115 protein-coding genes and 1 tRNA gene (1 of these 116 running past the window's edge) are annotated in these 112,666 nt (G+C 54.1%); 20 read left to right on the forward strand and 96 right to left on the reverse strand.

Annotated elements, in window-relative coordinates; translation table 11 throughout:
- On the reverse strand, positions 1–157 hold the 5' portion of the coding sequence (locus WCY31_RS11220) for an OmpP1/FadL family transporter (protein WP_345972436.1). It extends 1,091 nt beyond the left edge of the window; only the first 157 of its 1,248 coding nucleotides appear in the window; it begins with the start codon at positions 155–157; its stop codon lies beyond the left edge, outside the window.
- Between the two features lie 187 nt (positions 158–344).
- On the opposite strand from WCY31_RS11220, the gene WCY31_RS11225 reads away from it, so the two are divergent.
- The gene (locus WCY31_RS11225; protein WP_345972437.1) at positions 345–1,658 is read left to right on the forward strand and encodes an OmpP1/FadL family transporter; all 1,314 of its coding nucleotides are present in this window, start codon (positions 345–347) and stop codon (positions 1,656–1,658) included.
- A gap of 9 nt (positions 1,659–1,667) precedes the next feature.
- Positions 1,668–3,788: a hypothetical protein gene (locus tag WCY31_RS11230; RefSeq protein ID WP_345972438.1), complete on the forward strand. Its 2,121-nt coding sequence runs from the start codon at positions 1,668–1,670 to the stop codon at positions 3,786–3,788.
- Positions 3,789–4,224: 436 nt separating this feature from the next.
- Here WCY31_RS11230 and nfo read toward each other — a convergent pair whose 3' ends face one another.
- Positions 4,225–5,076, reverse strand: a complete 852-nt coding sequence (nfo, locus tag WCY31_RS11235; protein WP_345972439.1) for a deoxyribonuclease IV — start codon at positions 5,074–5,076, stop codon at positions 4,225–4,227.
- Positions 5,077–5,344: 268 nt separating this feature from the next.
- Here nfo and WCY31_RS11240 point away from each other — a divergent pair, with 268 nt between their 5' ends.
- The gene (locus WCY31_RS11240; RefSeq protein ID WP_345969886.1) at positions 5,345–5,515 is read left to right on the forward strand and encodes a hypothetical protein; all 171 of its coding nucleotides are present in this window, start codon (positions 5,345–5,347) and stop codon (positions 5,513–5,515) included.
- A gap of 10 nt (positions 5,516–5,525) precedes the next feature.
- Here the strand turns inward: WCY31_RS11240 and WCY31_RS11245 are convergent, their stop codons facing one another.
- From WCY31_RS11245 to WCY31_RS11270, 6 genes are all read right to left on the reverse strand, one after another.
- Positions 5,526–6,041, reverse strand: a complete 516-nt coding sequence (locus WCY31_RS11245) for a hypothetical protein (protein WP_345972440.1) — start codon at positions 6,039–6,041, stop codon at positions 5,526–5,528.
- Positions 6,002–6,574: a C40 family peptidase gene (locus tag WCY31_RS11250; protein ID WP_345972441.1), complete on the reverse strand. Its 573-nt coding sequence runs from the start codon at positions 6,572–6,574 to the stop codon at positions 6,002–6,004. Before WCY31_RS11250 ends, WCY31_RS11245 begins: the two co-directional genes overlap by 40 nt.
- Before the next feature lie 22 nt (positions 6,575–6,596).
- Positions 6,597–7,613 carry an aldo/keto reductase gene (locus tag WCY31_RS11255; RefSeq protein ID WP_345972442.1) on the reverse strand — a complete coding sequence of 339 codons (1,017 nt, stop codon included), beginning with the start codon at positions 7,611–7,613 and terminating at the stop codon, positions 6,597–6,599.
- A 35-nt stretch (positions 7,614–7,648) separates the two neighbouring features.
- Positions 7,649–8,539 (reverse strand): DUF234 domain-containing protein, encoded by an 891-nt coding sequence (locus WCY31_RS11260; RefSeq protein WP_345969888.1) that lies wholly within the window; start codon positions 8,537–8,539, stop codon positions 7,649–7,651.
- A 65-nt stretch (positions 8,540–8,604) separates the two neighbouring features.
- Positions 8,605–9,456, reverse strand: a complete 852-nt coding sequence (gene aguB / locus WCY31_RS11265; RefSeq protein WP_345972443.1) for an N-carbamoylputrescine amidase — start codon at positions 9,454–9,456, stop codon at positions 8,605–8,607.
- 637 nt (positions 9,457–10,093) lie between these two features.
- Positions 10,094–10,345, reverse strand: a complete 252-nt coding sequence (locus WCY31_RS11270; protein WP_345969890.1) for a helix-hairpin-helix domain-containing protein — start codon at positions 10,343–10,345, stop codon at positions 10,094–10,096.
- Positions 10,346–10,510: 165 nt separating this feature from the next.
- Here WCY31_RS11270 and WCY31_RS11275 point away from each other — a divergent pair, with 165 nt between their 5' ends.
- Both WCY31_RS11275 and WCY31_RS11280 read left to right on the forward strand, forming a co-directional pair.
- The gene (locus WCY31_RS11275) at positions 10,511–10,981 is read left to right on the forward strand and encodes a hypothetical protein (protein WP_345972444.1); all 471 of its coding nucleotides are present in this window, start codon (positions 10,511–10,513) and stop codon (positions 10,979–10,981) included.
- A gap of 387 nt (positions 10,982–11,368) precedes the next feature.
- Positions 11,369–13,012: a hypothetical protein gene (locus WCY31_RS11280; protein ID WP_345972445.1), complete on the forward strand. Its 1,644-nt coding sequence runs from the start codon at positions 11,369–11,371 to the stop codon at positions 13,010–13,012.
- A gap of 211 nt (positions 13,013–13,223) precedes the next feature.
- Here the strand turns inward: WCY31_RS11280 and WCY31_RS11285 are convergent, their stop codons facing one another.
- The 31 genes from WCY31_RS11285 to WCY31_RS11435 form a co-directional block, all read right to left on the reverse strand.
- Complete coding sequence (locus WCY31_RS11285; RefSeq protein WP_345972446.1) at positions 13,224–15,365, reverse strand: YjbH domain-containing protein; 2,142 nt, start codon at positions 15,363–15,365, stop codon at positions 13,224–13,226.
- 43 nt (positions 15,366–15,408) lie between these two features.
- Positions 15,409–16,725, reverse strand: a complete 1,317-nt coding sequence (locus WCY31_RS11290; RefSeq protein ID WP_345972447.1) for a sugar transferase — start codon at positions 16,723–16,725, stop codon at positions 15,409–15,411.
- Positions 16,726–17,136: 411 nt separating this feature from the next.
- Positions 17,137–18,228, reverse strand: coding sequence for a DUF1972 domain-containing protein (locus WCY31_RS11295; RefSeq protein WP_345972448.1), 1,092 nt, complete (start codon positions 18,226–18,228; stop codon positions 17,137–17,139).
- A gap of 11 nt (positions 18,229–18,239) precedes the next feature.
- Positions 18,240–19,292 (reverse strand): glycoside hydrolase family 5 protein, encoded by a 1,053-nt coding sequence (locus WCY31_RS11300; protein WP_345972449.1) that lies wholly within the window; start codon positions 19,290–19,292, stop codon positions 18,240–18,242.
- 64 nt (positions 19,293–19,356) lie between these two features.
- The gene (gene gmhB / locus WCY31_RS11305; RefSeq protein WP_345972450.1) at positions 19,357–19,881 is read right to left on the reverse strand and encodes a D-glycero-beta-D-manno-heptose 1,7-bisphosphate 7-phosphatase; all 525 of its coding nucleotides are present in this window, start codon (positions 19,879–19,881) and stop codon (positions 19,357–19,359) included.
- Positions 19,878–20,567, reverse strand: coding sequence for a D-glycero-D-manno-heptose 1-phosphate guanosyltransferase (hddC, locus tag WCY31_RS11310; protein ID WP_345972451.1), 690 nt, complete (start codon positions 20,565–20,567; stop codon positions 19,878–19,880). The genes gmhB and hddC overlap by 4 nt, the downstream gene beginning before the upstream one ends.
- A complete protein-coding gene (locus WCY31_RS11315) occupies positions 20,567–21,172 on the reverse strand; it encodes a D-sedoheptulose 7-phosphate isomerase (RefSeq protein WP_345972452.1) in 606 nt (201 codons plus the stop codon). Before WCY31_RS11315 ends, hddC begins: the two co-directional genes overlap by 1 nt.
- Positions 21,157–22,188 (reverse strand): dehydrogenase, encoded by a 1,032-nt coding sequence (locus WCY31_RS11320; RefSeq protein ID WP_345972453.1) that lies wholly within the window; start codon positions 22,186–22,188, stop codon positions 21,157–21,159. The genes WCY31_RS11315 and WCY31_RS11320 overlap by 16 nt, the downstream gene beginning before the upstream one ends.
- A gap of 18 nt (positions 22,189–22,206) precedes the next feature.
- Positions 22,207–23,238, reverse strand: coding sequence for a GDP-mannose 4,6-dehydratase (locus tag WCY31_RS11325; protein ID WP_345972454.1), 1,032 nt, complete (start codon positions 23,236–23,238; stop codon positions 22,207–22,209).
- A complete protein-coding gene (locus tag WCY31_RS11330) occupies positions 23,235–24,077 on the reverse strand; it encodes an NAD-dependent epimerase/dehydratase family protein (RefSeq protein WP_345972455.1) in 843 nt (280 codons plus the stop codon). The genes WCY31_RS11325 and WCY31_RS11330 overlap by 4 nt, the downstream gene beginning before the upstream one ends.
- Positions 24,078–24,125: 48 nt before the next feature.
- Positions 24,126–25,301 carry a glycosyltransferase family 4 protein gene (locus tag WCY31_RS11335; RefSeq protein ID WP_345972456.1) on the reverse strand — a complete coding sequence of 392 codons (1,176 nt, stop codon included), beginning with the start codon at positions 25,299–25,301 and terminating at the stop codon, positions 24,126–24,128.
- Entirely contained in the window at positions 25,298–26,272 is a 975-nt protein-coding gene (locus tag WCY31_RS11340) for a sulfotransferase domain-containing protein (RefSeq protein WP_345972457.1), read from the reverse strand. The genes WCY31_RS11335 and WCY31_RS11340 overlap by 4 nt, the downstream gene beginning before the upstream one ends.
- A gap of 9 nt (positions 26,273–26,281) precedes the next feature.
- Positions 26,282–27,574 carry a hypothetical protein gene (locus WCY31_RS11345; RefSeq protein WP_345972458.1) on the reverse strand — a complete coding sequence of 431 codons (1,293 nt, stop codon included), beginning with the start codon at positions 27,572–27,574 and terminating at the stop codon, positions 26,282–26,284.
- Positions 27,571–28,668, reverse strand: coding sequence for a hypothetical protein (locus WCY31_RS11350; protein ID WP_345972459.1), 1,098 nt, complete (start codon positions 28,666–28,668; stop codon positions 27,571–27,573). Before WCY31_RS11350 ends, WCY31_RS11345 begins: the two co-directional genes overlap by 4 nt.
- Positions 28,665–29,399, reverse strand: a complete 735-nt coding sequence (locus tag WCY31_RS11355) for a glycosyltransferase family 2 protein (protein ID WP_345972460.1) — start codon at positions 29,397–29,399, stop codon at positions 28,665–28,667. Before WCY31_RS11355 ends, WCY31_RS11350 begins: the two co-directional genes overlap by 4 nt.
- Positions 29,396–29,788, reverse strand: a complete 393-nt coding sequence (locus WCY31_RS11360; RefSeq protein WP_345972461.1) for a 5' nucleotidase, NT5C type — start codon at positions 29,786–29,788, stop codon at positions 29,396–29,398. The genes WCY31_RS11355 and WCY31_RS11360 overlap by 4 nt, the downstream gene beginning before the upstream one ends.
- Positions 29,785–31,428 carry a hypothetical protein gene (locus tag WCY31_RS11365; protein ID WP_345972462.1) on the reverse strand — a complete coding sequence of 548 codons (1,644 nt, stop codon included), beginning with the start codon at positions 31,426–31,428 and terminating at the stop codon, positions 29,785–29,787. The genes WCY31_RS11360 and WCY31_RS11365 overlap by 4 nt, the downstream gene beginning before the upstream one ends.
- Positions 31,425–32,372 carry a sulfotransferase gene (locus tag WCY31_RS11370; protein WP_345972463.1) on the reverse strand — a complete coding sequence of 316 codons (948 nt, stop codon included), beginning with the start codon at positions 32,370–32,372 and terminating at the stop codon, positions 31,425–31,427. Before WCY31_RS11370 ends, WCY31_RS11365 begins: the two co-directional genes overlap by 4 nt.
- Positions 32,369–33,709 (reverse strand): flippase, encoded by a 1,341-nt coding sequence (locus tag WCY31_RS11375; RefSeq protein ID WP_345972464.1) that lies wholly within the window; start codon positions 33,707–33,709, stop codon positions 32,369–32,371. Before WCY31_RS11375 ends, WCY31_RS11370 begins: the two co-directional genes overlap by 4 nt.
- Positions 33,710–33,747: 38 nt before the next feature.
- Complete coding sequence (rfbB, locus tag WCY31_RS11380; RefSeq protein ID WP_345972465.1) at positions 33,748–34,803, reverse strand: dTDP-glucose 4,6-dehydratase; 1,056 nt, start codon at positions 34,801–34,803, stop codon at positions 33,748–33,750.
- Complete coding sequence (gene rfbD / locus WCY31_RS11385; protein WP_345972466.1) at positions 34,803–35,675, reverse strand: dTDP-4-dehydrorhamnose reductase; 873 nt, start codon at positions 35,673–35,675, stop codon at positions 34,803–34,805. Before rfbD ends, rfbB begins: the two co-directional genes overlap by 1 nt.
- Positions 35,672–36,247 carry a dTDP-4-dehydrorhamnose 3,5-epimerase gene (gene rfbC / locus WCY31_RS11390; RefSeq protein WP_345972467.1) on the reverse strand — a complete coding sequence of 192 codons (576 nt, stop codon included), beginning with the start codon at positions 36,245–36,247 and terminating at the stop codon, positions 35,672–35,674. The genes rfbD and rfbC overlap by 4 nt, the downstream gene beginning before the upstream one ends.
- A 1-nt stretch (position 36,248) precedes the next feature.
- On the reverse strand, positions 36,249–37,127 hold the full coding sequence (gene rfbA / locus WCY31_RS11395) for a glucose-1-phosphate thymidylyltransferase RfbA (protein WP_345972468.1): 879 nt from the start codon (positions 37,125–37,127) through the stop codon (positions 36,249–36,251).
- A 69-nt stretch (positions 37,128–37,196) separates the two neighbouring features.
- Positions 37,197–37,970, reverse strand: coding sequence for a 3'(2'),5'-bisphosphate nucleotidase CysQ (gene cysQ, locus WCY31_RS11400; RefSeq protein WP_345972469.1), 774 nt, complete (start codon positions 37,968–37,970; stop codon positions 37,197–37,199).
- The gene (gene cysC, locus WCY31_RS11405) at positions 37,963–38,559 is read right to left on the reverse strand and encodes an adenylyl-sulfate kinase (RefSeq protein ID WP_345972471.1); all 597 of its coding nucleotides are present in this window, start codon (positions 38,557–38,559) and stop codon (positions 37,963–37,965) included. The genes cysQ and cysC overlap by 8 nt, the downstream gene beginning before the upstream one ends.
- Before the next feature lie 14 nt (positions 38,560–38,573).
- Entirely contained in the window at positions 38,574–40,307 is a 1,734-nt protein-coding gene (locus WCY31_RS11410) for an SLC13 family permease (protein ID WP_345972472.1), read from the reverse strand.
- A gap of 10 nt (positions 40,308–40,317) precedes the next feature.
- Positions 40,318–41,793 (reverse strand): sulfate adenylyltransferase subunit CysN, encoded by a 1,476-nt coding sequence (gene cysN / locus WCY31_RS11415; protein ID WP_345972473.1) that lies wholly within the window; start codon positions 41,791–41,793, stop codon positions 40,318–40,320.
- On the reverse strand, positions 41,793–42,704 hold the full coding sequence (gene cysD, locus WCY31_RS11420; protein WP_231019237.1) for a sulfate adenylyltransferase subunit CysD: 912 nt from the start codon (positions 42,702–42,704) through the stop codon (positions 41,793–41,795). The genes cysN and cysD overlap by 1 nt, the downstream gene beginning before the upstream one ends.
- Positions 42,705–43,017: 313 nt before the next feature.
- Positions 43,018–43,093, reverse strand: a tRNA-Arg gene (locus tag WCY31_RS11425).
- A gap of 44 nt (positions 43,094–43,137) precedes the next feature.
- Positions 43,138–43,497 carry a hypothetical protein gene (locus WCY31_RS11430; RefSeq protein ID WP_345972474.1) on the reverse strand — a complete coding sequence of 120 codons (360 nt, stop codon included), beginning with the start codon at positions 43,495–43,497 and terminating at the stop codon, positions 43,138–43,140.
- Positions 43,498–43,502: 5 nt separating this feature from the next.
- Positions 43,503–43,886: a hypothetical protein gene (locus WCY31_RS11435; RefSeq protein ID WP_345972475.1), complete on the reverse strand. Its 384-nt coding sequence runs from the start codon at positions 43,884–43,886 to the stop codon at positions 43,503–43,505.
- Between the two features lie 50 nt (positions 43,887–43,936).
- On the opposite strand from WCY31_RS11435, the gene WCY31_RS11440 reads away from it, so the two are divergent.
- Positions 43,937–44,260: a DUF167 family protein gene (locus WCY31_RS11440; RefSeq protein WP_345972476.1), complete on the forward strand. Its 324-nt coding sequence runs from the start codon at positions 43,937–43,939 to the stop codon at positions 44,258–44,260.
- Positions 44,261–44,644: 384 nt separating this feature from the next.
- Here the strand turns inward: WCY31_RS11440 and argS are convergent, their stop codons facing one another.
- The 4 genes from argS to WCY31_RS11460 all read right to left on the reverse strand — a co-directional run bounded on the left by argS (position 44,645) and on the right by WCY31_RS11460 (position 47,908).
- A complete protein-coding gene (gene argS / locus WCY31_RS11445) occupies positions 44,645–46,240 on the reverse strand; it encodes an arginine--tRNA ligase (RefSeq protein ID WP_345972477.1) in 1,596 nt (531 codons plus the stop codon).
- 5 nt (positions 46,241–46,245) lie between these two features.
- Positions 46,246–46,482, reverse strand: coding sequence for a Sec-independent protein translocase subunit TatA/TatB (locus WCY31_RS11450; protein WP_231019243.1), 237 nt, complete (start codon positions 46,480–46,482; stop codon positions 46,246–46,248).
- 95 nt (positions 46,483–46,577) lie between these two features.
- Complete coding sequence (gmk, locus tag WCY31_RS11455) at positions 46,578–47,198, reverse strand: guanylate kinase (protein ID WP_345969923.1); 621 nt, start codon at positions 47,196–47,198, stop codon at positions 46,578–46,580.
- A complete protein-coding gene (locus WCY31_RS11460; protein WP_345972479.1) occupies positions 47,195–47,908 on the reverse strand; it encodes a hypothetical protein in 714 nt (237 codons plus the stop codon). Before WCY31_RS11460 ends, gmk begins: the two co-directional genes overlap by 4 nt.
- A 75-nt stretch (positions 47,909–47,983) precedes the next feature.
- Between WCY31_RS11460 and WCY31_RS11465 the strand changes: the two genes are divergently transcribed.
- The gene (locus WCY31_RS11465; protein WP_345972481.1) at positions 47,984–48,451 is read left to right on the forward strand and encodes a hypothetical protein; all 468 of its coding nucleotides are present in this window, start codon (positions 47,984–47,986) and stop codon (positions 48,449–48,451) included.
- Between the two features lie 4 nt (positions 48,452–48,455).
- Here the strand turns inward: WCY31_RS11465 and WCY31_RS11470 are convergent, their stop codons facing one another.
- The 3 genes from WCY31_RS11470 to rpsB form a co-directional block, all read right to left on the reverse strand.
- Entirely contained in the window at positions 48,456–49,100 is a 645-nt protein-coding gene (locus WCY31_RS11470) for an ABC transporter ATP-binding protein (RefSeq protein ID WP_345969926.1), read from the reverse strand.
- A 101-nt stretch (positions 49,101–49,201) separates the two neighbouring features.
- Positions 49,202–50,269 (reverse strand): translation elongation factor Ts, encoded by a 1,068-nt coding sequence (gene tsf / locus WCY31_RS11475; RefSeq protein WP_345969927.1) that lies wholly within the window; start codon positions 50,267–50,269, stop codon positions 49,202–49,204.
- A 2-nt stretch (positions 50,270–50,271) separates the two neighbouring features.
- Complete coding sequence (rpsB, locus tag WCY31_RS11480; protein ID WP_345969928.1) at positions 50,272–51,042, reverse strand: 30S ribosomal protein S2; 771 nt, start codon at positions 51,040–51,042, stop codon at positions 50,272–50,274.
- Positions 51,043–51,411: 369 nt separating this feature from the next.
- On the opposite strand from rpsB, the gene WCY31_RS11485 reads away from it, so the two are divergent.
- Positions 51,412–53,025, forward strand: coding sequence for a DUF3373 family protein (locus WCY31_RS11485; protein ID WP_345972483.1), 1,614 nt, complete (start codon positions 51,412–51,414; stop codon positions 53,023–53,025).
- 56 nt (positions 53,026–53,081) lie between these two features.
- On the opposite strand, the gene WCY31_RS11490 is transcribed toward WCY31_RS11485, so the two are convergent.
- The 3 genes from WCY31_RS11490 to WCY31_RS11500 all read right to left on the reverse strand — a co-directional run bounded on the left by WCY31_RS11490 (position 53,082) and on the right by WCY31_RS11500 (position 56,040).
- Complete coding sequence (locus WCY31_RS11490) at positions 53,082–53,588, reverse strand: peroxiredoxin (RefSeq protein ID WP_345972484.1); 507 nt, start codon at positions 53,586–53,588, stop codon at positions 53,082–53,084.
- A 460-nt stretch (positions 53,589–54,048) separates the two neighbouring features.
- Positions 54,049–54,492 carry a DUF523 domain-containing protein gene (locus WCY31_RS11495; RefSeq protein WP_345972486.1) on the reverse strand — a complete coding sequence of 148 codons (444 nt, stop codon included), beginning with the start codon at positions 54,490–54,492 and terminating at the stop codon, positions 54,049–54,051.
- Between the two features lie 132 nt (positions 54,493–54,624).
- Entirely contained in the window at positions 54,625–56,040 is a 1,416-nt protein-coding gene (locus WCY31_RS11500; protein WP_345972487.1) for an aldehyde dehydrogenase family protein, read from the reverse strand.
- Positions 56,041–56,316: 276 nt separating this feature from the next.
- Between WCY31_RS11500 and WCY31_RS11505 the strand changes: the two genes are divergently transcribed.
- The 3 genes from WCY31_RS11505 (at position 56,317) to WCY31_RS11515 (ending at position 59,983) form a co-directional block, all read left to right on the forward strand.
- On the forward strand, positions 56,317–56,766 hold the full coding sequence (locus WCY31_RS11505; protein WP_345973793.1) for a globin: 450 nt from the start codon (positions 56,317–56,319) through the stop codon (positions 56,764–56,766).
- A 308-nt stretch (positions 56,767–57,074) separates the two neighbouring features.
- Positions 57,075–58,703, forward strand: a complete 1,629-nt coding sequence (gene ade / locus WCY31_RS11510) for an adenine deaminase (RefSeq protein WP_345972488.1) — start codon at positions 57,075–57,077, stop codon at positions 58,701–58,703.
- Positions 58,700–59,983 carry an NCS2 family permease gene (locus tag WCY31_RS11515; protein WP_345972489.1) on the forward strand — a complete coding sequence of 428 codons (1,284 nt, stop codon included), beginning with the start codon at positions 58,700–58,702 and terminating at the stop codon, positions 59,981–59,983. The genes ade and WCY31_RS11515 overlap by 4 nt, the downstream gene beginning before the upstream one ends.
- A gap of 2 nt (positions 59,984–59,985) precedes the next feature.
- On the opposite strand, the gene WCY31_RS11520 is transcribed toward WCY31_RS11515, so the two are convergent.
- The 4 genes from WCY31_RS11520 to WCY31_RS11535 are packed head-to-tail and all read right to left on the reverse strand — an operon-like array spanning position 59,986 to position 63,900.
- Positions 59,986–60,531, reverse strand: a complete 546-nt coding sequence (locus WCY31_RS11520) for a nucleotidyltransferase family protein (RefSeq protein WP_345972490.1) — start codon at positions 60,529–60,531, stop codon at positions 59,986–59,988.
- Positions 60,528–61,334 (reverse strand): FAD binding domain-containing protein, encoded by an 807-nt coding sequence (locus tag WCY31_RS11525; protein ID WP_345972491.1) that lies wholly within the window; start codon positions 61,332–61,334, stop codon positions 60,528–60,530. Before WCY31_RS11525 ends, WCY31_RS11520 begins: the two co-directional genes overlap by 4 nt.
- Positions 61,331–61,774 carry a (2Fe-2S)-binding protein gene (locus WCY31_RS11530; protein ID WP_345972492.1) on the reverse strand — a complete coding sequence of 148 codons (444 nt, stop codon included), beginning with the start codon at positions 61,772–61,774 and terminating at the stop codon, positions 61,331–61,333. Before WCY31_RS11530 ends, WCY31_RS11525 begins: the two co-directional genes overlap by 4 nt.
- Positions 61,765–63,900, reverse strand: coding sequence for a xanthine dehydrogenase family protein molybdopterin-binding subunit (locus WCY31_RS11535; protein ID WP_345972493.1), 2,136 nt, complete (start codon positions 63,898–63,900; stop codon positions 61,765–61,767). Before WCY31_RS11535 ends, WCY31_RS11530 begins: the two co-directional genes overlap by 10 nt.
- A 147-nt stretch (positions 63,901–64,047) precedes the next feature.
- Here WCY31_RS11535 and WCY31_RS11540 point away from each other — a divergent pair, with 147 nt between their 5' ends.
- From WCY31_RS11540 to hisIE, 3 genes are all read left to right on the forward strand, one after another.
- On the forward strand, positions 64,048–64,965 hold the full coding sequence (locus WCY31_RS11540) for a branched-chain amino acid transaminase (RefSeq protein ID WP_345969939.1): 918 nt from the start codon (positions 64,048–64,050) through the stop codon (positions 64,963–64,965).
- A gap of 13 nt (positions 64,966–64,978) precedes the next feature.
- Positions 64,979–66,046: a prohibitin family protein gene (locus tag WCY31_RS11545; protein WP_345969940.1), complete on the forward strand. Its 1,068-nt coding sequence runs from the start codon at positions 64,979–64,981 to the stop codon at positions 66,044–66,046.
- A gap of 74 nt (positions 66,047–66,120) precedes the next feature.
- Complete coding sequence (hisIE, locus tag WCY31_RS11550) at positions 66,121–66,801, forward strand: bifunctional phosphoribosyl-AMP cyclohydrolase/phosphoribosyl-ATP diphosphatase HisIE (RefSeq protein ID WP_345972494.1); 681 nt, start codon at positions 66,121–66,123, stop codon at positions 66,799–66,801.
- 203 nt (positions 66,802–67,004) lie between these two features.
- On the opposite strand, the gene WCY31_RS11555 is transcribed toward hisIE, so the two are convergent.
- From WCY31_RS11555 to WCY31_RS11585, 7 genes are all read right to left on the reverse strand, one after another.
- A complete protein-coding gene (locus tag WCY31_RS11555) occupies positions 67,005–67,970 on the reverse strand; it encodes a TIGR01212 family radical SAM protein (RefSeq protein WP_345972495.1) in 966 nt (321 codons plus the stop codon).
- An 8-nt stretch (positions 67,971–67,978) separates the two neighbouring features.
- Positions 67,979–69,331 (reverse strand): amidophosphoribosyltransferase, encoded by a 1,353-nt coding sequence (gene purF / locus WCY31_RS11560; protein ID WP_345969943.1) that lies wholly within the window; start codon positions 69,329–69,331, stop codon positions 67,979–67,981.
- Between the two features lie 13 nt (positions 69,332–69,344).
- On the reverse strand, positions 69,345–70,112 hold the full coding sequence (gene dapB, locus WCY31_RS11565; RefSeq protein WP_345972496.1) for a 4-hydroxy-tetrahydrodipicolinate reductase: 768 nt from the start codon (positions 70,110–70,112) through the stop codon (positions 69,345–69,347).
- A gap of 9 nt (positions 70,113–70,121) precedes the next feature.
- A complete protein-coding gene (locus WCY31_RS11570) occupies positions 70,122–71,066 on the reverse strand; it encodes an NAD(P)/FAD-dependent oxidoreductase (RefSeq protein ID WP_345972497.1) in 945 nt (314 codons plus the stop codon).
- A 126-nt stretch (positions 71,067–71,192) separates the two neighbouring features.
- Entirely contained in the window at positions 71,193–71,510 is a 318-nt protein-coding gene (gene trxA, locus WCY31_RS11575; protein WP_345969946.1) for a thioredoxin, read from the reverse strand.
- 156 nt (positions 71,511–71,666) lie between these two features.
- Positions 71,667–71,996 carry a YraN family protein gene (locus WCY31_RS11580; RefSeq protein ID WP_345972499.1) on the reverse strand — a complete coding sequence of 110 codons (330 nt, stop codon included), beginning with the start codon at positions 71,994–71,996 and terminating at the stop codon, positions 71,667–71,669.
- Complete coding sequence (locus WCY31_RS11585; protein ID WP_345972500.1) at positions 71,993–74,065, reverse strand: molybdopterin oxidoreductase family protein; 2,073 nt, start codon at positions 74,063–74,065, stop codon at positions 71,993–71,995. Before WCY31_RS11585 ends, WCY31_RS11580 begins: the two co-directional genes overlap by 4 nt.
- Before the next feature lie 148 nt (positions 74,066–74,213).
- Here WCY31_RS11585 and WCY31_RS11590 point away from each other — a divergent pair, with 148 nt between their 5' ends.
- Positions 74,214–74,927 (forward strand): hypothetical protein, encoded by a 714-nt coding sequence (locus WCY31_RS11590; protein ID WP_345969949.1) that lies wholly within the window; start codon positions 74,214–74,216, stop codon positions 74,925–74,927.
- A gap of 65 nt (positions 74,928–74,992) precedes the next feature.
- On the opposite strand, the gene WCY31_RS11595 is transcribed toward WCY31_RS11590, so the two are convergent.
- From WCY31_RS11595 to rpmE, 7 genes are all read right to left on the reverse strand, one after another.
- Positions 74,993–76,255, reverse strand: coding sequence for a homoserine dehydrogenase (locus tag WCY31_RS11595; RefSeq protein ID WP_345972502.1), 1,263 nt, complete (start codon positions 76,253–76,255; stop codon positions 74,993–74,995).
- A complete protein-coding gene (locus WCY31_RS11600; protein WP_345969951.1) occupies positions 76,248–77,471 on the reverse strand; it encodes an LL-diaminopimelate aminotransferase in 1,224 nt (407 codons plus the stop codon). The genes WCY31_RS11595 and WCY31_RS11600 overlap by 8 nt, the downstream gene beginning before the upstream one ends.
- Before the next feature lie 22 nt (positions 77,472–77,493).
- A complete protein-coding gene (locus WCY31_RS11605; protein ID WP_345969952.1) occupies positions 77,494–78,306 on the reverse strand; it encodes a hypothetical protein in 813 nt (270 codons plus the stop codon).
- Positions 78,300–79,163, reverse strand: a complete 864-nt coding sequence (locus WCY31_RS11610; protein ID WP_345972503.1) for a hypothetical protein — start codon at positions 79,161–79,163, stop codon at positions 78,300–78,302. The genes WCY31_RS11605 and WCY31_RS11610 overlap by 7 nt, the downstream gene beginning before the upstream one ends.
- On the reverse strand, positions 79,160–79,843 hold the full coding sequence (locus tag WCY31_RS11615) for an RNA methyltransferase (protein ID WP_345969954.1): 684 nt from the start codon (positions 79,841–79,843) through the stop codon (positions 79,160–79,162). The genes WCY31_RS11610 and WCY31_RS11615 overlap by 4 nt, the downstream gene beginning before the upstream one ends.
- A gap of 74 nt (positions 79,844–79,917) precedes the next feature.
- Complete coding sequence (gene rsmI, locus WCY31_RS11620; RefSeq protein WP_345969955.1) at positions 79,918–80,736, reverse strand: 16S rRNA (cytidine(1402)-2'-O)-methyltransferase; 819 nt, start codon at positions 80,734–80,736, stop codon at positions 79,918–79,920.
- 125 nt (positions 80,737–80,861) lie between these two features.
- Positions 80,862–81,062, reverse strand: a complete 201-nt coding sequence (gene rpmE / locus WCY31_RS11625; RefSeq protein ID WP_231019284.1) for a 50S ribosomal protein L31 — start codon at positions 81,060–81,062, stop codon at positions 80,862–80,864.
- Positions 81,063–81,280: 218 nt separating this feature from the next.
- Between rpmE and WCY31_RS11630 the strand changes: the two genes are divergently transcribed.
- On the forward strand, positions 81,281–82,075 hold the full coding sequence (locus WCY31_RS11630; protein ID WP_345969956.1) for a hypothetical protein: 795 nt from the start codon (positions 81,281–81,283) through the stop codon (positions 82,073–82,075).
- Positions 82,076–82,087: 12 nt separating this feature from the next.
- On the opposite strand, the gene WCY31_RS11635 is transcribed toward WCY31_RS11630, so the two are convergent.
- Positions 82,088–82,759: a 16S rRNA (uracil(1498)-N(3))-methyltransferase gene (locus WCY31_RS11635; protein ID WP_345972505.1), complete on the reverse strand. Its 672-nt coding sequence runs from the start codon at positions 82,757–82,759 to the stop codon at positions 82,088–82,090.
- Positions 82,756–83,166 carry a hypothetical protein gene (locus WCY31_RS11640; protein WP_345969958.1) on the reverse strand — a complete coding sequence of 137 codons (411 nt, stop codon included), beginning with the start codon at positions 83,164–83,166 and terminating at the stop codon, positions 82,756–82,758. Before WCY31_RS11640 ends, WCY31_RS11635 begins: the two co-directional genes overlap by 4 nt.
- 53 nt (positions 83,167–83,219) lie before the next feature.
- Here WCY31_RS11640 and WCY31_RS11645 point away from each other — a divergent pair, with 53 nt between their 5' ends.
- Positions 83,220–84,446, forward strand: coding sequence for a molybdopterin-binding protein (locus WCY31_RS11645; RefSeq protein WP_345972506.1), 1,227 nt, complete (start codon positions 83,220–83,222; stop codon positions 84,444–84,446).
- A gap of 5 nt (positions 84,447–84,451) precedes the next feature.
- On the opposite strand, the gene nhaA is transcribed toward WCY31_RS11645, so the two are convergent.
- The 24 genes from nhaA to WCY31_RS11765 form a co-directional block, all read right to left on the reverse strand.
- Positions 84,452–85,645, reverse strand: coding sequence for a Na+/H+ antiporter NhaA (nhaA, locus tag WCY31_RS11650; RefSeq protein ID WP_345972508.1), 1,194 nt, complete (start codon positions 85,643–85,645; stop codon positions 84,452–84,454).
- Positions 85,632–87,584, reverse strand: coding sequence for a sensor histidine kinase (locus tag WCY31_RS11655; RefSeq protein WP_345969961.1), 1,953 nt, complete (start codon positions 87,582–87,584; stop codon positions 85,632–85,634). The genes nhaA and WCY31_RS11655 overlap by 14 nt, the downstream gene beginning before the upstream one ends.
- A gap of 82 nt (positions 87,585–87,666) precedes the next feature.
- Complete coding sequence (tkt, locus tag WCY31_RS11660) at positions 87,667–89,589, reverse strand: transketolase (RefSeq protein WP_345972509.1); 1,923 nt, start codon at positions 89,587–89,589, stop codon at positions 87,667–87,669.
- A gap of 191 nt (positions 89,590–89,780) precedes the next feature.
- Positions 89,781–90,626, reverse strand: coding sequence for a polyprenyl synthetase family protein (locus WCY31_RS11665; RefSeq protein WP_345972510.1), 846 nt, complete (start codon positions 90,624–90,626; stop codon positions 89,781–89,783).
- 66 nt (positions 90,627–90,692) lie between these two features.
- The gene (locus tag WCY31_RS11670) at positions 90,693–91,007 is read right to left on the reverse strand and encodes a YbaB/EbfC family nucleoid-associated protein (RefSeq protein WP_345972512.1); all 315 of its coding nucleotides are present in this window, start codon (positions 91,005–91,007) and stop codon (positions 90,693–90,695) included.
- Positions 91,007–91,372, reverse strand: a complete 366-nt coding sequence (gene panD / locus WCY31_RS11675) for an aspartate 1-decarboxylase (protein ID WP_231019297.1) — start codon at positions 91,370–91,372, stop codon at positions 91,007–91,009. Before panD ends, WCY31_RS11670 begins: the two co-directional genes overlap by 1 nt.
- Before the next feature lie 7 nt (positions 91,373–91,379).
- Positions 91,380–91,754: a (2Fe-2S) ferredoxin domain-containing protein gene (locus tag WCY31_RS11680; RefSeq protein WP_345969965.1), complete on the reverse strand. Its 375-nt coding sequence runs from the start codon at positions 91,752–91,754 to the stop codon at positions 91,380–91,382.
- A 118-nt stretch (positions 91,755–91,872) separates the two neighbouring features.
- A complete protein-coding gene (locus tag WCY31_RS11685; RefSeq protein WP_345969966.1) occupies positions 91,873–92,499 on the reverse strand; it encodes an Ig-like domain-containing protein in 627 nt (208 codons plus the stop codon).
- Positions 92,500–92,507: 8 nt separating this feature from the next.
- Positions 92,508–93,071 carry an outer membrane beta-barrel protein gene (locus WCY31_RS11690; RefSeq protein ID WP_345972514.1) on the reverse strand — a complete coding sequence of 188 codons (564 nt, stop codon included), beginning with the start codon at positions 93,069–93,071 and terminating at the stop codon, positions 92,508–92,510.
- Between the two features lie 29 nt (positions 93,072–93,100).
- Complete coding sequence (locus WCY31_RS11695) at positions 93,101–94,396, reverse strand: UDP-N-acetylmuramoyl-L-alanyl-D-glutamate--2,6-diaminopimelate ligase (RefSeq protein WP_345972515.1); 1,296 nt, start codon at positions 94,394–94,396, stop codon at positions 93,101–93,103.
- Complete coding sequence (locus WCY31_RS11700; protein WP_231019302.1) at positions 94,377–94,979, reverse strand: hypothetical protein; 603 nt, start codon at positions 94,977–94,979, stop codon at positions 94,377–94,379. The genes WCY31_RS11695 and WCY31_RS11700 overlap by 20 nt, the downstream gene beginning before the upstream one ends.
- 90 nt (positions 94,980–95,069) lie before the next feature.
- The gene (locus tag WCY31_RS11705) at positions 95,070–95,345 is read right to left on the reverse strand and encodes a NifU family protein (RefSeq protein WP_345969969.1); all 276 of its coding nucleotides are present in this window, start codon (positions 95,343–95,345) and stop codon (positions 95,070–95,072) included.
- 102 nt (positions 95,346–95,447) lie between these two features.
- The gene (locus WCY31_RS11710) at positions 95,448–96,674 is read right to left on the reverse strand and encodes an aldo/keto reductase (RefSeq protein WP_345972516.1); all 1,227 of its coding nucleotides are present in this window, start codon (positions 96,672–96,674) and stop codon (positions 95,448–95,450) included.
- A 102-nt stretch (positions 96,675–96,776) separates the two neighbouring features.
- The gene (locus WCY31_RS11715) at positions 96,777–98,525 is read right to left on the reverse strand and encodes an FMN-binding glutamate synthase family protein (RefSeq protein WP_345972518.1); all 1,749 of its coding nucleotides are present in this window, start codon (positions 98,523–98,525) and stop codon (positions 96,777–96,779) included.
- Positions 98,526–98,984 (reverse strand): DoxX family protein, encoded by a 459-nt coding sequence (locus WCY31_RS11720; protein WP_345969972.1) that lies wholly within the window; start codon positions 98,982–98,984, stop codon positions 98,526–98,528. It lies immediately after the preceding gene.
- A gap of 114 nt (positions 98,985–99,098) precedes the next feature.
- Positions 99,099–99,449: a 50S ribosomal protein L17 gene (gene rplQ / locus WCY31_RS11725; protein ID WP_345972520.1), complete on the reverse strand. Its 351-nt coding sequence runs from the start codon at positions 99,447–99,449 to the stop codon at positions 99,099–99,101.
- Positions 99,450–99,458: 9 nt separating this feature from the next.
- Positions 99,459–100,451 carry a DNA-directed RNA polymerase subunit alpha gene (locus WCY31_RS11730; protein WP_231019310.1) on the reverse strand — a complete coding sequence of 331 codons (993 nt, stop codon included), beginning with the start codon at positions 100,449–100,451 and terminating at the stop codon, positions 99,459–99,461.
- Between the two features lie 21 nt (positions 100,452–100,472).
- Complete coding sequence (rpsD, locus tag WCY31_RS11735; RefSeq protein WP_345969974.1) at positions 100,473–101,099, reverse strand: 30S ribosomal protein S4; 627 nt, start codon at positions 101,097–101,099, stop codon at positions 100,473–100,475.
- A gap of 11 nt (positions 101,100–101,110) precedes the next feature.
- Positions 101,111–101,503, reverse strand: a complete 393-nt coding sequence (gene rpsK, locus WCY31_RS11740; RefSeq protein ID WP_231019312.1) for a 30S ribosomal protein S11 — start codon at positions 101,501–101,503, stop codon at positions 101,111–101,113.
- 11 nt (positions 101,504–101,514) lie between these two features.
- Positions 101,515–101,877, reverse strand: a complete 363-nt coding sequence (gene rpsM, locus WCY31_RS11745; protein ID WP_345969975.1) for a 30S ribosomal protein S13 — start codon at positions 101,875–101,877, stop codon at positions 101,515–101,517.
- A gap of 2 nt (positions 101,878–101,879) precedes the next feature.
- A complete protein-coding gene (rpmJ, locus tag WCY31_RS11750) occupies positions 101,880–101,993 on the reverse strand; it encodes a 50S ribosomal protein L36 (protein ID WP_231019314.1) in 114 nt (37 codons plus the stop codon).
- 281 nt (positions 101,994–102,274) lie between these two features.
- On the reverse strand, positions 102,275–103,273 hold the full coding sequence (locus tag WCY31_RS11755; RefSeq protein WP_345972521.1) for an RDD family protein: 999 nt from the start codon (positions 103,271–103,273) through the stop codon (positions 102,275–102,277).
- Positions 103,274–103,493: 220 nt separating this feature from the next.
- Positions 103,494–105,200, reverse strand: coding sequence for a multiheme c-type cytochrome (locus tag WCY31_RS11760; RefSeq protein ID WP_345972522.1), 1,707 nt, complete (start codon positions 105,198–105,200; stop codon positions 103,494–103,496).
- Positions 105,201–105,343: 143 nt separating this feature from the next.
- The gene (locus tag WCY31_RS11765) at positions 105,344–106,996 is read right to left on the reverse strand and encodes a multiheme c-type cytochrome (RefSeq protein ID WP_345972523.1); all 1,653 of its coding nucleotides are present in this window, start codon (positions 106,994–106,996) and stop codon (positions 105,344–105,346) included.
- Between the two features lie 204 nt (positions 106,997–107,200).
- Between WCY31_RS11765 and WCY31_RS11770 the strand changes: the two genes are divergently transcribed.
- Positions 107,201–107,863: a response regulator transcription factor gene (locus WCY31_RS11770; RefSeq protein WP_345972524.1), complete on the forward strand. Its 663-nt coding sequence runs from the start codon at positions 107,201–107,203 to the stop codon at positions 107,861–107,863.
- Positions 107,864–108,028: 165 nt separating this feature from the next.
- Here WCY31_RS11770 and WCY31_RS11775 read toward each other — a convergent pair whose 3' ends face one another.
- The 3 genes from WCY31_RS11775 to WCY31_RS11785 are packed head-to-tail and all read right to left on the reverse strand — an operon-like array spanning position 108,029 to position 111,502.
- Positions 108,029–110,065 carry an ATP-binding protein gene (locus WCY31_RS11775; protein ID WP_345972525.1) on the reverse strand — a complete coding sequence of 679 codons (2,037 nt, stop codon included), beginning with the start codon at positions 110,063–110,065 and terminating at the stop codon, positions 108,029–108,031.
- Entirely contained in the window at positions 110,062–110,481 is a 420-nt protein-coding gene (locus WCY31_RS11780; RefSeq protein ID WP_345972526.1) for a hypothetical protein, read from the reverse strand. The genes WCY31_RS11775 and WCY31_RS11780 overlap by 4 nt, the downstream gene beginning before the upstream one ends.
- Positions 110,482–110,491: 10 nt before the next feature.
- The gene (locus WCY31_RS11785) at positions 110,492–111,502 is read right to left on the reverse strand and encodes a hypothetical protein (RefSeq protein WP_345969982.1); all 1,011 of its coding nucleotides are present in this window, start codon (positions 111,500–111,502) and stop codon (positions 110,492–110,494) included.
- 56 nt (positions 111,503–111,558) lie between these two features.
- Between WCY31_RS11785 and WCY31_RS11790 the strand changes: the two genes are divergently transcribed.
- Both WCY31_RS11790 and WCY31_RS11795 read left to right on the forward strand, forming a co-directional pair.
- Positions 111,559–112,413, forward strand: a complete 855-nt coding sequence (locus tag WCY31_RS11790; RefSeq protein WP_345972528.1) for a CvfB family protein — start codon at positions 111,559–111,561, stop codon at positions 112,411–112,413.
- A gap of 4 nt (positions 112,414–112,417) precedes the next feature.
- Positions 112,418–112,615 (forward strand): hypothetical protein, encoded by a 198-nt coding sequence (locus WCY31_RS11795; RefSeq protein WP_345969984.1) that lies wholly within the window; start codon positions 112,418–112,420, stop codon positions 112,613–112,615.
- Positions 112,616–112,666 lie beyond the last annotated feature (51 nt).

Below are 112,666 nucleotides of genomic sequence, written 5' to 3' on the forward strand. Positions count from 1 at the left end.
CCATATTCGCCGGATTATAGTAGGTCGCATCCGCCCCGTTGGCGTTGGCGGCATAGGCCGCGGCCAATGCCAGGCTGTTGATTGAGTTTTCGGGAATGCGGTATCCCCCGGCCGTCAATGCCGTAGCTGCCGTCGCCAACAGAAGCGCTCTCTTCATCCTTCTCTCTCCTGATCCCTAGAGTCTATCTATAAGCTTATGGTATCCAATTGCCCCAAAGAATTGTCATAATACCGTGGTGCACCGCCGTTCATCGTGGCTCACCGTTTTGATGCGTTTAATCTCATTTTATAGCGACCTCATCTATAGTAACAGCAGCACTAACAACGAAGAGAGGGAATGACCTATGGGAAGATTGCGTCTCCATCCGCTTTACAGCGCCGCGGCGCTGCTGCTCGCCACGGCGGGCGCACACAGTGCCGGGTTCGGCATTATTGAGAATTCAGCCTCGGGCATGGGCGTGGCCTATGCATCGGGCGGGGCGGCGGCAGAGGACGCCTCGACCGTCTGGTTCAACCCCGCCTCGATGACGCTGCTGGGAGGCCAGAACGTCGTCGGGGCGATCAATGCCATCCTCCCCTCGGCCGATTTCAGCAACAACGGCTCCACCTTCGCCGACGGCAGCGCATTGAGCGGCCCCGATGCGAACAGCAACACCCCCGCCCTGATCCCGACCTTCTACTACAGCGGGCAGATCGATGATCAGCTCTTTGTGGGGCTCAGCATCAACGCCCCCTTCGGGCTGGTGACAGAGTATAACGACGACTGGGTCGGACGCTACCACGCCGTCGAATCCGACCTCAAAACCGTCAACATCAACCCGGCGATCGCCTACAGGATCAACGAGCACTGGAGTCTCGGTGCCGGGGTCAGCGTCCAGCTGCTCGACATCACCCTTACCAGTGCCGTCGACTTCGGTGCCCTGCTCGGGACGCCCGGCAGCGCGGACGGCTTTGCCGACCTGACCGGCGACAACTACAACGACCTGGCCTTCGGCTGGAACGTCGGGGTACTCTACAACGTCGATGAGCATACCCGGGTTGCCCTCGCCTACCGCTCCGCCGTCGACCAGCATGTCGAGGGCAAAGCCGACTTCCGCGTCCCCGCGGCGGCCGCCCCCGTCGTCAGCACCGGCGCCTTTACCGATACGGCCCTCAGCGCCGACGTCACCCTGCCGGCCTCCGCGTCGCTCAGCCTCTTTCACAACTTCGGGCCACTCGACCTGATGGCCGATGTGACCTGGACGCAGTGGAGCAGTTTCCAGGAGCTGCGCATCAAGTACGACAACCCGGCCCAGCCCGACTCCGTCACAACCGAAGATTATCGGGACCAGTGGCGCATCGCGATCGGCGAGCGCATTCATGTCAGCGAGAAGTTTGTGCTCCGGACGGGCTTCGCCTATGACCAGAAGGCCGTCAAGAACCGCTACCGCCGTACCCCGCGCATCCCGGACAACGACCGTTTCTGGCTCTCGATCGGGGCGGGTTACGCCCTGAACGGCATGCTTAGCATCGACGCGGCCTACAGCCACCTCTTCGTCGCGAGTACGAAGATCGAGAACACCTTTGAATCCAGCATCCCGGAACTCAACCACACCCTCAAAGGGACGTACGATTCCAGCGTCGATATCCTCAGTGTCCAGCTGAGCATGAAATTTTAGGAGGCAACGATGCGCCATAACCGACTTACCCTGACCGCGGCGGCTTTCATGCTGCTGTTCGCCGGATGCGACGGCGACAAGAGCACGGATCTGCAGGACAGCCTGAACGGCCAAACCGTCGACGACCTCATTGCGGGCTATACGCTCTTCGACCCGACGACGGGAACGATCCCCTATCCCAACAATATTCTCTTCGCCCCCAACAGTAGTGGGGCGGACGATTACGACTTCGGCCAGACCCTCAACATCCCCTATGAACCTTCTGACGCCGACGCCAATGTCAAGCGCCAGCTCAATACCCTGACTGGCTTCTCGACGACAATGCCGATTACCGCACCGATCAGTGAGGGGGTCACGCTCGACGCCAGCTCCCTGCCCGTCGGCGTGCAGCTCTACAAGGTCGACGTCAATACGACGACCGGGGCGGTAACCGGTATCAACACCACCCTCGTCTACGGTGTCGATTTTGCCGCCGCCCAGAGCGGCAGCACCGTTGCCATCGTACCGATGAAACCGCTGGAGTCGCTGACGAATTACATGGCCGTCCTCACCAATGACCTCAACGACAGCGACGGCCGCGTCCTCGCCCCGGATTACGCAACAGCCCTGACCCTCTCACCGAACCCTGTCGAGGCCGGCGGCGCGATCGACGCCGAGAGTGCCGCCGCCCTCGAAGCGATCCGCCAGGGCAACCAGGCCATGCTCTACGCCCTGGCCGTGGCCGGCAAGGACCCGACCAAAACGGTGCAGATCTGGACCTTCCGGACTCAGATGATCGGCGCCGTGCAGAGCAGTATCGCCCAGTATGCGCAAAATGACACCAACGCCGCCCTCGCCATCCAGGATGTCAATATCACGACCAAGGCGCTTTTTGCTCAGCTGGGGATGGATACCACCCTCATGACGGGCAGCGCCGAGATCTTTGCCGGGACCCTCGCCAACCTCCCGCAATACATGCCGCAGGGGTCGCCGCTGAACCCCCTGCCCGTCCTGGCGGGCGAGTTCAGCTACAGCGCACCCTTTGTGCCGATCATCGAAGCCAACATCACCGTACCGGTCGTGGCGACGGTCCCGAGTGCCGCTTCGGGATGTACGAAACCGGCGGCCGGCTGGCCGGTCGTGATCTACCAGCACGGTATCACCCGTGTGCGTACCGACCTTTTCGTCTACGGCGAAACGCTGGCCTCGGCCTGCTACGTCGGCATCGCCATCGACCTTCCGCTGCACGGTGTCACGGAATCCAATACGACGCTCAATCCCTTTTACATGGGAGCGCTGGAGCGCACCTTCAATGTCGACCTGGTCACGGAAAACCCCTACGGCACCGTCGTCGCCTATGCACCGGACGGCGTAATTGACTCGACGGGGATCCACTTCATGAACCTCGCCAACGTCACGACCACAAGGGACAATCTGCAGCAGACGACTTCGGACCTCATCGAACTGACGAACAGCATCGCCTCGGCGGTGGTCTTGGAACTGAACGCGACGCTGAGCAACCTTGATGGTTCACGCATCAGTTTCCTGTCACACTCCCTGGGCAACATCGCCTCCATCGGCTACCTCAACCAGACGGGCGCGCTGCAAAGCGCCGTCATGATGATGCCCGGACAGCAGATGATCCCCTTCCTGATCAGCTCGCCCGTCTTCGCGCCGGAGATCAATGCCGGGCTGGCCGTCTACGGCATCATGCCGGGTACGCCGGAATACAGCGCCTTCCTCCACGCGACGCAAACAATCATCGACGACGCGGACCCGGCGAACTATACGGCAGGCATCGGGGCAGCCAACACCTTCCCCATCCTTGAAATGCAGGCGATCGGCGACGGCACCGAGGGGAGCGGCGACCAGCATATCCCCGCCGCCGTGGCGGGCTACCCGCTTGCAGGCGGCAACCCTTTTATCGCCTTCACCCAGGCCAAAGACCTCAATAAAAGCGCCCTTGTCGGGCCATACTATTTCCCCGATACGAACAGGACTGTCACCCGGGTCACCGCAGGCGAGCACCGCTCCCCGCTTGACCCGCAGTACGGCCTCGACGCCTTCTTGGAGTACCACACCGAGCTGATCTCTTTCATCTACAGCAACGGTACGGCGATCCAGGTCAACGATCCTTCGATCATCAAGTAGCAGCGTGCTATCCCCCGAGTGGACTTCCTCCGGGGCGAGTGCTAGATGCTAGGTGAGAATGTCAGTATCCGCTTCATTTGTCATGTCAGAAACGGTCATGAGCGTGTCCGCTTGATCACCGAGGAATGGAGTATCCCGAAAGCGGCAGCCTTTCGCATTTTCTTCTTTCCGGTTCGGTTTCTTCTTTGTGCGAGCATAAGCGCTAAAGCGCCATACATGCGAAGCACTAAATGCCGAGTCGTAAAGAAGAAAGGAAACAACACCTCATGCTTCTTCAAGCAAATAGAATGGCAATAAAACATCCTGTTCATTCTTTTCTTTTTCATCAGAAAAGAACCAAAAGAAAATCGTCGTTGCGCGAAAGGCCGCTTTTTGCGCTACTTTTTCTAAAAAAGTGGCAAGAGAGGTATAGGGAGAATGACACTGATGATTGACGTCAGCGCTCTTCCAGGGAATAAAGCAGCTTGATCTCCTCCGCCCAGATCGTCTCGTCGATCGTCTCGAGGATGAGCGGGATGTCGTCCATACGCGGGTCGTTCATAATGTAGCGGAACGCCTCCAGACCGATCTTGCCTTTGCCGATGCTGTCGTGGCGGTCGACATGGCTGCCGAGGTCCGGCTTGGAGTCGTTGAGGTGCATCCCGCGCAGGTACTTGAAGCCGACGATGTTCTCGAACTCCGCCATGGAGACGTCGTAGGCCTCCTTGGTGCGGATGTCGTAGCCCGCCGTGAACATATGGCAGGTGTCGATGCAGACGCCGACGCGTGACTTGTCCTCGACCTTGTCGATGATGTGGGCCAGGTGTTCGAACTTCCAGCCGAGGTTGCTCCCCTGTCCCGCCGTATTCTCCAGCACAAGGGTCACGCCGCTGGTCACGTCCAGGGTACGGTTCATGCTCTCGGCGATCCGGTCAAGACACGCCTCTTCACCGATCTGCTTGAGGTGCGATCCCGGGTGGAAATTGAGCCGGTCGAGCCCCAGCTGCATGCAACGCTCGACTTCGTCCACGAAGGCGTCGAAGGATTTCTGGCGCTTCTCCTCTTCGGGGTGGCCAAGGTTGATCAGGTACGAATCATGGGGGAGCACGTGTTTTGGGGCGATCCCGCTCTCTTCCAGCAGCCTTTTGAAAGTGTCTATCGTCTCCGTGTCCAGATCCTTGGCCTTCCATTGGCGCTGGTTCTTCGTAAAGAGGGCAAAGGCCTGCGCCCCGATCGCCTCGGCATTCGTGATGGCGTTGTAGACCCCGCCCGAAGCCGACGTGTGTGCACCGACAAATTTATTGCTCATGATAAAAATTCCTGTTTTTAGGCAGAAGCATAACCAAACAGGAGTTAAAGGGGACGAAAGGAGTACAGGTAGTATCAGGGACTAAGTACTATTGGCAAATGGTCATTGGTTCTTGATAAACAGCACGCTTCAGTAACCTGAAGCGCATTAAATCAATAGAGAGCTGGCCCTGAGCGCTCCTTGTTAGCCATCCCGGAGGCATAAAGCCGGGAGGGATGAGCGTTTCGCGAAGGGCCGATTTTTGCGCTACTTTTTCTAAAAAAGTGGCATGAACATTCTTCTCTATCTTTTCTTTTTACAAAGAAAAGAAACAAAAGAAAATCGTCGTCGCGCGAATCGCACGCCCTTCTCGGCTTTATGCCTTCAGGGCGGCTTTCAAGGCACGCTTAACGACAGGTCGCCTATCGATTTTATGCGCTTCGGGAACCGAAGCTCATAGCACTGTTGGTTTACTGCAACCGTTTGAACTTGATCAGTATCCCGTGTTCGAGGTCCCGGAAGTATATCTGCTCCGCCGTGACCCGGTAGACGATCCCGCCCACCTGCTGCTCGAAGCCCTCGTCGGTATGCACGAGATTCCGGCGCTCCATGATCGCCTCGCCGCGCAGCAGATGATAGAAGAGGTCGTCGGGGTAGGCGGCGCTGAGGTATTTTGCATTGAAGGCCGATTTGGCGAGGCACCCCTCCCCCTCCATACAGACGAGGCTTTCGATCTGCAGTCGCAAAATACGCTGGCCCGCCTCGAAGACTTCCAGCTCCGCCACCCCGTCGCCCTTACGGATATAGCCCGTGTCGGCGAACCGCCACTGCGGCGTCTTGAACACGACGACATAGGCCGCCGTAACCGGAGGTTTTTTCATGACACAGCCACCGAGCAGTACGCCTGCAAGTATGGGTAAAAGCCACATTGTCAATCTGCTGATCGTCATCTGATCCTTCTTGTCGTCCAGTAGTGCCGTTGCCAATAGGGCTTATCCATACTCGAGATCATCACCCCGTACTTGGTGGAAACGTGCATGAACTTCCCCGCTTCGAGATAGATGCCGACATGGCGGTCCCGCCCGCTGGTGCGGAAAAAGACAAGGTCCCCGGCCTGAAGCTGCTGCCGGGATACGGCACTGCCGCAGCTTGCCTGCTGCCGGGTTGTCCGGGGCAGCCTGATGCCGAAGAGTTCCCGATAGGCCTGCTGCACGAATGCGGAGCAGTCGATCCCCCGCGGCCCCGTGCCCCCGTAACGGTAAGGGACATGGTGCCACTTCGTTTGGAAAGGGTAGAGTTTGGCCAGGGCCGGATCCTGGCTCACCGGCTGCGGCGCCGGAGCCTGCACTTCCTCCTGCAGCAGCCACACCTCCTCCATCGGCGGCAGCGCCGCAAAGGTCCTGTCGGCGGCATTGACAACCGAGGGCGGCGACGGTCTGCGCTCGACGTAACGGGTGGAGCAGCCGCCGAGCAGCAGTGCTGCGATGCCCAGGCCCACCAGTTGCCATACGCCTCTCAATTTCATCCTCGCACCGAACCTTTCAGCCCATCGGGTAAAGAATGTCCGCGTGTACCGCGTCGCAGGCCGCCATCACCTCTGCCGAGAGGGTCAGCTCCATGGCCGCGAGCGACGCGTCGAGCTGCTCGGGGCGGGTCGCGCCGATGATCGTGGAGGCGACAAAGTCGTGCTGCTTGCTCCAGGCTGCCGCCAACGTGACCGGGTCCAACCCCGCGTCGGCGGCAATCTTGAGATAGCGCTGCGTGGAAGCCAGGGTCTTGTCATTGACAAAGCGTGCGGCCATCAGGCGCTGACGGGCATTGGGGGATTTGAAATAGTCCGCGAAACGCCCCCCGCTTATCTCCGCCTGATTGTATTTCCCGCTGAGCACGCCGCCGCCCAGCGGCGAATAAGGCAGCAGGGAGATCTGCTCTTGACGGCAGAGGGTGGCCAGCTCGTCCATGAAACGGCGGTTCAGCATGGAGAAGTTGTTCTGAATCGACTCAAAGCGCGCCAGCCCTTTGTAGTGGCTAGCGGCCAGGGCCTTCGCCGTCCCGTAGGCCGTGTCGTTGGAGGTACCGATATAGCGCACCTTGCCGCTCTGTACCAGCCGGTCGAAAGCCTCCATCGTCTCCTCGACGGGCACAACAGTATCGGGCCAATGCATCTGGTAGAGGTCGATGTAGTCCGTCCCGAGCCGTCTCAAAGAGCCTTCGACCGCCCGTTCGATATGGAAACGGTCCATGGCCGTCAGCCCATGGCGTACCGGGGGTACGAACCAGCCCGAGGCCGCCCCGGCGACCTTGGAGGCGAGGATAATGCTCTCCCTCGGCTTCGTTTTAAGCCAGCGTCCGACGATCTCCTCGGTCTGTCCCGCCAGGTCCACACGCGGCGGAACGGGGTAGAGTTCGGCGGTGTCATAGAAGTTCACCCCCGCCGCGTAGGCCTTGTCCATAATGGCGAAGGCGCTCTTCTCGTCGCACTGCCCGGGAAAGGTCATCGTCCCCAGGCAGATCGGGCTGACCCGCAGGCCGCTTCGGCCGATGTAGCGGTATTCCATTGTTATCCTCCTAAAAGTGTGGCGTTCCCTGCACGCTACTCAATCAGTTCTTTCATCTCTTCCGCACAGACAAGCACCAGCGTATCACTGCGCATCGCGTCAAGCTCGTTGGAAAATCCCCGTTTCGCGAAAAGCCAGATCTGCTCCGGCTCGAGCCCGACAAGGGCGCACTTCTCCTGCAGCTTCTGCAGTTCGCCCCGGTTGACCTTGGTATTGGTCCATTTGCACTCGCCGACGATAAAGCCGCCGTCAGGGGCGCGGGCCAGGATATCAAGCTCGATCACCCGGTCCCAGTAGCTGCCGCAGCGCAGGTAGGGGTCGTTCCCCAACTGATGGCGCAGGTAGAGCTGGGAGATTTCCTCGAAGACCAGCCCGGTAAAGGCCGTATCCTGCTCCTCAAAACGCTGCAATACGCTTTCATAGTCCCCCTGCTCAATCCGGCGGTGCTGCGGCGAGACGAAACGGAACCAGAAGCGCAGGAAAGGCGAACGGAAGCGCAGTTTGTGCGAGATACGGTGGCGGGCGACCTCCCGCTTGAGCTTCTGCTTCGGGTAGCTCTTTTCCGGCGGCGCTTCCCGCGAGGCTTCCAGGTCGAGGATGCCGAGGGTACGCAGGTGGTCGACGAGCTCGCCCCCCTTCGCTTCGCTAATGTGCGCCCGGCGGCAGGCGGAGTGGATACGGCGGTCCCCCTTCGCCACGGCCTGCAGTAGCGCAATCACCTGCCGGTCCTCGAGAAAGCCTGTATGAATGCGGTTGTAGTGTTCGCCGTAGTGGTCCAGTATCTTCGTTTCGATCAGTTCGGAAAGCGGGATGGTCGTATCGATCTCGATGCCGCTCTCGCCGAATACGGCGAAATATGCAATGAGCGTCTCCATCGAATCGGGGAACGTCTCATCATGGAAACGGCGCAGTTGGTTCAGCAGCAATGGAGGCCCTCGGTCAGCATGGGGGCATTATAGCACAGGGCCCGGCCTCAGGGGAAGTGGTACGTTCAGCGCTCTTTGCAGATCTCGCCGTACATCGCCGGTCGGCGGTCGGCGAAGAGCGCCCAGTAGTCACGCTGTCTGGCGATCTCGTCCAGGTCATACTCGGCATAGATGACCCCTTCGCTCTCACGGTCGGCCTCGGCGATCTTCCTGCCGGTATAGTCCGTCGCGAAGGAAGAGCCGTAAAAGGTGAGCGTGCAGCTCTCCCCCGCCTCCTCGCCGATGCGGTTGGCTGCGATGACGGGGACGGTGTTGGCGGCGCTGTGCCCCTGCTGGACCCGCTGCCAGTGCTCTTTGGAATCGACGTTGATCTCCGGTTCGCTGCCGATGGCGGTGGGATAGAAAATCAGTTCGGCACCCAGAAGCGCGAGCGAGCGTGCCGTCTCCGGGAACCACTGGTCCCAGCAGATGCCGACGCCGATCTTGCCGAAACGTGTCTGCCATACTTTGAACCCGGTATCTCCCGGCACAAAGTAGAACTTCTCCTCGTACCCCGGACCGGAAGGAATGTGGGTCTTGCGGTAGTTCTCCAGCACCGACCCGTCAGCATCGATCATCACCAGGGAGTTGAAATAGCGCTCGCCGTCGCGCTCGAAATAGCTCAGCGGCAGCACGACGCCGAGCTCCTTCGCCAGCGCCGAGAAGCGGGCAATCATCGGGTGACCCTGGCGCGGTTCGGCCCACGTAAAATACTTCTCGTCCATATCCTTGCAGAAATAGAGCCCTTCGAAGAGTTCCGGCAGCAGCACGATCTGCGCACCCCCTGCCGCCGCTTCGCGTACCAGCGCTTCCGCCCGGTCCTTATTGGCCTCTTTATCCTCACCCATGCGCATCTGAATAGCGGCGACTTTCACCATGGTTTTCTCCCAATCAAACTAAACCGAATTATACCGCTTTCGCGCACTGCTGTACTGCGAAAGTGATTCATAATACAGTCACAGAGCTTCGGCCCGTCGAAGCGCATAGAATGAAATCAGACATTGGCCTTGAGCGCTCCTTGTAAGCCGCCCTGGAGGCAAAAAGCCGGGAAGGGCGAGCGATTCGCGAAAGGCCGCTTTTTGCGCTACTTTTTCTAAAAAAGTGGCAAAGCGATACTCTTCTCTATCTTTTCTTTTTACAAAGAAAAGAAACAAAAGAAAATCGTCGTTGCGCGAATCGCACGCTGCTCCCGGCTTTGTGCCTCCGCAGCGGCTTTCAAGGCACGCTTAACGACAAGTTGCCTATTAATTACATGCGCTTCGGAGGACCGAGGCTAATTGGGGAAGAAGTGACTTAAACACGTCGAAGCTTTTTTGACGGAAGAAGAAAGCAACGCATAGCACAGGATGACACGCCATGACGCCGGGGCAGCTCTGAAAACCCTGTACGGTGCCGAGCTTACAGGCATCAACCAACGAGGAGAACGGTTCCGCCGGTAAATGCCCTGGCACATCGCACAGGGTTTCCACAATCGCCCGGAAGCTTTTTGCCGGGAGTGCTCCCGGCAAAGCAAGGTCAGACCTCGAGCTCATCCTTGAGCTTGAGAAAGGTCTTTTCACCTACTCCCTTGACGTTCATGATATCCTCGATGCTGTTGAAGCGGTGCTCTTTGCGGTACTCAATAATCTTCGCCGCCGTCGCCGGGCCGATCCCCTTGAGACTGGACAACTCCTCCGCCGTCGCTGTGTTGAGGTTAACCCCCGCGAACAGAGGTATGCTGATCACCAGCGCGGCAAGCACCGCCGCGGTTTTCTTCACGAATCCCATTTCGACTCCTTTTTAATGAAAAGTTCCGGGTACCCTTCTGCAATCCTACTGAAATAGTATTAAATATTTTTTAACTGTTTATATTTCATAGTGCAATATTATTATTTTTTAGTATTTTATATTGATATTGTATATTCATCCATAATTCGGAACAAGGAGTAATTCATGTACCAGACCATGACCCAGATCGGCAAAACCTACGGCGTCGACGCCAAGGCCGTCGGCAAGATACTCTATACGTTGAAGATCCGCGACCCCGACCATCCGGAGCAGAGAGGTTTCCCTTTCGAGCAGGCCGTCGTCCACGGCATCGCCAAAGCCTATACGGGACGTACGGGGGAACCTTACTACCGTTACGACATCGAACGGGTGAAGGAGGAGTTCGAAGCGGAACTGAAGCGGCTGCCGCCTGAACACCAGACTCTTCCATCCCAAAAGACCATGGCGGGGGATGTATCAGGAAACGGGACGATCGAAGCGAAACTGCAGGAGATGCTAACGGCACTGAACAGCGTCCTGCAGACGGGAGAGATAGACGGTCTTCACCGTCTGAAAGGGGATATCGCGGATATCTATGGAATATTAGCGCGCATGTATGACGAACGACAGATGAAAAACAGCAGCGCACGAACATAACAGGCTGTCTCCTGTCGACCGTTCATGTGACTATTGTCCTCTCACCATGAACTATCGGTGGCATCAGCTTGGGGAATCCCGCTCACCTTGGTGCAACTACCGAGGGAATGAGACTCTGATGATGACCACCATCCCCTTTGACCCTTGCAAACAATCCAAACCCATTCCCTACGAGAAGAAGCATTAGTTTTGTGAATACTATATGCATATTTAAAAATTATATTATTGTCAAATGTTATTTTTTGGCTGTCCTTTTGTATTACGGTGTTATTTTTTATAAAAAAATAATCTAAAAAAACCTAGAGTGTCACTGAATGTTTGAAAAGGCTGCGCGCTTTCTACAGGCACGCCAGGTTATTACAATCCTCTCAATAAAAGGAACTTTGAATGATTTCCCAGCACTCCCTATGGAGAAAAACACTTCTCTCCGGATTAATTCTGTTTGCCGTCGCTGCGATCACGGCATGTAACTCGTCGAGCAATTCGACCAAGACGCCAAGCGTCCTATCGGCCCAGGATAGTATCGCGACGGTCAGCGTCGTTGACACCTCAGGTCTCCCGGTAACGGGTGCGAGCGTCACTTTTAACGGGACGGCCCTGGACATCGAAGGCAAAGAGATTACGGAAGCTTTGACAACCGACGAGACCGGTCTCATCGCGTTTTACAGCTCTGTCGGCGCCAACGTTAAAATCCTTGCAAGCAAGGCGGGGTATCTTACCACCGGGACAGAGATGACTATTAGCGACGGGGCCAACAACAAGATCCTGACGATGGTCGTCTTTCAAGACGGTGCAACAGTGAATGGCATCGCGATGGGAGAGCAGAACGTGACGACCTCCGGCGGGACGACGACCGGTCCCGTCGAAGTCACCCTCAACAATACGACCGACGGCAACGTCTCCGTCAGCCAGAAAATCACCATTCCCGCGGGCACGGTGATGAAAACAGCCGACGGGCAACCGGCGACCGGTACGGTGCACGTCCAGGCAACCAACTTCACCGCCGATGCGGTCGAAGCCTTCCCGGGAGGGATGTCTGTCGTAGCAGCCGGCGTGCCCAATACGGTGACGAACACCACGAGTACGCAAGCCGTCGACTTCGTATCGGCGGGCTTTACGGCGATCCAAATGACGGACGACGATGGCAAAAGTATCAAATCCTTCGAAAACAACCCTATCACGATTGAAATGCTCGTTCCCATCGGGAGCCTCAACCCGGAAACGGGCAATCCCATTGCCATCGGCGATATCATCCCTATCTGGAGCTACGAGGAGACCACGGGCGAATGGAGCTATGAGGGTCAGGGCGAAGTGCTGGCAAACGACGCGACGACGTACAAGATTGTCTATGAAGCCTCGCACTTGAGCTACTGGAATCTCGACTGGTATGGCGGTGAGCGCTGCAGACCGGCCTATGTCGACATCGCCGATCTTTCCCAGGGTACCGAAGTCATTACCTCACTCAAAGTCAAAGCACGCGGCCTCCATAGAGAGGTCTTCGATTACGCAGGCGACGGCTCTTATGAGCTGAACAACATACCGAGAAACCTACCGGTCACCTTGACGCTCTATTACGACGGCGAAAAACGGGACAGCACCACCGTTACCTTTAGCGATACGGGGTGTCAGGCCGCGTTGCATGTCGGGACGGTCGTACCGAAAACCCCCGTCAGAGTCCGCGTTGTAGAAGAATGCCGCAACGGCAGTAAGCAAAACCCTATCCCATCCGCCAGTATCATTATGCAAACCGCCGGAGGGGCCTGGACAGCCACCGGCGTCTCTACCGGGCTCGACGGTGTCGCCGGCATTCTGATCGCACCGGACCAGAATACGAATATCCGTGTCTATATGTATGGGACGGATCGTTACACCTCCACCTTCTCCTCGGTAAACATTAAGGCCGGTGAGACGCAGGATCAGACGATCGTCTTCACCCTCGGTTCCAAGTATGACGACTACTGCAACGGCGGTGCTACAGGCGCTACTGGCGGGACAGGCGGCACCGGTGGAACAGGCGGTACCAACCTCTAAAAGGGCCGCACGCACAAAAGGTGCGTGTTCCCTCACTCTTCTGACATTCCCCTCAGTGAACGAACGTCCCAACACATTACAACTACCTGTCGCGCTTCAATTGAAAACAGATCGATGACGCTTATCTTTATCAATCTATCCAGTCGGAATATACTTCCCGACGCACGAATAAACCTTTCAACGCTCCATACCTATGCATCTATAGTACAGGTTACTCTTGCCCAGCATACTTTTCATAGGCGTTCAGCATTCTTTCTAGATGGTACTTCAGGTATTCGGCACTGAGCCGGTTGCGGTTGCGAAAATAAGGCTCACCTTCGAAAATACTCCCCAACACGCTGCCGCTGCCGGGAACGATCCAATTTTTCCCATCGGAGCGAGCCACAGTCGTGCGCAGACCGTATTGCCAGCTGTTGACCCCTTTTAGCTGGAGGTAACGACTGTCCACAGGGCTCTTGCGCAGTGCCAAAGGGATCTCGACGGCGAGGGCAACATAGTGATTCACTTCTTCGGCCTGGTGAAGGGGCACACTCTGCGGACGGCTCTGCAGGTAGCCCAGCGAGACCGCCGTATCGCCGAAAAAGCGCTTCAGCGTTACGTCGAAACCGATGTCCTGGTACCAGTAGCGTCCCCCCTGCACCTTCAAAAAGAAGTCCCAGGGGACATAATGGTAGCTGTAGCCGGCAATAAAAAGTGTCTTTTTATCGTCCTCGAAACCATCCGTCATATTGAGGAAGTAGCCTCCTTTGAGCTGCAGCGTATGGCGCCCGACCGTATACATGAGCTGATCCATCGCCCCCGCGTAGTCGTAGACATACTGCCCCGCACTGAGGCTGTTAAGCACCCCGAACAGATTGAAGCTATAACTGAGTTCCGTTTTGTAGATACCGCCGTTGTCGTAGTAGCGCCAAAACATGCCGCCGGGGTCAAGTTCCTCCGAGTTGGCAACAGGCTCGTCGTACTGGATGCCGAAATCAAGGCCTTTAAAAAGAGTCGTTGTCCCGGTCAGACGCAACAAGAGCTGGTAGTCAAAGACCCCCGCTTCGGTGCCGACAAAGGTGGAGAGTTTTGGGCTCAAAGCGAGACGCGGCTTGAATAGCGTCCCGTTTTCCGTGTCCGTAACCACCACATACCCTGCTTTGTCGATCGGGTGCGATTCAAAGAGCGAATCCGTAAACACTGTTTTCGTCGTGTAAGAGGGAGTCTTGAAGAACGCCGCGGCGGCAACAAGGGAACCGTGAAATGCCGTCACCCGCACCCTGCTCTTGAGGGGTTCGACAACGAAGCGGCTATAGCGTCCGGCATAATGAGAGGCAGTGCCAATAACAATGCCGAGGGCATCAAGCTCATTCCACTCGTAGACACTGTTCTCGTAAGCAATGTAGAGCGTATCGCCCTTGGTCGCAACCGTCACATTCTCCAGCCCGGCATCCGACAACCGCGGCGCGAGGTCGCCCAACGGGCGCGGCGGTTCTGTCTGCTTGCGCTCTATACTGGCTGTCAGCTCTTCCACTGCAGGCAGGTCGGGAGCAGCGGTAGGTACGCTCTCCTCCGTCACCAGAACAGCAGCACTCCCCTCTCTCTCTACGCTGTCAGGGGTGTACCGCTCATGCTCGTAGAGTGAAAAGACAAGGTTAAAGGCCAAACTAATGCTGTTGTCATCGGAGAGGTTGGCAGCCACAATGCTGTTGAACTTTACCCTGTCGCTCCACGACCGGGGGGTCTCAATGCGGACGCCGGCATGCCTTTCCCTGCCGTCATACTCCCCCAGCAGGTAAAACCAGTCGAAGGTACGCACCTCGGCCCCGCCGAAAATACCGTCCATACGCTGGCTGATCTTGGCTCCATTCCCTTCAATATCACTGACCCCGTAGCCAAGCGACAGACGGACAAACCAGAGTTCCTTGTCCATGACGACGTACTTGTTGCCGTAAAAATTGACGGAACTCCCGATATCCTGATACCCCAGCGCGACATTGGGAAGATAGGGGTGAAGCAGCGGAAACGGCAGCTGCACTTTTACATTGCCCGAGAGGTCGCGGTGAAACCCCCTGGCTTCGGAGAGACGCCCCTGGAGCTCAAAAAAGGGGAGCAGCCCGCTGCCAAAGATGTAATCTTCCTGGTAACGGTAGTCCTGCTCATAATCATAGTTGCGCTGATGGTTGTCGAACTGGTTATTAAAAGAGAGCGTAATATCGCCTTCGTTCATAACCTGGGCGTTGGGGGTATTGATAATCCCCGTGTAGCCCTGCATGGAGAGCGAATGCGTCAGATCACTGCCGAAAAGCACAAGCGGGCATAACCATACACTAAGGGCGATGACCCTTTTATTGCTTTTCTGTTGTTTCCGCATCGCGTGTTCCTTTGACCGATACGGAGACCGGATGTGGGCCTGCCTAGCTTGCACCCTCACGGACAAGTACGGTCTTGATCGTTTTGAAGAAGATGACAAAGTCCATCCACAATCGCCAGTTCCGTGTATAGTAGACGTCCATCGCTACGCGGGAGTGAAAATCGACGTCACTGCGGCCGCTGACCTGCCAAAGACCGGAGATCCCCGGCTTGACCGCAAGGACCAGATCGATATCGGCGCCGATCTTCGCTTTTTCGTTAAGCATATAGGGCCGCGGGCCTATGAGCGACATCTCGCTGCGGAGCACATTGATGATCTGCGGAAGTTCGTCCAGCGAGGTACGGCGCAGAAATGCCCCGATCTTCGTAATGCGGGGGTCATTCTCGTATTTGTGGTAGACCTGGTAATTCTCGACCTCTTCAGGATGCGTCTGCAGATACTGTTCTAGGACCTTGTCCCCGTCTTCACGCATGGAGCGGAACTTATAGCAGACAAACGTCCGGCCGTTCTTGCCCAGCCGCTCTTGTTTGAAGAAGACGCTCCCCTTCGGCTCCTCCCGCTTGATCAAAAAGGCGATCAGCGCAAAAACCGGAACAAGCAGCGGCAGCAGCAGAATGCTCATGACAACGTCGGAGCTGTTCTTCAAAATAATGTTCGAACGTTTCTGCAGCGCGTTTTCCAAAACGATCATATTGGTGCGGGCGTTGAAGACATTGACGATCCCCGCACGCGTGTAGTCGAAACTGTTAAGCAGCGGGATAAAAATGATCTTCTTTTTCTGACGCACCAGTTTGGAGAGGCGTGCTTCGATGTGATCTTTCGCATTACCGGAGGTATCCATAAAAACGACATCCGAGTGCGCCGGACTTGTTTTGACATACCCAAGATAGCGGTTCCCGAAGATGATGTCCCCAATCTTCGAATTGCCCGAAATGACAGAGGCTTTTTTCGGCCACAGACCGAAAACGTTCCAGTAGCGTTTCAAAACAAACTTGGTCGAGGGAAGCACGAAGCTCATGAAGACGTAGGAGAGGATAATAATCCCGTCCGAATAGTCCGCTACCGATTTGTTCAGCGCCAGCACAGAGAGGACCATGAAAAACGACAAAATGAGCCCTTTGAGAATGAGGCGGGTTTCGTCCCAAAAGTCACGGCGATAACGGTAGAGTTTTAACGTGATGAATGTCAAAATCACCAGGATGTAGACGATCAATTTATCCGTATAGTGGCTGAGATCCCCAGGGACAGCATTTAAATCCTCTTCTAACCACCAGACAAAGACATAAGCAAGCACAATACTGACGTAGACCCCTGCGGCATCAAAAAGCATCAATACCAGACGCGCAGAATCCTCTCTCATTCAATACCTCTTATTTTTATCTATTTTTTAATATTTAAAAACTGAAAGGGCATTTATACAATCAATTCACTTAGTTTTCACCCATATAAACCACCACACTCATTTACGTCAGCCCCGCCAAGAAGGCTCGCACTTCCCATGCTTGTACAAATATAAAGTTTGGATGATGATTCGTAACGGGGTTGTGTAATGTGTATGAGTTCAGACCTATCAGCGGAAAAAGGCGGATTTTGCCAAAAGCAATATTGTCTCAGATCCCTCATATAGTATACGAGAAACAAGCCCAATAGGTACCAATTTATAGGCATATTCTGCTCCGACTACTCCAATTGAGCATTGAGTCCTTCTTGTCATCTCCCGGAACTATCTCTTCAAACTGATCCAAGAGAACTGCTCGTTCGGCTGAGAGGCTTACTTGTTGGCCAGTAACCCTTTAAAGAGTTCTTCATAACTATCTACAATATTAGGCCATGTATATATCGTCTCAATTTTCTTCACATTGTTTGCCAAGAATGTCCCATAATCTTCTTTTCTGATTGATTCCGCAAATTTAGTCACATCCTTGGAAGATGAAAAATAGAATGCATCTTCTTCCAAAATTGTTGAGTTGAACTTATTGTCATTTGCGCAAATCAATGCATTTGAAGCCATCGCTTCAAGTAACGAAGGATTCGTACCACCGACTGAATGCCCATGAAAATAAAGATTTGAAAAACCGCGCAATGTGTTCAGTTTTTCCATATCATACACCGCTCCTACAAAGCGAATGCGTGAATCAGAAAACTTTCCTTTCAGATACTCACCGAAACTTGTCTCATGTTTGCCGACAACGAGAAAAGGGATCTGTACTGATGACGCCGCAATACCCTCAAGTATCATTTCAATATTGTTTTCCGGTTCCAACCGGGCTATCAGCATGTTGTACTGATATTTCTCCAAATTAAATTCCCCGAGAGCCTGCTCATCAAAATTTTTCACAACATGTGCCCCATAAGGGATATAGGTCGATTCAGCCCCATATTTACTTTTTAAATACTCTTGAATCCCTAGAGAGTCTGCAATCAGATGGTCACTATGCCTGACACCAAGGGACTCGGCATACTGCAAAAACTTTTGGACTTTCTTGCTGTATTTCGATCGGCTCCATTCCAGTCCATCCATATTGGTAATCAACACTGCGTTTTTTGGAAAATACCAGGAAAAAACTGTGCTGCTCGTATACCCCAGCTGTAAGATGATGTCGAAGTTTTGTTTCCTTGAATCCCGAATGCTTAAAAAGTCATATACAAATTGACCCGCTGTGCCGATCCTGTTCTCCGGATCGTAGATATGTCTTATTTCAACACCCTTATACTCTGATTCCTGGTATGGGTGCGTGTGCGAGTTGTACACAACTACCTCATGGCCGGCCTCTACAAGACCCACTGATAAATACTCGGCAAATTGTTCAAACCCTCCATAATAGTTTGGAATTCCTCGGCAACCTATGAGTCCTATTCGCATTTAGTTCCTTTTCAATTTAATTGGTTTTTTTTGAAATAATGTAGCAAAACTTTTAATGTTTCTGTCGTTTTATTCCCATCAGATAATAATGACACTCGATCTTCAGGATCAAAAGATGGATTAAAACCATTCCATGCACCGTAACTATGGAAACACCAATCCCACCCATACTGCTCAAATATTTCAATACTATCTTTTACCCATTTTGCACTTCCAGGTGCCCAACGTACCACACCGAACTCACTAACGAAAATTCTAACATTGTATTTTTCTTGAAATCGACGGGCCTCTCTCACATACTTTATTAATAATTCTTTATCCCAATATCTTGGCAAACTTGTACTGAACATTTGAAGCCAACCAGGATAAGACAGTTTCCCTTTGAGTGCTTTCAGGTCACGTATGCCCTGATGCGTATATTCCCTTGGAGCATACATATGAACGCTATATATAATATTTGGATCTTCAAACACTTTCATTGATTCTAATGATTCGGGGAAAGCCCATGGGCCTGGTTCAATTATAATAGAAATTTTTTTATCATGATTACGGATCTTCTCAATAACACTTTGCATGACTTCTTCATTCCAGACATTCGAATCTGCCCTCTTATATTGTGGTTCATTATAAACATCATATGCTAGAATTGCCGGTTCTAAAGCATACTTGGCGGCAATCATTCCCCAGATTTCCAAAAGACGATTTTTATATCTCCTTATGCCTTCTCTTGACCAGTTATTTTTTTCTCGTCTCCACGGATCATCATCTAAACTAATAATCAAACCCAATTTATTTTGACGACAATATGGTAAGATTGAATCTATTTTTTTTAATACAGGTTCATAATCATTTTTAGGTTTTTGAAAAGACCGATTTTCCTTTCGCTTACCTGAGCCAATATTAATACGCAATACATTCACATTCCAATCATGTAACTTAGTAATAATGGATGGTGTCAAATATTCATGTGTAGTATTAAAGCCCCTGGCTCTATCAGGAAATGGCCAGTGCACACTCCTCGTTGTTCGGATCTCTTGTTTTGTTTCTGTATTACCGAACAGCATAACCGATAATAGAAAAAACGACAACACTATTATCTTTATTGGACCCACCACGACAACCCTCAATTCATTCTAGGAAAGTAAGCTCTTTAATACTTTGCAGCACATAACGAGCTTTCGTCGCTTCTTCATCAATCTTATGTCCACTCTTAACTAATATATTTACGCCTATGCCAGCTTGCAATCCAGCTTCAATGTCACTCTCTTTATCCCCCACCAAAACTGAAGATACCATGTCAATGTCAAAGGCTGCTTTCGCTTCTTCCAACATGCCAGGCTCCGGTTTACGACAACTGCATTCACCTGAAAAATCCGGATGATGGGGACAATGGTAAACAGCATTTATTGTAACCCCTTCATCTGCAAAACGCTCAATCATCCATCGAGTCAATTGCTGATAATCATCTTCGGTGTATTTCCCCCGCGCAATCCCCGCCTGATTCGTAATAACGATAATGAGATACCCTTTTTCCTGGAAAGTGCGGCAGGTTTCAAAGAGACCGTCAATGAATTCAAAATCCTCTATCTTGTAGAGGTAATTTTTTTCCTTGTTGATTACACCGTCACGATCAAGAAAAAGTGCTTTTCTCACACGTGCTCTTTCAGCTCGTCTTCTGCCCGGGAGTAGTCCTCCGGGATACCGATATCAATAAAGTAACCGTCAAAAACCACGGCACGGACACCTAACGCATCGAAGTACTCTTCCATAAAAGCTTCAAACGAGAATTTCTCGTCCAGATCAAAGCTCTCAAAAAGATCCGCAGATGCAAGATATACCCCGCCGTTGATATTGCCGCTTTCACGGTAGCCTTTTTCCGTAAAAGCCGTCACTTTTCCGGTGCTGTCACTTTCGACGCAGCCGTAACGGTCAAAACGGTGCATTCTTTTCAACGACAGAAGTAGTTTGCTATCTGGGTTTAATTGGTCATTCAGCGTTTGGAGTGGGACGTCGAAAAAAGTATCGCCGTTAATGATAAATACGTTTTCGCTTTTGACAGACTCGAATGCCTTTTTAATCGCGCCGCCGGTTCCAAGTGGCTCGTCTTCAACACTGTAAATAAGAGCCATGCCCTCATATTCCTCGCCAAAATAGTCCCTAATGCTCTCCCACTTGTAACCGACCGAAAGGACGATACGCTCAATGCCGTTTTTCTTTAAATACTGAAAAATATACTCCAGAAAAGGCTTGCCGCCCACGGGGGCCATGGGTTTCGGCAGCTCGCTCACTACACTCCTAAGGCGTGTACCGAGACCGCCGGCTAGAACAATGGCTTCCATTACGCCTCGAAGCCTTTGCCGAACAATTCCTCTTCGACCACGGAACAAATGATATGCCCAATAAGGATATGCGCTTCCTGAACACGCGGCGTTTCATTCGAAGGTACCTTAATGCAGTAATCGCAAAGCTCCGCCATCTCTCCGCCATTTTCACCCGTCAGGCCAACGGTCACAATCCCTTTTTCTTTGCAGGTTTTCAGCGCTTCTACAACATTCTGCGAATTACCGCTGGTTGAAATGCCGATAAACATATCACCTTCGACACTGTTCGCCTGCACCTGGCGTGAAAAGAGTTTTTCATACCCGTAATCGTTCCCGATCGCAGTCAAAATGGAAGTATCCGTTGTCAACGCGATCGATGCGAGTCCCGGCCGGTCAAAGTAGAACTTGCTCACGAACTCCCCCGCAATATGCTGCGCATCTGCCGCGCTGCCGCCGTTGCCCGCAATCAGTGTCTTATTGCCGTTTTTGTAGACCGCTATGCACTTCGCCGATACTTCACGTATCAAGTCACTCAGTTCTCTATCTTCCAAGATCGCCTTCTTGATCTTGTACGACTTGTCAATCTGATTATCAATAAATGTTTGCATTACAGTATTTTCCATCCTTTCGTTCCCTCTGTTACAAAGTGAAAATTCATCACTCTTCCGCCGTCATAGGCATTGAGCTTCTCAATAACCTGGAGTCGCTTGACCGGATTTACGACAAACATCATAAAGCCACCACCGCCTGCACCCGACACCTTCCCTGCGTATGCACCTGCCTCAAGCGCTGCGGAGTATATCTTATCAATATGACTGTTCGATATCGAAACTGCCGTCCGTTTCTTAGCTTCCCATGATTTACCGAGTGTTTCAGCGAATTTGGATATATCACCCTTTAGGACAGCCTCTTTCATAATATAGGCATCCGCTTTGAGCTCATGCATGGCTTGGATGGATTTCTCCTGTTTTGTTTCGGCATTTTTTTTCTGCTCATCGATGATTTTAGCCGACTCGCGCGAAGCACCAGTAAAAAAGAGTACCATCGACGACTCCAGCTCATCAATAATCCAGTTCTTTACACGCAACGGATTAACGATGACCCTGTCTTTTTCATAAAACTCCATAAAGTTAAATCCGCCGAATGTAGCGGCATATTGATCCTGCTTTCCACCACTAAGACCTATATCTTTTCGCTCAATGTCGTAAGCCAGTTGGGCAATATCATACTCACCCAAAGGAAGGTTGAGCCACTCTACAAAAGCTTTGAGGATTACCACTACCATCGTAGATGATGACCCAAGTCCACTTCCTGCTGGCGCATCTGAATATGTCGTCATATTGAAAGAGAGCGGTTGGTTGTCATTGAAGTCCCGTATTACCCGGTTATAAACACCTTTGTGCAGATCAAGCAAGCCGTCAATAGGAAGAGAACTTGTCGCCTTGTATTCAACTCTTTCATTCCGATCTGCAGCCTCAAAAACAATCTTCTCCTCATCACAGACCTCGATGGTACAGTAGGCATACATATCAATTGTCGCATTGAGCACCACCCCGCCAAACTCGTCACAGTAGGGACTGACATCCGTCCCTCCGCCTGCTAATCCCAACCTAAGCGGTGCTTTTGATCTTATTATCATTGATGTATACCTTTGTTCTTAGCGGCTCAAAGGGACACGACCGCTTTTGATCTCATCCCGCCAATGATTGAGCAAGTCTTCAAACATTTTTTTTGTAGGGATCTCAGGCTTCCAATCGATAAATGATCTAATTTTTGTATTATCAAACATCTGATAGTCAGCATCAATCGGCCGTAATCGGTCTGTATCAGTCTGAACCTCTATGTCATCTCTTGTGCTGAAACTCAGAAGGACATCAATAACTTCGGGCAACTTATATGCTTCCTCTCCTGCGATATTGAAAGCTTCTCCGCAAGGTACGTTCCCTATTTCACTTTCCAACGACAGCAAATAATAGGCCCTTACTGCATCGCGCGCATCCTGAAATGTTCTGACACTAGCCAAATTGCCTACTTTCACAATGGGCTCCTGAAGGCCCGCTTCAATAAGAGCGATCTGTTTCGCAACCGTACTTTCAAAAAACACATCGCTACGTCTTGGTCCGGTATGGGTCCCCATCCGCGTCACATAAGTCTTGATGCCATAAGCTTCACCATAAAACTGCCCTAAATAATCCGTTCCGATTTTACTAATGCTATAAGGACTTGCCCCGTGAAACTTTGTATCCTCGGCTAAAGCTTCACCGGGTTTAGCTCTACCATATACTTCACTAGACGAACAAACGTGTACAACTGGATCATAATCCTCATTTTCTTTCAACTGACGTATATTTTCCAATAGATTTGCCGTGCCGATAATATTGGTTTGGAGGGTTTCAATTGGGATGTTAAACGAAGTTTTTGGGAAAGATTGAGCCGCCAAATGGAAGATAACATCTGGACGAATATCCTTCAGCATTCTTGCCATTGCAGCATAATCATTCAAATCAGCGTAATATACACTTATACGCTCTTTATTATTGATTTGTTCCGTCAGATGATATATATTTTCCATAGGCTCTTGCCAACGCATCATTCCAACAACGTCATAATCTGTCTTTTCCAAAAGAAAATCTGCCATTTGTGAGCCGACCTGCCCTGTAAACCCAGTAATCAATGCTTTTTTTGTCATGCTATTTTTTTTCCTTTTACTATATTGTGTACCGCTTCACGTATCTTGATTGGTTTTCTACCCAAAAGTTGTTCAAGATATAGTGACACGAGCTCGATATTTTTTGGTCTTGCCATCCAAAAATTCTCATCCGGTTCAATTAATACATATTTCAAATTATTGCCTACTGCTTCATTGAAATAGTCTGCGATATCTTTCCTCGACACGTTTTCATTCCCACAGATATTGAACTTTTGATTTGGGAATGCATCCCATTTCTGCAATATTGCCTCAATGGCGTCCAAAACGTCCTCCATGAATACTATTTTCCGATAGAATGGATGAAACACCTCGGCTGTTTTACTCTCTTTCAGACAGTTTTGAAGGTATTGCAAATATTTATCACCCTGCGATAGTACGTATGACAATCGAAATACTTTGAAATTATCTTTACCCGCGAAAGCTTTTTCAACTTCATCTTTCATCTTTGCATATTCACCAAAGGGGTGTGTAGGAGCATCTTCATTAACCGGGTCTGTTGTATTGCCGTAAATGACATCGCTAGAGAAAAATAATACTTTCCCCCCATTTTCAAGTACTTTTTCAATGAAATATTTAGTACCAGTCACATTGACACTGTATGCGTTTTCAAAATCATTCTCACATTTATCCGGAGAAGAAATAGCTGCAAGAAAAATAACTTTTGTCTCACTGTTGATCTGTTGATAATCAAAAGACTCAGGAGCATACAAATCTAAAAAAAAACCTTCTTCATTTATCATCGAAGTAGTAAATGTATACCCGCCCCGCCGAATCAACTCACTAGCTATAAGACCGTTTCTTCCAATGATAAGATTCAAAAATTCCCTTTCTACAATTATATTACAATTAATTTTAGTGTTTTGTTATTACATATTTAATACAGATTCATATAAATCACAATATTGCTTCCCAATTGAATCCAATGCAAAATGTTCTTTAATACTAGCCCTTTCCTCAAGCGAGACCTGCTTTAACGATGTCATATCAGCCATTATTTCATGTAAATTTTCTGCCAAGCTTTCTACATTTTCAGCTTCAAATAAAAATCCATTCTTGCCAGGAATAATGAATTCTTTAAACGGTCCGAAATCAGAGGCGAGTACCGGTGTACCGAAGCTCATAGAGCGGATTAAAACACCACTGTTGTAAATCTTCCTGTATGGGAGAACAACAAGGTCGGCTGCATTGAAATAATGAGGCACATCGTCATTATTAACATACCCAATCCGCTGATCGACATAGTTTGCAAGTCCGTATTCCTCAATAATATTTTCATATTCAGAATAATCGTCTTTCCAAACTTTACCGGCAATGACAAGAAGAACTGAAGGTTCCTTTTTTGCCACTTCCGCCAATGCTTTTAGCAAGAGGTCAAGCCCTTTAACTTTTTTTATCTGCCCAAAAAACAAAATAATTTTTCTGTCTTGCGGCAGATTGAGATGTTCCCTGGCAACATTTTTTTCAATGAAGTTAGAGTCCAAGCTCTCAACATCAAAATCAGGGCCGTAAATGGTTTCTATTTTCTTCGCATCCACTATGTTAGATTTCAGATTTTTTACCAATTCATTCTTAGCATATTCTGTATGCAATACAGCTGCATCCAATAAAGTAAGGAATTTCTCATAGTTATGTCTTGAACTGTCACCTTTTGCATATTTTTCAAATGACTCTACATCATGCACAGTTCCTACGACACGAAAACCAAAAACTTTTTTAGCTAAAATCAAATTATAATATTCAAGAAATCCAAAATCGACAAAATGTAAATGCACGATTTTGGCACTTCTTCTTTTTGCATCCAACAACGCAAAAAGTGTCCCTTTCACATAGTTTAATCCACGAATAAATTTATTTGTTTCCCCATAAATGTTTTTGTAGACGAGTTCGACTGATTCGTATTCCGAAGTTTCATCACATGTATATAAATTGGCATCATAGCCATGCTGCATTTTGATTGAATTCAGCATATTAAAATCATAATAATCCAATCCACCGTGCCCGCCGACAGGCTCAATGACTGCAATAATATCTTTGCTTTTCACTGGCCACTCTCTTTAAGCCATTGGGGAAAATTGGAATGACTATATTTTTGTTTCTCAAGGAAATTTTTCAACAAGAGATTTTCCTCATTAAATAGATCAGAAACTTCTGTTGAGGTTTCAAAGCCTAAGGTTTCTTGATGGGTTTCTTTTTTGTTTAATGAAAAATACACTTTTTTTAAAAAGTCTTTGATATACAAATTTTTCCTAAAAAACGGTTCCAATTGTCTATTGATTGTCAATGCCATTTTATGTAACCACTCCCATTTTGCAAATTGTGTTTTATTCTGGACTTTGTACTCATAACTCTCATAAAATCCACTGGGAATATTCAACCACTCACAAATCTCCAGCATTGTTTCTTTAGGATACTCTTCCATGTTTTCCAAAAAAACAATTTTGATGTTTTTACTGTCAAGGACTTCAAACCATTCCTTCAAAAATCTATAATAAAGCCCATATTTTATGCCACTTAGAAAATAGTCATTTTCTATATTATTTTTGCCACTTCTATAATAATCCAATGATGCTCGACAGTAGCTCTCATACGTCATTTCGTTAATAAAAGTAATTTGATCCTGTTTCAATCTACTGGCATATGCATGGACGTAGTTTGATTTCAAGTATTCATAAAAAGAATATAGTCTACTTTTTGGTTCACGTAAAATAAAAATTACTTTAAATTCACCCAATACCTTTTGCATCATCCGGGCTACTTTTTGCCCGCCATAAAGATAACCCGGGCTAGCTTCTAAAATATAAGCAAAGTCATTTGGAGTTTCGATATGCGTAAAATACTTAGTGTATTCTTCTAGCGGTGGCAACCCTTGATCGAACTGTAATGGCACGAAATAACCCAATTCTTTTTTACTAGAAATCGCGATCTTTTGATGTGCCGACAAATATGAAAAAAGTGATGTCGTCCCGGCCTTAAAAACGCCACCGATTATTAAGTTTGGTAAGTTTTCTCTCATTTTTTTTCCTTAATTTATGCTTTTTTTGCCTATTTTATCTTGCCACTGCATTTTTAAAAATGCATACAATATAAGTAATGGAATCAAATACCTTATTGGTGTAAAGTAAAAACTTGCTTGCACTGATGCGATTAATGCATAGACTAATAAATATTTGAAAGTGACTATAAAGACATCCTCTGAGCTAGGAAGCTTCCTCAACACATTAATAGAAAATATGAATGGAATTAGATATAAAACAATGAAGCCAATGGCACCATACATGAATATGCCACCTAATACTCCAATATCTGAAGGATAAAAATAACCAAAAATAGAATCATATCCACCATCCCATTGATGACTCACTCTTCCTGTCCCCCAGAAAACACTCATAGGATGCATTTCGAAATATTCAAATACTATTAAACTTGCAAAAATCCGTGCATTAGCTGATGAGTCCATTGATTCTTGCCCAGCAAGAACAGTAAACATTTGGGAGAAAAGGTAACTCATCCGATCCAAATAGTCAGGCATAATTATTTGAAGTATTAGCAAGCCAACAAATAAAACAAACCCTGTCTTTATCACTATTACGAATAATCTACTCATTGAATAATTCATTATCAGATAAAATGTGTATGTTAATAAAATGGCTAAAATATAGAAGCGCCCTTGAATAACAAAGAATACAAACCCTAAAAAGAATGACATATAAATTAAATCCTTTGCATTCTTATCAATCATATATTTGACAAAATAATAAATTGATCCAAAGGTAATAAAATATTTTTGAAACTTAAAACGTAAGCCACGATCCTCAGTTAAATGGACAAAGTTAGCAATCTCTTCAGAACTCTGAAGCTGATTCGGATCAAATGTCAAAACAAAAATAGTGAAAATAAAAAGTGAAACCCACGCCATGAAAACAAAAGCCGACTCCATCGTCGAAAAAGAAATTTTTTTAGTAATCAATACATAATACAACCAAATCGACGTACCTAAAAGCAACCAAGTGCGCTCTGCAAGAACCCCATAAATAAATGGCTGTCCAAACTCTGTAGATGCTCGATATGCACTATAAAAAGGGATAGTCACTATTAAGAGTAGATAGTAAAAAATCATTTTGTCGAATTTTCTTCTTTTTATAAGTTTGGTAAACACAAAAAGCATAAGGAACACCAACACTATTCCCAAAAAAAAAGCCTGTGCCTGAAAGAAAAGAGTCTCAAATGGAGTAGATTGAAAATATTTCAACGAAAAGATAAACACAATGATTAATGAAAAAATTTGAAAATTCTTTTTTGTAGTTAAGTGACTCATAAAAATCTCTTTAGATTAATCATAAAAATATTAATTTTTTTCAATGTAGATGGTTTTAATCTATACTTAACTGTCTGTGAACAGCAAATGATATCCTTATAAAAATCAATCAGAATGCCTTCGCCATAACATTGTTGTGCGACATCAACATCTTCAGCCTCAGCCCAAGCTAATTTATTGTTGAAAGGCTCCTCTTTAATAACGTTCTTGTTAAAGACTATCATTCCACCATCAATATATGGATAGTAGTTTTTCATATAATATAAGTATTTTTCACTGAAGTAATCTGTACTTAGCGGGTTGCTGGCAGATGCATCAAAATTATAAGATCTTATCAGAATGTAAGAAAGATAATCATACAACTTACCGTCTTCAAGGCCCTGTACCTGCGGGGATATCATGTCAAACTGTCTATAAAAGATTTTATTTACAAAGTCTTCTTCCACCTCAATTCTAGCATGCATGATCGTGACAACGTTATAGCTTGATCGTTGCAACAGAAAATTCTTTTTTTTGCCAATCAGAAATCTACCATGTTCTACAGCTGCATCATATTGGAGATAGTGAAAATTTATACTATCTTTAAACATCTCTTGCAGGTGATGTGCAGAATACTCAGAAGGCCCACACACAATGATCTCACTAGGTATATTGGGGGATTTTTCACATGTTTTTCGTAGGCTCTCAAGACAATTTATTAAAACTGGTTCTTCGCTTTTCGAGCCAGAAAATACCACGCCGAATGTCACGCCTGTATTGGAATAGCTAGATGAACGTAATTTCTTGACTTCAATCTCATTCTCACTAAGCTTGAGAGGTTCAACTTCCCCACCTAACGTTTTGAACAATTCTCGCTTTGTTTGCCAAAAATCTTTTTTAATTTCACGTTCGGTATACCCATCGTACGAAGAGTCTTTTATAATAATGCTGCCGTTGCTCGAAACGTTCCAAAAAGCGTACTTAATAGCCCAACGAAGAACACCTTGTTTTTTTATCTTGGCTTTATCGATAACAACTTTATCAAAAGGTGCAAATTGAAGATATCTAAATCGTAAATTTTCGATATCTTCAATGGACTTGATTGTGAAGGTCATCTCACCCTACTTTGATAATTTATTTCAAAATCATTCAGTTCTTCCGGAGTTCCCAAAACCCAATGTTCCTCAGCCATGTTGATAATAAACTTCTTGCCTTCGCTTATCAAATCGTTATACATAGGGGCAATATAGAACTCTCCTTTTGTCAATACTTCGCTTTCTATATGTTTTTTCGCAACATCTACAAAATCCGAAGCCCTTTTGAAATGATACAAACCAGTCAGTGCATAATTTGAAATTGCAACCTTCTCAGCAGTTTCCACTACATAGCCATTCTCATCCAGTTTTGCAAAACTAAACCTGTCTTCGTTACTATGAAAAGCGCCCAACACACCATCGCAATCTTCTCGTAATAGATCGTATTTCAGACTCGGGGCATAAACATGGGTATCAATATTGAAAATAACCAGATCTTTGTCTGGCTCAAAGAACTCTTCACCCATCATAACTGTTTCAGCCTGTCCTCTAGTCACTTTATCCAGAAAAAGTATTTCTAGTTTTTTTACTCTGTCTGCATAAAGCTTTTTTATAACACTATCTATGGAATATTTTTCTTTGTGCTCTTTCAAACCTATAAAAATAAGTGAATCACATATTTCCAATGGCAAAGAGTCAACTGACCATTCAAGGAGTGTCTTGCCGTGAGCTTCAATTAACATCTTCGGCATCTCATAACCAGCTTTTTGAAAGCGGGAGCCTTTCCCGGCCATTGGAATCACAAAAGTCACTCGTCACCCCTTACACTTTTTTCATGAGACTGCGGAAGGTTCTGCCCATCTCCATCAATTTCTGTCCAGTTATTAAAGCGGTATGCATTATCATCGATGTAGATATCAGCCCAAGGTTTTCCGAAGTGTATTTCGTCGTACTCTACACCATGTTTTTCAAGCCATTCTAAAGTGACCTGAGCAACGCGCTGCTGCACAAGTCCTACATTACCCTGACATGTTTTCATATGCCGTGCCGTCAAAATAATGATGTAATGACCAAAACTTTTTAGTTCGTTAATTCTTTCAATTGCACCTGCTATAGGCTCTACATCTGCATATGTCTGGCCTGGCTGTTTGAGCTGACAGATTACACCATCCAAATCGATACATATTCGTTTTATTTTCATGTGTTTATCCCCAATGACTGATTTAAAAGTACAATGCCGTGCACATAGAATGCGACTTGCCTATCTGGGTCCTCATTATGAAGCGGTGGCATTGAAAGGAATAGGAGTGCAGTTAAAAACAGAATGTCATTTACGCTATAGCCAAGTTCTTCTATCAGTTTTTTGTTCAAATGCTCAAGCAGCTCATGAGTCTCCCGCTTATGCACACTGAAATTGACAGTGTTATCATCCTCAATATCAAGGGTGAAAAGTTTGGCGATAAAATAGTCATAACGCCCAATAATCGAATGCGTCAGTTTGGCCAAGTCATATTTGCTGTCGCCGTAAATTCCAACACATTCTGATCCAAAGCTTCCTCGTGCATCGATCAGCCGGATGATGCCACTTTTATGATCATAAAGAATATTATTAAAACAATAATCACCGTGCATAATACAAAAATCATTTTCATCATAGAGTTCTTCAAGACGTTTGGAAATAGTCTCTTTGAGTACAGGAAAATTTTTGTAGCGAACGTTGTTAATTGTCAACTCATCATTCTGAAGTATAAATCTACGATTGTCTGACAGTTGATGCATAAATTTGTCAACTCTGTCTAGTAGTTTACCCTCATAAAATCTTTTATAGGCCTTCATCCCAATCGAAAACGAGTGCTTTTTAAACTGTTTCAACGGCTGTGTTAACGCCTTAAAGGCTTTTTCCCACATCCCGTTGGAAAGATTCCAGTAAAGCATGTACTCAGCCATGGTCGGATAGCCGTAATACTCGATTTTAGCACTGGCACGCTCTTCAAAAAAAGAACTCCCGATAATCCGAGGGAAAAACACCTGAATCTCATGTGGTAAAAGATGCATAAATTCAATTTCATCTTTAAACTTCTTATTATTTGTGGAATGTTTTTCCAAAATACCTTTATCTGAATGAATTTGAATTGCATTAAATGACCTGGATGCAATCAATTTTGCCTTTGACTCATAAAAGTTTATTTCATGACCACAGTCGATCCAATCGACTGTTTGATATGTGAGTCCGTGTTTGCCTTCAATCATTCTGACTACTTCTAGCAGATCTGTCATAGTTGTAGAACGACTCAATGCATCAACCATCCATGCCTTTGAGGTTCTTAAGACCCCTGTAAATGCATGAGACTTTTCAAGTGGCAGCGTCCCTTTAACAAAAAATTCAATCGTATCACTACGAGGCGTGACCAATGAAAAGTCCGCATTTTCATAAGTTGCAATAGACAAAAACACTTCATTTTGTTCAGGAATTTTGGTCGGTATTGTCGTCACTGGGTTGATAATAAGATCTTCACTCATACTATTTTCATTGAGTACAATAGCAATTGTCTCATTTATACCGCTAGACTCTCCTATCTTCACCAATGAAACATTTTGAAGGTAATACTTTAAATGTGTTCTTACCTCATCTTCATCGTATTCATTTATCACTAGATAAATTCTACTTTCAGGAAGAAATTCTTGATAAAATTCAATGATATTAGATGCTGCTGTTCTAGTATTCACTGGGACAAGGGCTGGGGAACTAAATGCATAATCAAGAAAATGATTCTTATTTTTCAGACTCCCTGCAGCCAAAATAATTACTGATATATCCTTATAATTTTTGGTATGTTTCATACTATCTTCCATGTTGACAGATCCCTATCTATCATCTTTTCCAAATGCTCTATATCTTCTTTGAAATAGGGAAAGAATTTTATTTTATCGCTTGAAGACAGCATCGGTATATTGTGTGTCAACAAAAATTTTTCTTTTATCAGCTCTTTTAAATTAATAGGTATAACACCAAGTATTTTTTTATAAAATTTATTTTTTCTTGCTTTTGCAAATATCGAATATCTCATTACACTTTTTGTCTCATTATATTTTTTTTCAGTATCAATACTCATTCTTTCAACTTGCAAAAAATCAAAAATCTCATCCAATATTTGTTGCGTGTTTCTTTTTACATCATCAAACAAAATTATTTTGATTTGATCTTTTGGAAACAATTCAAAATATTTCGCAAGTTGTCGAGAATACAGTCCAAGTTCCAAATATAAAAAAGAATTTCCCCATTGTCTCTTTGCCACCTCTTGGTCTTGTTTTACAGCTTCAGAAAATGTTGCTCTCATGGCCCTACCATCTCTGAAATCCATTAACCAATGAGAAAAAGCCCTCTCAACAGGGTTTCTCAAAAAAAATACTAATTTTGCGTCAGGATTAAACTTAAAAATTTCTTCTGCGGCATCATGACTCCATAAATAAAATACACTACTTTCTCCTATAATTTTTTCAGAAGAAACTCCTTTAAACAAAGCCAAATAATCTTCTTCCTCTTCTATACAAAAAGCAGCGTGCTTTGATGGCAAAGGATCGTGTGATAAATACTCTTTAATATCAAAACAATCTTGAATCTTAAATCTTGAATCAAAATTTTTGCATCTAATATCTTTACTAAAATAGTGAGGTTCCTTGATAGGAGACATAAATATGGAGGGATGCTGGTCTAAATAATTATGAAATGAAGTTGTACCTGTTTTTGGTGCTCCACCAATGAAAAAGTTTGGTAATGAATTCATTTTCTTCCCCTTAAGCTTGGTATGTAAGAAATATAAAAGCCATGTTTTCTTTTAATATATACAGATGCAAGAATATTCCAAAATATCATACTGGTCATACTTGCAAAAGCAGCACCCTCTATTCCATGTGAAGGGATTAAAAGAAAATTCAGAATGATATTGAGTGCAGCAGCAAAAATTACAATATTTTGAAAGATTTTTTGATCACCAGTCATATCCAAAAAGTAGCCCACTGATCCTGCAGCAGCGTTAATAAACTGACCAATTGAAAGGAAAATAAGTGCATAATAACCTCTGCTAAAGGATTCTCCAAAAATTGACAATACATAATGCCCAGCAAATATGTAAACAAGAATTAAAGGTAACGTCATCCAAAAAATTAGTTTAGAAGACTTCTGTGCTACTTCTTTTAAATCTTCTAAATTATTTGAGTGATAGAGCTGTGAGAACTTGGGTGCTGCCATTGAATTGATGGCATTTAATATGAAGCTTGTAAGTAAAGCCATCTTTAATGTAATAGCATAGATACCTACATCAGTTTCATTCCTCATAATTCCAAGCATAATTATGTCTGTTTGAGAAATGACTAAATGCATCACAGCAGTTAAAAACATAGGAAAAGAAAGTGAAAAAATTTCAGCTTTCTTGATCTGGGGCACTGTGCTATGATTCTTAGAAACTCTGCCTTTAAAGGTTGACCGGATTATATAGAAGAGGATGAGTGCAGTTATTAGACTAGTTGCAAAAATAATGTATACAGGATTATCTCGATTATAAAACACTACCGTAGTCACAATCAATAAAATAAGGGTAATAATGGAAGGGATCAATTGCATTAAAGCGAATAGATCTATTTTTTGTATAGCTCTCAATGTATCCGTATTCAATATATTTAATGTTGAAATTACAATGAAAGGTGCTGCTATTAAAAAATATTCCTGCAAATAGTCTTTATGAAAAATATATTCGGCTATAAAAGAAGAGGATATAAACAATACTATCCCAGCACAAATAGAAATCATAAATACAATCAATCTTGTCTTATTGTAAATAATGTATGCTGCGGTCTCAGAATGCTTTTCTGTATATTCAGGAATCAATCGCAAAATTGATGTATTATGACCCATTAAGCCAACAATTCCAAAAATAAGTAAAATAGAATTAATTATTGCAACAATTCCCACTACATCTGGGCCGTAGTATCTCGCTATTATCAAACTTGATATCAAGCCAAAACCTGTTGCAAGTACTTTCGCAGAAAAGGCCAGAATACTTCCTCTGATTATTTCTTTAAAATGCTTGTTGAAGTTAAATCGGTTTCTCAATTTTAAATTCATAAAAATTCTATTTCCCACATTTTTGACAGCTAACTTCGTTAGACAATCCCATTACCAGGGTTGTTTATTTTTTTCTTACATTCATTTCGATATTTCTTTAAATACCATTCAACCGTCTTGATGATCCCACTTTCAAAGTCTTCATCTGCCCTCCAGCCCAATTCTGTTTCAATTTTTGTCGCATCGATGGCATAACGGCGGTCATGCCCGGCGCGGTCCTCGACGTAGCGGATCAGCTCCTTGTAGCTCCCTGCTGCTGTCGGCTTTAATTCATCCAGGATCTCGCACACCTTGTCGGCGATGTAATTATTGGTCCGTTCGTTTCGTCCGCCGATGTTGTAGACCTCACCATTTTTGCCCATATGGTAGACAAGGTCGATCCCCTTGCAGTGGTCCAGCACGTAGAGCCAGTCGCGGATGTTCTTGCCGTCACCGTAGATGGGGATTTCATCCCCTGCAAGTGCTTTGCGGATGATTGTCGGAATGAGCTTCTCGTCATGCTGCTTCGGACCGTAGTTGTTAGAGCAGTTTGTAATGACCGTGTTCATCCCGTAGGTGTGGTGGTAGCTGCGAACGACCATATCGCTGCCTGCTTTGGAAGCACTGTAGGGAGAGTTAGGCGCGTAAGGGGTCTCTTCGGTAAAGAGCCCCTCTGCCCCAAGTGTACCGTAGACTTCATCGGTTGAGATGTGGTGGAAACGGCACCCCTCATACCCCTCCTTATAAACAAAAGGTTTTTCCATCCACTGCTTGTAGGCGACATCGATAAGAGTGAAGGTTCCGTTAACGTTCGTTTGGACAAAGACGCCCGGGTTCTTGATGGAGTTGTCCACGTGGCTCTCAGCCGCAAAATGGATAACGCCACGGATATCGTAGGTAGTGAAGATGTATTCGACTAGTTCACGGTTGCAAATGTCGCCTTTGACAAAGGTGTGACGCTCGTCGCCCTCAACCTCTTTGAGATTGTCCAGGTTCCCGGCATAGGTCAGCAGGTCCAGGTTGACAATGTGGTAGTCGGGGTATTTATCCAGGAAATAGGGAACGAAATTTGAACCAATAAAACCGGCGCAGCCGGTCACCAAAATTGATTTCATTAATTTATACCTCTAGCTTTAATTTCATCAATACACTCTCTCAGTGAATCACGCCAATAGGGCAATTCAATATTGAAATCACGTTGTATTTTTGTCTTATCCATTACGCTATATGCAGGTCTCATAACGTTTGACGGGTATTCATCAGAGAGAATCGGAATGATATTACAGTCAATGCCCATCATTGCGACGGCTTCATGGGCCAGGTCATACCAACTGGCAACACCTAAATCACTTAAGTGATAAATTTCTGGTGTTGTATTGTCGAGTTTTGGAAGCATCTTTAAGACAGTATCTGCAATTGTTTCAGCATAAGTAGGTGTACCTACCTGATCATAGACGACGCGAAGCTCTTTTTTGTTCTGAGCATGGTGCAAGATCGTTTTCACAAAATTTTTGGCAAAACTGGAATAGATCCAGGCCACTCTCAGAACAACCCCGTTAGCTGTATGGTTGAGCACGGCATTCTCTCCGGCTACTTTTGATTGACCATATACGTTCAAAGGCTCTGTCAAGGTATTCTCCAGATACGGAGTGTTTTGCTTACCGTCAAAGACATAATCACTTGAAAAAGTAATCAAACGGAAAGAATTTTCTTGGCTCAGTAATGCAAGCTGTTTGACTGCATCAGCATTAATACGATGTGCCCGTTCACTCTCTTCTTCCGCTTTATCAGAAGCCGTATATGCCGCACAATTAATCAAGAAGTCAATTGGATTATTTTTTATAAAATCCGATATTTGCTGATTATTTTCAATATCAAAGGTACTTCGGTCAACAAAGAGAAACTCAAATTCTGAATATCGGCCAGCCACTTTTTGGAATGCTTGTCCCAATTGACCCGTGGCACCCGTTATAAGCACTTTGCTCATTGGTAATAATCCTTACTGTAATCGAACAAATAGGCATTACCAGATGCTATCGTCGGCAGCCCAGCATCTTTCTCCGATACGATGATCTCTTCGTAAGGCATATGCCAATCAATATTCAACGCGTCATCTTGAAATGATACCCCTCTCTCATGTTCGAAAGAGTAAAAATTGTCAACCTTATACTGAAAAATTGCTTCGTCACTCAGAGTGATGACTGCATGGGCGAAGCCCCGTGGTATAAACAGTTGTCTCTTGTTTTCTGCACTGAGTACAACAGCAACATGTTGACCGAATGTCGGGGACCCTTTACGTATATCTACAGCCACATCAAGGGCTGAACCTTGTACTACACGTGCAAGTTTACTTTGGCAAAAAGGAGGGATTTGATAGTGGAGACCTCGTAAAACACCCCGCCTGGATTTTGACTCATTATCTTGTACAAATTTTGTTTCGACCACACTTTCACAAAACTTATTATTGTTAAAGCTCTCAAAAAAATAACCGCGCTCGTCGCCAATCACTCTAGGCTCGATAATGACAACTTCCGGTATAGCCGTTTCAATAATATGCATACTATCTTCCTTCAACAATACGCATCAAATACTGCCCATACTGATTTTTCAGTAGAGGTTCGGCAAGTTTTTTCAGTTGGGCAACATCAATATAACCCTTGTGAAATGCAATCTCCTCCAAACAAGCCACTTTTAGCCCCTGCCGTTTTTCAATCACCTCAATAAAATTGCTGGCCTCCAGCAAACTTTCATGCGTGCCGGTATCGAGCCATGCAAACCCGCGTCCCATGACCTCGACTTTTAAAGCTTTTCTACCTAAAAACTCTGTATTCACAGACGTAATTTCAAGCTCGCCTCTCTCTGAAGGCTGAATGTTTTTGGCAATCTTCACTACCTCATTCGTATAAAAATATAAACCGATTACAGCATGATTACTCTTGGGTGATTTCGGCTTTTCTTCCAGGCTTAATACGTTTCCGTTATTGTCGAATTCCACAACGCCGTAGCGTTCGGGGTCATTTACATAGTAGCCAAAGACCACAGACTTTCTTTCTTCTTGAACGGTTTTAACACTGTTCCCCAAAAGTTCTGTCAGCCCTTGTCCGTAAAAAATATTGTCCCCGAGAACCAGACACACATCATCATCGCCGATGAACTCCTCGCCAAGGATAAATGCCTGTGCCAATCCGTCTGGAGAAGGCTGTTCAATATATTCGAAACGCATTCCTATCTCACTGCCGTCTCCGAGGAGCTCCTCGAAGCGGGGCAGATCTTTTGGAGTAGAAATAATCAGTACTTCGCGTATCCCAGCTAGCATCAATACAGAAAGCGGATAATAGATCATCGGTTTGTCATAAATGGGCGTCAACTGCTTACTAACCCCCCGTGTAATCGGGTAGAGACGCGTCCCGCTTCCGCCGGCTAAAATGATGCCCTTCATAGTGATCCTTTTCGCGAAGTGTATTGCAAATAGTTTTCCAAACGATTACAATCTATTTTAAAATTAACTTTATTTAACAACGAACCAGGGGTTAAGCAGGTTCTCTTTGTTGTAGACCATCGGCACTTCTACTTCAGAATCTGGCTGATACTGATAGGTCATCTTCCCGCTTTCGCGTACGACGGCATCCGCCGCGGCCGTATCCCACTCCATCGTCGGGGCAAGACGCGGGTAGACGTCGGCCTCGCCCTCGGCGACCATGCAGAGTTTGAGCGAGCTTCCCTTGGAGACCTGGTGGATCTCCTCCGTCGTCTTCGCCAACGCATCGATAAACGCCTGGGTCTCTTCCGAGAGGTGAGACTTGCTCGCGACGACATTGAGGTACATCTCCGGGGTCAGGTTGCGTTTCAGCGGCAGGCTCTGGCCGTTTTTAAACGCACCCTCCCCCTTTTTCGCCTTGTACATATCGCCCAGGGCCGGAGCGTAGACGACGCCGAGGACCGGGCTGTCTTTGTGGATGAGAGCAATATTGACGGTGAACTCGCCGTTTTTCTTGATAAACTCTTTGGTCCCGTCAATGGGGTCGATACACCAGTAGTACTCCCACCCTTTACGCTCCTCGAAAGGCACTTCCTTGTTCTCTTCCGACATCAAAGGGATCTGCGGATAAAGCGCGGTCAAGGCACTGCAGATAATCTCGTTGGAGAGCGTGTCGGCCTCGGTCAGCGGCGACTTGTCGTCTTTGTATTCAACGCCGAAATCTTTTTCGTAAACGTCCATAATGGCGTCTCCTGCCTTCTGGGCGATGGCGACAACGGCATCGAGATCAATCGTTTCAAGCATTCAGATGTCCTTTGGTTTCAAGATAGTCGATGACCTGCATCGCGGCCTCTTCGACGGGGATATTGTCATTGCGGATATGCACTTCCGGCATTTCCGGCGCTTCGTAGGGAGAGTCTATGCCCGTAAAGTTGGGGATCTCGCCGGCCCGGGCTTTTTTATAGAGTCCCTTCGGATCCCTGGTTTCGCAGACCGCCAGCGGCGTATCGATAAAGACTTCGATAAACTCCCCCGCCCCGACGAGGGAACGTACCTGTTCCCGGTCGCTTCGAAAAGGCGAGATAAAGGCCGTCAGCACGATCTCGCCGGCGTCGACAAACAGTTTCGCTACTTCGCCGATGCGGCGGATGTTCTCGATGCGGTCTTCGTCGGAAAACCCGAGCCCTTTGTTCAACCCGTGGCGGATATTGTCCCCGTCGAGCAGGTAGGTGTGTTTGCCCATCTCCAGCAGTTTTGCCTCGACGGCATTGGCAATCGTGCTTTTGCCCGATCCGCTCAGTCCCGTGAACCACAATACACAGGGCTTCTGCTCTTTGAGTGCCGCACGCTCGTTCATCGTAACATGGTGATCATGCCAAACAATGTTCTCCATTAACTCTCCTTGATTCAACTGCCGAACGGAAAAAATATCGGTACCAATGCCAGCACAAGCGCGCTGTAAAGTACCGAAACCGGCAATCCGATCCTGACAAAGTCCGCGAACTTATACCCGCCGGGACCGTAGACCATCAGGTTCGTCTGGTAACCGTAGGGGCTCATAAAGCTCGCACTTGCGCCGTAGGCGACCGCCATGATAAAAGGCATAGGGTCGGTGCCCAGCGCCGTTGCCGTTGCGTAGGCGACGGGGAAGCTGAGGGCAGCCGCGGCATTGTTCGTGATGATCTCCGTCAACAGGAACGTCATCAGGTAGACGGCGGCGAATGTGCCGTATATTCCTATGCTCCCTGTCGCCTCTTTAATCCCGTTGCCCAACATTTCCGCGACGCCGCTGTTCATCAGCACCTGGGCGATTCCCAGCGCCGAGCCGATGATCAGCACCAGTTCGAAGGGGAACGTCAATTTTACATCGCGCAGCGACAAGAACTTGAATATGATGAAGAGCCCCAGCAGGACAAAAAGGCCTTTCAAAAAGGGGAACACACCCGTCGCGCTTAAAACGATCACGCCGAGGAAAAGGCCCAGAATAAGCAGGCTCGTCCTCGTATCGAACTTATGGTTGAGCGACAGGTTCGATACGAAATAGAAATTCTTTTTCAAATTCTCGCGTTTGGAGAAGTCCTCTCCCGCCGTCAGCAGGAGGGTATCCCCCGCCTGCAACTCAATATTGCCCAGCTTGCCGGAGAGCTTCTCGCTCCCCCGCCGTACCGCAACGACCGCCGCATCGAACTTCGTGCGAAACTCTGCCGTCTTGATGGTTCGGCCCACCAGCGCCGATTCATGGGAAACGACGACTTCCGTCAGATTGTCCTGCAGTGGGCAGCGCTTGTTGTCGAAAATCGCCAGCCCTTTGAAACGGTTCAGCTCCTGAACGTCGCGCATATTGCCCGTAAAGATCAGGACATCCCCCGCCTGCAGCACCTCCCGCGGCGTGACGGGAGAGATCAGGCGATCGCCGCGCATGACTTCCGCCAAAAAGAGCTGCTCCATGCTGCGAAGACCGTTTTCCTGGATCGTCTTTCCGGCAAGCGGCGAATCGGAACCGACGCGTGCCTCCAGAAAATAGCGTTCCTCCTGGGCACGTCCCTTTGTCGCATAGGTCGGCAGCAGCTTTGAGCCGAACAGGCTCAAAAATAGCCCCCCGGCCACGGCCAGCGGGAGTCCGACATAGATAAAATCAAACAGAGACAGCGGCGTGAGGCCCGCATCGACAACGAAGCCGTTGACGATCAGATTGGTCGACGTACCGATGAGCGTCATCGTCCCGCCGAAGATCGCCGCATACGAAAGGGGGATCATCGCTTTGGAGGGGGCAACGTGTTTGTTGTTTTTGACCATGCTCATCATCGATGCGACAACGGCCGTATTGTTCAAAAAAGCGGAAAAAAGCGATGTCAGCCCCGTCAGTCGCAGCATCGATGCGAAACGGTTCGGCGAGAAGACCGCATGCGACAGCCACTCCACGACGGCCGTGCGCTCGATCACGCTTGAAATGACGATCAGCAGTACCAGCACGATCAGCGACGGATTGACAAAGTTGTGCAGCATCGCTTTGGTCTCGATAAGCCCGGTAAGGTAATAGAGCATCAACAAACCGAAAAAAAGCACTCCCGGACGGATGGTGCCGCGGATGAGCAGCACGATCAACCCTCCAAGCGAAAACAGGACCAGCATGACACTCATGGCGTTTTACTTAATTGTTCTCAAATACGGAAACGTCACGGGCACCCCACTCGGGGAAGTGTTCACGGATGTAGGCGTTGAGCGCCTTTTCGGCCTCGGTATATTCACGTACCGACGCGACTTTCTCATGCTCCCGCGCGGCGACGTCGACGATCATCCCCGCCCCGACGGTATTGTTCGTCACGCGGTCAACCACGATAAAACTGCCGGTCTGACGGTTGTCGCTGTAGTGGTCCGCCGCGATGGGACGGTTGAGCACCAGTTTGCACGAGGCGATGTCGTTGAGCGCCAGCGTATCGACCTGTTCACGCTCGTAGGTGTTGACATCGATCTTGTAGTTGATGTCTTCAAAGCGCCCGGTCGCGTCTGACGTCGCCCGCTTGATGTAATAGCTCTGCTCCGGCTGCATCGGCGTCTCGTCCATCCAGACGAGCATCACTTTCAATGCATTGGAGACGCGGGGAACGTCATCCGTGTGTACCAGCATGTCACCGCGGCTGATGTCAACCTCATCCTCCGTCGTGATCGTCACGGCCATCGGGGCATAGGCTGCATCCGCTGTTGCATGACGGTCCGCCTCGGTGACGTCACCGGAATTGATAATGCTTTTGACCGTCGTTGTCTTGCCAGAAGGTAGCACGGTGATGGCATCACCAACGCGGACGCTGCCCGAAGCGATCGTCCCGCAGAATCCGCGGAAATCGAGATTCGGACGGTTGACGTACTGCACCGGGAAGCGGAAAGAGGCCTTGTCACCGGCGATCTGTTCGGCATTGCGGTAGTCGATCGTGTCGAGCAGTTCGAGCAGCGGTTTGTCTTTGAACCAAGGCATACGGTCACTCTTGTCAACAACGTTGTCGCCATCCAGGGCGCTCATCGGAATATAAATCGTTTCCGGACGCGCCGCACCGTGCATCGGCAGCTGGTCAAGCACCTCTTTCTCATAGGAGTGCTTGATCTCCTCAAAGCGCTCTTCGGAAAAGTCTACAAGGTCCATTTTGTTCACCGCCACGACAATGTGACGGATCCCCAGCAGGTTGACGATGTAGGTATGGCGTCTCGTCTGGGTCAGAATCCCTTTGCGCGCATCGATGAGGATGATTGCTACGTCCGCCGTCGAGGCGCCGGTGACCATGTTGCGCGTGTACTGCTCGTGGCCCGGGGTGTCGGCGATGATGTATTTGCGCTTGTCCGTCGCGAAGAAGCGGTAAGCGACGTCGATGGTGATCCCCTGCTCGCGTTCGCTCTGCAGCCCGTCGACGAGCAGTGCCATATCGATCTTCTCGCCGGTCGTACCGTACTTTTTGCTTTCGCTCTCCGCGGCGGCGAGCTGATCTTCGAAGATCATTTTAGAATCGTACAGCAGGCGCCCGATCAGGGTGCTTTTGCCGTCATCGACGCTTCCGCAGGTCAAAAAGCGGAGCATATCTTTGTTCTCATGCTCCTTGAGATAAGCTTCGATGTTTTCTGCCGGTGTATGCGCCATTAAAAGTACCCCTCGATTTTTTTCTTTTCCATTGCCCCTTCCTGATCCTTGTCGATCAGACGGCCTTCACGTTCACTGCTTTTGGAGAGCAGCATCTCCTTGATAATCTCCGGCAGGGTTGCGGCTGAAGAGTTGATTGCCCCCGTCAGCGGGTAGCATCCCAGTGTCCGGAAACGGACCATCTCGTTTTTCGCCTTGGCCTTCAGCTCCTCGGGCACCCGTTCGTCATCGACCATGATCTTGGTCCCTTCGTACTCGACGACCGGGCGCTCCTTGGCAAAATAGAGCGACGGGATGGGGATCTGCTCAAGGTAGATGTACTGCCAGATATCCAGCTCCGTCCAGTTGGAAATCGGGAAGACCCGGACGCTTTCGCCCTTCTGGATCGCCGTGTTATAGACGTTCCACAGCTCCGGACGCTGGTTCTTAGGATCCCAGCGGTGCTGCTTGTCGCGGAAAGAGAAGATACGCTCCTTGGCCCGCGATTTCTCCTCGTCCCGGCGCGCCCCGCCGATGACGGCATCGTAACCGCCCATATTAAGCGCCTGTTTCAGCCCCTCTGTTTTCATAATGTCCGTATGAACTTTGCTGCCGTGTTCAAAAGGCGAGATATTCATACGCTCCCCCTCGGGGTTCGAATGAACGACCAGGTCAAACCCCAATTCCTTGGCACGGCGGTCGCGGAATTCGATCATCTCTCCGAACTTCCACTGGGTATCGACATGCAACATTGGAAAAGGCACTTTGCCGGGGGCAAAGGCTTTCATCGCCAGATGCAGCATGACTGAGGAGTCCTTGCCGACGGAGTACATCATCACCGGGTTTGAAAAGGCTGCGGCGACTTCGCGCAATATGTGCACCGATTCGGCCTCAAGCTGTTTGAGGTGTGTCAGGCGTTTCTCATCTAGCATCTATGTTTATCCTTCCTTGTGAATATATGGGTGTTTTTTCGATTGAAGAGCCACGATGCCCTTGTGCAGGAACCTCTCCAGGCTATAGCAGTACGATACTCACTTTAATCATCCAAGCAGCTGTCGGTGAAAACGTACTCGTATTCTCATTGCTGCTCTCTATAAAATCTTCGGATTCTACCTTTTCTCATATAAATAGTGCATTAACTAGTGGTTTAGTGTTACAAAATGCTAACAAATTTTTAGGGTGAAAGTGTACTCAAATAGCTTATTTTTTAAACAATATCGGTCAACATTGGTCACGAAAAGTCAGTGGTGTCCCCACGAGGACTCGAACCTCGAGCTAGGCCTTAGGAGGGCCCTGCTTTATCCTGTTAAGCGATGAGGACGTATCGGATGGAAAAGAAGATAGGTATTGTATCGAACGGAGCTTTCAATACTGGTAGACGCACTCTTTGTAGATGATGTTGACGACGGGCTGGACATTATTGACGCGCCACTGCTCCTCGATGACGCTCTGGCGCAACCCGCTGCGTTCACGGTCCGCCGCACAGAGCTTGCGCACGATTTCCGTATAGCTGTAGTTGCGCGGATCGTTGCGGCACCAGGCCATCAGTTCGGCTCCCTTGGCAATGTAGCGGTAATAGTAGTCGTAGCGCGACGTCGGGGATTGGATACGTTTCGCGGCGCGGTACTGCTTGTCGAGAGCGGTAAAATCGCTTTCAAGTTTTTCGCACGACAGCGCGCCAAGCAGCACCGGGAGGACAATCACTGCGATGATGGATATTTTCATGACATTCACTTCGGCAAGGGGTGAATACCCTGCTGAATCGTGCCGCAGCGTACTTCGGTCACCACCGGCGGATGGGTAATGGCGTAGCGTTTCAGCTCCGCAACGTTCTCCAGGTGGTATGAGGCGATGTCGGCCTGTTCGGAGTCGATCTTCTTACCCAGCATGTACCACTGCGTCGTGCTCATTCTGTCTTTGCAGACTTTATAGATCTTCCCGCCCTCGCTCCTGAACTGCCGTATCACCTTTTCGCTTGCCGGAGAGGGTATCTCGGCCTCTATCACCGCGTCATACGCCTTTTCAATTGGTGCGAAGGCTTCGACCATCCGGGCACACTCCTGCCGTGTCGCAGCAATGAGCAGCATGGGGACGATCAGGAAAAAAAGTTTCATGCGAAGCCTTCTTGAGTGCGCAGCATAAAGCTGGCAGCGGGTGTCACTCCTTGGCCCTATCTACTACGCGTTATAATGCCGCTATGTGGTACACCTTCGATAACGACGATCTCATCCTTCATCTGCGTATCCAGCCCAAAGCGAGTTCGAACGAACTGGCCGAAATCATGGGCGAGGAGCGCAAACTGCGCATCACCGCCCCGCCCGTGGACGGCAAGGCCAATAAACACATCATAGCACTGCTGGCGAAAATGTGCAAGGTTGCCAAGGGGGACGTCACGATAGAGTCGGGTGAGCTGGGAAGGAATAAACGGGTACGGATCAAAAGCCCTCGGTTGTTGCCCGAGGGCGTCGAACCGCCGGTGTCAGCGTAACTCGCGCTACATCTCACAAGAGCTTCGGCACACCGAAGCGCATCCAATAAAATTGGAGAACTGGCCTTGAGCGCTCCTTGTAAGCCGCCCTGGAGGCATAAAGCCAGGAAGGGCGAGCGATTCGCGAAAGGCCGCTTTTTGCGCTACTTTTTCTAAAAAAGTGGCATACATGTATTCTTCTCTATCTTTTCTTTTTCATAAGAAAAGAAACAAAAGAAAATCGTCGTTGCGCGAATCGCTCGCTGCTCCCGGCTTTATGCCTCCGCAGCGGCTTTCATGGCACGCTTAACGACCGTTTGCCTATTGATAGATGCGCTTCGACGTATCGAAGCTTTTCTTGTACATGAAGAAAGAAGGTAGTGAGTGGCGGAGTGAGCCCGAGGCCTACTTCTCGTCGGCGACCATCCGGTCTTTGGCCGTGATCCCCATCAGGGAGAGGCCGGTGCGGATGGAGAGGGCAACCATCAAGAAGAGTTTGAGCAGTTTCGCTTCTTCCTCGGTCCCCAGTACGCGGTAGTCGTAGTAGAACTTGTGCAGACGGGCCGCGAGGGACTTGAGGTACTCCGGCAGCTTCTGCACCTGGCGCGATGCGAAGGCGTCCTCGATCACCTCGGGCAGCAGCAGCGCTTCAAAGAGCAGTGCGTCGGCGTCGGCATTGAGCCCTATGAGCTCCGCCGCCATGATCTGCTCCTCCGTCAGCTCGCTCTTGGAGAGGATCGTCTGGATCCGCGCATGGGCGTAGTTGATGTAGTAGACCGGATTCGAGTTGTCCTGCTTCTTGAGCGTCTCGACGTCGAACTCCAAGGCCGTATCGCTCTTCTTGCTCGCGAAGATAAAGCGCAGGGCGTCCGCCCCGATCTCCTCGACGATGTCGCTCATCAAGATGACGTTCCCGGCCCGCTTGCTCATCTTGTACGGTTCGCCGTCTTTGAGCAGACTGACCATCTGCGACAGCAGAATCTCCAGCTTGTCGGCATCATACCCCAGGAAGCGGGCCGCCGCTTTCACGCGGGCGATGTAGCCGTGGTGGTCCGCACCCCAGATGTTGATATAGTGGTCAAATCCCTGTTCGAACTTACGGTTGTGGTAGACGATGTCGCCGGCCAGGTAGGTCGGGCGGCCGTCTTCGCGCACGACGACCCGGTCTTTCTCGTCCCCGTGCTCCGTCGAACGGAGCCAGAGCTTCTCTTCGCCCTCGTAAACGCCCTCGCCGAGCTTCTTCATCACCCGGTCCCAGTCGTCGTAAAGCGACGCTTCGCTGACGAAGGTGTCGAAGTGGATATTCGCGTCGCCCAGGTCGGAGACGATCAGAGCCATCACCTTGTCCTTCGCCCAGAGCGCGAGCTCTTTCTGGCGGTCAACGTTGGTGAGGATGTCGCTGCCGAATGCGCCGAGTGCCTCTTCGGCAAGGATCGTCATGTATTCGCCGCGGTAGTACTTCTCCGGCCACTCGACTTCCATGTTGAGGACACTGTGCTGCCCTTCGAGTTGCAAGGAAAGGCCCAGCAGGTCGATCTGGTTCCCGGCGTCGTTGACGTAGTACTCGGCCGTGATGTCATAGCCCAGGCGGCGTCCGAGGCGCAGCAGCGTGTCGCCGTAGACCGCGCCGCGGGCGTGGCCGATGTGCAGCGGGCCCGTCGGGTTCGCGCTGACGAACTCGAGCAGGATCTTGCCTTCGCGGTCGGCATGGCCGAACTGCTCCGGATTGGCAAGCGCCCAGCCGGCGTACTCGTCCATAAAGGCTTCGGAGAGTCGGAAGTTGATGTACCCCTTCGTCGCTTCGACCGCGGAGAACATCGCATGTTCGCCGAAGGAGGAAGCCAGTTCGTCGGCGATCACCATCGGTGATTTGCGCAGCTCTTTGGCCAGGGAGAAGGCAATGGGGGTGGCGTAATGCCCGAAAGAGCGGTCTTTGGGCTTTTCGAGCACGACCTCGCGCTCAAATTGCGCTTTGAGAAGCGCCGATACACGCTGTTTCAAATCGGTTACGCCTGTTTTTCGGATTCTTTGGGTGCTTCGGAAGCCGCCGTTGCGTCACCGCCCTCGACTTTTTTGGGGGCCTCGTTGCTTGCAACCTCTTCCGGTTCGTCTTTCATCTCATTCTTGAAGTTCTTGATTCCCTTGCCGATACCCTTGGCAAGATCCGGAATTTTTTTCGCACCGAAGAGCAGGACGATGATCCCGAAAATCAACAGCAGTTCAGTTCCGCTTGGCATACCCATAGTAAATCCTTAGGTGGTTTTTTTGGAAATGTAATAATAGCGAAAAAATGCAGGGATATTGGTTAGTAAAAACGTTTGCGGCGGCGGGAGGGGCGCTAGTGCGCTTCCCACGCCTGTACGAATGCGTTGATCTTGAGGGTCGGGACTTTCAGGCGGGCGGCCCTGGCGACGGAGACAAGCACCTCCGCCGCCTCGTCGAGGTCGTCGTTGATGATGATGTAGTCGTACTCGCTCATGCGCTGAACCTCGCGTTTGGCCATATCGATCCGGCGTTCGATCACCTCCGCCGCATCGGTTGCCCGCGCCCGCAGACGCTGTTCAAGTTCGCTCAGCGTCGGGGTCGTGATGAACGCGGAAGTCGTAATGTCGCCCATGCGGTTCTGAACGGCGTCGTGCCCCTGGACGTCGATGTCAAAGATGACCAGCTTCCCCTCGGCGAGGGCCGCCTTGACGGGCTTGAGCGAAGTACCGTAGTAGTTGCCGTGGACGACGGCATACTCCAGGAAGTTCTCCTCGTCGATATCGCGCTTGAAACTCTCCTCGTCGACGAAGTGGTAATGCACACCGTCCACTTCCCCCTCGCGCATCGGACGTGTCGTCGTCGAGATCGAGAAGTAGTAGGGTCCGATCGCCTCGGCCACTTTTTTGATCAGGGAACTCTTCCCCGCACCGCTTGGGCCCGACAGGACCAGGATCGCTCCGCCGTTTTTGTTCATGCCTTCTCCCCGAATGAAATATCAATGCGCACACCCATCGCCTTGAGCGCCTGCGCGACCGATTCGTCGCTGAGGATCGCCATCAGATCCTGCAGAGCTTCGACACCACGCGCATGCAGGTCGATGTCGCTGAAATCCGTCTCTTCCGGCGTGCGTTCCGGTGCATCGGCGTCATAGAGCACCTCCTCGATCGGCTGTTCCCACTCCCGCCGGTCGATGTGCTCCATCGCCGCTTCGATCTGATCGCCGTACGTCGGTTCTTCGGCCTCTTCGCCCTCCACGGCATCGAGCAGCTCTTTGAGCTCATCGATCTCCGCGCTGTCAAAGAGCGGTGCCGCCGACTCCTCCTCCCACGCTTCCGCCGCTTCATCGGCGTCAAAGACGTCGCTGCGTTCAACCAGGGCGCTTACGGCCATCTCGGCATCATCAAGGGCCCGCGCCAGCTCTTCGGGCAGGAACGGTTTCCCCAACGACGCGTCATACCCCTGGGGCATGGCGTCGAAGCGTGAGCCGATGAAAATGGCATAGTGTCCCTGCGTTTTCGCGGCCGCTGCGTCGTAGCGCGCGGCGACACTGTCATCGACAATGGCGACGTCCGCCCGCCGCCCGCCGGCGGCACCCGGTTGTAATAATGAATCCCCGCGTTTTTGTGCCAGACGTTCGACCAATTTAGCGACAATGGGAGTGGTGTTAAACAGCGCGATGGTCATAACGTCCCTTGAATGCGGTATGAAAATACCCGTAAAAGTGTGTTAACATTGTAACAAAAAAGCATCTCAATTCGAATGAAACCCCTCCTGATCGCCGGCCTGATCCTCACGGCCCTCTCTGCCGACAACGCGCTTTTGCTTCCGCACCGCTGGCAGGATGCCAGGCACACCCTCGGGGTCATGATTCGCAGCGGCGGCACCCCATTGGTCCTCGTAACAGAACGTCTTGATGACTCCTATCTCCGCCAGGCCCTTCGCCAAGCGCTCGAAAACGATAAGAATATGACGCTCATCACCTCCTCGCGGGAGACTGCATCAGAGTGGGCCATGTACCGTTCCCTTCACGCCTGTCTCCTGTCCCCCGAAACGGCCATGACCTTCAGCCTCCTCTGTACGTCCGAAACAGGCTGCGTCGTGAGCGGTACGCTCGAGACCGAGACGCTCCGAAGCGCTTTAGGTCTGATGCTCTGCAAAGAGCGCAAGGCATTCGATGAAACGGTTCAGCTGCTGCGGCAGGAGTGCAAAGCGTACTTCGAACGCTGAGGCGCTATTTCACGCGGACCAGCTGATGCTCTTCGAGCTTGTACACCCGCTGACAGCGGTCCGCTAGCTGCAGTTCGTGAGTGACGAGCAGGAGCCCGGCGTCGTGTTTCGCGATATAGCTGTCAAAGAGGTCCATCACTTCGCAGGCCGTCTCCAGGTCCAGGTTCCCCGTCGGCTCATCGGCATAGATAAGCCGCGGCTTCTTCGTCAGCACCCGGGCGACGGAGAGGCGTTGCTGCTGGCCGCCGGAAAGCTCTGTCACCTTCTGGTTGACGACATGCTCGATCTTGAGGGCTCGGAGCAGTTCGGGTTCAACCGGCTCGTTCGAGAGGATGGATGCGACCTCGAGGTTCTCCGCACCCGTAAATCCTTTGAAAAGATAGTGCGACTGGAAAATGATCCCCAGCTGCTTCCGACGCAGCTCCACCAGACCGCGGTTGGAGAGCCCTTCCATCGATTCGCCCATCAGCGTCACTTCCCCGCTGTCGGGAGTGAGCAGGGTTGAGAGAATGTGAAGCAGGGTCGACTTTCCGCTGCCGCTGACCCCGATGATGGCAACGGACTCATGGCTGTCGATCGAGAGATCCACACCGGAAAAGAGCGGGTAATCGAAATGGTGGGCAATGCCGCTGGCTTCTAGCAGTTTCATACGTGCAATAATAGTGCGTTTTGCGTTAGTTCTGGGTTAGTTTTGGATAGTGGGGGAGAAAAGCGGGCGACAGTGTCACCCGGAAGGGAGCAGCAGAGGGCTTACGCCATCTGTGCAGCGACTTCGGCAGCGAAGTCGTCTTGTTTCTTCTCGATGCCTTCGCCGACTTCGAGACGGACGAATGCGACGACTTCAGCGCTGCCGCCGACAGCTTTTGCCGCTTCGGCAACTGCGGCAGCTACCGTTTTCTTGTCGTCGAGAACATAGTTCTGATCCAGGAGGCACTGCTCTTTGTCGAGCGTCGTGTTATCCTCGATGTAGCGCGCGATTTTACCCGGCAGGATGTTCGGGATGATCTTCTCAGGCTTGCCTTCGGCGATCAGTTCCTCTTTCATCTTCGCTTCGGCCGCTGCCAGGACATCCTCTGTCAGTTGAGACATGGAGATGTACTCCGGCACGTTTTTGAGCGGCTTTTTCAGACGCGCGAGCTCTTCGTTCTCTTTCTTGATCGCTTCGATGCGGCCTTTGGTTTCGGCAGCAACGAAATCAGCGTCGAAATCTTTGTAGCTCAGTGTCGTCGGTTTCATCGCGGATGCATGCATCGCGACCTGCTTCGCCACGGCAACCATGGCGTCAGCCGTTTTCGCAGAGTCACACTCGATCGCAACGATAACGCCGATGCGCGTGTTGGAGTGGATATAACCGTTGACAGCGACGTTTTCGCTTCCGCTCAGTGCCGCGATGCGGCGGAGTTCGATCTTCTCGCCGATCTTTGCGACCGCTTCGTCGAAGTAGACGCTGAACGCTTTGCCTTCATACTCGGTTTCGCGCAGCGCTTCCGCACTGTCCGCTTCCGTCGTGAACGCCTGCTCTACCGTAGTAGAAACGAGGTTCTGGAAGCCTTCGTTTTTCGCAACGAAGTCTGTCTCGGAGTTGATCTCGACCAGTGTCGCACGCTTGTTGTCTGCAGAGATTTTCAGACCGATAGAGCCTTCAGCAGCAACGCGGTCCGCTTTTTTAGCGGCCTGAGCAATCCCGCGTTCACGCAGCCATTCTTTGGCTTTGTCCATGTCGCCGTTTGACTCGGTGAGCGCCTTTTTACAGTCCATCATCGGTGCGTCAGTCGCCTGACGCAGCTCTTTTACCATTGCTGCTGAAATTGCTGCCATGCTTATGCTTCCTCTGTCGTTGTTTCTTCTGCTGTTGCTTCCGCAGCTTCTGCAGCCGCTTCTACCTCTTCGCCTTCCGCTTCCGCGTTGTCGGCGATCATCGCTTTACCTTCGTTGACCGCTGCCGCCATCTCTTTACAGAAAAGCTGGATGGAACGGATCGCGTCGTCGTTGCCCGGGATCGGAAAGTCGATCACGTCCGGATCACAGTTCGTATCGAGCGGTGCGATAACCGGGATACCGAGGTTGCGCGCTTCTTTAACGGCGATGTGCTCTTTGACGGCGTCAACGACGAACATCATATCCGGCAGTTTTTTCATGTCGCGGATACCGCCGAGGTAAGACTCGAGCTTCTCTTTCGTACGTGCCATCATCAGCGCTTCTTTTTTGGTCAGCAGGTTGATCTGGCCGCTCTCTTGCATCTGCTCGATCACTTCGAGCTTGCGAAGGGATTTCTGAATCGTCGGGAAGTTGGTCAGCATACCGCCGAGCCAACGGTTATCGACGTAAGGCATGCCGCAGCTCTCTGCCGCTTCTTTGACGGCAACGCGTGCCTGCTTCTTCGTACCGACGAACATGATCGTCTTGCCTTCGGCTGTTGCGTCAACGACGATCTGGTACGTGTTGCGGAAGTAGCGCAGCGTCTTCTGCAGGTCGATGATGTAAATGTTCTTGCGGACACCGAAGATGTATTTTTTCATTTTCGGGTTCCAGCGGCGTGTCTGGTGGCCGAAGTGGACACCGCACTCGAGAAGGTCTTTCATAGTTACCATAATTATGGTCCTTTCTGCATCGTGCCTCCGGGGCACGATTAAATTAAAAAATACCGGTTCGCTTCAATGCCCCCGGCAGTCCTGCTCTATTTTTTCAGAAAAGGCTGCACCGGTTTTTGGGTTTGGCACCTGAGATCTTGTTCCCCGGCAATTCGGTCAGAACGCATGGAGAAAATCGCGGAATTTTACCTTATATAGCCTTAAGAAAGTGTTAAGCAATATCGCCTCCTCCTCCCTTTCACGGCCGTTAATTTCAATTTCTATTTATATTACTTCTGGTAGGCTGTATGATACATTTGTGATTAATTTGTTTTTCTTATGTTAAGGATTAGTTGTCCGGAAAAACAGACACAGATACAAGGAGTTAAAATGAAAAAACAGTTGATCCTTTCCGTTGCCGCCGCGGCCATGCTCAGTATCGGCCTCCAGGCTGATGAAACCACCGACCGCATGGAGGCGATGGAGGCGCAGATCGAGGCCCTCCAGGAGCAGCTTTCCGCGATGAAAGACGCCAAATCCGATGAGGAAGCAGCAACGGAAAACGATGAAGAAGGCAGCGAAGAGGAAGGCGATGAAACAGATGAGCGTCTGACCGACCTTGAAGAGCAGATCAGTACCATCAACCGCAACACCTCCGGAAGCCACCTCAAGTTCGGCGTCGATTTCCGTACGGCCGTCGACAACCTGAACTACAAGATGGCCGGGAACGCCTACAACCCCGATACGATGGCCTTCGACGGCGACGATACCCAGAGCAATGACGCCTTTCTCACCAACCGCCTCTGGCTCAACATGGAGTGGCTGGCGACGGAAAATATGAGCTTTACGGCCCAGCTCGCCTATAACAAGGCCTATGGATACCGCAGCGGGTTTAATGGGGGCTACCCGGGCTTCGAGACCTTCGACTGGATCACGAACGAAAACGCCTATGACGACGTTGTCCGCGTCCGCTCCGCCTACTTCTTCTACCGCAACGATACCTTCCTCGGCGCGGAGATCCCCTGGACCTTCAGCATCGGCCGCCGCCCCTCCACCAACGGCCACCTGATCAACCTGCGCGACGACGACCGTCCCGCGTCACCGATGGGGCACAACATCAACGTCGAATTTGACGGTATGAGCTCCAAGTTCAGCTTTGAGGATCTCACCGGCATCGACGGAATGTACATCAAATTCTGCGCCGGACGCGGGGGCACGAATGCCAACGCGAAGTTCTTTACGATCAATATGGATAGCAACAATACCCTGGGTATCGCCGCTCCCTACGCCAAGAATGACGCCGACCTCCCGGACATCGATCTCGGCGGCCTGATCTTCGTTCCTTACGATGACGGCCAGTACAGCCTCGGCGCGCAGTACTACTATGCCGCCCACCTCATCGACGCTTCCGTCACCCCGACGCCAAGCGGATACGTCTTCCACAACATGCAGGATGTCGGGAACATGCACGCGGTCACGGCGAACTTCATGATCAACGGTATCGGCAACGGCTGGAGCGATTTCCTCGATGACACGATCTTCTTCGCCAGCGGTGCCGTGAGTATCACCGATCCGAAAAAGGGTGCGGCCGATCAGGGGATGCTTGGTTCGAAAGAGAGCAAAACCGGTTCGTCTTACTGGGTCGGTCTCCAGGTCCCGACACTGTTCACCGATATGGGACGCATCGGCTTTGAATACAACCACGGCGACAAGTACTGGCGTTCAATTACCTACGCCGAGGATACGAACATCGGTTCCAAAGTCGCGGCGCGCGGTAGTGCTTACGAAGCCTACTACACAGACTACCTGATCGAGGATGTCTTCAGCTTCCAGATCCGCTATACGTACATCGATTACGACTACACCGGTTCCAACGGATTCTTTGGCTCCACGACGGGTACGCCGTATAAGATCGATGATCTCGCCGCCACCAATCCGGGACTGGCAAGCGCGACCGTCGACAAAGCACAGGACATCCGCTTCTACCTGCGCTACCGCTACTAAGCGCCTCCCCTTCGGGCGGTGCTAGTAACCTTTTACTTCAGCAACAGAAAATTCCTTTAGCCGTTCTGCAATTCCGCCAGTTTCTTTTTCACCTCTTCGACATGTACGATCTCGTATTTGACCCCCTGCTTTGAACGCTTCTGGCGTACTTTGACGTTCCCCCATGCAGCGGCAACCTTGCCCTCCGGGTCGATGATGTAGGTCGTGCGGACGATGCCCATATACTCTTTACCGTAGTTCTTCTTCAGGGCCCATACGCCGTAATCTTCCATCATCGTATGCTCCGGGTCGCTGAGCAGCGTGATCTTTAGCGACTGCTTCTCAATAAAGCCGCGGTGGACCTTCGGCGAATCCGCGCTGACACCGAAAATGGCCGCTTTGAGCCCCTGGAATTCCGGCAGCTGCTCGGTAAAGTCGCACGCTTCGGTCGTACAGCCGGGCGTATTGTCCTTGGGATAGAAGTAGAGCACGATCCATTTCCCTTTGAGATCGCGCGAACAGATCTCCACCTTGTCCTGGTTCTCCAGGCAAAAATCCGGTGCAACGGTTCCGATTTCAAGCATTATTTTGTCCTTTTCATTTTTGGGGAATCATAGCATAGGTACCAAGTGCAGCAACCATTCTTTCCCCGCAAGACCAATCGAAAGAGCTTCGACACGTCGAAGCGCATTCAATCAAATAGGCCCTTGGCCTTGAGCGTTCCTTGAAAGCCATCCCGGAGGCCCAAAGCCGGGAGGGATGAGCGATTCGCGAAAGGCCGCTTTTTGCGCTACTTTTTTTAAAAAAGTGGCAAAGAAATACTCTGCTCATTCTTTTCTTTTTCATAAGAAAAGAACCAAAAGAAAATCGTCGTTGCGCGAATCGCACGCTGCTCCCGGCTTTATGCCTCCGCAACGGCTTTCAAGGCACGCTTAACGACCGTTTGCCTATTGATTAATGCGCTTCGGTGAACCGAAGCTCTCTTTTTCCATTGTCTTTTGGTTGCGTTTCTTTGTAAAAAGATAAGGAAAAGAAGAAGTAGCCCTAAAAAGTATTCTCATCCGAAATATCAATGTCTGGAAACGCATACAGCAACAGGTCTGCAGCCACCCCGTTTCCCTTGGCGATCTCGTTGCCCGCTTCATCCAGAATTGGCGTCGTCCCGATCCCGCAGCTGGGAGATTTCGATTTGAGGATGATCTTCGTCGCATCCGGGTGCGCCTTGATCAGCGTCTCGGTCTGTTCGACGAGCACATCGGTGACGTCGGTACCGTCCGCATCTTTTTTCACCCGCAGGCCGTGATCCTCCGTCGCGATGATACTGATCCGTCCGCGGGGTGTCCCCAGGACCGGAGCTTCCGGGCAGAAGGGGACGACCTCTTTGTCTGCGAGAAAGGCGAGAACACCGTCATCTTTTTTAGTGGCTCCATCATATCGGCATTTTTCGCCCAGTAGACATGCAGAAACTATTACCTTTTCCTTTCCCATATTCCATCCCATTAAACTATCTTACTCAGAACAATCGTGAGGTCGCTCACGATTTTTCCCGAGATATCGTCATACCGGCACGCTTCTCCCCGCAGACAGGCGGAGACGATCACCTTCTCTTTTTTCATGATGCTACGCGATGACAACGGACTTGAGTTCCGTCATCTCCTCGATGGCGAACCGCGGCCCCTCGCGACCGACGCCGCTGAGCTTGACCCCGCCGTAGGGCTGGATGTCGAAACGCAGAGTCGGCATATCGTTGATGACGACCCCGCCTGCTTCAAGCTCGCTGATTGCGCGCTGCGTCAATGCCAGGTCGTTGGTAAAGATGGAGAACTGCAGCCCGTAGGGCGAATCGTTCATGCGGGGGGCAGCGTCGTCAAACCCCTCGACCTTCACCAGGGAGACGATCGGCGCGAAGACTTCCTCGCAGACGATCGCCATATCATCGGTGACGTCCGCCATCACCGTCGGGTAGAACATCGTGCCTTCGCACTTCACCTCCGTCATCGGACGCGCCCCTTCGTCAATGGCGCTTTGCACCCATGAAAGCGCCCTTTCAGCCGACTCTTCGTTGATGAGCGGTCCCATAAAGGTATCGTCTTCGTAGGGCGATCCGACAACGAGCTTCTGCGTCGCTTCGGCCATTTTCTGCGCAAACACGTCGTAGACGTCGGCATGGACATAGATGCGCTGCAGCGAGATGCAGACCTGACCGGAGTTGACGAAGGCCCCGAGCGCACAGCGCTGCGCGGCGAGATCGAGGTCGGCGCTCTTGTCGACGAAGGTCGCCGCGTTGCCGCCCAGCTCCAGGCTCACCTTTTTGATCCCCGCACTCTTGGTGATGATGTTACCGACGGGAACGGAACCGGTGAAGCTGATCTTGCGCGGGATATCGCTGCCGACCAGGGTGCTGCCGACTTCGGCATCGCCGTAGACGACGCTCAGCGCGTCTTTGACCGCATGGGGGCTCTCGATGAAAAGTTTGGCGAACTTGTAGGCCGTCAGCGGCGCCTCCGGCGTCGGTTTCAGCACAACCGTATTGCCCGCGACGAGGGCCGGGGCAAGCTTGTGCGCCACCAGGTTCAGCGGGAAGTTGAAGGGGGTGATTGCACCGATAACGCCGACGGGTTCACGGATATAGAAGGCCGTCGTTTTGCGGCCGCTAGGCATCGCATCGGTATTGATCGTTTCGCCGTGCATGGTGCGCATCGTCTCGGCGGCGAGGGTGACCGTCTCGATGCAGCGCTCCACCTCGACCCGTGAAAAAGCGATCGGTTTGCCGACCTCGTCCGTGATCGTTTTGGCCAGATCCTCTTTCTGCTCCCGCAGCTTTGCCGCCACGTCGTGCAGCCAGTCGCAACGCTGCGACAACGTCGACGCTTTGGCCGCTTTGGTGGCCGCTTTGGCGATCTTCAGCGCCCGCAGCGTCTCCTCTGCACCGCAGACTGGGGCCTTCGACACGACCCTGTTGTCATAGGGGCTGAGGCGTTCCGTCCAGCTCCCCGTCACCGCTTCGTTTGAGCCGAAAAATACCTTTGCTTCCACTACTATTCCTCTCTTCTTTCACGTTATCCGGGCAAAGCCCGGATACCTACGTTAACACTTGGTTCGCCTCGGCGGCAGGCCCACGCGCAGCGACCCGCGCTCTGCCCCAAGGCAATGCCGGTGCTCACAAAAATCCTGCAAAAAAGTGTATCTATTATACAAAGCGGGCCGTTAAGCCGCCGTTTGCCGCCCGCCATTAACACTGCTTTTAGAAAAAACCTTTTACAATCGAAACAAAAAATGCGGCATCCCCCGGGTGCCGCCGATAGGAAAATGATGCTTAACCTTGAAATCATCCCCGGCCAGCTCGGCGTCCGTCCCCCGGTGACAAAACCCCATCCCGGCTTCTACCAGCAGGTCGGCGAAGCGCGCTTCCGCAAACTTGTCGACGACCACTACGAACTGATCCGTGACAGCGATATCGCCTTCCTCTTCCCCGTCAACGACGAAGACGATTTCCAGCAGGCAAAAACCAATGCCGCCGACTTCTTCATCCAGATCTGCGGCGGTCCTGACTACTTCAACCAGCACCGCGGCGAACCCCGCATGGTCGGCCGCCACGCCCCCTTCCGCATCGACGAAGCGGCCCGCCGCCGCTGGCTGGAATTCTACGCCCAGCTGTTGCCCCAGCTCGTCGAAGAGGGCATAGACGAAGCGTACGTCCAGTCATTCTGGGACTACATCAACGTCTTCTCCACCTGGATGATTAACACACCGTCCGCATAACTGAATTTTGCGCACACCCTATCCCTGAGGGAACTTCCTCCGGGGCGAGTGATAAAAAAGCTTATCAATATCTATCTTCTTTCGTCTGGTCAGAAACGGTATTTAGCGTATCAGCCGGATCGCCTGGGAATGGAATATCCCGAAAGCAACAGCCTTTCGCACTTTCTTCTTTCGGGTTCGGTTTCTTCTTTGTGCGAGCAAAGAAGAAAGGGAACAGCACACCAACTAGAAAACAGCAACTTTCCAAGTAATCCCCCCTTTATCCCATCTATGCAAAAATGTATTCGATTGAAAAGAGGTGCAAAACCATGGTCATCGAATCCAACTATGTTGATATCCGCCGCCGCGAGATCTACCCCGCCAAAGTCATCATTGAAAACGGCGTTATCGATTCCGTCACCAAAATCGGCACCCCCTGCTCCACCTACCTCCTCCCCGGTTTCATCGACGCCCATATCCACATCGAAAGCTCCATGCTCCCGCCGAGCGAATTCGCCCGCCTCGCCACGCTCCACGGCACCGTGGCGACCGTCTCCGACCCCCACGAGATCGCCAACGTCCTCGGGATCAAAGGGGTCGAGTTCATGCTGGAGAATGCCCAGAAGGTTCCCTTCCACTTCGCCTTCGGGGCCTCCCCCTGCGTCCCGGCGACCCCCTTTGAAACGAGCGGCGCGACCCTCGGCGTCGATGAAGTGAAAACACTGCTGACCAAGCCGCAGATCGGCTATCTCAGCGAGGTGATGAACTTCCCCGGGGTCATTGCCGGCGACGCGGAAATGCTCGCAAAGATTGCAGCTGCAAAGGCGCTGGGTAAACCCGTCGACGGCCACGCCCCCGGCCTGCGCGGCGACGACCTGAAACGCTACATCGCTGCGGGCATCACGACCGACCATGAGGCCTTCAGCTACGAAGAGGGGCTGGAGAAGGTGCAGGCGGGGATGAAGATCCTGATCCGCGAAGGCTCCGCCGCGAAAAACTTCGAAGCCCTTGCCCCATTGATAGGCAAATACCCAGAAATGCTGATGTTCTGCAGCGACGACCGCCACCCCGACGACCTCCGCCGCGAACACATCGACGCCCTCGTACGGCGTGCCGTCGCAAAAGGGTATGACCTTTTCGACGTGCTGCGCATCGCCTGCCTCAACCCCATTGAGCACTATGGCCTCGGTGTCGGGACGCTGCAGCCGGGGGAGAGCGCCGACCTCATCGAAGTCGACACCCTGGAGGATTTTACCGTCCTACGGACCGTTATCGGGGGCCGTACGGTGGCCGAAAAAGGCAGCAGCCTGATCCCCTCCGTACCGCTGCCGGAGCTCAACAACTTCCATGCCTCACTTAAGCGGCCGGAGGATTTTGCCCTCCCGCCCTGCGACACCGCGGAGGTGATCGAGGCCGTCGACGGCGAACTGGTGACCCACGAGATGGTCGCCTCGCTGAAAAACGTCCCCGCCCACCGCATCGGTGACCCCGAGCACGACATCCTCAAAATCGCCGTCGTCAACCGTTACGAAGATGCCCCGCCCGCCGTCGCCTATGTCAGCGGTTTCGGGCTGAAAGAGGGGGCCATCGCCTCCAGTGTCGCCCACGATTCGCACAACATCATCGCTGTCGGCTGCAGCGACGAAGCCATTGCCAGGGCGGTCAACCTTGTGGTCGACGCGCAAGGAGGTGTCTGTGCCCTCAACGAAGCAGCTGAGCGTCTGCTTCCGCTGCGCATTGGCGGGATCATGAGCGGGGAGGACGGCTTCAAGGTCGCCGAGCAGTACGAAGCGCTGGATCGCTTCGTTAAAACGGCGCTGGGTTCGAAATTGCACGCACCCTTTATGACGCTTTCGTTTATGGCGCTGCTCGTCATCCCCGAGCTCAAGCTCAGCGACAAAGGGCTCTTCGACGGGCGGAGCTTCCACTTCATCAAAGGGTGCAAATTAGAACCATGAACCTCTTTCAACTCCGCGACCACGGCACGGACATCCGCACCGAGATGACCGCCGGCTTTACGACCTTCCTCGCCATGCTCTACATCATCCCCGTCAACGCCGCGATCCTCAGCGCGGCGGGTCTTCCCTTCGATGCCGTCATTACCGCAACGGCGGTTATGACCATCATCGCCTCTATCCTCAACGGCCTCTGGGCCAACACCCCGATTGCCATGAGCGTCGGCATGGGGCTCAACGCCTACTTCAGCTTCGGGCTCGTCAAAGGGATGGGGCTGGCGTGGCAAACGGCCCTGGGGATCGTCTTCCTTTCCGGCATCCTCTACATCCTTATCAGCATCACTCCGCTGCGGCGCTGGATGATCGCAACGATCCCCATCGATGTCAAACGCGCCGTCAGCGCGGGGATAGGCGCCTTCATCGCTTTTATCGGGATGGAACAGCTTCACCTCATCACGGACAGCCCGGCAACCCTGGTCACCCTGGGCAACCTCAAAGACCCCCACCTGCTCATCGGCCTCTTCGGCCTCGCCCTGGCGATCTTGCTTGTCATCAAGAAGGTCCGCGGGGCCTTTATCCTCTCCATCATACTGACCGCCCTGCTCGCCTGGGCGACGGGGGTGGAGCCGATGCCCGGGGCCTTTTTCTCCCTGCCCGCTTCCATGGCGCCGATCGCCTTCGAGCTCGACATCGCCTCTGCCCTGAGCCTCTCGATGGCGCCGCTCATTCTCATCTTTCTCATCACCGACCTCTTCGACACCCTGGGTACTCTGACCGGAGTCGGCATGCGTGCGAACCTCTTTCACGGCAGGGATTCCGTCCCCCTGCAGCGCACCATCGAGGCCGACGCCGCGGCGACGATGCTCAGCGGCCTCGCCGGGGTGACCAGCACGACCGCGTTCATCGAGAGTGCTGCAGGCGTCGAAGCGGGCGGACGAACGGGACTGACCGCCGTCGTTACCGGGCTGCTCTTCATTCTGCCGCTCTTCTGGCTCCCCTTTTTCCAGGCGATCCCCTCCAATGCCATCTATCCGGTGCTTATCGTTATCGGCGTCATGATGTTCGGGGAACTGCAGCATATCGACTATTCGGACGCGGCGGTCAAGTACAGTAGCTTCCTCATCGTCCTGGGGATGCCGCTCACCTACTCCATTACCGACGGGCTGCTGCTGGGATCACTCGCCTACGTCTTTATCCGCCTCATCCAGGGGCGTTTCAGGCAGATCGATATCGCGATGGGCGTCCTCGCCGCCGTCGCCCTACTCGTCTTTTTCGTTCTTTGAGCTCAGCCGAAAATGCGTCTGAGTTCCTCGTCCGTATTGGCGTTGAGCGCCACCTTCGGATCGTCGACGGCAACGGCCTCTGCGATGCCGGTAGCCTCGATCCATGCATCAAGGCGTCCCACGTCCGAGGCGAGCAGATCGCTTTTCATAACGGCGCTGATGCGCTGCGGCGGGGCGCGGTGTCCCTCGAAAAAAGCCGTCGCCACGGGGCTTTTGCTTCTTGAGAGTGCCTCGAAGACACCCTTGTCCGGTACAGGGCGGTCCACTTGGCAGAAGTAGAGTTCCGGTGCATCGAGCGTCTCGAATGCCTTCTTCACGGAGGAGAACATCCCCTCCCCGTACGCTTCGTTGCGGATGACGCGCACCCCCTCTGGAAGGGCGGCGCTGATCTGATCAAAGGCATGCCCCAGGACGACGGCGACGTCGTACCCGTAGCTGCGCAGCTGCCGGATCTGCCGGTTGATCAGGTACTCACCGTCCACCCTGTAGAGCGGTTTCATCACGGAACTGCGGGAGGATTTCCCCGCGGCGAGCAGGACGACCGTCATCTCTCCTCCGGCTGCGAGAGGGCTTCTTTGATCATGTTGAACGCCACCCGGAGGCGGTACGCCTTCGTCGAACGGTACCCGCCGGAGGGGTCCGCATCGTTCTCAAGGGCCGCTTTGATCGCAGCGTCGTCGTACACGCCCCCGTCCAGCAGAGCCTCGAGGGTTCGGAAGCGGACGGGAGAGGGACCCAGTGACGCCCCGCTGATGCGGAAACCCCCGCTGCCGTGCGTTAGGGCGATGCTCACCTTCGCGATGTTGAGCCGCTCCCTCATCCCCGCCTTTCGGTAGTACCAGCTCCCTGTCTGCAGCGGGACGGTGACGGCGGTAATGAGCTCATGGTCGAGTTTCGTGCATTTGTAGCCGCAGAAGAGCGTTTCCAGCGGCACGCTCCGCTCCCCGTCCTGCGACGCCAGCGTCACCGAAGCCTCCAGCGCCACCAGCGCGGCCGTCAGGTCCGCGGCGGGCGAGGCGTTGGCGATGTTGCCGCCGACGGTGGCGAGGTTGCGGATCTGGTGTGAGCCGAAGGTGTCAGCGCACGCGGCCAGCAGCGGCAGAGACTCCCGGACCGCATCGCTGTAAAGCAGTTCATTGAGCGTCACAAGCGTACCGATCCGCATGCGGTCGCCCTCCGCACTGACGCCTTTCAGCTCCTCCAGGGCGTGGATGTCGATGAGGGTGGCCGTTTCAGGTCGATGCCGTAACTGCAGCGCCGCGTCGGTGCTGCCGCAGAGCAGCAGTGCCTCCGGATACTCTTCCAGCAGTGCCGTCACCTCGCCGAGATTCGTCGCGCGCAGATAGTTCATGACTTCACCTTCGTGATCGCCTCGACGATCTTCTTGTATCCGGTACAGCGGCAGAGGTTGCCGTCCAGGGCCGCCCTGATCGCCTCTTCACTGCGTTCACCGCCATGGCTCAGGTAGTCGTAGGCGCGCAGGACGAAGCCCGGCGTGCAGAAGCCGCACTGCACCGCTCCGTGTTCGGCGAAGCTTTCGCGGATTGCAGCCGTCTCCTCCTGCAGTCCCTCCAGCGTCACAATCTCCGCGTCGTGTATCTGCGGGGCGAGCAGCAGGCAGGCGTTGACGAGTCTGCCGTTGACGAAGAGGCTGCAGGCGCCGCACTCCCCTTCGCCGCAGCCCGCCTTGACCGACGTCATTCCCGCGTCGCGCACCAGGTCAAGCACCCGGGTCTCCGGGGCGCAGTCGAAACGGTGGATTTTGCCGTTGATCGTACACGTTATCTGCATGCTTCCTCCACGGCTTCCGGGGTAATCGGCAAGGCGTCGAACGCGCTCCCAAGGGCATGGACCAGTGCGTTGGCGACGGCGGCGGACGGACCGTCCATCGGCAGCTCCCCCAGCCCCAGCGAAGGGCCGTCTGTGCCGAGGAAACGCACTGCAATTTCCGGTAGATCGGGGGCCATCGGCAGTGTATAATCGCTCAAATGCGGGGAGTAAACCCGCCCCGCTTCATACACCAGGCGCTCGCACAGGGCGTACCCGATCCCCTGGGCTACGCCCCCTTCGACCTGCCCCTCCGCCATCACCGGGTTAACGACCTGCCCGACGTCGTTGTAGGCGTCGAAACGGACGACCCGGACGCGGTAGTCGACGGGGTCGACTTCCACTTCGGCGATGTAGCATCCCAGCCCGTACGCCTCGTAGCCGTTGCCGTAAAAGAGGTCTTCATCCCAGAGAATGTCGGCGGGCTGTTCATAGGAGGCCCCGAACTGCAGCGGACCGCCGCTTTTGCAATAGCGCGCTACCGCCGCCCGGTACGCATCGGGAGTACCGTAATCGCCGAGCGCCGTTTTCAGCTTACCCGCCGCCTGCGCGAGCAGACGCCCGACGATCATCACGGTCCGCGAGGCGACCGTCGGCCCGCTGTCGGCAACTTCGGCGGTATTCGGGGTACGGCAGGAGACCATCCCGACGGGGAGGTCCAGTGCATCGGCAACGATCTGCGGCAGCGCCGTCAGCGTCCCCTGCCCCATCTCCACGCTTCCGACACGGATCTCGACGCTGCCGTCCGCCTCCAGGGCGATCGAGACGCTGGAAGCCAGCATGCTCTCCCCGACGCCCGTGTAGCCCGCCCCGTGCATGAAGAGCGCCATTCCAATCCCACGGTTCGGCGCCGGGGCGTCATAAATGGCATCAAAACCGCTCTCACGCCTTGCGGTCTCGAACAGATCACGCAGCCGGGCGTATTCAGCGATCGGCACCCCCGAAACGCCAACCGAACCCGCACCGGGAAGATTGCCCTCGCGGACCGCCGCCGGCGAGAGGCCGAGATGACGGGCGATATCGTCCATATGGCGCTCGATCCCGAAAAGGACCTGCGGGGCACCGAAACCGCGGAATGCCCCGTTGGGCGGCGTATTCGTCGCCACGGCGCGGGCATCGACCCTGATATAGCCGCAGTCGTAGAAGCCCGCCGCATGCAGAACGCAACGCGCAAGGACGACGGGCGAGAGCGTTACATACGCCCCGCCGTCGATCGTGACATCCACTTCAAGCGCATGCAGTTTTCCCGTGGCGTCGAAACGGCTCCTGTAGCGCAGTTTTGAGGGGTGCCGCTTGGTCGTGTAGGCGATATCTTCTTCACGGTCATAGACGATCTTGACATCCTGCCCCGCCTTCTTGCACAGCAGGTAGGCGTAGCCCGCAATGAGGGAGGGGTAGTCCTCCTTGCCGCCGAAGCCGCCACCGGTGGGGGCCTGCTCCACCTCGATCTTCTCGCCGGCAAGTCCCTCCAGCGCCGCCTCGACGAAGAAGGGGCACTGCATCGAACCGATGATCTTGACCCGCCCGCCGTCGTAGCGCGCCAGCATGCTCTGCGGTTCCAGGTAGGCCTGCTCCTGGTGCGGGGTCGTGTAGGTCTTCTCCAGACTGAATAGACCCGTCTTCTGCGGAGGGCTCCCTTTGACCGTATGGATGGCTTTGAAGACGTTATCCTCGCCGTAGAGCCGCTGCTTGAGCGCCAGGGACTCCTCCATGCTCAGTACCGGCTCCTGCGCGTCGTAGTCGATCGTGATATGGGCCATTGCCTCGCGGAGCCGCCGTTTGGAACGGTGCGCCAGCAGGAGGATCGGCTCCCCGATATGCCGGACCCTCGCCTCCGCAAGGAAGGGCTGGTCGTCGGTCAGAACGACGTTGGCGTTGCGACCCTCGATGTCTCTGTGGTCGACAATGATGATATCGGAGAAATCAAAGGAGGCGTCAAAGGTGATCGCACGGATCTTTCCATACGCGATCTCGGAGCGGACAACCGCCCCGTACAACCCCTCAAAAGGCAGATCATCCGTATAGCGCAACGTCCCGTCCGCTTTCGACGCGGCATCGACACGAACGACACTCTCGCCTACGACTCCCATCGCCTCCTCCTCGCACGAACGGCTCCCTCCGGAGCCACCTTAAACCATTATGCCCAAACATTCGCGAAAGCCCCATTAACGCAGCCTTAAACACCACTTGGATAAAATATCCGACTTTCGTAGAATTACCGATAATTTGGAGAACCAATGAACGAAGCCAAGTACATTTGGATGAACGGCGAATTCCTTCCCTGGCAGGAATCAAAAGTCCACGTACTGTCACATACGCTGCACTACGGCAACGGCGTCATCGAGGGGACCAAGGCGTACAAAACCGACAAGGGGTACGCCATCTTCCGCCTCAACGACCACACCGAGCGTCTGATCCAGTCGGGCAAGATGGTCCTGCTGAACATCCCCTACAGCGTCGAGGAGCTCAACAACGCGCAGATCGAACTGATCCGCAAGAATGACTTTACGGGCGACAACGTCTACCTGCGCCCCTTTGCCTTCCTGGGCTACGGCGTTATGGGCCTCTACCACAAGGATGCCCCTGTCGAGACGGCCGTCGCCGCATGGGAGTGGGGCGCCTACCTCGGCGAAGAGGGAATGCGCAAGGGTATCCGCCTCAAGATCTCCTCGTTCACCCGCCCGGCCAACACCTCCAACATGGGTAAGGCCAAGGCGGTCGCAAACTACCTGAACTCGCAGATGGCCAAGTTCGAAGCGGTCGAGTGCGGCTACGACGAAGCCCTGCTCCTCGACGACCAGGGGTACGTCGCCGAAGCGAGCGGCGCGGGCTTCTTCATGGTTCGCGACGGCAAACTCATCTCGCCGCCGAACGACAACTCCCTCGAATCGATCACCCAAAAGACGATCATCGAGCTGGCCCAGGATATGGGCTATGAAGTTGTCCGCCGCCGCGTCACTCGGGAAGAGGCCTACATCGCCGATGAAGCCTTCCTGACCGGCACGGCCGCGGAGATCACCCCGGTCCGCGAGATCGATGCCCGCGTGCTTGGCAACGGCGCCCGCGGTCCGATCACGGAAAAACTGCAGAGCGCCTACTTCGACGTCGTCTTCGGACGCAACCCGAACTACACGCACTACCTGACCTACGTCTAAAAGGAAAGCAAGCATGGCAACAGACATGAACGACTACTTCAACAAGAAAAAAAGCAGCTCCGGCGGCAGCGGCGGCGGGTTCACCCCGCCCAAGCCCCCCAAGATGGAGTTCAACATGGGCAAAGGCAAATCGGCACTGCTCCTTCTCGGCGTCGTCATCGTTGTCTTCCTGCTCCTCGCCAAACCCTTCGTTATCATTACCGAAGGCGAACGCGGTATCCTCGCGACCAACGGGAAGTATGAACCCAACGCCCTCCTGCCGGGCCTGCACTTCATCATCCCCGTGATCCAGAAGGTCTACCTCGTCGATACGAAGGTGAGGATCATCAACTACGCCAGCCGCATCGAGCGTGCCGGGGCCGAAGGCGAAGGCCTTGAAGTCCGTCCGGCGATCACCGTCTTGGATAAACGCGGTCTGCCCGTCTCCATCGAACTGACGGTCCAGTACCGCCTCAATGCGCAGTACGCGGCACAGACGATCTCCAACTGGGGCTTCAGCTGGGAAGAGAAGATCATCAACCCCGTCGTGCGCGACATTGTCCGCAACGTCGTCGGCCAGTACGAAGCGGAATCCCTGCCGACGAACCGCAATACCATCGCGAACCAGATCGAACAGGGCATCCGCCAAAGCATCGAGGGGCAGGAGAACTCTCCTGCCATCTTCCAGTCGGTGCAGCTGCGTGAAATCGTCCTGCCGCAGAAGGTCAAGGACCAGATCGAAAGCGTCCAGATCGCCAAGCAGCAGGTCCAGAAAGCCGAGCAGGATGTCCAGCGCGCCAAGCAGGAAGCCCTCAAACGGGCCGCCGAGGCCCAGGGTAAAGCCAATGCCGTCCGCATCGAGGCGGAGGGTAAAGCCAACGCGATCAAGATCGAAGCCGACGCGACCGCCCAGGCCAACAAGGCCATCAGCGCCTCACTCACGGACAAGCTTCTCCAGATGGAGCAGATCAAGGTCCAGGGACAGTTCAACGACGCCCTGCGCGAGAACAAAGATGCGAAGATATTCCTGACCCCGGGAGGCTCCACCCCGAACATCTGGGTCGACATGAAGAACCCGCAGCGCCAGAGCGCCATCAAGTAACCCCCTCCCTCTCGGAGGGTTGAATCAAGCCGGCATACAGCCGCTTTGATTCAATCCTTTTTCCTGGAAGAAACATGCAAGAAATACTCAATCGGGTCGATTGGCAAAAACAGGAACTGCTTCCCGTCATCGTGCAGGACGTCCATACGAACGAAGTCCTGATGATGGCCTATATGAACCGTGAAGCCCTCCAGCTCTCCCTGGAGACGAAACTCGCCCACTACTACTCCCGTTCCAAGCAGCGGCTGTGGAAAAAGGGCGAAAGCAGCGGCCACCTGCAGCACATCAAGCAGTTCCTCATCGACTGCGACGACGACACCCTGCTGCTCAAAGTGGAGCAGGAGGGTGTCGCCTGCCACACCGGCCGCAAATCCTGCTTCTTCACCGAGCTCGACAGCGGCAGCGAAACAATGCAGGTCGAGGTCGATACGACGGCAGCCTACGGCGTTATCGACACCCTCTACCACACGATCCTCGAACGCAAGAACGCCAACCCGGAAACCTCCTGGACGGCCAAGCTACTGAGTAAAGGGGAAAACACGATCCTCAAAAAGGTCGTCGAAGAGGCAGGAGAGTTCAGTTTCGCCGTCAAGGACGACGACGAGGAGGAGATCGTCTACGAAGCGGCGGACCTCACCTACCACGTCCTCGTCGCCCTGGGCTACAAGAACATCTCCCCCGACCGCATCAAGCAGGAGCTCGCCCGCCGCTTCGGCATAAGCGGCATTGCGGAAAAGGCCTCACGCCCTTCATAAACCAAGGGCTATTCTTCTTCTAAAGTGCATACTGCAGAATTCTGCGACAGTATCTACATCTTCTATAAAGTCAGAAACGGTAATTAGCGTGTCGAGCGGATAAATAGAGAATGGGATGTCCCGAAGGCGTCAGCCCTTTGTGCTTTCTTCTTCCCGGTTCGGCTTCTGCTTTGCACAAGCAAAGAAGAAGGGGAACAAACCCCTTAGTATTTCATCCCGATTGTCTTCAGCGCCGCATTGATATGCCGTACCTGCGTATTGCGGTCCCGGCACCACGCCGGCGCGATGAGGGTGTCGTTGTCGATCCCGGCGGTAATGCGCTGCACGGAGACACGCTCGGGCTTCATCTCGATCGCCTTGAGCAGGGTATCAAGGTACTCCTCCTCCGTAATCGGCGTAAACTCCCCCCGGGCGTACTCGTTGGCCAGTGCCGTGCGCGTCACGACGTAGAGGGGGTGGTACTTCACCGAATCGATCCCCCACTCGTACGCCCTCGCCGCCGTCTCCAGCATCATTTCCTGCGTTTCGCCTGGCAGCCCGAAAATGAGGTGGCCGCAGACATGCAGGCCCGCCGCTTTGCTCTTCTTGATCCAGTGCTCGACATTGGCGCTGTCATGGCCGCGGTTGATCCGCTCGAGGGTCTCGTCGTAGACGGACTGGATGCCGTACTCGACCCAGATCTCTTTCGTTTTGGCCAGTTCGGAGAGGTAGTCGAGGGTCTCGTCGGTGATACTGTCCGAGCGCGTCCCGATACTGAGCCCCACGACGTCATCAAAGGAGAGCGCCTTGTCATAGAGCGCCTTGAGCGTCTCGAAGGGGGCATAGGTATTCGTAAAGGACTGGAAATAGACAAGGAACTTCGTCGCCCCGTATTCGCGACGTAGTCTCGCCGAGAGGACGTCGAACTGCTTTTCAAGCTGCTCGAGCTGCTTGGGGAGGTAGGGGTTCTCTTTGCTCTGCAGGTTCAGGTGGAAACCCTTGAGCGGCTGGACTTTGTCGAGGCTCGGACTGAAGGAGTCGTTCTCGCAGAAGGTACAGCCGCCCCGGGCAACGGTGCCGTCGATATTGGGGCAGGTGAAGCCGGAGATGGAGATGGAGACTTTGAAGACCTTCTCGCCGAATTTCTCCTGGAGATAGGTCCCGAAAGTATAGATCTGCTTCGGCTGCAAACGCGTCCCTAGACGATGTACTCGCCGGTAAAGCAGGCGGTACAGTATTCGCTGCCCTCGGCCCGGACCGAACGCATCAGCGCCTCGGTGCTCAGAAACGCCAGAGAGTCCGCCTCAATGTAGTGGCAGATCTCGTCGATGCTCATATTGGCCGCGATCAGCTTCTCTTTGTTCGGCGTGTCCACACCGTAGAAGCAGGGGTCCGTCGTCGGCGGGCTGGAGATGCGCATATGCACCTCAGCCGCGCCCGCCTCTTTGAGCATACGCACGATGCGGCGGCTCGTCGTCCCGCGAACGATGGAGTCGTCGATGACGATGAGGCGTTTCCCCTCGATCAGTTCGCGGATCGGGGAGAGCTTCATCTTGACTTTCAGGTCGCGCATCTCCTGCGTCGGCTCGATGAAGGTACGGCCGATGTAGTGGTTACGCATGATCCCCATCTCGTAAGGGATCCCGCTCTCCTGCGAATAGCCGATGGCTGCCGGAACGCCCCCGTCGGGGACGGGCACGACCATATCCGCCTCGATCGGCTGCTCTTTGGCCAGCTGCACGCCCATGTTCTTGCGTTTCTGGTAGACATTTTTGCCGAAGACTTCGGAATCGGGACGAGCAAAGTAGACGTATTCGAAAATACAGTGTTTCGGCATCGCATCGAAGATCTTGAGCGACTGTGGTGCCTTCCCCTTTTCAAAGATAAGCATTTCGCCCGGTTCAACGTCCCGGATATAGGTCGCCCCGATCAGATCAAAAGCACAGGTCTCGGAGGCGACAACGTATCCTTCACCGATACGTCCCAGCGCCAGCGGACGGAAACCGAAGCGGTCACGGACAGCGAACATCTTGCTGCGGCTCAGGAAAACGAGGGAGAACGCCCCCTCGATCTGCTTGACGGCATCGATGATACGGTCTTTGAGTTTGCCCTGGTTACTTCTGGCGATCAGGTGGATCAGGTTCTCCGTATCCATGGAGCTCTGGAAGATCGCCCCCTCTTTAATGAGCTTGTTGCGGACTTCCTGGGCATTGGTCAGGTTTCCGTTGTGGACGATGGAGATCTGCCCAAGGTCGTAATTGGCATGGACAGGCTGGGCATCGAGGATGGAATCGTCTCCCGCCGTCGAATAACGGGTATGTCCGATGGCCATATGCCCTTTGAGCGTCGCCAGCTTCTGCTCGTCGAATACCTGGGTAACGAGCCCCCGGTCTTTGATGGTGTGCAGGCGCTCCCCGTCCCCGGAACTGATCCCCGCCGCCTCTTGGCCGCGGTGCTGCAGCGAATGCAGGGAGAAATAGGCGAGCTTGGAAGCTTCGACATGGTTGAAGATGCCGACGACGGCACATTTTTCATTCAATGATTGACGCATATGACTCCTTTTATTACAGTCCGAGGCAGTCGGCGATGGAATAGAGGCCGCTGGGTTGCGTATGCAGCCACTTCGCCGCACGAATAGCACCTTTTGAGAAGGTGTTGCGGCTGGTGGCGGTGTGGTTCAGTTCGATAAACTCGCCGTCGTTGTAAAAACCGACGGTATGGCGCCCGACGATGTCGCCGCCGCGCAGCGCCATCACGGCGATCTCGTCACCGGTGCGTTCGCCGATATTGCCGTTACGGCCGCTGACGCGGACCTTGTCGAGGTCAAGTTCACGGCCCGCTGCCGCCGATTCGGCGAGTGTCAGCGCCGTGCCGCTGGGGGCATCTTTCTTGTGGCGGTGGTGCATCTCGACGATCTCGATGTCGAACCCGTCGAGGGTCTTGGAGGCGAGGTTGACGAGCTTGTTCAGCAGCGCCACGCCCAGGGACATGTTCGTCGCATACAGCACCGGCGCCACGCCGCTCAGCTCTTTGAGCAGGTTGAGCTGGTGGACATTCAGGCCCGTCGTCCCGCTGACCAGCGGTTTCGGGGTTTTTAGCAGGGTTTCGAGCAGCGGCTGGGCCGCTTCGGGCAGGGAAAAATCGATAATGATGTCCGACGCCGCGACAAAGGCCTCCACGTCATTGGTCACCAGTGTCCCCTCCGGCAGGGAAGCCTCCAGGCTGTTACGGACATAGACCGCGGAGAGCTTCAGCGTCTCCTCCGGGCCCAGATCCTCGATCAGCAGTTTGCCTACACGGCCGGTCGCCCCGTAAATTCCGACGTTTACCATTCTCATCCTCTAAGCGTTTTGTTTTTCATCGACGTACGTGATCACCTGAAGCGCCGCCGTCGCACCGTCGCCTGCGGCGCAAACGACCTGTTTCGGTGCCTCGATGCGCAGGTCGCCCGCGGCGAAAACGCCCGGCGTACTGGTACGCATACTGAGGTCCACGATGACCTGTCCCCAGTCGTTGACGTCGCAGAGCCAACTGCCGTCTTCCTGTTTCAGCACGGCGTTGTTGACGTTATGGCCGACGAAAACGAAGACGCCCGGGATCTCCAGATCGCGGGTCGTACCGTCGCGGAAAGCGACCCGCAGCCCGGTCACGCCCATCGCGTCCCCGTAGACCTCGTCGGGGACGGCATCAAGCACCTGCTCGATATTGGCGGTGTTGCTGACACGCTCGATCGTACTCGGTGCGGCCCGGAAACGGTCCCGGCGGTGCACCAGGTAGACCTTGGAGCAGATCTTGGAGAGATAGAGCGCCTCTTCGAGCGCCGTGTCTCCGCCGCCGATCACGGCGACCTCCTTGCCTTTGTAGAAGAAACCGTCACAGGTGGCGCAGGTGCTCACGCCGCGTCCGAAGAGGAGATCCTCGCCTTTGAAGCCTGCACGCTTCGGCGTCGAACCGGTACAGACGATGACGCTGAGCGCTTCGTCGATTTTGCCGTCTTCGCGCGTGATGCGGAAAGTCCCCTCCGGTGTCCGCGCAACGTTGGTCACTGCGACCATCTCATGCTTAAGTCCGAAACGCATGCACTGCTCCGGCCACGGCATCATCAGGTCCATACCGGAGATCTCGCCGGTGACCCCGGGATAGTTCTCAATCTCGCTGCTGCCCGTGATCTGGCCCCCGGGCATGCCCTGTTCATACATCACGACGTTTTTCAAGCCGCCGCGCGTCGCATAAAGCCCCGCCGTCAGTCCGGCCGGACCGCCTCCGATAATGGCACAATCGAGCATGGAAAACCCTTTATTCCCTTACGGTAATTAATGGAGAAATAATATCGCTAACATACTAAAGATGGACTTTGACACAGAAGCAGTGAGAAGTTTAAAGTTGGGGTGCAGGCGAGCGCCTGCAAAGTATTAGAGGTGTGCGTTGATTTTCTCTTCAAACGCCTGCTTGGAAGCAGCACCGATCATCTGATCAACGACTTCGCCGTTCTTGAAGATCATGACCGTCGGGATGGAGCGGATACCGAATTTTACGGCGATGTCCTGCTCTTCATCCGTGTTCACTTTCGCGATGGTCGCTTTGCCTTCGTAATCTTCAGCCAGCTCTTCGATTACCGGTGCGATCATGCGGCACGGTCCACACCACGGTGCCCAGAAGTCAACCAGTGTAACACCTTCTTTTACAGTGTCCTCAAATGTAGCAGCCGTCAGTTCAACATATTTTCCCATTTTGAATTCCTTTCATGAATATCGTGTCTTCATTATACCTGCAAAATTTATAAAGTAAACTTCGCATGATAATTTTTATTAAGAAGCTTTGTCTCCGATATTTTTTAAATCGGAGAAATATTATCCTATTTAAAATAAGTGTATTCTGAAACATCCCTACAAGGTGATATTTTCAAGCAATTCGCACTCCCCGCCGCTGACAATCACGGCGTCAAGCACGTAGTCAAGCTCCAGGCGGTGCTTTTTCATATAGCTTTCCGCCGTCATCAGGATCTTGCGTATTTTCGCCGGTGTGACGTTGTTCGCCGCCTGTTCAAAGGTCGGGGAACTTTTCACCTCGATGATGTGCAGCACCTCATCCCGCATGGCCAGGATATCGATCTCGCCGAAACGGCTGCTGACGTTCCTGTCGATGATCCTGAACCCGCGTACGCGCAAGAAATCGACGGCCTGCTGTTCGGCGACGTCCCCTGCAGCCCGGCTCATACCGCTTCGGCCCGGACCTTGATCGATTTGAACGCCGCCGTCAGGATCAGTTCGTCCCGCTTGTCCCCGAAAAGCGCATTGATGCGCGAGCCCGCATGGTGGAACGTTGCAAAGAGCGTGCCAGGCTGTACCTTGTCGGTGATCTTGACCCGCAGCGGGGCCGAAGAGCCGTATTCGGTATGCAAGACCGCCTTTTCCGTCGGGAAGGCCGCCGCATCCGTTTCGCTCACCAGCAGAATATCTTCGTCATAACGCTTGTTCAGGCGCTCGGAAGCCTTCGTCTGGGCGGCGTTGTTGTAATGGGCCAACGTTCGCCCCGTCGTCAGATAGTAGCCGTCTTCAACCCGTTTTTTCGCGATGAGCTCGGGGACCATGCCGCGGGGCGCGTACTGGTGGTAGTGGAACTGCCCCAGACCGTCGGGCGTCCGGAAGTCGAGCAGGTGCAGTACCGGGGTATCTTCGGTGTAGACCGGCCACTGGAGCCCCCGCTTTCGGTGGCGCTCTAGGCGCATGTAGGAGGCGCCGCTGAAGCGGCGGTGGGCGACTTCGCGTACCTCGTCCCACACCTCGGAACTCTCTTTGTAATCGTAGCTGCCGCCCATCTTGTTATCGAGCATCTGGATCACTTCCCAGTCATCAGGCAGGTCCGATTGCACCAGCGGCTGGGAGAGGTGCAGACGGCGCATCGCGTTGACGTAGACGCCTGTCTTCTCGTAGGCGGACTTGACCCCGACGACGATATCGGCGCGCTTGGCGACGTCGTTCATCATGATCTCCTGGACCATCAGCAGCTCCAGCTGCTCGAACGCCCTGTCGATCTTGTTGAGGTTGGGATGGATATGAGTGATATCCTCGCCCATGTTGAGCACCGCCTTGATCTTGCCCTCAAGCATCGCGTCGACGAGCTGCGGCGTCATGAGCCCCTCTTCCTTGGGCTTTTGGTAATCGGGGTCGTAGTAGGGCAGACACCCCATGTCGCAGGCGCCCTGGACGTTGTTCTGGCCGCGCAGCGGCATCAGCCCCGCCCCGGTCTGGCCGATGTTCCCCGTCAGCAGTGCGAGGTGGGTGATCGCCATGACCGCGTAGGAGCCGTCGAGGTGTTCGGTAATCCCCAGCCCCCAGAAGATCATCGACTTCTTCACGGCGTATTCGCGGGCGATGTTCGGGATCAGCTTGGCGAGGTGCTCGAAACCGCTGACCTGCTTGAAATAGTCCGGGTCCGTATAGGGGTCACCCAGAATCTTCTCTTTGTACTCCTCGAACCACTTCGTGCGTGTTCCGATGAATGCTTTGTTGTAGAGCTCCTCTTCGATGATGACCCGGGCCATCATGTTGAGAATGAGCAGGTTCGCCTCGTGGGGGATAATCGCCTTGTGCTTGGCGAACTTCATCAGCTTGATGTCACGCACGTCGATGACGGCGAGGTTGTGGTGCTTCTGCGCCGCCTCGACGATGCGGTTGGCGACGATGGGGTGCGCCTCGGTCGTATTCGAACCGATGACGACCATAAACTCCGTTTCGTAGATGTCGTTATAGGGGTTCGTCGCCGCCCCCTCGCCGATCGTCGTACGCATCCCCTTAAGACTGGGGCTGTGGCAGACGCGGGCACAGTTGTCGACATGGGGGGAGTTCATCGTATGGCGGGTGAACTTCTGGAAAAGGTAGGCGCTCTCGCAGCTGGTACGCGCCCCGCCGATCGCGCAGAAGCTCTTTTCGCCGTGTTTCGACTGGATCTCCCGCAGCTTCATCGCCGCCGCACTCACCGCGGTATCGACATCGCACTCGAACCAGGTCTCGTCGAAGTCGCGCAGTTTTCCGCCGAACGCCTCGGCAATCGCCGGGTTCTTCGCCAAGAAGCTTTTGCGGATCCGCGGAGTGCGGAGACGGTTGGCGTCACTGACAAAATCAAAACCGTATTTGCCCTTGATGCAGAGCTTGCCCTGCGAAACATAGCCGTCCGCCGAGGCGCCGATCTTGACGATCTGGTTGTCCTCGACATGCCCTTCGATATCACAGCCGACGCCGCAGTAGGTACAGACGCTGTCGATCACTTTGACCGAATTGCCCATGTTCAATCCTGGTAAGCACACGTCGCTGACGTGCACCTGAAATTTTTAAAAAAGTCTAGCGGTTGGGGGCTTAATCTGCTGTACCCTGACCTCATATGACATATTGTTTCAACATAGTATAATAAATCCAAAAAGAGAGATACATTAGATGAATAACAGTCTGCAGGAACGTCAAAAACTTCTGGAGATGGGGGCCTTCGCCTACGCCGTCGGTATCGCCAGCCTCGCCGTGGTCCATCTCCCCCTGATACGCTACGGCGCCCTGCCGCTTCTCGCCATTTCACTGCTGGGAATAGGGTACGCTATGCTCTTCATCGCACGGCAATCAAGCCGGCAGGCAACGCTCTTCCAGGGGATCGCCCTGGTCGCTCTGGTCGCCCTCAGCGGTATCCTCTACACCTTCGGAGCCGAATTCGCCCACTACAAGACACTGAAACTGCATCACGCCCTGACCGGGGCGGACAAGGCGTCCCATATCAAAACCGTCTGGATGCTTGTCACAGTGCACACCGCCGGCGCCCTGCTCTTCGTGGCGGCACTCTGGGCGCGTACCCGTTCATTCACGCGGACACTCATCCCGCTCTTTGCCATTGCCTGGCTGAGCCTCCCTGTCGTCTACCTGCTTATCCAGCTCTTTGAGCGTCTCCTGCCCCTGATGGAGCAGAGCAGTACCCTCTTCCTCTTTCTCGCCTGGCTCGCCCTCACCGCCGGCGTCGGCTACGGCAGCTACCTTATGACGGGCGGCAAAAAGCTCTATACCGGCCTGCTGGCGCTGCTGACCTTCGTACTGCCGCCCGTCGGCGCGGTTGCCTTCGTCCTTTTTCTATTCGTTCGGGGACTGATGCTGCTTAAAGAGTCGTAAAGCGCACAAAGAGTGACGAGGGGCCACTTCGTGTTGAAAGCGGCTGAAAAGCAGATGGTAAAGGTTTAGACGATCCGGATCATGACCGGCTTCGCCATGACGAAGGAGAGCCCTTCGATCTGGGAGAGGACCTCTTTCATATTGCCTTCGACCGCGCAGTGCGTCGAGAAGAGCAGGTTCGCATAGCCGCCGGAAGCGGGACGCTGCAGCATCGTCTCAATGGAGATCTCAAACTCGCCGAAGAGCTGGGTGATCTTGGCCAGGACACCCGGACGGTCCTCAACGCGGATACGCAGGTAATACTTGGTCTCGATCTCGTCGCTCGGGCGCAGTCTCAGCCCATGTTCCAGCGGAGTGTTGTAGCCGAGCATCGGCGAACGTTTTCCCCCGGCCCGGGCGATGTCGATGATATTGGCGACAACGGCGCTCGCCGTCGCGTCTCCGCCGGCACCCGGTCCGTAATAGAGGGTTTCACCGACGCGGTCGCCGATGACGCTGACGCCGTTCATCACGCCGTCGATCTTCGCGATCATCTGCTCCTTGCTGATCAGGGCCGCATGCACCCGCAGTTCGACGGCATCGCCGTCGCGCTTGGCGATGCCCAGCAGTTTAACCGCGTATCCGAACTCCTTGGCAAAAGCGATGTCCTCCTGGGTGACGGACTCGATCCCCTCGATCAGGATATCCTCGGGTTTGACATCGATCCCGTAGGCAATGGAGGCGAGGATCAGCAGCTTGTGCGCCGCATCGAAGCCGCCGATGTCGAAGGTCGGGTCCGCCTCGGCATAGCCGAGCTCCTGCGACTCTTTGAGGATGGCGTCAAAGGCGACACCCTCCTCCGTCATTTTCGTGAGCATGTAGTTGCAGGTACCGTTCATAATCCCCTTGATGCTCTCGATGTGATTCGCCGAAAGGCCGTCGCGCAGGGCGTTGATGATGGGGATACCGCCGGCAACGCTCGCTTCGTACTCGAAGGCAAGATCCCCGGCCAGCTCCTGGAGCTCATAGCGGTGGTACGCCAACAGGGCCTTGTTCGCCGTGACGACCGCCTTGCCGTTCTCCAACGCCTTTTTGACGACATCAAAGGGGCCTTCAACGCCCCCCATTAATTCCACGACGATATCGATCTCCGGGTCGTTGACGACCTCGTAGGGGTCACTGGTGAGCGCAATATCGATCCCGCGCTCTTTGTTCAGGGTACGGACGACACCCGTTTTGACGACAACTTCCGTCCCGGCCCGCGCCGTGATCATCTCCTTGTTGTCTTCGAGGATCTGAACCACCGCAGTGCCGACGGTCCCGACACCGATCACGCCGACTTTAAGCATCGGCCTTCTCCTCGAACTGCTTCAAGAACTGCTTGATGTTCTTTGCCGCCTGGCGGATGCGCTTGTCATTCTCGATCAGCGCGATACGGACATACCCTTCGCCGTATTCGCCGAAACCGATGCCCGGTGCGACCGCGACCTGCGCCTCGACCAGGAGGCGTTTGGCGAATTCGAGCGACCCCAGGTGCGCCGCGCAGTCGGGGATCTTCGCCCAGACGAACATGGAAGCGCGGTTGCGGCGGACCGGCCACCCCGCCCGGTTAAAGGCATCGATCAGCACATCCTGGCGGATGTCGTACTTATGGGTGATCTCGTCCACGCAGCTCTGATCGCCGTTCAATGCGACGGTCGCCGCGACCTGGATCGGGGTAAACATCCCGTAGTCCAGCCAGCTTTTGATCTTCTGCAGGGCGCCGATCAGTTTCTTGTTCCCGACAAAGAACCCGACGCGCCATCCCGCCATATTGTAACTCTTGGAGAGCGTGAACGACTCGACCGCCACGTCCTTGGCCCCTTCAACGCTCATGATGGAAGGGGTTTTGTAGCCGTCAAAAGTGATGTCGCCGTAGGCGATATCGGAAATGACGTAGAAGCGTTCGCGCTTCGCCATCGCGACAATGCGCTCGTAGAACGCCGGCGTCACCGTTGCCGTGGAGGGGTTGTGCGGGAAGTTGACAACCACGTATTTCGGTTTCGGGAAGGCATCTTTGAAGGCCGTCTCGAGGTGTTCGAAAAAGGCGTCTTCGTCCACGTTGTAATCCTCGTCGAAGATCAACGGCATCTTCTGCACGCTGCCGCCGGCAAGGATGAAGGCGTAGGAGTGGATCGGATAGGTCGGGTCCGGGACGACGGCGACGTCGCCGGGGTTGGTGATGGCATAAGCCAAGTGGGCGTACCCCTCTTTGGAGCCCATCGTGGCAACCGCTTCGGTCTCCGGATCGAGCTCGACGTCATAGCGGCGCTTGTACCAGTCGCAGATCGCCAGGCGGAGCTTATAGATCCCTTTGGACTGGGAATAACCCTGGGTTTTCGTCTTCATGACCGATTCGACCATCTTGTCGCGGATATGTTCCGGCGTGTCGCCGTCAGGATTGCCCATACTGAAATCGATGACATCCGCCCCGGCACGGCGTTCGGCCATTTTCAGGTCGTTCACTTCAGCAAAAACGTACTTCGGGAGACGGCGGATGCGGTCAAACTGGATTTCGTCAAACATTGTTTTTTTATCCTAAATGCGACTATTGCGCTTTCACACTCAGGCCTGCATTCATGTTCTTCCGGCTGTAAAGATCCGCAATCTTCACGTAGGCGCAGCCTCGGGGAAGGTTGATGGTGATCTGCCGGGTTCGCTTGTCCCTTTTGTAGAGCTTGAGCAGGCGCAAATCGTCGTCGTAAAATGCAATGTAAGGATACCAGTTATTTCCTGACAGGCTCCAAAGGGTGAGGCTGCCCGCTTTGGAAACATCCAGCCAGCGCGGGTAGACCAGCCGCTTCATCCGGATCTTCTTTCCCACTTCCAGCGGTGTCAGTTCCAAATGCGCGGCACTCATATCGATAAAATAGCGCCACTGCGTATCACTGTTGCGTTCGATATCGAGGATGCCGCACCCTCTGCGCGACAGCGCCTGCTGCAGGGCGGTCGGATCGGTAGCGTATTCGGACTGCATCTTGATACGCCAGCTGTAGCCGGCGTTGGTCAGCATCGCCGAATCCGTCAGGTAGTGGGTATACCCCATGCCCCGGAGCGTCTCGTTCATCAGCATCATAAAGAACTGCGGGCTTCCGTTCGTTTCGAAGGTCAGCTCCAGCGTTTTGGGCCGCTTGTAAAAGAGCGAAAGCAGGCCGTTTTCCTTGAGGGTATCCACGACTTTGACGACATCGATCCGATCCCCCTGCACAAAGCGGCTGCGGTCGGCGAAGATGATCTTGACAAAGGCCTCGTTCCGGCTGTACGTCTGCTCTCCGATCAGCGAGCTCACCTTCTCAAGCAGCGGTGTCTGTGCCCACGCCGACAGGGCGATGCCCAGCAGAAAAACGATCTTTTTTACCACACCTGTCCCTTGTTGCGCGCCCTGAATTCCGTTTCGTCAAGCTCGCGGCATACACCCTCGTTATACTCCAGCAGGACCCGCTCGCTTTGCTTAAAGTGCAGCTCTTTCCCTCCGCAGTCGAGGGAAAAGTATCCGTGGCCCGTCACGATCAGCCACGCTTTCGTTCCGTCAAGCCGAACGGGCTCTTCGGTCGTATAAACGCTTCGCTTATGGGTTTGTGCGTCAATGACGCCAAGCCATATCGATGTACTGATAGGCCGAAGAATCACGTCTTCATAGACGCTGCTTTCAACCGGGAGCGCCTCCGCCGCTGCCACTGAAGCATTCTCCTCCGCAACGGTGGCATTCGGCTCCGCCGCGATGTTCTGGTGCGCCTCCTGGATCGCATCGGCTTCGGCGAGCGTACTCGGCGCCGTTGTCGTATTCATGGCGGCCATAGTCGCCCGCGCCTGATCAATCGCCGTATTGTTCAGTTCGAACTTTTCCGTTTTCCCGCCGGTGCCGAGAACAAGATAGGTCACGACGATCACGGCCAGCAGTGCCGCGACCAGTGCCGCGACCGTCAGACGATGACGTTTTTTGGACTTGGCCACGTTGGCAAAAGGGTCCTCTTCAGATGCCGCTAGAGGCTCCAATGGGGCTGGGCCGGAAGCGGCGAACTGCTGCCGCCACTCGGTCAGGTCAACATCAAACTCCCGTTCGATGATTGTGACGAACCCGTTAAACTGAATGGCCGAAAAAGCGTCGAAATCCCCCTCCAACAGCTTTTGCATATTGTCGGTCGAAATGTGGGTCCGCATGCTGAGATCGGCAATCCCGATCTGTTTTAGCGTTTCGATCACCGATACCGTATTCATGCCGTACGCATCCTCTCCATTAAAATTGCACCCGCCGCGCTGACGTTGAGCGAATCGAACCCGTGCGCCATGGCGATGCGCACCCCCTGGTCCAGCCGGCGGACGGCCCGGGCCGGGATACCCTCGCCCTCGTTGCCAAGCAGCAGCGCCCTTTTGCCCTCAAAGGCAAGGGTACGCACGTCTTCGCCCTCCATAACGGCGCCGTAAAGACGGTGCCCTCTGTTCTTGAGTTCGGTCAAAGCATCATACAGGTTCGTGGTCACGTTAAAGGGGAGGTCGAAAAGCGCGCCGGTCGAACTGCGCACGACCGGTTCCAGGGCGAGGGATTTGATCCCGGTGACGACGAGGCCGTCCGCACCGAGGGCATAGGCACTGCGGGCGATGGCACCGATGTTGCCGACATCGGTGATCCCGCAGAGCACGACAACGAACTCCTTTCCCGCCAGCGTGTTCAATGGCGTCGGCTCCAATGCAGCCGTTTCCGCCAGGAAGCCCTGATGGTTGCCGCTGCGGCTCATCTTTTGCGCCGCATCCGGGGGGATGCGCTTCACCGCAAACCCCATACGCATCAGACGGTTATACTCTTTCGCCTCCAGCTCTTTGGCGAGATAAAGCGTCTCGATCTTCTCGGGGTGCCGGGAGATCAGATAGTAAACCGGTTGCTTTCCATATATCAACATGCATGGATTGTAACCAATTTTCTGTTAGAAATGGATTGTTATCTGCGCAGAAATTAGCTTCGGGAAAGTGTGTGTTATTTACCGGTATCCAGTAACCTTTGATAACAGCTTTTGGGAGTTTCACCCGTCAGTTTCGCGATCAGCTTCGCCGCTGCTTTCTTCGGAAGGTCAAGAGCAAGAATCTCTTTTTCCGTAAAGGTCGCGTCACGGAGTTCCCCCGCCTCGATCACGACGACCCACTCCCCTTTGTAGTGACCGCCAAGGGTTTCGAGGAGTTCCGCCGCCGTCCCGTGCAGGTAGCGCTGATGCATTTTCGTCAACTCTTTGGCGGCAAAAATCCGGCGCGACGGCTCAGTGTCGGCGATTTCGTTCAAAAGCTTTTCCAAACGGTGCGGGGATTCGTACAGGACCGTCGTATAGCCGTTGTAGAGCGCCCGCGCGAGCGCCCCGGACCTGTCGCTGCCTTTGTGGGGGAGAAAGCCGAAAAAGAGCATCTGCGTTTCGGCAAAACCGCTGGCGGCGAATGCCGTCAAGACGGCATTGGCCCCCGGGAGCACGTCATAGGCGATGCCGTGGTCAATGCAGTAGCGCACCAGCATCTGCCCCGGGTCGCTCACCCCCGGCATCCCCGCATCGCTGGCATACACAACGTTCTGTTCAAAAAACGACGGGTCGGTTTTCTCAAGAAAACGGTGCTCGCTGTGGGAGTGGACGGATATGAACGACTGTTCTTTTCCTGCCTCCTTGCCGTAACGCTCTTTGAGCAGGTGCAGCAGCTTCTTCGTGACACGGGTATCTTCGCAGAGCAAGACGTCCGCAGTGACCAGCGCATCCATCGCACGCAGTGAAATGTCAGCAATATTTCCGATCGGTGTGGGAACAAGGGTAAGCATATTCAAGGACCTTTATCAGGTAAACAAAAGAGGGAAAAGCGCCCGAAGGAAGTTCCCTCCGGGGTACGGGGCCTGCTGTGCCAGCGGACCCGCTGACGTTGCAAGGCGTTGACGCCTGCAACGTTTTATTTCATATTGTAACGCTGCTTGAACTTCTCGATACGTCCGGCAGTGTCTACCTGGCGCTCGGAACCGGTGAAGAACGGGTGGCACTCGTTACAGATGTCGATACGCATCGCATCTTTCGTGCTTTTTGTCTCAAATGTGTTGCCGCAGGCGCAAGTGACCGTGCAAGCCATGTATTCCGGGTGAATCCCTTTTTTCATCTTAAAGCCTTTTGATACACGCTCTGTACGTATATCGGTATATTTTTTAAATCCGTACGGGTGCGGATTTTAAGACCGCAATTATACCGAATAAAGCCGGACGCTTCAAGTCCCGCTCCATACGCGCGCCCTTATAATTGTAAAATATGTATTTTTTAGTTAAAAAATAGTTTTATCAGGTATTATTGTGATAGATATCACTCCATAGAGGTAACCACGTGAAATTTGTCGCCTTTGCATTGATGTTCCTCCTCTCCGTTATCCTGACAGGATGTTTTACCAAACCCGTCCCGCGTGAGAAACTCGTGAAGCAGACGCGTCTTGCCGTTATCCCCCTTTTTGAGGAAACGCTTGTGTCCGAGTATTTCGGGGTAACGGTTTTCGAGAACACCTCCTTTGAATATGACATTTCATCCTGGGACCTCTATGACCTCGTCTATAAGAACGTCGCAAAGAAAATCGATCTGTACTCCCCGATGACGGTCGTTGACCTGCATCTCTCCAAGGGCAAGATATTGGACATGGCAAAGCGCAAATCGATCGTGGCCGAAAAAGGGTACTTCATCAACGCCGATATGCTCATGGAGAAGATTCAAAAGACCCTGTTGCAGAAGAAGATTGATTACGTGCTGATCATCAAAGGCTGGATGAACCCAAATTTCAGAGTCAGACAGATTCTACGATTTAAAGAGAATGATCTGTTCCTGCTCGACGGGCTTAACTTCGGGCTCTATGACACCAAAACACTGGAAGCGGTCAGAATCACCGATAACAACCAGGACCCCGATGCCATTTCAGGCTGTGTCAAATATTCGGAGGTCGCTTCTTCACCCTTGTGGCGGGACAAAAATCTTCCGCTGAGCTCCGGTGAACTCGGGCAGGTTCAGACAATATTGCGGGACTTTTTAACACAACTGATACCGGTTATGCTGACCAAAATGCATCTGCTTCAGGGAAGCGGCTACAATGAACTGCCGCAAAAGTACAACTATATGGGGGCCTGTTACATCTAGGGGGTTCCCCCCTTAAAGCAGGACCTTGGCCGCCACGGCGACGGCGGCGCTCTCCGAACGGAGGATGAACGGCGTATCAAAACGGAGTGTCCGGCATGACGCCAGCAGGGCCCGTTCCGCCTCGCTGAAGCCCCCTTCGCAGCCGATCAGCACCGTATCAATGCCCGCCGTATCCACCAGTCGCTCTTCGGTGAAATCCATGACGGCCGTCTGGGGGTTCGCCGCTATGAAACTTTCGAGCGAATCCGTCGTCTCCAGCGCCATCCACTCGCTGCGTCCGCACTGCTGCATGGAAGCCTCAAGGATGCGGTTTAAGCGCTCGAAATCGGGCCGGAACTGCCGCTGGCTGCGGTCGCAGGCGATAAAGGTAATCTTCCCCACCCCCATCTCGTTGAGCTGCGGCAACACCTTCTCGACGGATTTCGGGTCGATAGTACACCATCCGATATGCAGCGGACGCGCCGCCGCAATCACACGGGACGCTTTCGATACCAGCAGCAGCTCCGCCCGCCGGCCGTCGCTCTGTTCGAGACGGTAGGTGTACAGCGTCCCGCTCTTTTCGGGGTGGCGCAGAGCAACGCTGTCGCCGATGCCGTGGCGTCTGACTTTGACAATGTATTTGTAGGCCTCCCCCTTGAGGGTGAGCTGCCTCGCCCCCGCCTCGTCGTGGAAGAGGAATCTCACAGAAGGGACATCCAGAGCGTCATCAGCATCGTCAGGACGAACTCCGCCCCCAGCAGCTTCAGGGCGAATGGCCGGTAGAGTAAGAGCGCCTCGGGCAGTTTCGTCCGCAGCCGCCGGACGGTTTTGTAACGACGTGCTTCGAGCACGATCAGAACGACGGTGATCATGATCATCGCGATGTTCTCGAGGCTGAAAGCCAGATGCTTCGCCGCCATCATGACGACACCGGTGAACGCCATCGCCGCGATCGCCATCACCGAAAAAGGCATGACGATCCGTGCACGCCGGACGTAATCAGGGGCCTGCACCGCGAACTGGAGCATGGCGGCGTTGAAGACGATTATGCCGAGCCACACCAGGACAAACCCGAAATGAAGCTGCAGACTCATGCTGTACATTGTTTCCATAATCCGGATTTTACCCCACTTTATCTATAATCGAACCAAAAAAGAGTCTATCCATGCCCGTTACCGTCGAAGAAGCCCTCGCGCGCATTCACGCCCACCGTCCGAAGCTGCGCCGCGAATTCATTCCCATCGAGGAGGCCATCGGTCGGGTGCTGGCCCAGGACGTCACGGCCCGCTACAACCTTCCACCCTTCGACAACTCCGCCATGGACGGGTACGCCGTTATCTGCTCCGATGCGGGCAAACGCGTGCTCGCCGAGCATACGATCTTTGCGGGAGACCGGGAACAGATCCGTATCGCGGAGGGCCAGGCCGCACGGATTATGACCGGGGCGCGTATTCCCGAAGGAACCGAGTGCATCGTCCCCATCGAGGAGGTCACCGTCGAAGGCGAACACGTCACCCTCCCCTCGCCTTTGAGAGCGGGCCAGCACATCCGGCTCTGCGGCGAGGATATCCAGACCGACGACACACTGCTAACAACGGGCGATACCCTCTCGGCCTACCACATCACCCTGCTTGCATCCCAGGGGATCACCCACGTCTGCGTCTACCACCGTCCGAGGGTCGCCATTTTCGCCTCGGGGAGTGAATTGAAGATGCATCACGAGCAGGTCGCCCCCTACCAGCTCTACAACACCAACTCCCCGACCTTTGCGGCCCGGGCGGCGGAGCTGGAGTGCGACGTCCATTTCGTCGGGACGGCGGCCGATACGCTCGACGCCCTGCTCGAACATATCGACAGTGCTTTGCAGAGTGACCTCATCATTACCAGCGGCGGCGTCAGTGTCGGGGACGCGGACTACACCAAGGAGGCGTTCACCCACTTCAGCTTCATACCGCTTTTTGAAAAGGTCGACCTCAAGCCGGGGAAACCGACGACGGTCGGCACCATCGGCGACACGCTGGTGCTCAACCTGCCGGGTAACCCGATGGCGGCCGCACTCTGTTTTGAACTGTTCGGACAGGCCCTGATCGCCTCGCTCAGCGGGACAAACGCCCCCTTCCACAACAGCATCACGGCCAGGATGAAACACGCCTACAACGTCCGCCCGGGCCGCCGGACGCTGCTGCCGGGCTATTATGACGGAAACCACTTCACCGTCTGCGAGAAGTTCGCACCGGGGATGATCACGCCCCTGGCCCTCTCGAACGGCTTTATCATGCTTGACGAAGCCTGCAGTGCCGTCGCCCAAGAGGCCGAGGTACGCTTTATCCCGACACGCTTCGTCTGGCGGAGCGGCAGCGCCGTCTCCCTGGTGAGTACGTCGGAGGCGTAATCACTTCAGCCCTCCCGCGTCTCCTCCCGCTTCGTCTTTTTCAAAACCGCCGACAGGTAAAGCGCCCCCACGACGCCCGAAACCAGCGACCCCATCAAAATCCCGATCCGCTCGTCGACCAGCGAAAAGCAGACCCCTTCGCTGCATTCGAACGCCAGCGAACCGATAAAAAGACTCATCGTGAAACCGATCCCGCCGAGAATGGCGACTCCGAAAAGCTGTGCGTTCGTCACCCCCTCGGGGAGTTTACCAAGCCGCAGCGCCACGGCCAGACGGCTGAAGAGAAAGATGCCGATGCTTTTGCCGAAAAAGAGCCCCGCCGCAATACCGACGGTGACGGAGTGCGCAAAGTCGCTTGCGGAAACGCTGCCGAAACTGACCCCCGTGTTGACGAACGCGAAAAGGGGAAGGATGATGTAATTGACCGGCGCATGCAGGGAGTGCTCCAGATCGTGGAAACTCTCCCGGTTGCCGCGCAGGGGGATCAGCAGCCCCAGCACGACCCCCGCAATGGTGGCATGCACCCCTGATTTCAGCACGGCGGCCCACATGATCAGCCCGATCAGAATGTAAAACGTATTGTTCGTCACACCGCGGAGGTTCATAAACAGCAGGATCAGCGCCATCGTCATCGCGGTGCCGAGTGCGGCCAGGGAGAGTCCGTGCCCGTAAAAGAGCGCGATCACGATGATAGCCCCAAGGTCGTCGATAATCGCCAGGGCCAGCAAAAAGACCTTCAGTGCCGGCGGTACCCGGCTGCCCAGCAGCGACAAGATCCCCAGGGCAAACGCGATGTCCGTCGCCATCGGAATCGCCCACCCCTTCATCGCCCCTTCATCGCCGGCATTCAACATGCCGTAGATCAGGGCTGGGACAAGCATCCCGCCGAGGGCGGCGAAGGCCGGCAGCGCGACCTTGGAGCGTTCCTGTAGACTCCCCTCCAGCACCTCGCGTTTGATCTCGAGTCCCACCATGAAAAAGAAGACCGCCATCAGACCGTCGTTGATCCAGAGCAGCAGCGGCTTGGCGATCGCGAATTCGTCGAAACTGATCACGACGGGGATACTGAGAAAATAGCTGTAAAAACTGTGCAGCGGGGAGTTGGCCATCGCCAGCGCCATCACCGTCGAAACGATCAGCAGCACGCCGATCGCGGATTCGCGCTTCAAAAACTGAAGCAGTGTCTCATTTCGCATCATGCTCCTTTTGCGGCAGTTCGAGTATAAAGCAAGCTCCGGCACCGCGGTTCTGGACGCTGACGCCCCCGTTCATGCTCTTCTCCATAATCGTCTTGACCATGTAGAGCCCTATCCCCGTTCCCTGGGACTTGAACTTTGTCGTGAAGTAGGGATCGAAGACGCGGTCGATGATATCATCTGCCACCCCGCCCCCGTTGTCGCAGACAGCCACCATGATCATCGTCCCGCCCGTCTGTACGCGGATGGTGACCTGCGGCTTTTTCGTCCCGTGTTCGAGCATAGCGTCTTTCGCATTGTTCAGAAGATTGAGCATCACCTGGGAGAATTCATTCTCATGCCCCAGTGCCCCCGGCCGTCCGTCGCATTTGAGATCGATGCCGATATTGTAGCGGTTCAATGTCGGTCTGAAGAGCTCCAGCACCTTTTCGATGGCACCGCAGATGCAGAAATTTTCCCGCGCCCGGTTCGGCATGAAGAAGTTGCGGAAATCGTCAATCGTATGCGTCATATACTCCATCAGCGTCTCGGACTGCTCCTGGTAGGTCTGCATCTTCTTCTCGCTGAGGTTCCCCAACTGGTATTCAAAGAAGATATTGCTCTGGATCAGGGAGAGCTGGTTGAGGGGCTGCCGCCACTGGTGGGCGATATTCTCGATCATCTCCCCCATAGCCGCCTGCCGCGACTGCAGGATCATGATCCGGTCCTTCTCGCGGAGTTCATCGACCTTGAGGGCGATCTTCGCCTGGAGCTGTTCGTTGAACTCCCGCAGTTTCGCCAGGTGCTCATGTTTCATCATATTGATGCGATCCGCCAGGGCGAAGGAGAGCAGGATCATCTGGATCAGCGAACCGGCCTGCTGCGTATAGAGCATCACCGGGTGCGTCGGCACCACGCCGAGCTGGTTCAGCGCGACGAGGATGGTCGCCAGCAGAAACACGATCCAGCCGGCGAGGTAGTAGCGGGCGGCGTGGTAGTTGGGAAGTACTTTAATCCCGGCGTAGATCAACACCCAGGGAATGATCGCGCTCCACACCGCCGCCGCCGTAACCGCCGTGTGGTAATCGAGCAGCAAGACGGAGAGCACCCCCAGGAAGGAGAGGAACTCCGCAAACGCGATAATGCGTTCCGCCTGCGGGGCATAACGTTTCAGCACCAGGAAGTAGCGGGCGAAGCGGAACCCGAACATCGCCGAGAAAAAGATGAAAAATGCCAGGCCGCTGTTCGCCATCCAGACATTGCCCGGCCAGAGCCACTCCGGCCCCAATCCGTCGAAATTGAGCTGGAAGAGCATGTAACTGGCCAAAAAGGCGAGATAGTTAAAATAGTGGATCTCGCGGACGAAGATGTACAGCACCATGTTGTAGACAAGCAGCAGCAGCATGACCCCGTAAAAGAGCCCGAAAAGCAGGTTGGAAAAGGACTCGTCCCGATACGCTCCCGAAAGCTGCTCAACCGTCAGGGGAATCTGCAGGGCCCCCTGTGTCTTGACCTGAAGAAGGTAGGAGGTCGTTCCCTCCGTTAGGGGCAGTTTTTCCCAGAACAAACGGCTGGCATAGGCGCGCGGCGCATTGACCGTATCGCCGTCTCGGCTCAGCCGCGTCAAGCCGTCCGCATCAATGCGGTAGAGGGTATATTCGTCAATGTGGGAGTTCCCGATGCTGAGGATCCACTCGGTTTGGTCCTCCACGGGACGGGTGAGCGCGAACTGTATCCAGATGGGCTTCTCGACGAAACCGAAGTTGTAGATGGCGTTCCCTGCCGGTTTGAACCGCGCCGTCTGCTTCAGGATCGTTTCGGGCGAAAACGACGTGTTGGTTTCGATCAGGTACGTGCTGTGGGGAACAATATTGATCGCGCCGCGCTGCGAGGCATCCAATACGATACCGCCTGCAACGGCATGCAACGACAGCAGCAATGCGATGAAGATTGTACGGAGCATGCGTCCCTTCCCACGTGATAATAGGGGTTATTATAAGACGAAATGTTAAAAAGGGGGGTAAAGCGCCCGCAGGCGCCGGAAGTTATGAGAGCTGCGCGGTGACCGCGTCTGCGGTAAAGCCGAACTTCTTGAAAAGTTCGCCGGCCGGTGCGCTGGCGCCGAAAGAGTCCATGCCGATCACCGTATCGGCGAAGCGGTACCACTCCATGCCCCGGGCCGCTTCGATGGCAACGCGCTTCGTCCCCGGCTTGATGATACCGTCGATATAGGCGGCATCCTGCTCGAGGAGAAGGTCGAAACACGGGACGCTGACCACGTTGGCTTTGACACCCTTCGCCGCCAGTTGCGCTTTGACCTCAACGGCCAGCCCGACTTCCGAACCTGACGCCATCAGCGTCATCGTCGCATCGGCCTCCTCGCTCAGCAGGTAACCGCCCTGCGCCGCGCTCCCCTTTGCCGGGGCGTCGAGCAGCGGAAGGTTCTGACGTGAACAGACGAAGGCGGACGGCGCGTCCGTTTTGGCCAACGCCCACTTCCAGGCCTCGACGTTCTCGTTGCCGTCCGCCGGGCGCCAGACATAGAAGTTTGGCAGCGCGCGGAACTGTCCCAGGTGTTCGATCGGCTGGTGGGTCGGGCCGTCTTCGCCGACGCCGATGCTGTCGTGGGTCCAGATAAAGAACTGCTGGATGCCGCTCAGCGCCGCGATACGCGCCGCCGGCTTCATGTAATCGCTGAAGACGAAGAAGGTCGCGCTGAAGGGCATCAGCGGGCCGTAGAGCGCCATCGCGTTCGTGATCGCTCCCATCGCGTGTTCGCGGATACCGAAGTGAATGTTCTTGCCGCGGGGGAACTCGCCGAGGTCTTTGAGCTCCGTCTTGTTGGACGGTCCGAGGTCCGCCGAACCGCCGAGGAAACCGGGGATCGCCTTTGCCACGGCATTGAGGATCTTCCCGTTCGTGCTGCGCGTTGCGTCGGCCTTGTCGAATTCGGGCCACTGGATGCGGGTAAAGTCAGGGTTGCTCAGGGCGCTCAGCGCTTCGTTCTGCTCGACCAGCGGCAGAGTCGCGAGGCGGTGTTTCCACTCGCGCTCGGCCAGGTCGCCTGCTTCGACGGCACAACGGAAACGGGCCAGAACGTCTTCGTCGACCTGGAAGGCTTCATTGGGGTTGAATCCGCAGTTCGTTTTCGCCTCGCAGATAATCTCCTCGCCCAGTGGCGCGCCGTGGGAGTGGTGGGAGCCTTCCATCTCACACGCCCCTTTGGCGATCGTCGTATCGGCAATGACGAGCACAGGCTTCGTGCGCGTTTTCGCCTCGGTGATCACCGCATCGATCGCCTCGTAGTCGTGCCCGTCCACTTCAAGCACATCCCACCCCTGCGATTCGAAACGCTGCGCGACGTTCTCGCTGAGGCTGAGCTCCGTAGAACCCTCGATCGTGATACGGTTGGAGTCGTAGATGAGGATCAGGTTATCGAGCTGGTTGTGGCCTGCGATGGAACACGCCTCGTAGCTGATCCCCTCTTCCAGGTCACCGTCGCCGCAGAGACAGTAGACATGGTGGTCAATCACTTTGGCCGTCTCGGAGTTCACCTGCGCGCCGACGTATTTGGAGGCCATCGCGAAACCGACGGCGTTCGCGACACCCTGCCCCAGAGGGCCGGTCGTGATCTCGATCCCCTCCGTATGGCCGTACTCCGGGTGGCCCGGCGTTTTGGAATCAAGCTGGCGGAACTGTTTAAGGTCCTCGATCTCGAGCCCGTATCCCCAGAGGTAATAGAGCGAATAGATCAGGCCCGTCGCATGGCCGCCGGAGAAGACGAGGCGGTCACGGTTGAGCCACTTCGGGTTCTTGGGGTTGTGGTTGAGGTGCTCGGAAAGCACGACGGCGATGTCCGCAAGACCCATCGGGGCACCCGGGTGGCCGGAGTTCGCCTTCTGGACCATATCGGCCGCAAGGAAACGGATCGTATTCGCCATTTTGGCGCGCATCGTATTGTCGCTCATTGTCATCCTTGTTGAATTCATTTATGTCGATTGATATAGCTCAACGTTAATCTACTGTACACGTCACCGAAGCGAAACAAGGGTACCGCTCGCAAAGCGATGTTTCCTTGAAAGCCCCGGCAACCACGCTGACGCTGTGTCCGCTTCGGCAGCGGCCCTCGCGCAGATAAACCGCGCTCACTTTGCATATGTCACTTATGCCGATTGATGTAATGCAAAAGCATCGGTGAGAGTTCGTTATACAAACGCTCATCGAAGCTTTTGAGCCGTTCGGTCAGGTCGTCGGCCAGCTTGTCGGCCTCCGCCATGGCGCCGTCAAGGCCCAGGAGGGTCACGAAGCTGTTCTTCGCCTCGTCGTTGTTCGTCGTTTTGCCCGCCTCTTCGCTCGTTTGGGTCACGTCGAGGATGTCGTCCTGGATCTGGAAGAGCAGTCCCAGGTCGATCCCGAAACCGTACAGCGGCGCTTCGAGCGCCTTCTGGCCGGCAATGACCGCTCCCATCTGCAGGGCGCACGCGATCAGCTTCGCCGTTTTGTTCGTATGCAGGAACTTCACCTCATCCAGGGCGAGCTTCGTATGCTCGAAGGTGCAGTCGATCGCCTGCCCGAGCACCATCCCGTCGCTGCCGCCGTTCTTGGCGAGCAGGTTGATCAGTTTCACCCGTGTCCGGTCCGAAAAAGGCGCCTCGGAAAGCACTTCGAACGCATGGGTGTTGAGGGCGTCGCCGACGAGGATCGCCGTCACCTCGTCATAGCGGGTATGCAGGGTCGGGAAACCGCGGCGCAGGTCCGCGTCGTCCATCGCCGGCAGGTCGTCGTGGATCAGCGAATAGGTGTGCAGCATCTCGATGGCCAGCGCCGCATGGTTGGCCGCATCGATCAGCAGCGGGTTGAACGAGCGCACCACCCCCAGCAGCAGCGCCGGGCGGAAGCGCTTGCCTCCGGCGGTCAGCATCAGCGAGAGGGCGGTGTCATAGTGGGGGTGAAAACTCTCCGCGCGGGGCAGATTGTCCTGTAAAAAGCGTTCAAACTCTTCCATACGTCTTCCGTGCGGTTTAATAGCGAAATGGTAACATGATTTTATACAAAGGGAGGTTATGCCGGGTCAGTTGCCGGCATAGGGGTTTATGCCGCCGAGCATCCCCATAGCGGAGTGTTTTTTGTTGTCTTCGACCATCTTGACCGCGTCGTTGATCGCCGCGATTAGCAGGATCTGCAGCGAGGCTTTGTCCTCGAGCAGCGAATCGTCGATCTCAAGGTCGACGGCTTCGCCCTTGCCGTTCATCTCGAGCCGTACCATGCCCCCGCCCGTTTTGACGGTGAAGGTACGTTCGGCAAGTTCCGCTTCGAATTCGGCGGCCTTCGCCTGCATCTCTTCGAGCATTTTGCCCATCTCGCCGAAGTTCATTTTGTCAAACATTAGATCTCGTGCAGTACATCCGTGATGCCGTTGTCGTCGTCAACGAGGACGACAGTCGGCTTGTAGGTTTCCAACTCACGCTCTTCATACGTCGCATAGGCGACGATGATGACCTTATCCCCTTTGTGCACCTTGCGCGCCGCCGCCCCGTTGAGGCAGATGTCGCGTTTGCCGCGTTCACCGAGGATAATGTAGGTTGAGAAACGCTCACCGTTGTTGATATTGAGGATCTCCACTTTCTGGCCGACCCGCATGGCGGAGGCCTCAAGGAGTTCCTCGTCAATCGTGATGGAACCGACGTAGTTGAGGTTCGCATCCGTGACGGTGGCACGGTGAATTTTGCTGTAAAGCATTTCGATCGTCATGTATGTTTTATCTTCCCATCTGCTGCTGCATTGCTTCCGGCGAGATCGGTGCGTCCCACAGTTCGTCCGGAATAATGTATTCTGCGACCGGCGTCCCTCCGATGATGTGTTCATCGATGATGCGGTCGATCTTGTCTTTGGTCAAACCGTAATACATAAAGTGTCCCGGTTCGACCAGCATGACCGGCCCGGCATTACAGCGGTTCAGACACGCTGTACGTACCGGTTGTACAGTCGCAATTATACCCTTTTGCATCAAAGTCCCTGCTAAATGCTGGAAAAGGTCCTGTGTCTGCGGGTTCACGCATGACGGTTTCGGCATTCCCGGGGGAGAGGATTGCTCGCATTTGAAAATATAAAAAGCCGGCTGTGGTACACCCATGGTATTCTCCGTTTCGAATAGAATTTGAAAAAACTCGCGTATTATAGCCAACGGTCAAGCCGGCCGAATTTAGCGAAAAAGTTAGTGGGAAGGCTTAAGACAACGCCATTGGCGCTGCTTACGGCGTGACGGTGACCGTCAGCGATGCGTTGACGTCGTAGCGCGTCACGTTGATATCGAGGGTGCCGTTGGCATCCCCCGTGTAGAGGGTACCGTTCTGCTCCAGGGTCGCGTTGCTCTCCCCGGCGTTGCCCAGAATCCATGTCATGCTCTCGGTCACATCCAGCGTCGTGTTATCATCAAAAGTTCCCAGCGCCTTGAGTTGCAACGTCTGTTCCTGCGAAAGGTTCGTATCGTTATTCTCGATGGAGAGGGTGACCGATGCGAGGGCATGGACATGGACGACGGCCGTGTCGAAGAACTGCTTGTAGCTGCCGGTGATCTCCACGTCTCCGCCGAATTCGCCGCCGCTCAGCAGCCCCGGGCTGCTCGCCGCATCTGTTGTACTGAAAAAGGCGATGGAGCTGTTTGATTCACTCCACTCGACGAACTCCGTCGCGTTGCTGTCAGGTACGCCGTTCGTATAGGACGCTACGGCGCTCATCTGCACTTTCTGTGTGGCATAAAACGTCGTGGCATTCGCCTCCACGGCAAGCGAAGCGATGTCACCGGCAAGCGGGGTGTTGCTGTTCTCCCCGCACCCCGACAGCAGCAGTAGCGTCCCCAAAAGAATCCCTCTATACATTCCCTCTCCTAAAAACGGAAGTTGATGCCGATGTACGGCTCAAAGATCGACGACGTCGTCTCCGTCTGGTTGCTGATCATATCGAGGTCTTCCCAGCTTTTCCCCCGGTAGATCACGGAGGCTTCAAGGTCGAAACCCGCCCCCAGGGGAAGGTAGCCCCCCAGCCCGGCGAAGAAGCTACCCGAACTCACCGACTTCGTCACCGTGCGGCGCACCTCGAGTTCTCCTGTGCCAAACCCGAGTTTGAAGAAGGGGTAGAAGCCCCATTCTAAATCGAAAGCCTTGATCAGGCTGATATCGAAATAGACGTAATCGCTGTCGCGCTCGGAGAAAATGTTCTTATCGTAACGACCGTAGCCCAGGTCCAGTTCGACCGCGTAGGAGCGGATACTTCCGTACCCGAGCTTCAACTGGACGCCCTGCAGCGTTGCCGACGTTTTACGGTCGGATATTCCGGGGTTCTTGACGCGGAAATTTTCGCTCCCCGCAATCCCTCCGAGACCGACATGCAGCGTTGCTTCGGCATGCAGCACCCCGAGGCACAGCGCCATAATGACAATAAACCGTTTCACCCTACCGCCTTTTTTAACCGTAATGATAGTCAAACCTCACTTAACAGAGAACGAATGACCTCGCGATCGTCAAAAGGGAACTGCTTGTCGTAGATGATCTGATACTGCTCGTCGCCCTTGCCGAGCACGACGACGACCTCGTCGCCGCTGCGCGCACTCAGCGCCATGGCGATCGCCGCTTTGCGGTTTGGTTCGACCACGGCCTTCTCCGGATAGGTCATGCCGCCCAGGATGTCCGCGATGATCGCATCGGGGTCCTCGCTGCGGGGGTTGTCGCTGGTGACGAAGACCTTCTTGGCGAGGTTCTCCGCCACCCGTCCCATCAGCGGACGTTTGGAGCGGTCGCGGTCGCCCCCTGCCCCGAAGACGACCAGCATCTCCTTCTCTTTGAGGGCATTGAGGACCTGCGCCATACCGTCCGGAGTGTGGGCGAAATCGACGATAACCAAAGGAGATTCGCTCACCACTTCCATCCGTCCGCTCACCCCGGCAAAACCGCCGACCGCGTCGCACACGGCTTCGAGATCGTCGCCGGTAACGAGGTGGACCGCTGCCACGGCTGCGGTGAGGTTGTAGACGTTGAAGAATCCGTGCATCGGACTGTGGAAGGTGTGTATCTTGCCGAAATGCTGCACAACGGCGCTGATGCCGTCATTGAGCGAATAGGCCACCACCTTGTAGGTCGCCGGGTTCTCGGCCCCGTAGGTAAAAGCGTTTTTGATGTTGAAGTCCGCCTTTGCCTCGTCCTTGTTGATCAGCTTTTTCCCTTCATCGGCAAAGAAGCTGTTCTTGACGCGGACGTACTCCTCGAGCGTCTCATGATAATCAAGATGGTCCTGGGTGATATTGGTGAGGATCTTCAGCGCGAAATCGATCCCCTCTGCCCGCGCCTGGACGATCGCATGGGAGCTCACTTCCATGACGAAGTATTCGCACCCTGCTGCCACCGCCTGGTAGATGTGGCGATAGGTCTCCAGCAGCGTCGGCGTCGTCAGGCTTTTGCCCTCCACGACGGTGTCGTTCATGAAAAAACCGCGGGTCCCCTGCATCGCCGCTTTGTGACCAAGGTCCAGCAGGATGGAGTAGATGGCGCTCGCCGTCGTCGTCTTGCCGTTGGTGCCGGTAATCCCGATCACGTTGATGCGGTCAAGTCCGAACAGGGGAGCGACGTCGGCGGGGGAGATGATGGAGTGCGCACCGCGCGCCTTGGCATCGTCAAGGTAGCGGCGGTTGAGGCCCGTGAGGACGAACGCCGTTTCGGCGTCGCACTCTGCGGAGTTTTCCGTTACAAAACGGAACGGTTGATCAGGAAGCGCTATCTTCAACCGGTCGGCTCTTCAGAATGTCGCGCAGCAGGGCGCGCAGTTGATCGTCGTTGGGGTACATCGAGAGGGCCGTCTCGATGTAGTTCATCGCCATTTTGTGGTATCCGTGGCGGTTGAGCTGGCTGAGGAAGTCGATAAACTCCTCTTTTTCGGTGATAAGCACCCGCGTTGAGAACATGATGTTCTCGAAAATCGTTTTAAAATCGCCCTGCTCTTTGACCAGCTGGCGGAAATCGTCGTAAAGAATCCCGTCTTCGTAATCCAGGCGGTGGCGCAGCGGCTCGGAAAAAAGAGAGGTGAGCTGTTCCACCGTCCCGTCCATCGTCTGCAGGATCTCGGAGATGACTGTATCGGCCTGCTCCGCATCCTCTTCGCGCAGCACTTCGTAGTAATCGAACAGCGCCTCTGCCGCCTCTTCGCCGCTCATCGCCATCTCCGCGAGGATCGCCCCGTTAAAGGCCTCTTTGGACTCGGGATAATCCTGGAGCACCTGCGCATACTGGCGCAGCGCCTCTTCATAATTTTCCTGATTGAAACTTTCGTTAGCAAGGGCAAGCGTTTTATATTTGTTGACTGGTTTCATGCTCTTCCTTCTTTCAAAAATCGTATGCATTTCTCTCTCTCTAAGAGATAATCTATTATAACGTATTTTTTGTTATCTCACGGCGGACGCCTATACGGCGTCCATCTGGTTTTCCATGCCCATCGGCAGGTTAACGACAGAGAGTTCCGGGTGAATATCCATGCGCAGCTGGCGTTCGACACCGTATTTTAGGGTATTGCCCGAACTCCCGCACCCGACGCAGGCCCCGCCGAGCTGTACGTAGACCACGCCGTTCTTGACGCCCAGCAGTTTGATATCACCGCCGTCCAGCGCCAGAGAGGGGCGGACTTTTTCGATGACGTTCTTCACCGGCTCGTACAGTTCTTCATCTGTAAACGGGATCATATGTGATTGTCCTTTTTTCGACACCTGTCGACATTTTTATGATCATAAAATAGGAAAAATGCGCTTAACAAGTCATAAATTTAACAGGGACGCGGCGATTCCTCAGCCTGCGGGGAAGGCTTCGAGTATTGCGGCAACATAACGTGGTTTGCGCATGCCAAGCAGTACGACGTCGATCTCCGGCCGATTCACCAAAAAGGCCAGGGCACACTCCTGCAGGGGACGGTCGCACCCCTCCAGCTGCGCGCCGACGGCATCGCGTACTTTCAGGCTGCATTCGTGGGCGACGGCGGCGCCGTAGGCCTCCAGGAAGAGCACCAGTTGCTGCGCCAATGCACCGCGTTCGGCCTCGTCGAGTTTTTCAAGCACCTGCCGGATGTGCGGCATCACCTGGCCGTAGAGGAACGACTCATATTCGCCGACCCAGCCGAATCGGTGTTTGACTTCATCAAGCTGGTGTACCAGGTTGCGCAGCGACGCCAACGCTTCGTGATCGCACAGCTGGAGCAGTTCGTTGAGATGCGCTTCGTATGTCGGTGACGGGGGATACTCCGCCAGCCGAAACATCTGCTGACCGTGCTGGGCGTTCAGGGGACGGTTCGTCAATACCCGAAGCCCGTGTTCCCTGGCCCACGCCGCACACTTGAGCCCCTCCGTCTCCAGCAGGTTGACCGGCAGCTGCACCGTTGTAAAGTGGTTCTGGGCATTTCCCGCGCTTTCGGCCGCATGGATCGCCAGAGCCACCAGGTCTTCGTAGGGGAGAAACTCCAGGTCCGTCGCCGCTTTGGCAAAACTGTTCGAACTGACGCCGTAGCCGTCGATCTTTCCGGCAGCCGCGGCTTTTTCCAGCGCGACGAATGCCCGATAGATCCGCTCGTTCATCTCATCGAGTACTTCGCTACGCTGCCGCCCTTTGTTGAGGGCATCCAGCAGGAAATACTCCGGGTTGTGGATCAGATAGCACTCCAGCGACGCGGCCTGCAGCCGTTCCAGCGAACGCTCCAGCTGGTCCCACATGAAATCGGGGTGGATGCAGTGGAAGACGTGCGGGGCGTATTCGACGACCTCCTCGAACTGCTCCCCCGCTTCCAGGCGCGCCATCGTACTCCCCTGGATGTAGCCGAATTTACTGACGATCTGCACCTTCTCCCGCGCGTCGTCCTCCATAAAACGCAGCGCCTTTGCGATGGCACGCTCCGCCCCGCCGTCCATATAGTTGGTCGAGGTATCGATAACCCTGACGCCCGAAGTGACCGCCATACGCAACGCCTCGATATGTTCGGGGTTCTCGTCGCTGACGCGGTAGGTGCCGAAACCGATCTCCGCCATCTTTTCTCCCTTACCGGCATCCGACGCTCCCCACAACGGGAGAGGCGATGCCCATACTTTTCATAACCGAAGGATGCCATAGCCCCCTTTAGCCTTTCCTGCCTATCCGGCGACGGCCGCCTCGAAATAGGCATCAATGTCCCGGTTCCGCCCGCCGTCGCCGTCTCTCACGCTCAGCCGTGTATGGTCGAGCTCTTCGCGTGTTCGAACGCCCATCACCGCCATCAGCCCCCGGATCCCCTCGATCATATGACGGTGGTAATTGGCCACCCGGTGCGCCTTCTGGGCGATGAGGAAGGAAGCCCGCTTTTTCCGGTCCTGGGTCGCCAGCCCCACCGGGCAGTGTCGCCCGTTGGCCCCCGAACACTCCCGGGCGCGGATACAGCCTGCCGTCATCATAAAAGCCCGCGCAATGCCGACATAGTCCGCACCGAGGGCCAGCAGCAGGGTCGCGTCATCAGGGGTCAGCACCTTTTCACTCGCAATGATCTTCACCTTCTCACGGGCACCGATCCGTTTCAGGTCCCGATCGGCGACGTAGAGTGCCTTGTGCAGCGTCATCCCGACGCTCATCATCATTGCCAGCGGCGCGGCGCCGCTGCCCCCGTCCGCGCCGTCAACGGTAATAAAATCGGGATAGGCATCGGAGCCCGCCGCCAGCCGCACCTCGATCAGTGCCGCGTACGGTGCGAATGCCTCGGCGGAGGCCAATACGATCTTGATCCCGACCGGTTTCTCCGACAGCCGCTTGAGCTCCCCGACAAAGTCGAAGAGCTCCTCGAGCGTATGGGCATAGGGGAAACGGTTCGGACTGAAGATGTCTTTATAGGGCTCCACGCCGCGGTAATAGGCGATCGCGTCGGTCACTTTCTCCGCCAGGAGCTTCCCTCCCGTCTGTTTCGCCCCCTGGGCGAGCTTGATCTCTGTCATCCGGCAAAAACGCATCACCTTTCGGTACCGTTCGGGATCGAATTCCCCCTCGTCATCCCGCACCCCGTACAGGCCGCTCCCCATCTGGAAAATAATATCGGGCAGGTCCCCCGGTACGGTCTCGGGAAACGCCTCCATCGGTGCTCTCCAGTCGATGCGGTAGCAGTTAAGTGATACGGGGTCGAAAAGATAGGTCTCCTCCTCCTTCGGTGCAAGGATCATATGGCGGTAGACCCGCTCGGCGATAGCCGGATTGACGACCATGCGCATCAGACGGTAGATGCTCCGGGCAAAGACGGTCCCCCTCTCCGCTTCCATGTATCCGCAGTTTTTCGGATCAAACCGGTGCGTCATCAAAAAGTTCGACGTCAGCGATCCCTCTCCCGTATTGATAGGGAAATTGCCCAGAAACGCTCCCCAGGCGAACGCCTTCGTCCCCTCCGGCGAGATGGCGCCGTCGCTCATCGCCGAGCGACCCACGACCGATGCTGCGGTAAAGGGAAACCGGACGCTGCTGCCGAAAGTCACATTGAGATGTTCCGCCACCTCCTCTTTGTTCAGGACAAGATTGGCGTTTTTGAGCGTCAGGCGCGTGCCGTGCAGCGGCTGCCCCGGCGAGAACGAGGAAACGAGTCCCTTGTTCTCTGCCGCGTTATAGACCCATTTGACCTTATCAAAGGAGTCGAAAAAATCTTCGTCACCGAAGTATTGGCGCATGGGGTCCCGCAGGGCGTAAAAGACATAACGCAGCCGCCCGACAAGGGGGTAGTTGATAAGCAACTGGTTTTCGCGCTGGATATAGCGGTCATAGACCAGCGTCATCAGGGCCAGCAGAAGCAACACCGCACCGCTGCCCTGCAGTAGGAAAGCCATGATGGGGAAGGAGTATTCGCCGTGGATGAAATCAAGGAGCTGATCCATCTAATTTCCTTTGAAAATCAGGTGGTCCAGGCTGTATTTTCCGGGTCCATGGCTGAGGAAAAGACCAAGGAAAATGAAATAATAGAGCGGGATTTCGAAACCGTTTTTGCTGCACTCAAAGCCGTTGGGAAGGTGTACCGTCAGGATTGCCGTTACCATGATGACCATCAGCGGCACGGCGATGAGGCGGGTCAGCAGCCCCAAAGCCAGCAGGACGACACCCGTCACTTCGATGGAGGAGACGAGGTAGGCGGTGAAAAGCGGGAACGGGTACCCCAGTACCCCGAACCACTCCGCCGTCGCATCGATCGCCTCCCATTTGAGGTGGGCCGCCTCCGTGAAACCGACGGCGACCGCCCAACGGGCAGCAAGCAGAAAAAGGCTGCCGCCGTATTCGCCCAACCGCGAAAACTCGCCATAGAACTTACCGAACCGCATCACGACTCCTTCGGGTGTCATGCAACCATTGTAGCCAAATTCAAAAACAGCCCATTAACGGGAATGAAGAAGATAGAGAAAGAAATCGGTGAAAAAAAGGGGGAGGTACGAAGGGGGAGCCCCCTCGTGATGCAGTTATACCAGCTCGACGAAAGCCATCGGAGCCGCGTCGCCGCGGCGTGTTCTGGTCTTGATGATGCGGGTGTAGCCGCCGTTGCGCTCTTTGTATTCCGGTGCAACTTCGTTCATCAGTTTTTTGACCGCTTCTTTGCTCTGCAGGGAAGCGAAGACGGCGCGGTGCGCGTTGGAGTCACCTTTGCGTGCCGTCGTGATCAGCTTCTCAACGTAAGAGCGGAGCTCTTTCGCTTTCGGCAGCGTCGTTTCGATTTTTCCGTTTTCGATCAACGCAATGCTCATGTTTTTCAGCAGGGCGGCGCGGTGTGCGCTCGTACGACCGAGCTTGCGGTATCCGTGACGATGTCTCATGACAGTTCCTTATTCAGATTCAATTTTCTTTTTCAGTACGCTGATCGTTTCGTCGCTCATCTCCTGACCGACCTGGAAGCCGGCTTCTTCGAGCTTTTCAACGATCTCGTCATACGATTTTTTGCCAAGGTTCTTGACGTTTTTAAGGTCATTCTGGCTCATCAGGACGATCTCACCGATGTATTTCAGGTCAGCGCGGTCCAGGCAGTTGAAGCTGCGCGCGGAGAGGCCGAGCTCTTCGATCGGTGCCGTCAGCTTGCCGATCTCTTCGGAAGCTTCCGCACGCTCGATCGTTGCCGGGGACTGGATGCTGATCTCGCTGCTGAAGACCGCCATCTGCGCATGCATGACGTTCAGGGCGTTGCGGAAAGCGTCCAGCGGGCTGATCTGACCGTCAGTGACGATGTTCAGGACAACCTTCTCAAAGTTCGGGTTGTCTTCGACGAGGACGTTCTGAATCGCGTAGGTCGCTTTGCGGACCGGCGTAAAGAACGCGTCGAGGGCGATGTAGCCCTCTTCGATCTCGTCGCGGATGTCTTCACTCGGAACGTAACCGATCCCCTGGAAGATCTTCAGCGAGAAGTTCAGCGTCGCGTCTTCGTTCAGCGTCGCGAGAAAAGCGTCCGGGGTGACAACGTCAACGTCGTCATTGATCAGATCGCTTCCTTTGATCTCGCACGGTCCGACGAAGCTGTAATCGATCGTCGCCTCTTTGGCATCGTTTTTCAGTTTGAAACGGATGCTTTTGAGGTTGATGATGAAGTCAGAAATATCTTCGAGCATACCGCGCACAGAGTCGAACTCGTGCTTGGCGCCCTCGATCTTGATCGCGATCGGCGCATAGCCTACCGAGCTGCTCAGCAGGAACCGGCGCAGCGGGTGCGCCAGTGAAACCGCATAGCCTGTCTCGAACGGATAGGCAATGACATTCGCTTCGGTATCGCTGATCTGCTCGACGACGAACTCTTCGGGCAGAAGCGGAGCTGTTTTGATCTTTTTCATAAAGCGCCTTTCGATTAAAGATTATTTCGAGTAAAGCTCGACGATGAAACGTTCTTCCACTGGAATAACAACTTCTTCACGCTCCGGCAGGCGGGTAAAGATCCCGAACTTCTTCTCGCCGTCGACGTCGACCCACGGAGCCATACCTGTCTGGCTGGTCAGTTCGATCGCACGGACAACTTGAACGTTGTTCTTGCTCTTTTCGCGGATTTCGACCTTCTGGCCTGGTTTGACACGGTAAGAAGCGATATCGACACGTTTACCGTCGACCAGAATGTGACCATGGGTAACGAACTGGCGTGCGAAACGGCGTGTAGACGCGAATCCCATGCGGTAAACAACGTTGTCAAGGCGCTGCTCAAGCAGGTTGATCAGGTTGTAACCGGTGTTGCCTTCGCGACGCTTTGCTTCGGCGAAGAGAGAACGCATCTGCTTCTCGGAAACACCGTACATGAACTTCGCTTTCTGCTTCTCGTTGAGCTGCAGACCGTACTCGGAGACCTTCTTGCGGCGCTGGCCGTGCTGACCCGGAGCATAAGGACGTTTGTCGAGTGCAGATTTTCCTGCAAGGCGGCGTTCGCCCTTCATGTTGAGGCTGACGCCGAATCTTCTTTCGATCTTTTCTACTGGACCTCTGTATCTTGCCATCTATAGCCCCCTTACACTCTACGACGTTTCGGCGCGCGGCAACCGTTGTGCGGCAGCGGAGTAACGTCTTTCATGAACGTGACGCGAACACCTTCGATCGCACCAACTGATTTCACTGCTGTTTCACGGCCGGAACCCGGACCCTGAACCTTGATACCGACCTCTTTGATGCCGTGTACCATTGCTTTTTCCATAGCGGCTTCTACCGCCTGCTGCGCTGCGAACGGAGTGGACTTCTTGGAACCTTTGAAACCAAGGCTGCCAGCAGAACTCCAAGCGATCATGTTACCCATCTCATCGGTAACGGTAACGAGCGTGTTGTTGAAAGATGCAGAAATATGCACGATACCGCGTGCAATGTTCTTCTTGACAACTTTTTTACGAGTTACTTTACGTTTAGCCATTCAATCGCTCCTTACGCTGCGCCGACAGTACGACGCTTCCCTTTGCGGGTACGTGCGTTTGTCTTCGTTTTCTGACCGCGGCAAGGCAGTCCCTTACGGTGGCGGAGACCGCGGTAGTTACCGAGGTCCATCAGGCCTTTGATGTCCATTGCGACTTGTTTGCGCAGGTCACCTTCGACCATGTATTTTTCGCGGATCTCTTTCGTGATCGCGGCAACGTCGTCTTCGGAGAGTTCGTAGACACGCTTGTTATAATCGATGCCAGTCGCATCGAGGATCAGGCGTGACGTATGAAGGCCGATACCGAAAATGTAGGTCAGGCCGTACTCGACGCGTTTTTTCTTAGGAAGGTCTACACCAGCAATACGTGCCATGTTTATCCTTGTCTCTGTTTATGTTTAGGGTTCTTGCAGATGACTCTGACGATCCCTTTGCGCTTGATGACTTTGCAGTCATCACACATCTTCTTGACGGAAGAACGTACTTTCATTGTATGCCCTTGGTTGGTTTATATTGAAACACTCTCCCCACCCGGGGAAAAGTGGGTTCAGCCGCATTCCGCCGTGCGGAAACGGCCCACGATAACCAGCGATTCGCTTTACGCGTTTTAGGCGGGACTCAAACCCTACCAATACTTGCAGCTGCCTTGTCAAAAAACAGATGTAAATACTCAACGCTTTGTGTTTAAAACGGTAAAGTGGACGCGTATATTACTTAAAAAAAGCTGAATGTATTATTAAGAATGCCGGCAAATTCACCCTACAGGGGCACTTACTGTTCCCTGCCGTAGCGCAACGCCCTTTGCAACGCGCGGTCATTTTTCGCCAACGTCCGGATGGATACCCCTTTATTATCTTTTGCCCGCGTATCCGCACCTTTGAAGACCAGCACCTTGACTATCTCGATATGCCGCTGCTTCATGGCATAAAAAAGCGGTGTGCGCCCTTCGTCGTCCCTGGCATTGACGTCCGCTCCCCTCACAATGAGACGCACCGCTTTGTAATCGTCGTCTGTTGCCCCTTTGACCAGGGCGAAGAGCTGCTGCGTCACATCCGAACCCTGACCGGACGAAGCGCTTGCCGGTACGGGCGCCGACTGTGAGCCGCCGAACTCCATATGCGATTCGTAGCGGATGCGGTACGTTACATTCCCCTCATGCATGTTCATACCCCCATGCATAGCTCCTGTCTGTAGCCCCGTTTGCATATTCGGCTGCGACGACGAGACGATTTTTCCCATCTGCGACAACAGGCTCCCTGCCGCACTGGCGAAAAAGAGCATGCCGCCGATACTGGAGAGAAGCGTCACGATGAAAAAGAGGGTCGCAATGTTCCTGGCGCTCTTGTAGCTGCCCGTACCCTCGCTATCCCGATCAAGCACGGAACTTCCGACCGCCATGTCATGCAATGCATGCCGCTTTTTTGAAAACAGTATGACAAAAAGCGGCAGGACGAAGAGAAAGGAGAATCCTTTGATGATCTCACGGATAAACGCCCTTAAAAAAGCGATACGCCCACCGTCAGGGCCGACAATCCGCAGCCCCAGCGCCAGCTTTCCGACGGTCCCCTGATAGGACGAGGCATGCATCAGCGGCATATAAAGCAGCGCGGCGATCGAAAGGGTCACAGCGAGTACGATCGACATCCCGGAAGACTCGAACCCAAAGAGAAGCGGAAACGCAAAGAAAAGACCGAAAAATGCGTTGAGAACGATCATATCGATCCAATACGCCAAAAACCGGTTCCAAACAGATACATAGCGCTGCTCCATGCATTTCCCCTCCGCTAAAAATGTGTAGATTCTAACAAAAATAACTTCAATTTCTTTATGCCGCAACACTACCTGTAATCGCTGCGGACTGGCAGCATATCGCCTGAGGGTCAAGCAGAATCTCGGATATCATATCCGTCAGAACATTGCCAATGCGGGCTTGGTGATGGGGTATTATGAGAAAGGGGGTGCCGGTAAGGCACCCTTTGTCGCGGAGGGATCAATCCCCTCCAGGGCCGTTGTGGCAGTCGTAGCAGCTGACCGCGTGGCCGGCGGCGAAGGTCTTCATCCCACCCTCGGTGCTGAAGCTGCGCGCCGAGAAGGTCTTTGAGAGGAAACTGCCGCGGTAATCGCTGCCGTGGCAGACAGCGCACTGTGCGCGGTTGCCTTCGGCGGCATGCTCATGCGCACCCACCCAAGACTGTCCGACGCTGTGCATTCCGTGCGGCCCGCCGCTGGTCGTTGCCGGCACCGTATCATGACAGGCCGTACATTCGGCAATCGTCCCCACATGCCCCTGTACGGCAATACTCTGGAGGTTGTCCTCCGTATGCGAACTCGGGTAGATGGCATGGGTCGAGCCGTGGCAGGCCGAACACTGCATGTCGCCGTGGCCCGTGCTGAACCTGTAGAGGCTCACCCCAGACGCCGGCGTGTTCGGGTTCGTCGCGAAACGGGTGTCGAGCGCCGCACGCAGCGTCCCCGTCTGCATATCCGTCACCGCCGTCTCATACCGCTTCCCGTCCTGGTGGCATGCCTGGCAGTTAGGCTCTTCCAGCCAACCGACCCTGCCGTGCTGTCCGACGGCGTTCATACTGCCGTGACAGCTCTGGCACTGGATACTGCTGATCTTGCCCATCGCCCCGCGCAGACACTTCGTCGTCGCGCCCGGGTGGCAGCGGTAACAGGCGTCGCGGTTCGTCGAGCTGTTCAGGGGCTGGCCGTTCACCGGATCTTTGACCTCGGCATGCAGGGAGTGCAGCGCCTCGGTCAGCGGTTTCGTCCCGCTCACCCCTGCTGTCCCCAGGGCATTGGTACTGTGGCAGGTGGCACAGAGCACCGGGTTGCCGTTCTTGGCCGTCGTATAGAGCCCCGCATCGTCATAAGACATGTAACCCGCGACCTGTAGTTCCGCCTGGTGCGCGCTCACCGCCGTCGGATGCTCCTCATCGTGCAGCCGCAAAATATTCCATTTGAAATCCTTTTCCAGATCGGCATCGTTCTCCCATCCGGATGAAGGCATCGCCTCGCTATAGCCGCTGGCACTGCCATGACAGGCGCGGCAGTCCATCTCGTCGCTGACCGGTAGCACGACCTTTGTAGTCGCCAACACGTTCCCCGACGCATCCTTCGCCGTTACGTCGATCATCGGGTAGTAGTCCTTACTGCCGTCATCGTTATAGGGCGTGATCGGCAGCCCCGTCGCTTCCCACCAGTTTTCCCCTGCATTGTAATGTAGTGAATGCCCGGTCATCTCCGGCGTATGGTTGCCCGTCAGGCCGACATCAGGGGCAGGGCTTACAAGAAAGAGTCTGCCCACGTAGTCCCAAAAGTTCGTCTTGAGATTGTGACGGTTGTCGTAGACGCTCGTCGTATTGTATTTCCCGTCCAGTGACGGTGCTGATGCATAGGTGATAGTGACCCCGGAGGTCACGTGCTTTTCACCGCCGTCAGCTTTCATAATCAACTGCGCATTGAGCGTATTGTAGGGCGGCAGGATCGAAAAGACCGAAAAGTCCTTCCCGTCCATGCAGTGCATCCCCAAGTCGTTCCAGGCCAGTAATGTATAAGAAGCCGTACTCGTACCGCCGCTTCCACCTCTGCCTTTTTTGCCTCTGTGCCCATCGCTTTTCGCGTTGGCCCCCGTTACCATAGCACAGGCCAAAGCCACGCACACGACACCGGCAAGTACTCTTTTGCCTTTCATACCGTCCTCCTTATACAAACGTGAGGACTATTATGAAAAAAAGTTATGAAGATTGAATGAAGATTTCTCAGAAAGGAGTGGCCAGAATGGTTACAAATCTATGAGAGGAGACCGACGCGGGCGGCACCTCTCTGAGTGAAAGATCAATCCCCTCCGGGACCGTTGTGGCAGTCATAGCAGCTGACTGCGTGGCCGGCGGCGAAGGTCTTCGTTCCCCACTCGGTGCTGAAACTGCGGGCCGAGAAGGTCTTGGAAAGGAAACTGCCGCGGTAGTCGCTGCCGTGGCAGACGGTACACTGGGAGCGGTTCCTTTCGGCGACGCCTTCGTGCGCGCTCACCCAATACTGGCCGACGCTGTGCATACCGTGCGGCCCTTCAGCCGTTGTCCTCGGCATCGTGTCATGGCAGGCCGTACATTCGGCGATGGTGCCCTCGTGCCCCTGCACCGCGATGCTCTGGAGATTATCCTCCGTATGTGCGCTCGGGTAAATGGCGTGGGTCGAACCGTGGCAGGCCGAACACTGCATGTCTCCGTGGCCCGTGCTGAAACGGTAGAGACTCACCCCCGACGCCGGCGTGTTCTGGTTCGTCGCGAAACGGGTGTCGAGCGCCGCACGCAGCGTGCCCGTCTGCATATCCGTCACCGCCGTCTCATACCGCTTACCGTCCTGGTGGCAGGCCTGGCAGTTAGGCTCTTCCAGCCAGCCGTTGCGGCCGTGTGTTCCGACGGCGCTCATGCTGCCGTGGCAGCTTTGGCACTGGATATTGCTCTGCTTGCCCATTGCGCCGCGCAAACACTTCGTCGCCGCCCCCGGGTGGCAGCGGTAGCAGGCGTCCCGGTTCGTCGAGCTGTTCAGGCTCAACCCGTTCACCGGGTCTTTGACCCCGGCATGCAGGGAGTGCAGCGCCTCGGTCAGCGGTTTCGTCCCGCTCACACCCGCCGTCCCCAGCGCGTTGGTGCTGTGGCAGGTCGCGCAGAGCACCGGGTTGTTGTTCTGCGCCGTCGCCTCCAGGCCGGCACTGTCATATCCGTTGTAGCCGGCCGCTTGCAGCTCGGACTGATGCGCGCTCACTGCCGTCGGATGCTCCTGGTCGTGCAGCCGCAGGATATTCCATTTGTAATCTTTCTCCGGGTCGGCGTCGTTGGCCCAGCCCGCATTCGGCATCGCCGCCGTATAGCCGCTTGTCGAACCGTGGCAGGCACGGCAGTCCATCTCGTCGCTGACCGGCAGCACGACCTTGGTCGTCGCCAGCACGTTCCCCGACGCATCCTTCGCCGTCACATCCACCATCGGATAGTAGTTCTTGCTCCCGTCGTCGTTATACGGGGTAATAGGGAGGCCCGTCGCCTCCCACCACTGCTCCGCCGCGTTATAACTCAGTGTATGTCCGGTCAATTCAGGGGTATGATTGCCCGTCAATCCCGTGTCCGGTGCAAGTGTCGCGTTGAAGAGTGCTCCCACGTAGTCCCAAAAGTTCGTCTTCAGGTCATTACTGTCGGTATAGACGCTCGTCGTATTGTACTTCCCGTCCAGCGACGGGGCGGCGGTATAGGTAATCGTCACCCCGCCGGTCACATGCTTATCGGATGTCCCCGCCCGCTTGATCAGCTGGGCGTTCAGATTGTTATAGGGCGGCAGGATGGAGAAGACGGAAAAATCCTTTCCGTCCATGCAGTGCATCCCCAGATCGTTCCAGGCCAGTAGCGTGTAATCGGCCACGGTACCGTTCCAGGTCGTTCCCCCGCCGCTGACATCACCGACGACCTCACTGTCGCCCTCGGTTGTTGTCGCCATCTGGCATCCTCCCAGCCAAACGGCTGCGATAACTACACTCGCTGTCTTCCGCCAAAGTTGCGTTTTCATCTTCATCTCCTCTCATCACTGGGGGAAGCCCCCCGACATTTTTCTCCATTGCCAGTATGGAACATCTGTATGAAGATTTGATGAAGGGTTACCAACCCCTTGTATAATACGGATAAATACCAAGAAGGAGGCAAAGTGGATATCCTGATTGTCGAAGACGAACCCGTTGTGGCCCGGCAGCTTGAGGAGACCCTGCACCAGGAGGCGTACAAAACCGTTGCCGCCGGCAGCGTCGCCGCAGCAAAACACGCCATGCAGGAGCAGAACTTCGACCTTATCCTTCTGGACTGGAACCTCCCCGACGGCGACGGCATCACACTGCTGCACGGCTGGCGGTCGCAGAAAATCTGCATTCCCGTCCTCGTCCTTTCGGCCAACATCACCGTCGACGACCGGGTGCATGCGCTCAATGCCGGCGCCGACGACTACCTGTGCAAACCCCACTCGAGCATCGAGCTGCTGGCACGTGTCCGCGCCCTGCTGCGCCGGGACGCGCCGCTTAAAAGCTCCAAGCTGAATGCCGACGATGTCGTCGTCGATATTATTGCAAGGGAGGTAGGCGTGGCCGGCGCCCCTGTCAAACTCAGTCTGGCAGAGTTCGACCTGCTGACGCTGCTGATGCAGCACCAGGGCATCGTCCTGACACGCTTCCAGCTCAACGAACACATCAGCAAGGATTTCGACCGGATCTCGGTCAGCAACCTTATCGATGTCCATATCCGCAATATCCGCAAAAAGCTTGACCGCCCGGAACTGATCCAGACCGTCCGCGGTGTCGGCTATACCATTAAAGCATAACGGCATCCGGGCAGAGCCCGGCTCCCTACGCTAACGCTGTGTTCCCCTCGGCGGTGAGCCCATGCGCAGATGAACCGCGCTGTTTCCTTGACAATGCGGTATCCGGGCAAAACAAGGGTACCGCTCGCACAGTGATGTTTCCCGAAAACAGCCGAAAATCGTACGCTACAGCGTCGTCAGACAGAGACGCGCCGTGCTTCCCCGGCCCACGCCGTCGCTTGAAAGCGTCAGTTCCGCACCGATATGCTGGGCATAGCGCCGGCTCAGGGCCAGGCCCAGGCCGCTGCCGCCGCGTGCCCGATCCGTTTCCTCCGACTGTACAAAGGGTTCAAAGACATGCTTCAGCGTCTCGGCCGTCATCCCCCGCCCGGTGTCCTGTACCCGAAGGCAGAGGACAGACTCTGTCGTATCGAACCGGCAAATGACGCTGCCGCTGTCGGTAAACTTCACTGCATTGGAGAGCAGGTTGAGGATGATCTGCCGCAGGAAACGGCGGTCGGCGACCACGGTCGCGTCCGGCACGGACGCCGGCAGAAGGAGTGCCACCCCTTTTTGCTCCGCCAGGGGGGCGAGCAGCGTCCCCACCTCATCGAACATCTCGCTAATCTCCGTCGTCTGGAGGGTTTCCAGCTCCGGCTCGTACTTTCCGGCATCCAACCGCGCCAGGTCCAGCAAATCGTTTACCATCCCCAGCAGCTGCTGGGCGGCATGCTCAATCCCCCCGATGCGTTCAAGCGCGCCCGCTTCCAGTTTGCCGTAACCGACCAGGAACTGGGTCTGGGACAAGATGGCGTGCAGCGGGGTACGCAGGTCGTGAGAGAGATGGGAGATGAACGCCGTTTTCGCCGCCGAGTCGCGGCGCAACCTGTTATAGGCGCGGATCTGCCCGATCCGTGCCGCGATCATCGAAGCGACGGCACGGAAAAACGCCTGCTCTTCCTCCGCCAGCCCTTCGGGCAGGATAAGCGAACCGTAGTATTTGAGCGTTTCATGCTCGAAGTCGTACACGAAGAGCGTCGGCATCGCTTTTGCCGCCCCGGCACGGGCGAACCGTACATTGTACTCGGGGGCAAGCATTTTCAGTTCGGAGAGGGCCGTTTTCAAGCAGGCACTCTCCTCCTCCGTCTCCATCAGGCGGTGGAAAAGGGCGATCATCTGCGTCAGACGCTGCAGACGGAAAACGTTCTCCCGTTCCAGCGCCTCGAAGGCGCGGCGGATATCCTCCGCCATCGCGTTGAACGCCTGCGCCAGTTGCCCGATCTCGTCCGTGCGTCCGCTGTCGACCGGGAGACTGTACTGGCGGGTCCGCACCATATCCGATGCCTGGCGCTGCAGCGCCCCGAGCGGGGCGACGATGCGACGCGAGAACCAGAAGGCCGCCGCGGCGATCACCCCGACGCCGAAGATCAGCATCAGGCTCAAAAGACGGTTCAGGTCGCCGATCAGCGAGCGCTGGAGCGCCCGATCCAGGTGGTAGACGACGTACCAGCCCGCCAGTTGCGGCGCCAGCGAGCGGTAGAGCCAAAGCGTCCGCTTCTTCTCCACCACGCCCTTGAGCCCCTCCACCCTGAAGGGGGGCAAAGTCCCCCCGATGGTGCTGCCCGTCTCCGTATTGACAAAGAAACTCGATGCCGGGGCACCTTCCAGATTAAAACGCTGCAGGTTCGCTGTTTTGTACTCCATTACCAGATAGCCGATCACCCGCTCCGCCCCCAAAGCCGCGTGCACCGGGACCTCCAGCAGCAGAAGTCCGTCGTCCGCCTGGACGGGCGCACTCTGCCCCACGGCACGCTCGAAGGCGCGATACCGGGCGTAGGGCTTCCCTGTCAGCGCCACATCCGTCGCGGCGACAACTCGGCCGTTGAGCCCCAGCGCCAACAGCGTGATGTCAAGATCATACACCCCCTTGTAACGCTCCAGCAAGGATGCCACCCGGCGGTCGAGGTCGTTGATCAGCAGGTCGTCCATGACAACCGAACCGGCCAGAAAGTGCAGCTCCCGATAGAGCTGCTCGATATGGTCCTCGACATCCGAAACGACCTGTGCCATTCTCCCCTGATGTTCATCATAGAAATGCTCCGTATAGAGCCGCTCCTCACTCACGAGCGTATAGGCGAGGATCGCCGCATACGGCACGACGCCGATCAGAAAGATCAGCAGCAGCAGTTTCGCTGCCATATGCCGCCGGATCCAGCCGATCACTGCGACCTCCCCGCTTCATAATGCAGCACGGTGACATTCGCATCCTCCGCCATGGCGTAAGGGATGTAGCCCAAAGCACCCTCCACCTGCTGCACGTAGGCCAGAACCGCTTCGGCGGAACCCACGACCTTCGGCGGCCGCTGACCGAGGTAGTGGCGCCGGATCCACCACTCCCGCAGCGCCGCACGGGAGAGCTGCAGCGTCTCCCGTTCGAACTGCTGGCGCAGCGGATTCTCCGCCCCCAGCTGCAGCGGGAAGAGCCTCACGTCTCTGACATAACGAATTTTGCCGAGGTAGACATCGCGTATCTGTGCCGTGCTCAACGCGCTTAGGGGGGAGTCGGCACGGATGATGAGGGCCCACTCCTCGGCGTTAAGCGCCAGGGAGAGGAGCAGAATCAGTACCGGTTTCACCATCGTACGCATCCTAGAAGAGCATCGAGAACGACACAATCATCACGTCCTCGTTCTCCCGGGTATGAAACTGGTACTCGCCTTTGAGCGCCACGGGGAAAAGCGGACGATAGGTATACCCTACGACAGTAACCGTGTCATCGGAGTTGGCCACATAGTCCGTTGTGTACTCCAGACGCAGTACCGCGTAATGGTGATCACGGATCTGCCGGGTTCCCTGGAGGTACCCCCCCGCATTGCTGCGCGTGTTGTCATCATTCCGCCGGTAGCCGGCTTCGGCTATGATCCTGGTCAACGGTGTACGGTACTGACCCGATACATAGAGGTAACCCCACGCCTCCTCTTCGACCCGCTCCTCGTAGCGTCCGGCATTCACCCCGTACGACCAGGCCCCCCGTTCGCCGATGACACCGATCCCGCTTTGGCGCTCGATATCGAAGTTGTTATAGAGATTGTCACCGTTAAACGCCGCATCCAGGTCTTTCGTGATCTGCATCAGGACATTGACGCTGACGGACCCCGCCGTGATCTTGGCATCAATGCCCGTAGTAAAGCGGGGAAAGATCTTCTCCGTGATGCTGGGACTGGAGGTCGTATCGCGCAGAACATTGACCGGCATCCGGTTCCAGTAGCCGACCGGCGTATTGAACTTTCCGACCGTCACCTGCAGCCGTTCAGAAGGTTCATACTGGAGGTAAACGCGCTCCGTATGGGGGGTGCCGTCGATATCGGTCTGGGCATCGTACCCGTAGCGCCTCCGGTACAGATCGCCCCACTCAATCTCCGCAAGTCCGCTCCACGCTCCCTTTGTACCGTACAACATGACGGCCAGATCATCGAGACTGATCTCGCTTGATCCTTTGAAGTTGTTCCAGTAGGCCAGGGAGAAGTACCCGCCGAGGTAGAGCGGCGTTTTACCGACCTGCACCCCTTCGCCGAGACGGTATTCGTCCGCTGCCGCCCCCGTCAGTGTCAATAGTGCCAGGAGCCCCGCGGTCCAAACCCGTCCCATCATCTTCATCATGCCCCATTATACAATGACTCCTCATAACGGCGGAGGCTTTGGGCTATAATGTCGGTATGAATAGTACCCTTACCCCCACCCTTGACTTCGGTCGCGTCAACACCCTCCGGATCGACCGCTTTGCCGTGCCCGGTGCCTACCTGATGGCGAAGGACGGCAGCGACGTCCTGCTACCCAACCAGTACGTGACCGATGCCATGGCGATCGACGACCTCCTGGAGGTCTTTGTCTATACCGACTCCGAAGACCGTCCCGTCGCAACCACCGATCGGCCGACGGCGATGCGTGACGAATTCGGCTTTTTCACCGTCGTCGACGTCGCCAAATTCGGCGCCTTCGTGGACTGGGGACTGCCCAAGGACCTGCTGGTACCGAAAAACCGTCAGAAGACCCCCTTCAAAGTCGGTGAAAAGCGTTTTTTGCGGGTTGTCAAGGATGAAGAATCCGACCGCCTCGTCGGAGTGGAGCGCATCAGCAAGTACCTCTCGCATTCACCGAGGGGCTACCACCCGAACAAAGAGGTGAAGCTGCTCTTTATTGCCAAAACGCCCCTGGGCTTCAAAGTGATCGTCGACGATGCCTACGAGGGGCTCGCCTTCGATAACGAGATCTTCGAACCGGTCGCGGTCGGCGACAGCCGGACCGGCTATGTGAAACAGGTCCGTGCCGACGGCAATTTTGACGTCAGCCTGCAGCCCGTCGGGAAAACGGCCCGCGCCGGCAGCGACCAGGCGAAGGTCCTCGCCCCCCTCGACGCGGCGGGCGGCATGCTGCCGTACAACTCCAAAAGCGATGCTGACCTCATCACCAAAACCTTCGGCCTGAGCAAAAAGGCGTTCAAGAGAGCGCTCGTCCAGCTGCAGGAGAGCGGCGATATCGAGGTCAAAGAGACCGGGATCTACCGCAAATAGTGCGATGGCGAAGAAGAAACCGGCCGAATCCTATGCCGATCTGAAGATCGTTTTCGAACATGAACAGGAGCTTTGGCAGCTGCTGCGCCTCGACCCCAACAGCATGAACGTCGTCGTGCGTGCACAAGAAAGCGGCAAAGAGCGTACCCTCCCCTTCGCCCATCTCCCGAAAAGCGTCAAGAAAAAGATCCGCCCCCTCTAACGAACCAAACGCCCCTTTTCATAAACAGTGTATAATGGAATATAAGCAGTT

Source organism: Sulfurimonas sp. HSL3-1 (assembly GCF_039645995.1).
GTDB lineage: Bacteria > Campylobacterota > Campylobacteria > Campylobacterales > Sulfurimonadaceae > Thiomicrolovo > Thiomicrolovo diazotrophicus.

Excerpts from the sequence above, each read along its gene's own strand:
- rpsD (WP_345969974.1), bottom strand. The coding sequence starts at position 101,099 with ATGGCAAGATACAGAGGTCCAGTAGAAAAGATCGAAAGAAGATTCGGC.
- WCY31_RS11595 (WP_345972502.1), bottom strand. The coding sequence starts at position 76,255 with ATGCTTAAAGTCGGCGTGATCGGTGTCGGGACCGTCGGCACTGCGGTG.
- WCY31_RS11545 (WP_345969940.1), top strand. The coding sequence starts at position 64,979 with ATGGCAACAGACATGAACGACTACTTCAACAAGAAAAAAAGCAGCTCC.
- cysN (WP_345972473.1), bottom strand. The coding sequence starts at position 41,793 with ATGGCGCATACACCGGCAGAAAACATCGAAGCTTATCTCAAGGAGCAT.
- WCY31_RS11795 (WP_345969984.1), top strand. The coding sequence starts at position 112,418 with ATGGCGAAGAAGAAACCGGCCGAATCCTATGCCGATCTGAAGATCGTT.
- WCY31_RS11280 (WP_345972445.1), top strand. The coding sequence starts at position 11,369 with ATGATTTCCCAGCACTCCCTATGGAGAAAAACACTTCTCTCCGGATTA.
- WCY31_RS11230 (WP_345972438.1), top strand. The coding sequence starts at position 1,668 with ATGCGCCATAACCGACTTACCCTGACCGCGGCGGCTTTCATGCTGCTG.
- WCY31_RS11345 (WP_345972458.1), bottom strand. The coding sequence starts at position 27,574 with ATGAGTCACTTAACTACAAAAAAGAATTTTCAAATTTTTTCATTAATC.
- WCY31_RS11670 (WP_345972512.1), bottom strand. The coding sequence starts at position 91,007 with ATGTTTGACAAAATGAACTTCGGCGAGATGGGCAAAATGCTCGAAGAG.
- WCY31_RS11785 (WP_345969982.1), bottom strand. The coding sequence starts at position 111,502 with ATGATGAAGATGATGGGACGGGTTTGGACCGCGGGGCTCCTGGCACTA.
- WCY31_RS11780 (WP_345972526.1), bottom strand. The coding sequence starts at position 110,481 with ATGGTGAAACCGGTACTGATTCTGCTCCTCTCCCTGGCGCTTAACGCC.
- WCY31_RS11765 (WP_345972523.1), bottom strand. The coding sequence starts at position 106,996 with ATGGCGACAACAACCGAGGGCGACAGTGAGGTCGTCGGTGATGTCAGC.
- rsmI (WP_345969955.1), bottom strand. The coding sequence starts at position 80,736 with ATGCTTACCCTTGTTCCCACACCGATCGGAAATATTGCTGACATTTCA.
- WCY31_RS11450 (WP_231019243.1), bottom strand. The coding sequence starts at position 46,482 with ATGGGTATGCCAAGCGGAACTGAACTGCTGTTGATTTTCGGGATCATC.
- WCY31_RS11520 (WP_345972490.1), bottom strand. The coding sequence starts at position 60,531 with ATGACGGTCGTCCTGCTCGCCGCGGGGAAATCCTCCCGCAGTTCCGTG.
- WCY31_RS11790 (WP_345972528.1), top strand. The coding sequence starts at position 111,559 with ATGAATAGTACCCTTACCCCCACCCTTGACTTCGGTCGCGTCAACACC.
- WCY31_RS11360 (WP_345972461.1), bottom strand. The coding sequence starts at position 29,788 with ATGAAAATAAAACGAATATGTATCGATTTGGATGGTGTAATCTGTCAG.
- WCY31_RS11570 (WP_345972497.1), bottom strand. The coding sequence starts at position 71,066 with ATGCTCGATTGTGCCATTATCGGAGGCGGTCCGGCCGGACTGACGGCG.
- WCY31_RS11315 (WP_345972452.1), bottom strand. The coding sequence starts at position 21,172 with ATGGAAAATACTGTAATGCAAACATTTATTGATAATCAGATTGACAAG.
- WCY31_RS11720 (WP_345969972.1), bottom strand. The coding sequence starts at position 98,984 with ATGACACCCGAAGGAGTCGTGATGCGGTTCGGTAAGTTCTATGGCGAG.
- WCY31_RS11325 (WP_345972454.1), bottom strand. The coding sequence starts at position 23,238 with ATGACAAAAAAAGCATTGATTACTGGGTTTACAGGGCAGGTCGGCTCA.
- WCY31_RS11410 (WP_345972472.1), bottom strand. The coding sequence starts at position 40,307 with ATGAGTGTCATGCTGGTCCTGTTTTCGCTTGGAGGGTTGATCGTGCTG.
- WCY31_RS11730 (WP_231019310.1), bottom strand. The coding sequence starts at position 100,451 with ATGAAAAAGATCAAAACAGCTCCGCTTCTGCCCGAAGAGTTCGTCGTC.
- WCY31_RS11715 (WP_345972518.1), bottom strand. The coding sequence starts at position 98,525 with ATGGATCAGCTCCTTGATTTCATCCACGGCGAATACTCCTTCCCCATC.
- WCY31_RS11290 (WP_345972447.1), bottom strand. The coding sequence starts at position 16,725 with ATGAGAGAGGATTCTGCGCGTCTGGTATTGATGCTTTTTGATGCCGCA.
- WCY31_RS11640 (WP_345969958.1), bottom strand. The coding sequence starts at position 83,166 with ATGGAAACAATGTACAGCATGAGTCTGCAGCTTCATTTCGGGTTTGTC.
- tsf (WP_345969927.1), bottom strand. The coding sequence starts at position 50,269 with ATGGCAGCAATTTCAGCAGCAATGGTAAAAGAGCTGCGTCAGGCGACT.
- WCY31_RS11240 (WP_345969886.1), top strand. The coding sequence starts at position 5,345 with ATGAACATTCTTCTCTATCTTTTCTTTTTACAAAGAAAAGAAACAAAA.
- WCY31_RS11375 (WP_345972464.1), bottom strand. The coding sequence starts at position 33,709 with ATGAATTTAAAATTGAGAAACCGATTTAACTTCAACAAGCATTTTAAA.
- WCY31_RS11365 (WP_345972462.1), bottom strand. The coding sequence starts at position 31,428 with ATGAAACATACCAAAAATTATAAGGATATATCAGTAATTATTTTGGCT.
- tkt (WP_345972509.1), bottom strand. The coding sequence starts at position 89,589 with ATGAGCGACAATACGATGCGCGCCAAAATGGCGAATACGATCCGTTTC.
- WCY31_RS11275 (WP_345972444.1), top strand. The coding sequence starts at position 10,511 with ATGTACCAGACCATGACCCAGATCGGCAAAACCTACGGCGTCGACGCC.
- WCY31_RS11460 (WP_345972479.1), bottom strand. The coding sequence starts at position 47,908 with ATGACCATCGCGCTGTTTAACACCACTCCCATTGTCGCTAAATTGGTC.
- WCY31_RS11285 (WP_345972446.1), bottom strand. The coding sequence starts at position 15,365 with ATGCGGAAACAACAGAAAAGCAATAAAAGGGTCATCGCCCTTAGTGTA.
- rplQ (WP_345972520.1), bottom strand. The coding sequence starts at position 99,449 with ATGAGACATCGTCACGGATACCGCAAGCTCGGTCGTACGAGCGCACAC.
- gmk (WP_345969923.1), bottom strand. The coding sequence starts at position 47,198 with ATGAACAAAAACGGCGGAGCGATCCTGGTCCTGTCGGGCCCAAGCGGT.
- WCY31_RS11610 (WP_345972503.1), bottom strand. The coding sequence starts at position 79,163 with ATGAATACGGTATCGGTGATCGAAACGCTAAAACAGATCGGGATTGCC.
- WCY31_RS11590 (WP_345969949.1), top strand. The coding sequence starts at position 74,214 with ATGAATAACAGTCTGCAGGAACGTCAAAAACTTCTGGAGATGGGGGCC.
- cysD (WP_231019237.1), bottom strand. The coding sequence starts at position 42,704 with ATGCTAGATGAGAAACGCCTGACACACCTCAAACAGCTTGAGGCCGAA.
- WCY31_RS11470 (WP_345969926.1), bottom strand. The coding sequence starts at position 49,100 with ATGAAACTGCTAGAAGCCAGCGGCATTGCCCACCATTTCGATTACCCG.
- hisIE (WP_345972494.1), top strand. The coding sequence starts at position 66,121 with ATGCAAGAAATACTCAATCGGGTCGATTGGCAAAAACAGGAACTGCTT.
- WCY31_RS11255 (WP_345972442.1), bottom strand. The coding sequence starts at position 7,613 with ATGGAATACCGCTACATCGGCCGAAGCGGCCTGCGGGTCAGCCCGATC.
- WCY31_RS11505 (WP_345973793.1), top strand. The coding sequence starts at position 56,317 with ATGCTTAACCTTGAAATCATCCCCGGCCAGCTCGGCGTCCGTCCCCCG.
- WCY31_RS11270 (WP_345969890.1), bottom strand. The coding sequence starts at position 10,345 with ATGGGATTCGTGAAGAAAACCGCGGCGGTGCTTGCCGCGCTGGTGATC.
- WCY31_RS11225 (WP_345972437.1), top strand. The coding sequence starts at position 345 with ATGGGAAGATTGCGTCTCCATCCGCTTTACAGCGCCGCGGCGCTGCTG.
- trxA (WP_345969946.1), bottom strand. The coding sequence starts at position 71,510 with ATGGGAAAATATGTTGAACTGACGGCTGCTACATTTGAGGACACTGTA.
- WCY31_RS11655 (WP_345969961.1), bottom strand. The coding sequence starts at position 87,584 with ATGCTCCGTACAATCTTCATCGCATTGCTGCTGTCGTTGCATGCCGTT.
- WCY31_RS11370 (WP_345972463.1), bottom strand. The coding sequence starts at position 32,372 with ATGAATTCATTACCAAACTTTTTCATTGGTGGAGCACCAAAAACAGGT.
- dapB (WP_345972496.1), bottom strand. The coding sequence starts at position 70,112 with ATGGTAAACGTCGGAATTTACGGGGCGACCGGCCGTGTAGGCAAACTG.
- WCY31_RS11540 (WP_345969939.1), top strand. The coding sequence starts at position 64,048 with ATGAACGAAGCCAAGTACATTTGGATGAACGGCGAATTCCTTCCCTGG.
- WCY31_RS11295 (WP_345972448.1), bottom strand. The coding sequence starts at position 18,228 with ATGCGAATAGGACTCATAGGTTGCCGAGGAATTCCAAACTATTATGGA.
- WCY31_RS11340 (WP_345972457.1), bottom strand. The coding sequence starts at position 26,272 with ATGAGAGAAAACTTACCAAACTTAATAATCGGTGGCGTTTTTAAGGCC.
- WCY31_RS11600 (WP_345969951.1), bottom strand. The coding sequence starts at position 77,471 with ATGTTTGACGAAATCCAGTTTGACCGCATCCGCCGTCTCCCGAAGTAC.
- cysC (WP_345972471.1), bottom strand. The coding sequence starts at position 38,559 with ATGGAGAACATTGTTTGGCATGATCACCATGTTACGATGAACGAGCGT.
- WCY31_RS11585 (WP_345972500.1), bottom strand. The coding sequence starts at position 74,065 with ATGGGCAATTCGGTCAAAGTGATCGACAGCGTCTGTACCTACTGCGGC.
- WCY31_RS11515 (WP_345972489.1), top strand. The coding sequence starts at position 58,700 with ATGAACCTCTTTCAACTCCGCGACCACGGCACGGACATCCGCACCGAG.
- WCY31_RS11300 (WP_345972449.1), bottom strand. The coding sequence starts at position 19,292 with ATGCTGTTCGGTAATACAGAAACAAAACAAGAGATCCGAACAACGAGG.
- rfbC (WP_345972467.1), bottom strand. The coding sequence starts at position 36,247 with ATGCATATTATTGAAACGGCTATACCGGAAGTTGTCATTATCGAGCCT.
- WCY31_RS11530 (WP_345972492.1), bottom strand. The coding sequence starts at position 61,774 with ATGCAGATAACGTGTACGATCAACGGCAAAATCCACCGTTTCGACTGC.
- WCY31_RS11665 (WP_345972510.1), bottom strand. The coding sequence starts at position 90,626 with ATGGAAGAGTTTGAACGCTTTTTACAGGACAATCTGCCCCGCGCGGAG.
- cysQ (WP_345972469.1), bottom strand. The coding sequence starts at position 37,970 with ATGCTTGAAACGATTGATCTCGATGCCGTTGTCGCCATCGCCCAGAAG.
- aguB (WP_345972443.1), bottom strand. The coding sequence starts at position 9,456 with ATGGTGAAAGTCGCCGCTATTCAGATGCGCATGGGTGAGGATAAAGAG.
- WCY31_RS11705 (WP_345969969.1), bottom strand. The coding sequence starts at position 95,345 with ATGATCCCGTTTACAGATGAAGAACTGTACGAGCCGGTGAAGAACGTC.
- rpsK (WP_231019312.1), bottom strand. The coding sequence starts at position 101,503 with ATGGCTAAACGTAAAGTAACTCGTAAAAAAGTTGTCAAGAAGAACATT.
- purF (WP_345969943.1), bottom strand. The coding sequence starts at position 69,331 with ATGCGTCAATCATTGAATGAAAAATGTGCCGTCGTCGGCATCTTCAAC.
- WCY31_RS11580 (WP_345972499.1), bottom strand. The coding sequence starts at position 71,996 with ATGAGCCGGGCTGCAGGGGACGTCGCCGAACAGCAGGCCGTCGATTTC.
- WCY31_RS11430 (WP_345972474.1), bottom strand. The coding sequence starts at position 43,497 with ATGAAAATATCCATCATCGCAGTGATTGTCCTCCCGGTGCTGCTTGGC.
- WCY31_RS11685 (WP_345969966.1), bottom strand. The coding sequence starts at position 92,499 with ATGTATAGAGGGATTCTTTTGGGGACGCTACTGCTGCTGTCGGGGTGC.
- rfbD (WP_345972466.1), bottom strand. The coding sequence starts at position 35,675 with ATGAGCAAAGTGCTTATAACGGGTGCCACGGGTCAATTGGGACAAGCA.
- WCY31_RS11465 (WP_345972481.1), top strand. The coding sequence starts at position 47,984 with ATGAAACCCCTCCTGATCGCCGGCCTGATCCTCACGGCCCTCTCTGCC.
- rpmJ (WP_231019314.1), bottom strand. The coding sequence starts at position 101,993 with ATGAAAGTACGTTCTTCCGTCAAGAAGATGTGTGATGACTGCAAAGTC.
- WCY31_RS11700 (WP_231019302.1), bottom strand. The coding sequence starts at position 94,979 with ATGAAACCAGTCAACAAATATAAAACGCTTGCCCTTGCTAACGAAAGT.
- rpsB (WP_345969928.1), bottom strand. The coding sequence starts at position 51,042 with ATGGTAACTATGAAAGACCTTCTCGAGTGCGGTGTCCACTTCGGCCAC.
- WCY31_RS11710 (WP_345972516.1), bottom strand. The coding sequence starts at position 96,674 with ATGGCGGAGATCGGTTTCGGCACCTACCGCGTCAGCGACGAGAACCCC.
- WCY31_RS11525 (WP_345972491.1), bottom strand. The coding sequence starts at position 61,334 with ATGAACTATCTGCGCGCGACGAATCTCGGCGAGGTGACGGCACTGCTG.
- WCY31_RS11645 (WP_345972506.1), top strand. The coding sequence starts at position 83,220 with ATGCCCGTTACCGTCGAAGAAGCCCTCGCGCGCATTCACGCCCACCGT.
- rpsM (WP_345969975.1), bottom strand. The coding sequence starts at position 101,877 with ATGGCACGTATTGCTGGTGTAGACCTTCCTAAGAAAAAACGCGTCGAG.
- hddC (WP_345972451.1), bottom strand. The coding sequence starts at position 20,567 with ATGGAAGCCATTGTTCTAGCCGGCGGTCTCGGTACACGCCTTAGGAGT.
- WCY31_RS11760 (WP_345972522.1), bottom strand. The coding sequence starts at position 105,200 with ATGAAAGGCAAAAGAGTACTTGCCGGTGTCGTGTGCGTGGCTTTGGCC.
- WCY31_RS11615 (WP_345969954.1), bottom strand. The coding sequence starts at position 79,843 with ATGTTGATATATGGAAAGCAACCGGTTTACTATCTGATCTCCCGGCAC.
- nfo (WP_345972439.1), bottom strand. The coding sequence starts at position 5,076 with ATGAGCAATAAATTTGTCGGTGCACACACGTCGGCTTCGGGCGGGGTC.
- WCY31_RS11495 (WP_345972486.1), bottom strand. The coding sequence starts at position 54,492 with ATGGGAAAGGAAAAGGTAATAGTTTCTGCATGTCTACTGGGCGAAAAA.
- WCY31_RS11320 (WP_345972453.1), bottom strand. The coding sequence starts at position 22,188 with ATGATAATAAGATCAAAAGCACCGCTTAGGTTGGGATTAGCAGGCGGA.
- WCY31_RS11535 (WP_345972493.1), bottom strand. The coding sequence starts at position 63,900 with ATGGGAGTCGTAGGCGAGAGTGTCGTTCGTGTCGATGCCGCGTCGAAA.
- ade (WP_345972488.1), top strand. The coding sequence starts at position 57,075 with ATGGTCATCGAATCCAACTATGTTGATATCCGCCGCCGCGAGATCTAC.
- WCY31_RS11490 (WP_345972484.1), bottom strand. The coding sequence starts at position 53,588 with ATGCTTGAAATCGGAACCGTTGCACCGGATTTTTGCCTGGAGAACCAG.
- rfbB (WP_345972465.1), bottom strand. The coding sequence starts at position 34,803 with ATGAAATCAATTTTGGTGACCGGCTGCGCCGGTTTTATTGGTTCAAAT.
- WCY31_RS11435 (WP_345972475.1), bottom strand. The coding sequence starts at position 43,886 with ATGAAACTTTTTTTCCTGATCGTCCCCATGCTGCTCATTGCTGCGACA.
- WCY31_RS11350 (WP_345972459.1), bottom strand. The coding sequence starts at position 28,668 with ATGACCTTCACAATCAAGTCCATTGAAGATATCGAAAATTTACGATTT.
- rfbA (WP_345972468.1), bottom strand. The coding sequence starts at position 37,127 with ATGAAGGGCATCATTTTAGCCGGCGGAAGCGGGACGCGTCTCTACCCG.
- WCY31_RS11680 (WP_345969965.1), bottom strand. The coding sequence starts at position 91,754 with ATGGGTGTACCACAGCCGGCTTTTTATATTTTCAAATGCGAGCAATCC.
- WCY31_RS11755 (WP_345972521.1), bottom strand. The coding sequence starts at position 103,273 with ATGGAGCAGCGCTATGTATCTGTTTGGAACCGGTTTTTGGCGTATTGG.
- rpmE (WP_231019284.1), bottom strand. The coding sequence starts at position 81,062 with ATGAAAAAAGGGATTCACCCGGAATACATGGCTTGCACGGTCACTTGC.
- WCY31_RS11485 (WP_345972483.1), top strand. The coding sequence starts at position 51,412 with ATGAAAAAACAGTTGATCCTTTCCGTTGCCGCCGCGGCCATGCTCAGT.
- panD (WP_231019297.1), bottom strand. The coding sequence starts at position 91,372 with ATGACGATCGAAATGCTTTACAGCAAAATTCACCGTGCCACCGTCACG.
- nhaA (WP_345972508.1), bottom strand. The coding sequence starts at position 85,645 with ATGATGCGAAATGAGACACTGCTTCAGTTTTTGAAGCGCGAATCCGCG.